Source organism: Massilia sp. IC2-477 (assembly GCF_020707265.1).
Taxonomy (GTDB): Bacteria; Pseudomonadota; Gammaproteobacteria; order Burkholderiales; family Burkholderiaceae_D; genus Telluria.
In genome coordinates, this window is sequence record NZ_JAJFEQ010000006.1 from 54596 (window position 1) to 168887 (window position 114292).

Consider the following 114292-nt stretch of genomic DNA (forward strand, 5'->3'; position numbering starts at 1 on the left):
AGGGCCTTGATGTCCGGCTTCACCGACGCGTTGGCCTTGCCTTCGAGGATGGCCTTGACGTTCGCGGTCTTGCCGTCGGCCGGCTTGGCAGCGTGGGGAGCGGAGTCGCGCGCGCTTGCCGAGGCCATGACAAGGCTGCAAGCTAACAGGGCGATGAGGTGGCGCATGAGAATCCAGGAATGAGTCTGTCCTCATGCTTATCGGCAATAAGCGGCGTAAACTTGAGTGCGCTGAAACAACAACGCCCCGAAAATATCGGGGCGCTGCAAGGATGGCAATGCCTGTTATCGGCTCAACACACGGCGGCCGAACTTGTACAGGCCGCCGATCGCCAGCGGCACGATCGCCGCCGAGACGCCCACCAGCACGATCTCGGTCAGGTGGTCCTTGATGATCGGGATGCCGCCGAAGAAGAAACCCGCCGTGACCAGGCTGGCCACCCACAGCACGGCGCCGGTCACGTTGAACATCTGGAAGCGCGCATGCGTCATTTCCGACACGCCGGCCACGAAAGGCGCGAAGGTGCGCACCACCGGCACGAAGCGGGCCAGGATGATGGTCTTGCCGCCGTGCTTTTCGAAGAAGTCGTGGGTGCGCTGCAGCGCATCCTTGTTGATCCAGCGGTAGTTGTGCGTGAACACCCGGTGCCCGATGGCCTGCCCGATGTAGTAATTCAGGGTATTGCCCGTGACCGCCGCCGTAATGAGCAGCGCCATCAGGAGCGGATAGTTCATCTGGCCGGTGGCGCAGAAGGCGCCGGCAATGAATAGCAAGGTGTCGCCGGGGAAGAAAAACAGGAGCACCAGGCCGGTTTCGCAAAACACGATCGCAAACAGCACGATGTAGACGTAAGTGCCGTACTGGGCCAGCAGCGTGCCCAGCGTCTTATCGACATGCAGGACCATGTCGAATAATTGCATCAGATCCATAATTTTCCTAGAAGGTAGCCTTGCATCATACCATCTCCCGCTCTGGGACCGACCGGCAGGCACTGGCATTCGGAGGATATGTGCGCTGTGATGAGCTTTACGTTTTGACCACATTCCAGCACAATCGACCGGATAACAAACCATCAGGAGACCGCATGAGCACGATGTCCACCGCCCTTCGCCTTGCCCTGACCGCGGGTGCGCTGGCCGCCGCCGGCAGCCAGGCCGCCCCGGCCACGAAGGAACTGCCGCCCAGGGCCACGGTGGCCGACGTGGTCAAGGCTTCCAAACCCGCCGACTGGCGCGCGCTCGACCCGGAAAACACGCTCTACATGGACCTGCCGACCGGGCGCGTGGTGATCGAGCTGGCGCCCGCGTTTGCGCCGAACACGGCCGCCAACATCCGCGCGCTGGTACGCGAAAACTACTTCGACGGCCTGTTCATCATCCGCTCGCAGGAAAGCTTCGTGGTGCAGTGGGGCGACCCGGACGAGGAAAAACCGAAAGCCTTCAAGGCCGCCAAAACGGTGAAGGCCGAGTTCACCGCGCCGATCAAGTCGGCCGGCACCTTCACCCGCCTGAAGGATGGCGACGTGTATGCGCCCCAGGTCGGCCACGTGAACGGCTTCCCGGCCGCGCGCGACCCGGCCAGTGGCCAGGCCTGGCTGGTGCACTGCTACGCCATGATCGGCGTGGCGCGCGACACCGATGCCGACACCGGCAACGGCTCGCAGCTCTACACGGTCATCGGCCACGCGCCGCGCCAGCTGGACCGCAACATCACCGTGGTCGGTCGGGTCGTGTCCGGCATGTCCCTGCTCTCGGTGCAGCCGCGCGGCACCGGCGCCCTGGGCTTCTACGAGAAGCCGGAACAGCGCATGCCCTTGAAACTGGTGCGGATGGCGGCCGACGTGCCCGAAGCCGAGCGCAGCAAGCTGGAAGTGATGCGCACCGACAGCGCCACCTACCAGGCCGTCATTGACGCCCAGCGCAACCGCGGCGGCCCGTGGAACAAGTTCTCGGCCGGGAAGATCGACCTGTGCAGTGCGCCGATTCCGGTACGCGAACAGAAGCCTTGAGTCCCTTCTAATCCGCTTCGCGCAGGCGGCGCGCGCGCACCGCCGGCTCGATCCCAAGTCGGTGCACTACCTCCGCCAATACGCGCCGCGCCACGCCCACCTCGGCCGGCGGCAGACTCGCCAGTACTTCCGCCGCTACCTGTTCACGCAGGGCGCGCGTGGTTTCCACCATGCTCCAGCCGCGTGCGCTTAGAACTACCATGCGGCGCCGCGCGTCCTCGCCGGCGACCTCTTCCAGCAAGCCCAGGCCCAGCATCTCTTGCAGCCGCTTGGTGGCCGCCTGCTGGCTGATCCCCATCAGATTCGCCAGCTGGGTGGCGCTCTTCGGTCCTGACAGCAGGTGCTGGACGACGTAGCCGAATGCCTGGCGCACTTCGGGATAGCCGGCGGCGCGCAAGCGCGCAGTGACCGTGTGGTTGAAGCCGGTGCCTGCAATGAAGGCGAGCGTGCCGAGGTCGAGCGAAGCAAGATCGCTTGGCGGCTGGGATGGGGGTATTGGCAAGAAGCCTCCTCTCTGTCAGTATACACAACCATAGTTGTGCAATCGGAGGATAACATGTCTATCGAGATCGTGCGGCGCCTGTTCGCCGCCATCGAGCAGGGTGAGCTGGCCGCCATCGAGGCGGCCTACCATGAGGACGCCGAGCAGGTCGAACACCCGAACCGCCTGCTGCCTGGAGGAGCACGGCGCGACAGGGCCGCGCTGGTGGAAGCGGCGCGGCGCGGCAAGGCGCTACTCGCCACGCAGCGCCTTGTGATCGACAACAGCGTAGCCAACGGCGACAGGCTGGCGCTCGAGGCCAGCTGGAGCGCCACGCTGGCGGTCGACGCGCCGCCGCTCGGCCTGAAGGCAGGCGACGGCATGCAGGCGCGCTTCGCGCAGTTCTTCCAGTTTCGCGACGGGCGTATCCTGCGGCACCACACCTACGACTGCTTCTCGCCTTGGGGAGACAGCCAGCCATGACGCGGTCGATCCACAATCTCTAGCGACAGGCACGATTTGGCACCCGCGGGGCGAGCTATAATCGCCGGATGAACGCCCCAGTGAACACCCATCGCCCCATCCAGCAGCTCCCCGACCAGCTGATCTCCCAGATCGCCGCAGGCGAGGTCGTCGAACGACCTTCCGCCGTGGTCAAGGAACTGCTGGAAAACGCGCTCGATGCGGGCGCGACCCAGATCACCGTGCGGTTGGAAGAAGGCGGGGTCAAGCGCATCGCCATCACCGACAACGGCCGCGGCATCGAGCCGGAGCAGCTGCCGCTGGCCCTGGCGCGCCACGCCACCTCCAAGATCGCCTCGCTGCACGACCTGGAACACGTCGGCACCCTGGGCTTTCGCGGCGAAGCGCTGGCCTCGATCGCCTCGGTGGCCGCGGTGCGCATCACCTCGCGCACGCCGAACGCGCCGCACGCCTATGAAATCGTCGGCTCGCACGAGGGCACCGTGGCCCCCTCGTCCGGCGCCTTCGGCACCACCATCGACGTGCAGGACCTGTACTTCAATACCCCGGCGCGGCGCAAGTTCCTGAAGTCCGAACAGACCGAGTACGGCCACTGCGCCGAAGTCGTGCGCCGCATCGCGCTGTCGCGTCCGGACGTGTCCTTCAGCCTGACGCACAACGGCCGCACCATCGACCACTGGAACGTGAGCGAGGCGGCCAAGCGCAGCGCCCAGATCCTCGGCAACGAGTTCGGCGAAGCGCGCCTGGCGCTGGACGAAGCGGCGGGCCCCTTGCGCCTGCACGGCTACGTCGGCCTGCCGACCGCCTCCAAGGCGCGCGCCGACGGCCAGTTCTTCTACGTGAACGGGCGCTTCGTGCGCGACAAGCTGCTGGTGCACGCGGTGCGCGCGGCCTACCAGGACGTACTGCACGGCGACCGCTTCCCCTGCTACGTGCTGTCGCTCGACCTCGACCCGGCGCTGGTCGACGTCAACGTCCACCCGTCCAAGATCGAGGTGCGCTTCCGCGACAGCCGCGCGGTGCACCAGTTCGTGTTCCACGCGGTGCAGCGCACGCTGGCCCAGACCTCGGCCACCGCGCACGGCAGCGCCCCGGCGCCAATCTCGGCCGCCGAAGTCAGGCCGAGCGGCACGCCGGTGTGGGCGCCGCGCCCGCACGAACAGACCTCCTTCGGCGCGCAGCTGGCGCCGAGCTTCTCGCCTTCGCCGTTCGCGCCGGGCAGCCGCTGGGACGATCCGCGGCCGCAGCCCACTACCGGCGGCGTGGCCCAGCGTACCGAAGCCTATGGCGCCCTGTTCGCCTCCAACGCGCCCGCCAAGGCGGAGGCGCCGGTGGGTGTTCCCCTGTCCGCTTCCGAGCGCCCGCTGTCGAACGAGGACTTCCCGCTCGGCTTCGCGCTGGCCCAGCTGCACGGCATCTACATCCTGGCCCAGAACACCAAGGGCCTGGTGCTGGTCGACATGCATGCGGCCCACGAGCGCATCCTGTACGAGCAGATCAAGAACGCCCTGGACGCGCGCGCCGACGGTGAAGAACTGCAGGTGCAACAGCTCCTGATCCCGGTGACCTTCTACGCCGACGCCATCGAAGTGGCCACCGCCCAGGACCACCAGGAGACCCTGAAGACGCTCGGCTTCGACATCGCCGCGCTGTCGCCCACCACCCTGGCCGTGCGCACCGTGCCGACGCTGCTGAAGAACGCCGACGCGCAGACCCTGGCGCGCGACGTGCTGCGCGACGTGCGCGAATACGGCGGCTCGCGCGTGCTGATCGAGCGCCGCAACGAACTGCTCGGCACCCTCGCCTGCCACACGGCCGTGCGTGCCAACCGCATCCTGTCGAACCAGGAGATGAACGCCCTGCTGCGCCAGATGGAAATCACGGAACGCTCCGACCAATGCAACCACGGCCGGCCGACCTGGGTCCAGCTCGAGATTTCGGCGCTCGACAAACTCTTCCTGCGCGGTCAGTGATGGATAAGAGCAGCAAGAAGCCGATGGCCGTGGCCATCATGGGCCCGACCGCGTCCGGCAAGACCGCGGCCGCGCTGGCGATCGCGCAAACGCGCCCGGTCGAGATCATCTCGGTCGATTCGGCCCTGGTCTACCGCGGCATGGACATCGGCACCGCCAAGCCATCTGCCGAGGAACTGGCGAGCGTGCCGCACCACCTGATCGACATCATCGACCCGCTCGACGCCTATTCGGTGATGCAGTTCCGCGAGGATGCGATCCGCCTGGTGGGCGAGATCAACGCGCGTGGCGCGCTGCCGTTGCTGGTGGGCGGCACGATGATGTATTTCAAAGGCCTTACCGACAGCCTGGACGAGCTGCCGACCGCCGACCAGGCGGTGCGCGCCGCCATCGAAGAGGACGCCGCGCGCGTCGGCTGGCCCGCCATGCACGCGAAACTCAGCACGCTCGACCCGGTCACGGCCGAGCGCCTGAAACCAAACGACGCCCAGCGCATCAACCGCGCGCTCGAGATCATCCAGCTCACGGGCAAACCGATGTCCGAGCTGCTTGGGCTGCGCGCAAAGCCCGAGCTGCCCTTCGAGCTGGTGTCGTTCGCGCTGGAACCCTCGGACCGCGCCGTGCTGCACAAGCGCATCGCGCAGCGTTTCGACCAGATGCTGGGCGAGCGCGACGACGAGGGCCTGGTGGCCGAAGTGGCGCGCCTGCGCGCACGCGGCGACCTGACACCCAATCTGCCCTCGATGCGCTGCGTCGGCTACCGCCAGACCTGGGACTACCTCGACGGCAGCATCAGTCGCGCCGAACTGCGCGAACTGGGCATCATCGCCACCCGCCAGCTGGCCAAGCGCCAGATCACCTGGCTGCGCGCGATGCCGGAGCGGATCGTGATAGACTGCCTCGGTACGGACCCGACGGGCGAGCTGATCGATCGGCTGGCGCAGTTGGAAAAATGACATTGGCGCGAGATTTTTGCGCTTGGGAAGGGCGTCCAGCCTTGACAGCTGACGCGGCGCCCCCGATAATGCCTGCCGTTGCGGTGATATAGCTCAGCTGGTTAGAGCACAGCACTCATAATGCTGGGGTCGGTGGTTCAAGTCCACCTATCACCACCACAGAATTCCAAACGGATGGCTTGACTCCCGGAGTCAGGCCATTTTGTTTTACCCTTTCGGTGATATAGCTCAGCTGGTTAGAGCACAGCACTCATAATGCTGGGGTCGGTGGTTCAAGTCCACCTATCACCACCAAGACGAAACGGCCCGGTTCTCGCGAACCGGGCCGTTTTTCTTTGCCAAAATCTGCAGATCAGTGCTTCTTGCCGCCACCCGAGATCTTGTTCTCGGTGGCCCAGGCGCGCCGCTCGGCTTCCTTCTTGCCGACGCCCTTCTTTTCGTAGCCTTCCTCGATGTGCTTGACCTGGCGCTTCTGCTTGTCCGTGTAGGACGATTTATCACCTTGAGGCATGATGATTCTCCTTTGAATCGTGATTCACACCCCTAGGCTACGCTCCCGTTCGTCCCTGTAACGTTCGGTATCTCACGCAAAACCACGATCTACTCATCCGTAAACGACTCGTCGAGGGCATAGTCGCCGCGCGCCAGGCCCGCCAGCACGGCGCTGGCCTGCTCCAGGTAGTCGGAGGGCACCAGGATGCGCACGCCGCCCAGCGCAGGCGCCAGCAGCAGGTCGGCCTGCATCAGGTGGGCATCGGCCAGCACGGCGGGGATGCCGGCGGCGACCAGGCAGCCCTGGGCCAGGGTGGCGTCCATCGGGATCAGGTAGCGGGCGATGATGAACAGGTCGCGGCCCGGGATCTGTTCGACCTCCGGGTTCGCCGCCAGCCAGGCGTCGAGTGCGGGTGCTTCCATTGCTGCCTCCTTGGATGATCAGAACAATGCGGGCGCCTGCGACAGCAGGTACAGGGTCACGCCGATGAGGCCACCGACGATGGTGCCGTTGATGCGAATGTACTGCAAGTCCTTGCCGATGTTGAGTTCGATCTGCTCCGACATCTCGCGGTCGTCCCACTGCTTCACCGTATCGGCGATGTGGCGGGTCAGGAAGCCGGCGAATTCGGGCGCCACGCCGCGCGCGGCCGATTCCAGGCTTTCGCTCAGGGACGCGCGCAGTTGCGGGTCCTCGGCCAGCACCTTGCCGACCCATGCTCCGGTGGCCACCAGGCGCCGGCGCAGGGTGGAATCCTCGCTGTGCAGGTCGTTCCTGAGCCAGGTTTTCAGTTCGGCCCACAGGCTGCCGAGGTAGCCGTTCAGGGTTTCGTCGCCCAGCAGGTAGGCCTTGATCTCGTCCGCCTTCGCGGTAAAGGACGGGTCAAGCTTCAGGCGCTCGATGAACTCCTGGGTGAACACGTCGAAGCGCTGGCGCAGCGGGTGGCGGGGATCGGCCGCTACCTTGTTCAGGATACCGGAAGCCAGCCGCACCGCCAGGTCGGCGCCCTTGCGGCCGATGAGCTCCGAAGGCAGCATGCGCTCGATGAAGGCATAGTCTTCCTTGAGCCAGTCGACGATGCCCTGCGAGATGGTGGCCTGGGTGTCCTCGTTGTCGAGCAGGCGCGCCAGCTGCACGATGCCTTCATTCAGGAGCTCCTGGTGGCGCCCGTCGCGCGTCAGGCTCTCGAGGATGGTGCCGGCCGACTTCGACAGGTCGACGCTGTTCACCATCGCGTGCACGGCGCGCCGGATGAAGCCCTGCACCGCGCCGTCCTCGATGAAGTCGAGCAGCCAGGCGCCCACCCGCACCAGGTGCTGCCCGAGCAGCTCGGTGTTGGCGGGCTTGACCAGCCAGTCGGCCACCTTCTGCATCGGGTCGTGGCGCTGGATCAGGCGCACGATCGACTCGGTGTCGAGGAACTTCTCGTGCACGAAGCGCGCCAGGTTATCGGCGATGCGCTCCTTGTTCTTGGGGATGATCTCGGTGTGGCGCGAGACGATCGGGATCGGCACGCGCCTGAACAGCGCCACCACGGCGAACCAGTCGGCCAGCGCGCCCACCATCGCGGCTTCGGAAAAGGCGCGCAGCAGGCCGGTCCACCAGTTCTGGGGCAGGAACAGGGTCAGCACGAACAGCGAGGCCGCGCCCGCGAAAAACGCGAGTGCAAGCAGTTTCGATCGCCGCAGTTCGGCTTCCTTCGTCATAGGCTCCCGGGGGTGGTCGGCGGGCAGTCCCGCCCTACCCCGCATGCTAAATGACTTCGCCTTTTCTCAGCGCTTCGATTGACTGCTGGGTAAAGCCCCAATCGGCCAGGATGGCGTCGCTGTGCGCGCCGGCACAGGAGGGCGCCGCGGGCGTGGGGGGCACACTGCGGCTGAAGCGCGGCGCCGGCGCCGGCTGGGTCACGCCGTCGATGTCGACAAAGGTGCGGCGCGCCGCATTGTGCGGGTGGCGCGGCGCCTCTTCCAGGTCGAGCACCGGGGCGAAGCAGACCTCGGTGCCTTCCAGCAGGCGGCACCATTCGTCGCGCGTGCGCGTCGCGAACAGCGCGGCGAAGCGCTCCTTCAGCTCGGGCCAGTGCGACTTGCTCCAGCGTTTCGTGAACACGGGGTCGGTCTGGCCGGTGAGCTTGAGCAAAGTGGCGAAGAACTGCGGCTCGATGGCGCCGATCGAAATGAATTTGCCATCCTGGCAGGCGTAGGTGTCGTAGAAGGGCGCGCCGCCGTCGAGCAGGTTGCCTTCGCGCTTGTCGCTCCAGGCTTTTGAGGCGCGCAGGCCGTACATCATGGAGCCGAGCAGCGCCGCGCCGTCCGTCATGGCCGCGTCCACCACCTGGCCCTGGCCGGAGCTGCGCGCTTCCAGCACCGCGCAGAGCACGCCGAAGGCCAGCATCATGCCGCCTCCGCCGAAGTCGCCCACCAGGTTCAGGGGCGGCGGCGGCGGACTGTCGGCGCGGCCCATCGCATGCAGCATGCCGGACAGGGCAACGTAGTTGATGTCGTGGCCAGCCGCCTGCGCCAGCGGCCCGGTCTGGCCCCAGCCGGTAACGCGGCCGTAGACCAGCTTCGGGTTGCGCTCCAGGCAGTCGTCGGGGCCCAGCCCGAGGCGCTCCATCACGCCCGGTCGGAAGCCTTCGAGCAGCACGTCGGCCTGTTCGATCAGGCGCAGGGCGGTGGAGCGCCCGGCCGGCTTCTTGAGGTCGAGCGCCAGCGAGCGCCGCCCGCGCGCCATCACGTCGTGGCGCGTGCCCAGCACCGGGTAGGGATTGTCTTCGCCCGGTTTGGCCTTGCGGTCGATGCGGATCACCTCCGCTCCCATATCGGCGAGCATCATCGCGGCGAAGGGGCAAGGCCCGATGCCGACCATCTCGACGACCCGCACTCCTGACAATGGTCCTGTCATTTCCGGATCTCCTTCAGAGCGAACGGGCGATGATCTCTTTCATGATCTCGTTGGCGCCCCCATAGATGCGCTGCACCCGGGCGTCCACGTACATCTGGGCGATCGGGTATTCCAGCATGTAGCCGTAGCCGCCGAACAGCTGCAGGCGCTGGTCCACCACCTTGCACTGCAGGTCCGAGATCCAGTACTTGGCCATCGAGGCGCGCACGGTGTCCATGCGCCCGGCCAGCATGTCCTCGATGCAGCGGTCGATGAAGATGCGCGCGACCGTCGCCTCGGTCTTGATCTCGGCCAGCACGAAGCGGGTGTTCTGCATCTCGATGAGGGCCTGGCCGAAGGCGCGGCGCTCGCGCGTGTGCTCGATGGTCAGCTGCAGCGCGCGCTCGATGGCAGCCACGCCGCACACGCCCAGGATGGTGCGCTCGTAGGGCAGCTCGGTCATCAGCTGGGCAAAGCCCCTGCCCTCTTCGCCTCCCAGCACGTTCCCGAACGGGACGTGGGCGTCGTCGAAGAACAGCTCGCAGGTGTCCTGGCCCTTTTGCCCGACCTTGTCCAGGATGCGGCCGACACGAAAGCCTGGATTGTCCTTTGTTTCGAGCAGCAGCAGCGACACGCCTTTTGCGCCGGCGGCGGGGTCGGTCTTGGCCACCACCAGGATCAGGTCGGCCATGTAGCCGTTCGAGATGAAGGTCTTGGAGCCGCTCACGCGGTAGCCGTCGGGACCGCGCACCGCCGTCGTGCGGATTCCCTTCAGGTCGGAGCCGGCGCCCGGCTCGCTCATGGCGATGGCCGCGATCATCTCGCCGCTGGCCAGTTTCGGCAGGTAGGTGCGCTTCTGCTCCTCGGTGCCCTGGTTCAGCAGGTAGTGGGCGACGATCGCGTGCACGTGGATGCCGAAGGCGGTGTCGCCGCCGTAGGACAGCTCTTCGAACACGACCGCCATGTGGGCGAAGCTGCCGCCGGCGCCGCCGTATTCGTCAGGGATGTCGGCCAGCAGCAGGCCCATTTCGCCTGCCTTGTGCCACAGGTCGCGGTCGACGTGCTGCTGCTCCCGCCAGGTGTCCTGGTGCGGCGTGATCTCGCCCGCCACGAAGCGGCGCACGGCGTCGCGGAAAGCGCTCAGCTCCTCGTTCATCCAGGGAGACGTCGTCAAGTCCATGTGCTCGCCCTCAGCCGTTACGGTACATGGTGACGACGCAGGCGCCGCCCAGGCCCAGGTTGTGCTGCAGCGCCACGCGCGCGCCCGCGACCTGGCGCGCGTCGGCACTGCCGCGCAGCTGGTGGGTCAGCTCGTAGCACTGGGCCAGGCCTGTGGCCCCGAGCGGGTGGCCCTTCGAGAGCAGGCCGCCGGACGGATTGGTGACCACACGCCCGCCATAGGTGTTGTCGCCGTCGGCGATGAACTTGTCGGCGCCGCCCTCCGGGCACAGGCCCAGGGCTTCGTAGGTGATCAGTTCGTTGTGGGCGAAACAGTCGTGCAGCTCGACCACGTCGAGATCTTCCGGGCCCAGGCCCGACTGCTCGTAGACCTTGTGGGCGGCGGCGCGGCTCATGTCGTAGCCGACCAGGCGCATCATGTCGCCGGCCTCGAAGGTATCGGGACGGTCGGTGGTCATTGCCTGGGCGGCGATGTGGACGTCGCGGCGCAGGCCGTGCCTTGCTGCGAAGGCTTCCGACACCAGCAGGGCCGCGGCTGCGCCGCAGGTCGGCGGGCAGGCCATCAGGCGGGTCATCACGCCCGGCCAGATGGCGGGGGCGTCGAGCACGTCCTGGGCTGTCACCTCCTTGCGGAACAGCGCCAGCGGGTTGTTCACGGCGTGGCGGCTGGCCTTGGCGCGGATGCGGGCGAAGGCTTCCAGGGGCGTGCCATACTTTTCCATGTGCGCCAGGCCGGCGCCGCCGAAGTAGCGCAACGCTAGCGGGATCTCGGGCTTGCCCACCAGGCGGTCGGTGACTTCGTCGAAGGCGTCGAATGGGGTCGGACGGTCGGTGAAGACCGAGCCGAGGGCGCCGGGGCTCATCTGCTCGAAGCCGAGCACCAGCACGCAGTCGGCAGCGCCGCTGGCGATCGCCTGGCGGCCCAGGAACAGCGCGGTCGAGCCGGTCGAGCAGTTGTTGTTGACGTTGACGATCGGGATGCCGGTCATGCCGACCGCGTACAGGGCCTTCTGGCCGCTGGTGGAGTCGCCGTAGACGTAGCCGGCGTAGGCCTGTTCGACCAGGTCATAGTCAATCCCCGCGTCCTGCAGCGCGGCGCGCGCCGCCAGCGCGCCCATCTCGTGGTAGGGGCTGCTCGCGCCTGGCTTGGCGAAGGGGATCATCCCGACGCCGCTCACATATACCTTGTTCATCCCGTCTCCTCTTTCTTGTTCGATTAGGTCGCGCGACCTATAGTTGGTCAATTATAGGTCAGTCGTACTATTTATGGTATGCCTCTGCGATAATCGCGCCATGACGCTCATACTCGACACCACCCTGCGCCGGAAGCCCTCGACCACCACCGAAAAGGGACTGGGCCGGGCGCGCGACATCCTGCTGGCGGCGCGCGCGCTGCTGGCCAGCGAAGGCTATGCCGGACTGTCGATGCGGCGCGTGGCCCAGGATGCGGGGATGAGCCTGTCGAACGTGCAGCACTACTACGGCAGCAAGGAGCAGCTGCTGGAAGCCCTGCTGCTCACCATCATGGACGAGTTCCAGGCCAAGATGGACCGCATCGCGGTGGCGATGGCCGGGCGGCCGCAGGTCGAGCGCTTCCTGAGCACCGTCGACATGTTCCTCGACGAGATCACCGATCCGACCATGCACGCGATCTTCTTCGAGATCTGGGCGCTGGCCTCGCGCCATCCCTTTGCGTCGAACCTGATGGCCCGGATGATGGCGCGCGAGCGGCGCGCCGTGTATGGCCTGATCCGCGGCCTGAACCCGGCCATCGACGACGAGGCGGCGATGGAGCGCGCGGTGCTGGTCGCGGCCCAGATCCAGGGCCTGATGCTGTTCCGGCTGGACCGCCATGCGCGTCCGGAGCAATACGCGAGCGTGCGCGCATCCTTGCACAACGTGCTGCTATCGCTCGCGACCGTGCCGTGATCTGCATTTAATTACTGGCAGTCGGCAATAAAAATGCCGATGACGCAGCCTGCGTCGCTTATACTCGACGGGTTAATAACCTGTCACGGAGGCCGCACGGATGCACCATGAACTCAGCCTGATCACCACCATCGCTGCCGCACTCGGCTTCGGCCTCCTGTTCGGCATGCTCGCCATCCGCCTGAAACTGCCCGCGCTGGTCGGCTACCTTGCCGCCGGCGTTTTGATCGGCCCGGCGACGCCCGGATTCGTCGCCGACGTGCAGCTGGCTTCGCAATTGGCGGAAATCGGTGTGATGCTGCTGATGTTCGGCGTCGGCCTGCACTTCTCGCTGGGCGACCTGCTCGACGTGAAGAAGATCGCCCTGCCCGGTGCGCTGCTGCAGATCGCGGTGGCGACCCTGATGGGCATGGGGCTGGCCCACTGGTGGGGCTGGAGCCTGGGCGCCGGCCTCGTGTTCGGCCTGGCGCTGTCGGTGGCCAGTACGGTGGTGCTGCTGCGGGCGCTGGAGGCGCGCGGCGTGCTCGATTCCATGAACGGCCGCATCGCGGTGGGCTGGCTGGTGGTCGAAGACCTGGTGATGGTGCTGGTGCTGGTGATGCTGCCGGCGCTGGCCGGCCCCCTGGGCGGCAAGGGGGACGCCGGCGCCGAGCTGTGGCCGGCGCTGGGCAAGACTTTGCTGCAGGTGGGCGCCTTCGTCGCCTTCATGCTGATCGTCGGCCGCAAGCTCTTCCCGTGGTTCCTGTGGCGCGTGGCCAAGACCAACTCGCGCGAACTGTTCACCCTGTCCGTGATCGCCGCTGCGGTCGGCATCGCCTATGCATCCTCGCACCTGTTCGGTGTCTCGTTCGCGCTGGGCGCCTTCTTCGCCGGCATGGTGCTGCGCGAGTCCGAACTGAGCCACCGCGCCGCCGAAGAATCGCTGCCGCTGCGCGACGCATTCTCGGTGCTGTTCTTCGTCTCGGTCGGCATGCTGTTCGACCCGATGGTGCTGGTCCAGTACCCGCTGCAGGTGCTGGCGGTGGTGGCAATCATCCTATTCGGCAAGTCGCTGGCCGCCTTCGTGCTGGTGCTGGCGCTGCGCTACCCGATCAATACCGCGATCACGGTGTCGGCCTCCCTGGCCCAGATCGGCGAGTTCTCCTTCATCCTGGTGGCACTGGGCATGCAGCTCGAACTGCTCCCCGCCCTGGGCCAGAACCTGATCCTGGCCGGCGCCATCATCTCGATCGCCGTCAATCCGCTGATGTTCAGCCTCGGCGCGCCGCTGGAAAAGTGGCTGAAATCGAAGCCGGAGCTGGCGCGCAAGCTGGAGCGCCCGGCCGACCCGCTGGCCGAACTGCCGATGGAAACCGCGCACGAAAAGCTCAGCGGCCAGGTGGTGCTGGTGGGCTTCGGGCGCGTCGGCCGCCGCATTGCCGATGACCTGGCGGCGCGTGGCGTGCACTTCGTGGTGGCGGAGCAGAACCGCGAGATCGTCGAACAGCTGCGCGCCGACGGCATACCGGCGGTGGTGGGCAACGCGGCCGAGCCGGCGGTGCTGATCCAGGCCCACATCACGCATGCGGCCCTGCTGGTGATCGCCACGCCGGACACCTTCCACGTGCGCCGCATGGTGGAGATCGCGCGCATGCTCAATCCGGCCGTGCAGGTCGTCGTGCGCAGCCATAACGAGGGCGAAGCAGCGCTGCTGCGCCAGGAGACCGGGGGCAAGGTGTTCGTCGGGGAGCAGGAACTGGCGGCAAGCATGACGCGGCATGTGGTGGAGACGCTGAAGGAACACGCAGTGGCGCATTGAACGAAGTCCGCAGCCTTGCAATTTTCCGGAACTTCTCCAACGTCGTCCCGGCGCAGGCCGGGACCCAAGTTCGTCGCATCATGTTGACCGGTGCACGCAAGCAGTAGTAGACCGCAAAGGAAATTGGATTCCGTCCTTCGCCGGAAGTCGTGGGCGCCAGTGGCGCACATGACGGTTTTAAAGCTAGTGATGCTACATCTTTGGCTATCTCCATAAACGTAAAAAAACCCGCCGGCTTGCGCACGGCGGGTTGAAGAACAGCAAGGAAAAAACGTAAAAGCTTAAGCGGCGACTTCTTCCACGCACAGCTTGAGGTTGGCGTGGCGGCCGTGCAGTTGCGAGTGGATCAGCTCACTGCGCTCTTCGAGCAGCGCGAACACGGCGTCCTTCGAGAGCACATACTCTTCCATCAGCGTGTCCTTGAGCGACTCGATCACCAGCTTGTAGTCGCGGATCGCGTTCAGGGTGTAGCTGTACAGCTCGTCGGCCTTTTCTTCCACCAGCCGCATCGTGTGCTCGCCGCCCAGGTCCTTCTGCAGCTGGGTGTAGTCCAGCTTCGAGCGCGAATACATCGACAGGCGGCTGACCATCAGGTTCAGCATCTTGGTGATCTTCTCGATGTCGTTCTGGCTGCCCACCGAGATGCCGCGCGGGCCGTAGAACAGCTCTTCCGCCGCCACGCCGCCGTACAGGCCGATCACGTCGCGCTCCAGTTCTTCGAGCGTGCGCAGCGACATGTCTTCACCCGACTGCAGCACGTAGCCCAGGGCGCCGATCTTCGACACCGCTTCGGTGCTGATTTTCAGCAGGTGCGACTTTTCCTTCACCTCGGCCAGGCTCAGGCCGGCGCGCAGGTAGGGGTCGATCTGCATGAAGAAGTGACCCAGCTCGTGCAGGGCGATGCGCTCGCGCTGCTTGGTCTTTTCAAGCGTCGTGGCGCGGTCGGTCAGGCCGATGGTGGCGCGCTCGTAGGCACGGAACAGCAGGTTGGTGTTGATGATCGACTTTTCCTGGATCGACAGCATCGAGGCACGCTCGACCACGGTTTCCAGCAGCGCCGGGCTCAGGTTCTGGGTGATTTCCGCCACCTGGTCCAGGTTGGTGTCCTTCCAGTCCACCAGGCCCTCTTTCTTGCGCGACAGGAAGCTGCGCAGCAATTCCCTGCGCTCGCCCTTGTTCGGCAGGCGGAAGTTGATCTTGACCGAGAAGCGGCGCAGCATCGCTTCGTCCATCTCGGTGCTCGAATCGTCGAAGTTCGAGGCCACGACCCAGATCACGCCCTGGCCCTTGTCGCTCTTCACGCCGTCCAGCAGGCCCAGCAGGGTGTTGGCGGTGTCGTCTTCCCACTTCTTTTCGCTGCGGCCGCGCGGCATGAACAGGCTCTGGGCCTCATCCAGGAAGATGATGCACTTGCCCTTGGCGCAAGCCTTGCGGTACAGGGCGTTCAGGGCCTTGGAGCCGCCGCCGACATAGCCCGATTCCAGGGCCGAGCCCGAGGCCGAGATCAGCGGCATGTTCAGGCGCTTGGCCAGGTAGCCGACCAGCTTGGTCTTGCCGGTACCGGCCGGACCAGTCAGCATCACATTGAACGGCTTGTCGATGTTGTGCGACTGGTATTCGTCGCGGTTGCGGATCATGTCTTCCAGGTGCAGGACTTCCTGCTTGATGTCTTCCATGCCGATCAGGTCGTCCATGCTGCCCTTGAGCTTGTCCGGGGTGATGAGCGAGGCGCTGGCATTCATGCCCGGCACGCCGAATTTCAGCAGGTAGAGCACCAGCAGCACGATGGCGATGTTCAGGCCGTGGTTCTTCAGGAAGGTGCCGGTCTTCTCAAGGGCGGATTCGCCCTCGTCCATCACGGCCTTGTGGCTGGCCAGGAATTCGTCCTTGGCGATCGAGTACGGGATCGCGTTCTTCAGCAGCACTTCGCGCTCGAGCGACAGGTGCGAGGTGCTCGGCACCTTCACCACGTTGATGGTGGTGGCGTCCTTGAACTTGTAGACGTAGCGCGGCGATTCGGACAGGGGCTTGGCGATCACCAGGTAGTCCAGGCGATCCTTGCTGGCCGCCAGTTGGGTGATCTCGGCAATGTTCTGCGAATGCACGACCGGACTCGGGTCCTGGGCAACATTCGATTTCCAGATTGCCACCGCTGCGATCACGCCGAACAGCGTCGCCAGGGCGATGCGGACGTAGATACTCTTAAAAGCGTTCTTGAAAGCAACCTGAATCTGGGCGAAATTGGGCATCGTTTGATCTCTTGCTAAGTGAGTCGGACAGCGCTACTTCTGGGTGCCGTGCCGGCGTGGTCTCGCGGGATCGGCTGCGGCGCGTGATGGCCGCTTGGGTTTCCAAACGTGTGCGTTTGGTATTGTTTTGATGCCCGAAGGCAATGGGATAGGGAGACTATACCCTCAAAAAAAACCGGCGTGTATACCGTGCGTCGAAAAAAATGACGATCGCGCCGATAGTAGAAAAAGGAATAAGGGATTTAATTGGCAGATTATCAGCGAAAATTATCGAACATTTAAATATATTCGATTTTTTTGCCAAAACAGCATGGCAATTCATGCATCGGATTGCAATAATGTCAGCAATGCACGAGGTTAATACGCGACACTGAAAGATTCTTTGACTGATCGCAACATGAGCCCATCTGCCCGCATCCTGATGACTTCTTTTAACAACTCAGCCATTCAATTGAGCGCAGCAATTCGTCGGGTTTTGATATGCTGATTCGACCACATTTCGTCCTGCGACCTTTTATATATGAGGCCGCACGGGCTGGATGCAAGTCTCGGCAAGAGCAACAGCAAGAGGAACGGCTATGAAAAGATATGCACTGGCAGCAGCAGCGGCGATTTGCCTCGGCAGTCCCGCGCAGGCCGCCGTAATCGATCTCAGCAGCGCCAACCCTGCCGTCGTGCGGGTACAGGCTCCCGTGCGCAACCTGTCGGTCACCCAGCGCCAGGACGTCGTCACGCCCCCGGCCAACATGTCGGAATTGCCCGAACCGGAAGTGTTCGCGATGATGCTGCTGGGGCTGATCCTGATCGGCTACAAGGCGGGCCGCGACAGCAGCGAGAAGTTCAAGTGAAGTAGATAATAGCGGCCGGGGCCCTGCCCGGCCGTGGCGACGGGCAGGGCGCCCGGCCGTGGCGAAGCAGTGCAGCAGCGGCGCTCATCCTTCGGCGCACAAAGCCTGCAGTTTGAGCATCGTGTTCCAGTTCCGGGATGTCGTCCCGTCTCCTAGAAGTTTCCCGAGTGATTTAGCCGGCGCGCTATCCAATATCCCTTCCGGACACCAGACATAGGCCGCGCGTTCGCCCACTGCCAGGCGTTCGCCGCCCCAGTCCTGTCCGTCGAGCGCCGCCAGCTTGTCGCGCTGGACGGCGCCTCCCAGCAGAAAGGCGAACAGGCGCGAATGGTCCGTGGCCACGCCCAAGAGCGGATTGCTCTCGATAATGGTGCTCAACTCCTGGTGATCCAGCACGAATACGCGCGCCGCCACGCCCAGCTTCAGTACCAGCGCTTCCTCGATGGCCTGCGCCGCCGCCGCGGGCGTGAAGTCCGGGGCGTGGAACACCAGGTTGCCGCTGTTCAGCAGGCTGCGCACGCCGGTAAAGCCGAGTCCTTCGACCAGCAGGCGCAGGTCGGCCATGGCGATCCGCTTGGCGCGACCAACATTGATTCCGCGCACAAGCGCGACATAGCAGTGACTGTTCATGCGCCGATGCTACCGGAAGTCAGCGATGGCGTGGCGCATTCATCCGGCCAGGCCTTCGGCACGCATTGCCTCTTGCACCGCCGGGATCGCGCCGACTCTGGCCTGGTAGGCCTGCAGCGCCGGCCAGTCGTCCAGGCTGAATTTCGCGAACAGGGCCCAGTTCAGCACGGTGAACAGATAGGCGTCGGCGATGGTGAAGCCGCTGCCGGTGAGGAATTTGCCGCCCTCCAGCTTGCCGGCAACATAGCCCAGCGGACGCGCCAGCGCCGCCCAGGCGGCCGTGCGGCCCTCGTCCGTCACGCCCGGGGTGAAGATCGGCGTGAAGCGCTTGTGCAGTTCCATCGCGATGTAGTTCAGCCACTCCAGCACCTGGTAGCGCTCGAAGCTGCCGAAGCCGGGCAGCAGCTGCGCCTGCGGAGCCTGGTCGGCGATGTACTGGAGCAGGACCGCGGCTTCGGTCAGCACCTGGCCATTGTCCAGCTGCAGGGCCGGCACCGACCCCTTCTCGTTGATCGCGCGGAAGTCGCCACCGCTGGCGATCGCCTTGGTCTTCAGGCTGACGCGTTCGATCGAGAATGGCAGGCCGGCGGCGATCAGGGCGATGTGCGGGGCAAGCGAGCAGGCGCCCGGGCTGACATACAGTTTCATGGAATCCTTTCTAGTGATGAGGGCGACCGGGTCGCATATTGCAAGCGTACAACAATTGCTGCAAGCGCTGCAGGATCGCCACAGTTCCTGCGGCAGCACCGGTCGCGCGGGCAGGCGGGTGTTAAGATCGCCCTGTTTTTTACTGGAGGGAAAATGAGCGATAGCTACGAACTGGTGCCCCTGGCGCACCTGTATCCGGGCATGGTGCTCGCCGATGCGCTGCTCGATGCGCACGGAAACGTGCTGCTGGCCGAAGGCGTGACACTGGGTGAAGCGACCATCGCATCGCTGGCCCGGCATGGCGTCGCCGCAGCCCCGATCGCGCGCGCCGTGCCGGTCAGCGCGCCGGCGCCGGAAGCCATCCAGGCCAGGCTCGACCATTTGTTCCGCCGCAACGACCGCGACGACCATGCCGACTGGGCCACCGGGCTGCTGCGCCGCTACGTCGAGGATTACCGCCTGCGCCGCGAGGTGACGCCATGAACGCTCCCATCGACAAGGCCGACCTGCTGGGCGGCGTCGACGAGCTGCCCTCGCTGCCGGCCGTGGTCATGGAACTGCTCGGCTCGATCGAGCAGGAAGACATCGACATCGGCGTGCTGGCGAAGAAGGTCGCGAACGATCCGGCGCTGACGGCCAAGACCCTGCGCCTGGCCAACTCGTCCGCCTATGGTTTGCAGGTGAAGGTGACCACGATCCAGCAGGCCATGACCTTCCTCGGCTTCGAGGCCACGCGCAACCTGATCACGGCGGCCGCGCTGACCGGCTGCTTCCCGGCCGGGCGCTGCCCCGGCTTCAACGACAAGGACTTCTGGCGCCATTCGATCGCGAGCGCCGCCTGTGCCCGCGCGCTGGCGCGCCGGGTGCGCTTCAATGCCGACTACGCGTTCACGGCCGGCCTGCTGCACGACATCGGGCGCCTGGTCCTGGTGGCGCGCTTCCCGGAACGCTACCAGGCGGTCCTGTCGCTGCGCGACAAGAGCGATGGCGAACTGATCGATGCCGAGCGCACCCTGCTGGGCGTGGACCATGTCGACGCCGGGGTGGCGCTGGCGGCGCACTGGAATTTTTCCGACACCATGCGCCAGGCAATCGCTTACCACCATGCGCCGGAGGAGCCGGGCGCCGGTTTCCTGGCGACGATCGTGCACGTGGCGAGCGGCGTGGTGCATGCGCTGGACCTGGCCGGTAATCCGGACGAGCTGGTGCCGCGGATATCGTCGGTGGCCTGGACGGCGCTGGGACTGACGGAAGAGGCGTGGCTGCAGGTCTTCCATGAAACGGAGCTGCAGTACGAGGAGATTGCGGCCATCCTGATGGCCTGAAGGAGAAACGACGACATGCGCAGAAGATGCGCATGCGGGGAAAGCCGGCCGAACCGGCGCGGCACAGCGCTCAGGGCGCGGTGCCGCAGCCCGCTGGCACCGAAGGCATGACAGGCGCGGCCGTCATGCCCACGGTATCAGTGAGCATAATTGCCGGTCGACGGGTTTGCTTCGTTACCCTGCTGCTGTTGCTGCGGTTGCTGCTGCTGGGCTGCCGCTGCGGCGGCTGCCTGGGCTGCCTTCTCTTCTGGCTTCGGGCGGCCCTGGGCATCCGACAGGCGGTACTTGGTGCGGCGATCGCCCATCAGGTCACGCAGGTCACGGATGCTCATGCCGGTCACTTCGTGCATGCGGATCAGCAGCGAAGCGCCGACCGGCAGGCGGTGGTGACGGATCTTGCTGATCACCGGCGGTGCGACTTCGAGCATGCGCGACAGCGCCGCATCGTTCTTCAGCTGCATCTTGCCCAGCAGGATATCCAGCAGGTGGTTCGGGTTGTAGCTTTCTTGCGAAGACAAAGCATGGTGCTGTTGTGCCATGATGTTTACCTCTTCAGTTTGGTTAAAATAGTTCCTTTACGAACTTTTGTTAAAGACTACATTTCGTCAACATAAGTTCCCGGGCTTCCCTTGAGAAATTAAACAGCTTGTGCCTGAAGAACTCCTTAAGGGCCCGTACCGGACTGCATGCCCCCGCGTACCCCTCCGCATGCGCACTTGTCTTTCAAACAAATTATCAGCTTCATACGTCATCAGTACATCCGAGCAGCGCATGTGACTCATTGTCTGAAATCAAGCTATCGTGCGGAAAGCTTGTCACATAGGCATTTCAGCACATGGGGATTATTTGTGGCGCACGCAAGAGATTTCTTTAATAAATTTTCCTAATCAGAATTTGACTCGAAGCTATTGATTTACAAGAAGAAATACATGTAAACAGCTTGACTATTTTTGACTGGTTTCGGCAGGTCAGTAGCGGGTCATCATTTAACAATCTGAGCACCTTGGCAATTACTTTAGGTTAAGAAACGACCCATTCCGGATGGCATTGAAATCTGGGATGGATACGCCGCGCCGGCGTCCCAAGCGGGGACCGCAGGCGATTTACGGTAAACTGGCCACCTTGTTTTGCCCAAGCAAGCTCCCCTTTCAATACAGCACTCCATGCAGAAAAAAGTATTCATCAAGACCTTCGGCTGCCAGATGAACGAATACGATTCGGACAAGATGGCCGATGTCCTCGGCGCGTCCGAAGGACTGGTTCGTACCGACTCGCCCGAAGATGCCGACGTCATCCTGCTGAACACCTGCTCGGTGCGCGAAAAAGCCCAAGAGAAAGTGTTTTCGGACCTAGGCCGCTTCAAGGCGCTCAAGCGCGCCAAGCCGGACCTGGTGATCGGCGTGGGCGGCTGCGTGGCTTCGCAGGAAGGGCAAGCGATCGTCAAGCGTGCGCCGCACGTGGACGTGGTGTTCGGGCCGCAGACCCTGCACCGCCTGCCGCAGCTGATCCGCGAGCGGCGCAGCTCTGGCGCGGCACAGGTCGACATCAGCTTCCCGGAAATCGAGAAGTTCGACCACCTGCCCCCGGCCAAGGTGGAAGGTCCGGTGGCCTACGTGTCGATCATGGAAGGCTGCAGCAAGTACTGCAGCTATTGCGTGGTGCCCTACACCCGCGGCGAGGAAGTCTCGCGTCCCTTCGGCGACGTGCTGACCGAATGCGCCGGCCTGGCCGCCCAGGGCGTGAAGGAAATCATGCTTCTGGGCCAGAACGTGAATGCCTACCGCGGCGCCATGGAGACTGGTGAGTTCGCCGACTTCGCCCTGCTGCTGGAATACATCGCCGAGATCCCCGGCGTCGAGCGCCTGCGCTATGTCACCAGCCACCCGAAGGAATTCACCCAGCGCCTGATCGACGCCTATGCCCGCATCCCGCAGCTGGTGAACCATATTTATCTGCCGGTGCAGCACGGGTCCGACCGCGTGCTGGGCGCCATGAAGCGCGGCTATACCGCCCTCGAATACAAATCGATCATCCGCCGCATCCGCGCGGTGCGCCCGGAGATGACCTTCTCGTCCGACTTCATCGTCGGCTTCCCCGGCGAAACCGAGGCCGACTTCGACGCCATGATGAAACTGGTGCAGGACGTCGGTTTCGATAACAGTTTCAGCTTCATTTTCAGCAAGCGCCCGGGCACGCCGGCCGCCAATCTCGAGGACGATACCCCGCACGACGTGAAATTGGCGCGCCTGCAGCGTTTGCAGGCCTTGATTGACGCAAATACGCGCAAATATAGTGCTGCAATGGTGGGCAGCGTCCAGCGCGTGCTGGTCGAGGGCCCGGCCAAGAGAGACCCGGCGCAGATGCAGGGCCGTACCGAAAACAACCGCGTGGTGAATTTCCCCGCCGACCATGGCAGCGAGCTGGTCGGCCAACTGGTCGACGTGCGCATCGTCACCAGCCACGACTACTTCCTCAGCGGCGAACTCGTCGCCAACCTAGACACGATTGCCAAAGCCAGTTGAAAAACACACCTACCCAGCCTTCGTATTTCATCCCCGAGCCGCTCGACAACACGCGGCTCGCCCACCTGTGCGGTCCCCTGGACGAGAACCTGCGCCAGATCTCGGCCGCGCTTGACGTCACCATCTTCCGCCGCGGCGAGAAATTCATCGTCAGCGGCAGCAATGCCGAGCGCGCAGTCGAACTGCTGGAGCGCTTCTACGCCGTGGCCAACAAGGTCGTCCCGATCGAGGAAGTGCAGCTGGCCCTGGTGGAACAGCGTTCCGGCCTGAAGCCGCGCGTGCCCGGCGAGACCGACGCCCCTGCCGAAACGGCGGACAAGGAAGCGAAGGACGGCGCCGAAACGACCGGCGACGAAGCGCCGTCCGAGCTGGTCAGTCCGACGCTGAAAACCCGCCGCAGCGACCTGCGTGGCCGCACTCCGCACCAGATCCAGTACCTGAAGGCCGTGCTCGAGCACGACATCAGCTTCGGCGTCGGCCCGGCCGGTACCGGCAAGACCTACCTCGCCGTCGCCTGCGCTGTCGATGCGCTGGAACGCGACGCGGTCAAGCGCATCATCCTGACCCGTCCCGCGGTGGAAGCGGGCGAGCGCCTCGGCTTCCTGCCGGGCGACCTGAGCCAGAAGGTCGATCCTTACCTGCGCCCGCTGTACGACGCGCTGTACGACCTGCTCGGCTTCGACCGCACCCAGAAGCTGTTCGAGAAACAGGTGATCGAGATCGCCCCGCTGGCCTACATGCGCGGCCGTACGCTGAACCACGCCTTCGTGATCCTGGACGAAGCCCAGAACACGACGGTCGAGCAGATGAAGATGTTCCTGACCCGCATCGGCTTCGGCAGCAAGGCCGTGATCACCGGCGACGTGACCCAGGTCGACCTGCACAAGTCGCAGCGCTCCGGCCTGGTGGACGCCATCCACGTGCTGAAGAACGTGCGCGGCATCGCCTTCACCCATTTCGCGAGCGAGGACGTGGTACGCCACCCGGTGGTGGCGCGCATCATCGACGCCTACGAAAAGAATTCCTCGATCGAGGAACTGGCCGCCTTACCCAAACCGACCCCTGTGAAAAATGCAAGAAAAAAAACATAAGCTCGACCTCGAAGTCCAGTACGCCGACACCCGCCTCGAACAGGAAGTGACGGAAGCAATGCTGCAGCGCTGGGTGGAAGCCGCCCTGCTCGGCCCGGCCGAACTGTCGATCCGCTTCGTCGATGCGGAAGAAGGCCAGTCCCTGAACCGCCAGTACCGCGGCAAGGACTACGCCACCAACGTGCTGACCTTCGCCTACAACGAAGGCGAAGAACTGGGCGAGGACGATCCGACCCAGGCCGACATCGTGCTGTGCACCGACGTGCTGATGCGCGAAGCCGAGGAGCAGAAGAAGACGGTCGAGGAACACGCTGCCCACCTGGTGGTGCACGGCGTGCTGCACGCCCAGGGCTATGACCACGAGCACGACGAGGAAGCCGAAGAGATGGAGCAGTTCGAGCGCGACATCATGGAAGTGCTCGGCTATCCCGACCCCTACGCTGATTGACCGTAGGGTGGGCGGGTCTTCCCGCCCATGCGGTGATCGCCGACGGCTCCGCTATCGTGCTCGATGATCTTGCTGTTAACTATCACCGCGTGGGCGGCGTAGCCGCCCACCCTACAACCCATTCTTTACAGCAACAGCACCTAAAATTGGGCCATCTGCCCTTTTCGTGTATCCTATACCCATCGTAACAACGGCTTCACGCCAACTATGCCCGAGTATCCCAGTGACGTCCGATCGGACGCCAAACCCCACCACCGGTCGCTGTTCGAACGGCTGACCGCACTCATCTCCCCCGAGCCTGAAAACCGCGCAGAACTCCTCGAAGTCCTGCACGAAGCCCACGAGCGCAACCTGATCGACGCCGACGCACTCTCGATGATCGAGGGCGTGTTCCAGGTCTCCGACCTGTCCGTGCGCGACATCATGGTGCCGCGTTCGCAAATGGACGTGATCGACATTACCGACCCGATCGAGCAGTGGCTGCCGATCGTGCTCGAGACCCAGCACTCGCGCTTCCCCGCCATCGAGGGCGAGCGCGACAAGGTGGTCGGCATCCTGCTGGCCAAGGACCTGCTGCGCTACTACGCCGAGGACTCCTTCGACGTGCGCAAGATGCTGCGCCCGGCGATCTTCATTCCCGAATCGAAGCGCCTGAACGTGCTGCTGCGCGACTTCCGCGCCAACCACAACCACATGGCCATCGTCGTCGACGAGTACAGCGGCGTGGCCGGCCTGATCACCATCGAGGACGTGCTCGAGCAGATCGTCGGCGACATCGACGACGAGTACGACGTCGACGAGGACGAAGACAACATCCTGTCGATCAAGGAGGGCCAGCTGGGCCCGCGCTGGCGCGTCAAGGCGCTGACCGAGATCGAGCAGTTCAACGAAGAGATCGGCGCCGACCTGCCCGAGATCGATGCCGACACCATCGGCGGCCTGGTCGCCAGCCACCTCGGACGCATGCCGCACAAGGGCGAAGTGTTCGACCTGCAGAACCTGCGCTTCGAAGTGCTGCGCGCCGATGCGCGCCAGATCCACGTGCTGCTGGTCGAGAAGCTGCCATTGGCTGAAGACGACCACGACTGATGCTGCGCCGCCGGAACCAAGCCAAGACTGCCCCTGATCCAGCACGACAAGGCACCAGGCCTTCCCCCAAGGCCCTGGTGTTCATGGCGCTCGCAGGCAGCACCTCCCTGCTGTCCTTCGAGCCCTTCGGCTGGTGGCCGCTGCAGTTCCTGGCCCTGGCCTACTTCTTCTACCAGGTCGGCATGGGCACCTCCAGCCGGCGCGGCCTGTGGCTCGGCTGGGCCTTCGGCTTCGGCTGGTCGGTGGCCGGCATGCACTGGCTGTACATCGCCATTACCCGCTTCGGCGGCCTGCCTGCCATCCTCGGTGCGATCGCGATCGCCCTGCTCGGCCTGTACATGGGCCTGTTCGGCGCCTTTGCCGGCGGCGTCGCCAGCTGGCTGCGCCGCAAGTGGTCGCTGCCGGTGTCCGCCTTCGTCCTGCTGGTGCTCCCCGCCGTGTGGGGCGTGTCGGAATGGATGCGCGGCTGGGTCTTCACCGGCTTCCCCTGGGCCGCATCGGGTTATGCCCATAACGTCTCGCCGCTTGGCGGCTATGCGCCGATCGTCGGCGTGTACGGCCTGGGCGTGCTGGCGGCCCTGTGCGCCGGCTGTCTCGTGATGCTCACCCAGCGCGCGCGCTGGCCTGCCATCGGCCTGTTCGCGGCCGTGATGGCGGCGGGCTTCGGCCTGAAGCACATCGCGTGGACCCAGGAAACCGGACAGCCGCTCAGCGTGCGCCTGCTGCAGGGCGACGTCGCGCAGGACCAGAAGTTCGACGTGGCCTACCTGACCGACATCGTCACGCGCTACCAGGGCATGATCACGGCGGCACCCGCCGACCTGATCGCCACGCCGGAGACCGCGATTCCCGTCACGCCGCAACAGCTGGCGCCCGAGTACCTGGGTGGCCTGCAGGCCTTCGCGGGGCAGACGCGCAGCCACCTGATGATCGGCATCCCGACGATGGACAGCCCGACCAGGTACGGCAACAGCGTGATCGCCTTCGGTCCGCGCAGTTCCAACACCTTGCAGCCCTACCGCTACGACAAGCACCACCTGGTCCCCTTCGGCGAATTCATCCCGCCGGGCTTCCGCTGGTTCACCGACCTGATGCACATCCCGCTCGGCGACCAGACCCGCGGCGAAGCGCTGCAGGCGCCCTTCCCGATCAAGGACCAGCTGGTGCTGCCCAACATCTGCTACGAGGACGCCTTCGGCGAAGAGATCGCGGCCCAGCTGCGCAATGCACCGAAGCCGGCGACCTTGCTGCTGAACGTGTCGAACCTGGCCTGGTACGGCGAATCGGTAGCGATCCCGCAGCACCTGCAGATCTCGCAGATGCGCGCGATCGAGACCGGCCGCCCGATGCTGCGTTCGACCAATAACGGGGCGACCGCCGTGATCGACGGCCGCGGCAAGGTCCTGCAGCTGCTGCCTTTCTACGAGCGCGGCGTGCTGGCGGCGACCGTGCGCGGCACCGAAGGACTGACGCCGTATGTCCGGGCCGGCAACCTCGCCTTCCTTGCGCTCAGTGCACTCATGCTGGCAGCCGCATGGTTTGCTGGTCGTCGTAGGGTGGTCGGCTCTGCCGACCGCGCGTCCAGCTAACGGGCGCTCAGTGGCAACGCATCTGATAGTTGAACGCGCGGTCGGGGAACCCGCCCACCCTACAAATAATTCGCCGATTCCGTACGGCTGAGTCGAATCGCCCCCAGAGAGGCGTGAAAATTCAGTAGAATTGGTTATTTGGCAAATTTACCGTGACCGCGGCATGAACTCCGCGGCGCCCCATATCCGATGCTCACATTCCAACAAATCATTCTCACCCTGCAGACCTACTGGGACAAGCAGGGCTGCGCACTGCTGCAGCCCTACGACATGGAAGTCGGCGCGGGCACCTTCCACACCGGCACCTTCCTGCGTGCGATCGGGCCGGAGCCCTGGCGCGCGGCCTATGTGCAGCCGTCGCGCCGTCCGAAGGATGGCCGCTACGGCGAGAACCCGAACCGCCTGCAGCACTACTACCAGTACCAGGTGGTGCTCAAGCCGGCGCCGGAAAACATCCTCGACCTCTACCTCGGCTCGCTCGAGGCGCTCGGCCTGGACCTGAAGAAGAACGACGTGCGCTTCGTCGAGGACGACTGGGAAAGCCCGACCCTGGGCGCCTGGGGCCTGGGTTGGGAAGTCTGGCTGAACGGCATGGAAGTCACCCAGTTCACCTACTTCCAGCAGGTCGGCGGCCTCGATTGCAAGCCGGTGCTGGGCGAGATCACCTACGGCATCGAGCGCCTGGCCATGTACCTGCAGGGTGTCGAGAACGTGTACGACCTGGTGTGGACCGAGTGGGAAGAAAACGGCGTGAAGAAGACCCTGTCGTATGGCGACGTCTTCCACCAGAACGAAGTCGAGCAGTCGACCTATAACTTCGAGCACGCGAACACCGAGCTGCTGTTCCAGGCCTTCTCGAACCACGAAGCCGAGGCCAAGCGCCTCGTCGAGCTGCAGCTGACGCTGCCGGCCTACGAACAGATCATGAAGGCCTCGCACAGCTTCAACATGCTGGACGCGCGCGGCGCCATCTCGGTCACCGAACGCGCTGCCTACATCGGCCGCGTGCGCACGCTGTCGCGCCTGGTGGCCCAGGCCTATTACGATTCGCGCGAGAAGCTGGGCTTCCCGATGCTGCCGGGTGCTGCGAAAGCTGCCGCCTAATAAGAACAGAACAAGACCATGAATCAGACTCTCCTCGTCGAAATCCAGACCGAAGAACTGCCGCCGAAAGCGCTCGTCAAACTGGGCGCCGCATTCGCGAACGGCATCGCCAACGGCCTCAAGGCGCGTGACTTCCTCGAAGGCGACAGTGTCGCCACCGCCCACGCTACCCCGCGCCGCCTGGCCGTCACCATCACCAATGTGCGCGGCACCTCGCCCGACAAGTCGATCCGCGAAAAGGTGCTGCCGGTATCGGTTGCGCTGGACAAGGACGGCAACCCGAGCGCGCCGCTGGCCAAGAAGCTGGCCGCATTGGGCTTCCCCGATCTGGCGATCAGCGACCTCGAACGCGCCCAGGACGGCAAGGCCGAATCCTTCTTCTACACTTACACCGCCAGCGGCAGCCAGCTGGCCGGCGCGCTGCAGGACGTCCTGCAGGACACCGTCGCCAAGCTGCCGATCCCGAAGGTCATGAGCTACCAGCGCCCGGACGGCGCCACCGTGCAGTTCGTGCGCCCGGTGCACCTGCTGCTTGCCCTGCACGGCGAACAGGTGCTGCCGCTGTCGCTGCTGGGACTGGACGCCGGCCGCCAGACCATGGGCCACCGCTTCCTGTCGCACGGCGGCGAAATCACCGTGCCGCACGCGGACAACTACGCTGCCGTGCTCGAAAGCGAAGGCAAGGTCTTGTCCTCCGCCGAAGCGCGCAAGGAAAGCATCCGCAAGCAGCTGCTCGAGAAAGCCGGCGGCGACCAGGTCCTGATGCCGGAGTCGCTGCTCGACGAAGTGGCGGCGCTGGTCGAATGGCCGGTGGTGTATGAATGCCGCTTCGAGGAGGAATTCCTGTCGGTGCCGCAGGAATGCCTGATCCTGACGATGCAGACCAATCAAAAGTACTTCGCGCTGACCGACGCCTCCGGCAAGCTGCGCTCGCGCTTCCTGATCGTGTCGAACCTCGCAACCGATGACCCGTCGGCCATCATCGGCGGCAACGAGCGCGTCGTGCGCCCGCGCCTGTCGGACGCCAAGTTCTTCTTCGAGCAGGACAAGAAGAAAACCCTGGAATCGCGCCTGCCGCAGCTGTCGAACGTGGTCTACCACAACAAGCTGGGCACCCAGGCCGAGCGTTCGGAGCGTGTGACCAAACTGGCGACCAGCATCGCCAAGCGCCTCGGCTTCGACGTGGCGCTGGCCGAACGCGGCGCGCGCCTGTCCAAGGCCGACCTGCTGACCGACATGGTGGGCGAGTTCCCGGAACTGCAGGGCATCATGGGCACCTACTACGCGCGCCACGACGGCGAGCACGAGGAAGTCGCCAAGGCCGCCTCCGAGCACTACCAGCCGCGCTTCGCCGGCGACGCCCTGCCGTCGACCAACACGGGCCTGGCGGTGGCGCTGGCCGACAAGCTGGAAACCCTGGTCGGCATCTGGGCCATCGGCCTGCAGCCGACCGGCGAGAAGGATCCGTTCGCGCTGCGCCGCCACGCCCTGGGCGTGATGCGCATGCTGGTCGAGAAGCGCCTGCCGCTGTCGCTGTCGGAGCTGTTGGGCGATGCGAGCGCCGTGTTTGCAGGCCAGGCCGCGTTCAAGGACCCGACTGCCGAGGTGAAGGACTTCATGCTTGACCGCCTGCGCGGCATGCTGCGCGAGCGCGGCTTCTCGCCGAACGAGGTCGAAGCCGTGCTGGCCCAGAACCCGGACCGCGTCGACGACGTCGTCCAGCGCCTGGAAGCGGTGCAGGCCTTCGCCGCGCTGCCGGAATCGAGCTCGCTGGCCGCCGCCAACAAGCGCATCACCAACATCCTCAAGAAGAACGAGGAAGCGATGCCCCAGGACGCCGCGGTCAAGCAGGAGCTGCTGGTCGAGCCGGCCGAAGCCGCCCTGGCCGCCAGGATGACTTCCCTCGCGGGCGACGTCACCAGCGCTTTTGAAAAGAGCGACTTCACCGGGGCGCTGAAGACCCTGGCGCTGATGAAGGACGAGGTCGACGCCTTCTTCAACGACGTGATGGTGATGGCCGAGGACGTCAACCTGCGCAACAACCGCCTGGCGCTCCTGTCGCAGCTGCACGGCATGATGAACCGCGTCGCGGATATTTCCAAGCTCGCGGCATAAGCATTAAGGTCGTCTCATGAAACTCATCATCCTCGACCGGGATGGGGTCATCAACCACGATTCGCCGGACTTCATCAAGTCGCCGGCGGAGTGGATTCCCATCCCCGGCTCGCTGGAAGCGATCGCCCGCCTGAACCAGGCGGGCTACCGGGTCGTGATCGCTTCGAACCAGTCGGGCATCGCGCGCGAACTGTTCGACATCACGACCCTGAACGCGATCCACCAGAAACTGCACGCCAGCGCCCAGCTGGTCGGCGCCGATATCGACGCCATCTTCTTCTGCCCGCACGCGGCGATCGACAACTGCGACTGCCGCAAGCCGAAGGCCGGCATGTTCGAAGAGATCAGCAAGCGCTTCAAGCTGAGCCTCAAGGGCGTGCCCACCGTGGGCGACTCGCTGCGCGATCTGCAGGCCGGCTTCATCATGGGCTGCGTGCCCTACCTGGTCCTGACCGGGAAGGGCGAGAAGACGCAGCAGACCGGCGGCCTGCCGCCGGGCACCCAGGTATTCCCCGACCTCGCGTCGATGGTGAATGCCTTCCTCAAGACCGCGGCACAGCGGCCTGAGTAGACAAGACGACATCCAAAACCAGAACTGTCCGGAGCCCCTTTGCGTAACTTCACCCTGTTCCTGCGTTCCCTGCTCTTCACGATCGTGATGATCGCCTCCACCGTGGTGTGGGCCTGCGTGTGCTTCCTGGCCGCGCCCCTGCCCTACAACAAGCGCTTCTGGGTGACCTCGCGCTGGAACGTCTTCATCATCTGGTGTGCCAAGGTGATCTGCGGGATCCGCTACCAGTTCAAGGGCTACGAGAACCTGCCGGACGCGCCGGCCGTCGTGCTGTCCAAGCACCAGTCGGCGTGGGAGACCATCTTCCTGCTGCCGAACCTGACCCGGCCACTGGTCTTCGTCTTCAAGAAGGAAATCCTCTACATCCCCTTCTTCGGCTGGGCCATGGGCCTGCTGCGCATGATCCCGATCGACCGCAGCCAGGGCAAGAACGCCTTTGCCCACGTTGTCCGGCACGGCAAGCGTCGCCTGGCGGACGGCCAATGGATTATCATGTTCCCGGAAGGGACGCGCATCCCGGTGGGCCAGGCGGGCAAGTACAAGAGCGGCGGTACGCGCCTGGCTGTCGAAACCCAAACCGTGGTCGTGCCGATCGCGCATAATTCAGGTGAGTGCTGGCCAAAGAATTCCTTCATCAAGCGCCCCGGCCTGGTGACGGTCTCGATCGGCAAACCGATCTCGCCAGAAAACCACACCCCCGACAGCATGATGCAAGAGGTCGAAAATTGGATAGAATCCGAAATGCGCGTTATTTCGCCCCACGTCTACAGAGGTGGCTGAGCGACGTCAGCGCCCAGATCAGGAATTCGAAACCGCAGCAAGACATGAGCTCCTCCAAGATCGACGGGCACCAGCTGGAACTGTTTGCACAGGATTTTTTCGCGGCGCTCAGGCCCTCGGATAAACCGGCCCCGCCCGCCCAACCCCTCTTCAAGGCGCCGCCTCCGGCGCCACGCCACCTGATCCCGGCCCCGCCGGTCGCCGACGGGGAACCGCCCCTCAAGCGCATCGTGCTCGGGGCCCACACCGTCGACTACGCCCTGCGCCGCTCGTCGCGCCGCTCGATCGGTTTCATGATCGACGACGACGGCTTGCGCGTGACCGCGCCGCGCCGTTGCAGCCAGCTCGATATCGACAACGCGATCCGCGCCAAGCAGCGCTGGATCCTGACCAAGCTGCTGGAACGCGGCGAACGCCGCGCCCGGCACCAGGAACGCGCGCCGGTCGAATGGAAGGATGGTGCGCGCCTGCCCTACCTGGGCGGCGAGATCACCCTGCGTCTGGAAGAAGCGGAGCGCAGCCACTGCCAGTTCGACGCGGCGAGCAGCGAATTGTGGATCGGCGTGGTGCCGGGCCTGTCGGAATGGCAGCTCAAGGAACGCGTCAAGCTGTGGTTCCAGGCCGAGGCCAACAAACTGTTCAAGGAGCGCCTGGACTTCTTCGCGCCGCAGCTGAACGTGAGCTACCGGGCGTTTTCGCTGTCCTCGGCAGGCACGCGCTGGGGCTCGTGCACGATCGAAGGGAATATCCGCCTGAACTGGCGCCTGATCCACTACACGCCTTCGCTGGTGGACTACGTCGTGGTGCACGAACTGGCGCACCTGCGCGAGATGAACCACAGCCCGGCTTTCTGGGCGACGGTGGGCGAGGTGTATCCGGATTACGACGGGGCGCGGCTGGCGCTCAAGAAGCGGTCGCACGAGATGCCGGTGCTGTTTACCGATTGACCTGATACATTGGATTTGCCGCGAATCGTAGGGTGGGCGGGTCTCCCGCCCACGCGGTGATCGCTAACGGCTTCGTTGTCGCGTCGGATGATCTTGCTGCTAGTTGAACGCGTGGGCGTTCGTAATTCCGGGCATTGCCCGAAATTACCCCGCCCACCCTACAGAAGCGCATCGCGGCGTGCAGCCGCCAACTCCCGCATCGCCCCCGTCTGCGCTTCCGACAGCGCCCGGAACGGCAGCGGCAGTGTCCCCCGCTTGAGCACCATCATGAACCCGCGCGTGTAGGTGCGCACCGCGATCACATCTTCCCACCCGATCAGGGTAACGCCCCCGCTGGTGCGCACGATGCCGTGCTGGTCGATGGTGAACTCGTAGGTGCGGCGTCCGCGCCCGAGCATGATGAAATGGAGCGCCGCGCTCAGGGTGCTCTTCAGGCGAAGGTAGAGGCTGGCAGGAAAGCGGATGCGACGGCGGCGGATGAGAAACCCACCGTGCTCCCACATGAAGCTGAGATATTCGCCGAGGGTATAGCGCACGAAGAAATGCAGTTCGGATAAGGGAAGCGCAGGCGCAGCGGATGACACCGGTACGTCCGCCGGTCCATCACTCACAGACATGTGCAGCACCTTGTCGTCGGCCTGCTCTTGCACCAGCGCGGCGACGGGTTTGTTGCTGTTGACAGGCCTCGGGTGATTAAACGACAACATAGCGCATCCCCTGGTTATTATCCGAGCTCGAACCGGAATGGTAACAAAACCTACCCGATTAGTTGTCGCAGGAGTTCAACAGTGCGCAGGGTCGCGCCGCGGTGGCGACCCGCGAACGCCAGCGCGTGCGCGCCCATGCCGGCGCGTGCGGCGCCGTCTTCGAGCAGGCGTAGTGCGGCTGCGATCAAGGCGTCGGCGTCCGGTACGCGCAAGGCCGCACCGTCAAGCACGGCCTCCTCGGTCGCCTGGGCGAAGTTGAAGGTGTGCGCGCCCACCAGCACCGGTTTGCCGAGGGCGCAGGCCTCGATCAGGTTCTGCCCGCCGAGCGGCATCAGGCTGCCGCCGATGAAGGCACAGTCGCAGGCGGCGTAGTAGGCGAACATCTCGCCCATCGAGTCACCCAGCAGGACGTCGGCGCCGCCGATGCCATTCTCGAGGCGCGAACGGCGCACCAGGCTCAAACCACGCGCGCCGACCATCTTCTCGACCTCGTCGAAACGCTGTGGATGGCGCGGCACGATCGCCAGCAAGGCACCGCGTGGCTTGTCGGCCACACGCTGCCAGGCGTCCAGGATCAGGGCTTCCTCGCCCTCTCGCGTGCTGGCGCACAGGAACACGGGACGATCGCCAATCTGCGCGCGCAGCCAGGCGCCCTTGTCCAGCGCGGCCTGCGGCGGCACCACGTCGAACTTGATGCTGCCGGTGACGGCCACCCGCGGCGCACCGAGCGAACGGATGCGGCCTGCATCGGCATCGGTCTGCGCGGCGACCAGCGTGATGGCGCGCGCCGCATCCGTCATCAAGGTCCCCATCTTCTGGCCGCGCCTGAGCGAGCGTTCGGACAGGCGCGCATTCACCAGCGCCACCGGCACGCCGCTGCGTGCGCAGCCGGCGATCAGGTTCGGCCAGACCTCGGTCTCCATCAGGATGCACACACGCGGATTGAAGCGGCGCAGGAAGCGGCCCACCATGAACCCGGTGTCGTACGGCAGGTAGGACTGGACCAGGCGCTCGCCATGGCGGCCGAACAGGGACTTGCCGGTGGCGCGCCCGGTCGGGGTCATGTGGGTGAGCAGGATGCGGCAGTCAGGATAGGCAGCGAGCAGCGCCTCCACCAGCGGTTCGCTAGCGCGGGTTTCGCCAACCGAGACGGCGTGCACCCAGAGGGTCAGGCGGTTCGACGGGGCGGCGCTGGGAAAGCCCAGGCGCTCGGCCCAGTGCGCGCGGTAGCCAGGCTCCTGGCGCCCGCGCCACCAGAGGCGCGCGAATACCAGCGGCAGCGCCAGCCACCAGGCCAGCGAGTACATCCAGCGCTTCACACGGCCTCCAGCAGGCGCCGTGCGGCGGCGATGACTTCATGCGCGGACGGCGGCGCACCCAGGTCGCCCAGGTTGACGATGCGATCCGACCAGTTGCCCTCGGTCTTCCACTTCGGCGAATCGCAGTAGATTTCGACCGTCGGACGCACGAAGGCGGCGGCGATGTGGGTCAGTCCCGTATCCACGCCGACCGCGAGGCGTGCATGCTGGGCCAGCGCCACCGCATCCATCATCGACAGTTTCGGCAGCACCCGTGCGTTCGGCAGGCCGGCGGCCATCGCCTCGGCTTCCTCCTGCTCCTGGCGCGAACCCCAGGGCAGCAGCACGGGCATCGGCGCCAGCGCCTGTCCCAGGGCGATCCAGTTCTCGCGTGACCAGCGCTTGGCGTCGCGCGCGGTCCCGTGGAAGAACACGGCGTAGTCTTCGCGCGGCAGGAAGGCCGGGCGTGAAGACGCTTGCGGCGCCGGCAGGCCGAAATCGGGCGCATGGTCGACGCTATAGCCGAGCGCCGCACCGGCCACCATGCGGCCACGCGCCACCGCATGGGTGCGCGGGTTCAGGGGAATGCTGTGGGTATGGAAGATGCGCGAGATACCCTCGTAGCCCGAACCTTCGCTGCCGTTGGCCAGGCCGACCTTGCGCCCGCCACGCACCGTGCGTGCGGCGCCCATGATGATGCCGGTCTTGAGCAGGCCCTGGGTATCGAACACGAGGTCGTATTCCTCTTCGCGCAGGTTGCGGAAGAAGGCCTTGATCTCGGCCCGCGTCTCCGCCTTGCCGAGGCTCTTGCGCCAGCGGCGCAGGGCCCAGGGGATGATCTTGCGCACGTGCGGGTTCAGGCGCAACAGGCTGGTATAGCCCTCTTCCACCACCCAGTCGATGGTGGCGCCGGGATGGTGGCGCAGGATGTCGGCCACCATCGGCAGGTTGTGCAGCACGTCGCCCAGCGACGACACGCGCACCAGCAGGATCTTCAAGCGCGGTTCCTAAGGATCAGAATGGCAGTTCCGCGTCCGGCTTGGCGGCCAGGATCACCTTTTTGAACTCGCCCTGGATACGGGCCAGCGCTTCCGGGTTCTCGCCCTCGAAGCGCAGGACCACGACCGGGGTGGTGTTCGAGGAACGGGCCAGGCCGAAGCCGTCCGGGTATTCCACGCGCAGGCCGTCGATGCCGTTGATTTTTTCCGAGGTCGGGAAGGTGGCGTTGGCACGCAGGCTGTCGATCAGGGCGAAGTTCTCGCCCTCCTTCAGGTGCAGGTGCAGTTCCGGGGTGCTGGACGCGATTGGCAGGCTGTTGAGCAGCTTCGACGGATCGGCTTCCTTCGTCAGGATCTCGAGCATGCGCGCCCCAGAGTACAGGCCGTCGTCGAAGCCGTACCAGCGGTCCTTGAAGAAGATGTGGCCGCTCATTTCGCCGCCCAGCGGGGCGCCGGTTTCCTTCAGCTTGGCCTTGACCAGCGAGTGCCCGGTCTTCCACATCAGTGGACGGCCGCCGGCTTTCTCGATCCAGGGAGCGAGGTGGCGGGTGCACTTGACGTCGTACAGGATCTCGGCGCCCGGGTTGCGCGACAGGACGTCCGATGCGAACAGCATCATCTGGCGGTCCGGGAAGATGATCTGGCCATCCTTGGTGACGATGCCGAGGCGGTCGCCGTCGCCATCGAAGGCCAGGCCGATCTCGGCATCGGTGTCCTGCAGCGCCTTGATGAGGTCCTGCAGGTTTTCCGGGTGCGCCGGGTCCGGGTGGTGGTTCGGGAAGTGGCCGTCCACTTCGCAGAACAGTTCGACGACCTCGCAGCCCATGCCGCGGAACAGATCCGGAGCAAAGGCGCCGGCCACGCCGTTGCCGCAGTCGACCGCGATCTTGATCGGGCGTGCGATCTTGACGTCGCCAATGATGCGCTCGAGGTAGGCGCTGCGGATATCGTGGGTCGAGTAGCCGCCGCGCTGTTCGGCGACCTTGCCGTCATACGCTGCGATGCTGTCGTGCAGGGCCAGGATGGCGTCGCCGTAGATCGCCTCGCCCGCCATCACCATCTTGAAGCCGTTGTAGTCCGGCGGATTATGGCTGCCGGTGACCATGATGCCCGAGCGGGTGTCGAGCACGTTGGTGGCGAAATAGACCATCGGGGTGGCGACCATGCCGAGGTCGATCACGTCGATGCCGGCGTCGCGCAGGCCTTCGGCCAGCGCCGCCGTCAAGCCCGGGCCTGACAGGCGGCCATCACGGCCGATGACGACCTTGCGCTCTCCCTTGGCCAGCGCGGCGCTGCCGAAGGCGCGGCCGATGTGGCGTGCGATGCCTTCGTCGAGGGTCTTGTCGATGACGCCGCGAATGTCATAGGCCTTGAAGATCGTTTTGGAGAGAGCAACCATGATGTCCTTGAATACTGGGGCGCGGGCATGCACAAGCAGCCGGCAGATGCGGCAGATGCAAAGCGGCGGCGGTTATCGGGGGTGACTACTTGGAGAAATGACAAATGCGAGTATTGTAGCGGCAAGCGGCGTCCTTGGGGAGTCGGACGGGCCGCTCGCGCGCTCTCACCAAGCCGGCTTGACCGGCCCGGAAGAATGGCTCAGACGCGCAGCTTGTCGAGCGACTTGCCGCCTTCGACCCATTCCTTGACCCACTTCGGCTGGCGGCCACGGCCAGTCCATTGCTGCGATGCATTGTCCGGATGGCGGTAACGCACGGCCACGGTATTGCCCTTGGTCGAGCCGCCCTTCGCGGCGGTGCCACGGCCGCCGGTTGCCAGCAGATCCTTGAGGGGGACGCCAACGCTCTGTGCGATTGCCAGAATCTGTTCGCGCGCCTTTTGCACTTCCTGCGCTTCGCGCGTTTTCATCTCCTGCTTGATTTGCTCCTGCAGGTTGCGCAAATCGCCTACGGACATATTAGACAGATCCATCATCGTTCCCTCATTAGTGAAAGGTTATAACTCAAGGTTGAAACAGCAGGGCGAGATACTCACCAAATGTCGCGACATACTAACACTAATATTTTAATTCCGCTTTTTCTTGTGCAGGAATAGCCAGCGTGGCGACTTAAATCGAACAATACGCGCATATAACCAGAGGTAACTGATTATAAACAACAAGCTGAAGAAAATGAGCACGCCGGTGTTTTTCCAGAACACCGTCGCCGGAATGACCGCCATCAGCGAAAACAGCCATAAATAAGGTGAAGTGCGCGCGTTCCGTTTCATGAGTGCGCGTGCTTCGCGCGGTCCCACCGTCCATTGAACGATGCGGCGGAATATCAAACTATGCAGATGAATTCCATCCGGCAGTGCCGGTGATTTACCGCGCACGAACATGCGGCGGTAAGCGGAGAATATCGTTTCGAATGCGGGATAGAGCAGCAGCAGCGCGGCATACCAGGTGGACACGCCCGGATTGCGCATTACCAGCAGCAGCGCGAGCTCACCCAGCATGAAGCCGATGAAGTAGGCGCCGCCGTCGCCGAGGAAGATCAGGCCGACCGGATAATTCCAGATGAGGAAACCGGCGGCCGCGCCAGCCACGATCAGCGCCGTCACCAGCACGAACATGTCGCCCACCTGCAGCGCCACATAAGCCAGCGACAGCAGCATGCAAATGCTGACCATGCTCGCCAGTCCATTGAAACCGTCGATGATATTCACCGCGTTAGCAATACCCGCGACCGCAAGCACGGTCAGCGGCAGCACCGCCCAGTTCAACTGCAGCGGCAGCACGCCCCACGGCAAATCGAGGCGCACCAGTTTTGCGCCGAGCAGGTAATACGCGAGCAGCGCCGCAAGCATTGTCAGCAGCAGCCGGCGCGCCGGCGAAACACGGCCCGTATAGTCTTCGACGATACCGCCCGCCATTGCAATGCAGGCGCATCCGAGCAAAGGCGCGAGCCAGGCCGCGAGCGAAGGTTCGCGCCATGCCGAAATGGCGGAAGTAATCAGGACCGCGAGATAGATCGGCAGGCCGCCGATGCGCGCAACGAGATGCGTGTGGAACTTCTGGACGCCGCCATAATCGGTGTCGAGCGCCGTACCATTGCGCTTCGCATACTTAATCACTAGCAGGGTCAGCAGCGCACAGGATACGAAACTGACGAAAAAGGAGAACATTTATTATGCTTTCGGTGCACACTGCGAGTTGTTTCCGCTATCGACTTTGCGGAAAAAACCACGGCACTCTTATCGTGGAATGGTGGCCCATTGTACCGGATTAGACGAGCGGATCAGGACCGAAATGCGATTCTGCCGGACGTCGCTCGACTGGATCAAATTCGCGCTGCATCGATTCGCAGTATCGATCGACGCGGCGCCGCTTTCGCAAGCCTGCGCGCCCGCGCAAAATCATTTAGTATCCGCAAATGCCTCACACCTCCCGCATCACCGGACGGGATAAGAACAACATGAGAACTTACGCCATCGGCGACCTGCAGGGCTGTGCCCACGAAGCCCAACTCCTGATCGAACGCATCGTCGACGACGCGCAGCAGCATGGCCATGCCGAGCCCCGCATCCTGTTCGTGGGCGACCTGATCAACCGCGGTCCGGATTCGCTCACCGCGCTGCGCCGCATGAAGGCGCTGTCCGAAGCACACCCCGGCCGGGTCGAAGCCCTGCTCGGCAACCACGACCTGCACCTGATCGCGGTGGCCGTCGGCGCGCAGCGCGCCAGCCGCTCCGACACGCTCGACGAGATCCTCGCCGCTCCCGACCGCGATGAACTGATCGCCTGGCTGCGCCAGCGCCCGCTGGCGATGTTCGTCGATGCGCACCTCTTGGTGCACGCCGGCGTCGCGCCGCAGTGGGATGCGCAGCAGACCATGACGCTGGCGCACGAAGTGGAAAACGTCCTGCGCGGCGACGGCTGGATCGATTTCCTGGGACAGATGTACGGCAACGAGCCGAATGCATGGGACGACAGCCTGACCGGCATCGCGCGCCTGCGCTGCATCGTCAACGCGCTCACCCGCATGCGCCTGTGTGCGCCGGATGGCAGCATGGATTTCCTGCACAAGGAAAGCGAGAGCGGACCGGAAGGCTCGGGGCTCGTGCCCTGGTTCGACCTGCCGGGGCGCAGGACGGCCGACGTCACGGTCGTGTTCGGGCACTGGTCGGCGCTGGGACTGGTGCTGCGGCCCAACCTGGTGGGGCTGGACAGCGGCTGCGTATGGGGCGGGAAGCTGACGGCGGTGTGCCTGGACGACCGCTCGCTGCTGCAGGTGGATTGTCCCGAGTACCGGGAGCACAGCGGGAAGAAATAATCGCCGCTTTTGTAGGGTGGGCGGGTTTCCCGCCCACGCGTTCAACCAGCAGTTAAATGGCCGACACGGTTGTTCAACCGTCAGTTGAACGCGTGGGGTGATTCGTGCCGGTGGCACGAATCACGAGCCGCCCACCCTACGGATTCGTGGTCCGAGTATGCGTTAGCGTTTCAGCTGGCTCAAATCGCGCACCGCGCCGCGATCGGCCGAGGTGGTGAGCGCCGCATAGGCCTGCAGCGCCTGCGACACGTAGCGCTCGCGTCCCACCGGCTGCCAGGCCTGGTCGCCGCGCTCTTCCATGTTCGCGCGACGATGCGCCAGCTCCTCGAAGCTCACGCGCAGGTTGATGGTACGGGCCGGAATGTCGATGTCGATCAGGTCGCCCTCTTCCACCAGCCCGATCGCACCGCCTTCGGCCGCTTCCGGCGAGGCGTGGCCGATCACCAGGCCCGAGGAGCCGCCCGAGAAGCGCCCGTCCGTGAACAGCGCGCAGGCTTTGCCGAGTCCCTTGGACTTGATGTACGAGGTCGGATACAGCATTTCCTGCATGCCGGGGCCGCCCTTCGGGCCTTCGTAGCGGATGATGACGACGTCGCCTGCATGAACGGTGTCGCCCAGGATGCCTTCCACTGCCGCGTCTTGGCTTTCGAACACGCGCGCCTTGCCGGAGAATTTCAGGATGCTCTCGTCCACGCCGGCGGTCTTGACGATGCAGCCCTTCTCGGCGATGTTCCCGTACAGGACCGCCAGCCCGCCGTCCTGCGAGTAGGCGTGCTCGCGGTCGCGGATGCAGCCCGTGCTGCGGTCCAGGTCGTTCGCTTCGAAGCGCTCGGATTGCGAGAACGCGACCTGGGTCGGCACCCCGCCGGGCGCGGCGCGGAACAGCTGGTGCACGGCGCGGTCGTCGCTGCGCTTGATGTCGTACTTCTCGATCGCCTCGCCCATCGTGGCGCTGTGCACCGTCGGGAGCGAGGTGTCCAGCAGCCCGGCGCGCGCCAGTTCGCCCAGGATGGCGACGATGCCGCCAGCGCGGTGCACGTCCTCGATGTGGTACTTGTCGGTCATCGGCGCCACCTTGCACAGGCAGGGCACCTTGCGCGAGATGCGGTCGATGTCGGCCATGGTGAAGTCCACGCCCGCTTCGTGCGCCGCCGCCAGCAGGTGCAGCACGGTGTTGGTCGATCCGCCCATCGAGACGTCGAGCGCCATCGCATTTTCCCAGGCGGCCTTGGTCGCGATCGAGCGCGGCAGCACCGAATAATCGTCCCCTTCGTAGTGGCGTTTGGCGATGTCGACGATCAGGCGGCCGGCGCGCAGGAACAGTTCCTTGCGATCGGCGTGGGTGGCGACGATGGTGCCGTTGCCCGGCAGCGACAGGCCCAGGGCTTCGGTCAGGCAGTTCATCGAGTTCGCGGTGAACATGCCCGAGCAGGAACCGCAGGTCGGGCAGGCCGAGCGCTCGATTTCCGCCACGTCGGCGTCCGACACGCTGCTGTCGCCGGCCTTGATCATGGCGTCGACGAGGTCCAGCTTGATGATCTTGCGGTCGTTATTCACCACCTTGACCACCTTGCCCGCTTCCATCGGGCCGCCCGAGACGAACACCACCGGGATATTCAGGCGCATCGCGGCCATCAGCATGCCGGGGGTGATCTTGTCGCAGTTCGAGATGCACACCATCGCGTCGGCGCAGTGGGCATTGACCATGTATTCGACCGAATCGGCGATCAGGTCGCGCGAAGGCAGCGAGTACAGCATGCCGCCATGGCCCATGGCGATGCCGTCGTCCACCGCGATGGTGTTGAATTCCTTGGCCACGCCGCCGCTCGCCTCGATCTCGCGCGCGACCAGCTGGCCCAGGTCCTTCAGGTGCACGTGGCCGGGCACGAACTGGGTGAAGGAATTCACCACCGCGATGATCGGCTTCTCGAAGTCGCCGTCCTTCATGCCGGTGGCGCGCCACAGGGCGCGGGCGCCGGCCATGTTGCGGCCCTGGGTGGTGGTGCGGGAACGGTAAGTGGGCATAGTGGTCTCCTCGAACTGCTTGCTGGGCAAAGCACCAGCATGCGCCCTCCTCTGTGAGATGTCCAATATATGAATTATTGTTCTGTGATACGACTGCCATATCACAGACGAGAGCCCCCCTTCCCCCGTGACAAAGCGTGTCTTTCCAGCGAACGCGATGTGCTAGCTTGTCGGTCCACTAACAGAATTCCCACAGCGTGAAAATCCTCCTACTTGTCCTCGCCACCGTCTCGAGCTTCCTGTTGCCGGCCAATGCACGTGCGGTCGACTGCGACAAGACGGCGCTCGCCAAAAAATATGCCGACATGCTCGACCAGGATCAGGCTTTGCGTGGCCGGTATATCCAGATCCTCGAACTCGAGCATCGGAAAGCGAGTGTCGACCCGGCCGAAAAAGAACGCATCGAGAATGCCATCCTGGCGACGGACGAAAAGAACCAGGCCGAACTCGATCGGCTGATCGACCGCTGTGGCTGGCCCGGAAGACTCGACAACAAGCGCGCGGCCCGGTCGGCCTTCTTTATCATCCAGCACGCCGAACTTCCCTACCAGTTGAAATACCTGCCCGTGATACAGGCGGCCAATCGGCGCGGCGAGATATCGAACGAGTATCTGGCGTGGCTGGTGGACCGAACCCTGGTGCGGCAGGGTAAACCGCAGCGTTACGGCACGGAGTCGGATTTTGGAAGCGGCAAGCTGGCGCCTGTCGAAGACGGCAAGAGCCTGAACAAACGGCGCCGGGCAATCGGCTTGCCGCCGCTGGCCGGTTTCGATTGAGGGCGAGGGACCTTAGCCGGTAGAGGCGCCGGCCTTGATATTGCCTCCACCAGCCAGGGCTGCCGCTACCGCATCCTGGGCAGCCTGCGCCAGCTCGCGCCGGTGCGCCCCGACGCTATCGATCGGCGCCAGCGGCTGCAGGCGCGCGCGCACGGGTTCACCCTGCAGGATCGTGAACAGGCTGTCGACAAAGGTGGTGTCGCCGACGTAGTCGACCGAGTGGTGGAAAGCGCCGGACGCGTCCACGTAGGACAGCGCATAGGGCTGCACCGCCACCTTCGCATCGATGGCGGCTTCGAACAGGTTGGCGTGGAAGGGCAGCACCTCGCCCTGCTGTGCGGTGGTCCCTTCCGGGAACAAGGCGACGCGCTGGCCGTCTTCGAGCACCGTGACCAGGCCCTTGAAGATGTGGCGCAGCTCGCGCCGGTTGCCGCGCGCGATGAACACGGTGCCGGCGGCGGCGGCCAGCCAGCCCAGTACCGGCCAGGAGCGGATCTCGGCCTTGGCCACGAAGCGGCAGGGATGCAGGGCGTTGATGACGAAGATGTCGAGCCAGGAGACGTGGTTGGCGACGATCAGCGCGTGGTCCAGTACGGGTGCGCCCGGCCGCTGCTCGACCGTGACGCGGCACAGGCCGAGGAGCTTCCTCGACCAGCGCCGCGTCAGGCGCTCGCGCATGGCGTGGGATGCGAGCGGGAACACCAGCGCGCTGGTCGCCAGGCCCGCCACCAGGTGGACCACGACGCGCGCGAGGCGCAGGGCTAAGCGGATCTTCACGGGACGAGAACGATGGGCAGGCCGCCAGGGCCTGCCTGCTCAGCGCTGGAAGGCCACGCGGCCGCGCACGACCGTCGCGCGCACCTGCCCTGCCAGCTCGTAGCCGAGGAAGGGGGTGTGCTTGCCTTGGCTGGCCAGTGCCTTGCGCTCTACCTTCCAGCGCGCATCCGGATCGAACACGACCACGTCGGCCGTACCGCCCACCGACAGCGTGCCCGCAGGCAGGCCGGCAATGCGCGCCGGTTCGACGGTGACCTTGGCCAGCGCCTGCGCCAGGGCGTCGGCGCCGCGCTGCTCCTCGGCCCACTTCAGGCTCAGCGACAGCAGCAGCTCCAGGCCGGTCGCGCCCGGGGTCGCCTCGGCGAAGGGCAGCAGCTTTTCGTCGTCGTCCACCGGGGTATGGTCCGAACAGATTGCGTCCACGGTGCCGTCCAGCAGGGCGTTGCGGATCGCATCGCGGTCGCGCTGGCCGCGCAGCGGCGGGTTGAAGCGCGCGTTCGGGTCGAAGAAGCCGATGTCGGCATCGGTCATGTGCAGGTGGTGCGCGCCGACGTCGCAGCTGACCGCCAGGCCTTCCTTCTTGGCGGCGGCGACCAGCGCCAGACCGGCTGCGGAGGACATGCGGCACAGGTGTACGCGGGCGCCGGTGGCGCGCATCAGCTCGAAAATGGTGTGCAGCGCGATGGTCTCGGACATCACCGGCACGCCCGACAGACCCAGGCGCGATGCCAGCGGGCCGCTGTGGGCCACGCCGCCGCGGCCGATGTGCGGGTCCTGAGGACGCAGCCACACGGTGTAGCCGAAGGTTTTCGCGTATTGCATGGCGCGCAGCAGCACGGTGGTGTCCAGCACCGGTTCCTCGGCCTGCGCGAAGCCGATGCAGCCGGCTTCGGTCAGCTCGGCCATCTCGGTCAGCGACTGGCCCTTCAGGCCCATGGTCAGCGCGCCCAGCGGGTGCACGCTGGCCTTGTCCAGGATGCGGGCGCGGTGCTTGAGCATCTCGACCAGGCCCGGTTCGTCCAGCACCGGGTCGGTGTCCGGCGGGCACACCAGGGTGGTCACACCGCCCTGCATCGCCGCCTGCATTTCCGATTCCAGCGTCGCCTTGTATTCGTAGCCCGGCTCGCGCAGCCGCGCGGACAGGTCGACCAGGCCGGGAGCGACCACCAGGCCGCTCGCGTCGATGGTCTGGTCGGCCGTGAAGCCCTCGGGCGCGCTGCCGAGGGCGGCAATCACGCCGTCGGCAATAAAGAGGTCTTGTACGAGGTCGACGCCGTTCGCCGGGTCGATCACTCGCCCGTTTTTAATATGAAGTTTCATCCGTGCGATTTTCAAGCCCTACCTCCCGCCAAAATGCTCATCACTGCCATGCGCACCGCAATACCGAAGGTCACCTGCGGCAGGATCACCGCCTGGCTGCCGTCGGCCACCGCCGAGTCGATCTCGACGCCGCGGTTCATCGGGCCCGGGTGCATCACGATCGCGTCCGGCTTGGCCAGCGCCAGGCGTTCCGGGGTCAGGCCGTAGCTCTTGAAGTATTCCTGCGCCGAGGGCAGCAGCGCGCCGCTCATGCGTTCGTTCTGCAGGCGCAGCATGATGATGACGTCGACGTCCTTCAGGCCCTCGTCCATGTTGGTAAAGGTGCGCACGCCCATCTCAGCCAGGCCGCCCGGCAGCAGGGTGTGCGGACCGATCGCGCGCACTTCCGGCACCCCGAGGGTGGTCAGCGCATGGATGTCCGAACGGGCCACGCGGCTGTGCAGGATGTCGCCGACGATCGCCACCCGCAGGTTGGTGAAGTCCTTCTTGTAGTGGCGGATCGTGTACATGTCGAGCAGGCCCTGGGTCGGGTGCGCGTGGCGGCCGTCGCCGGCGTTCACCACGTGCACGTGCGACTGGTTGGTCTCGATCAGGTGCTTGGCGATCAGGTAGGGCGCGCCCGACTGCGAATGGCGCACCACGAACATGTCGGCGTGCATGGCCGACAGGTTGTCGATGGTGTCCAGCAGCGACTCGCCCTTGCTGGCCGAGGAAGCCTGGATGTTCAGGTTGATGACGTCGGCCGACAGGCGCTTGGCCGCGATCTCGAAGGTGGTGCGGGTGCGCGTGCTGTTTTCGAAGAACAGGTTGAACACGCTCTTGCCGCGCATGAGCGGCACCTTCTTGACTTCGCGGTCCGAGATGCCCACGAAGCTCGACGCGGTGTCGAGGATGTGGTTGATGACCGACTTCGGCAGGCCCTCGATGGTGAGCAGGTGCTGCAGCTCGCCGTTCTTGTTCAGTTGCGGGTTGTTAAACAGTTTCGGCATTGTCGGACTGGTCTTCTTCAATGGTCAGCGAGAGTTGGCCGGCGTCGCCGCGCTGCAGGCACAGCGACTGGTGCGGCGCCAGTTCGGCGCGGGTGCCGACATAGTCAGGCGCCACCGGCAGTTCGCGTCCGCCGCGGTCGGCCAGGGCCGCCAGGCGGATGCAGCTCGGACGGCCATAGTCGAACAGCACGTTGATCGCGGCGCGCACGGTGCGGCCGGTCTGGAGCACGTCGTCCACCAGCACGATGGTGGCGCCGTCGACCGCGAAGCGGATGTGGGTCGGCTTCACGTCCGGATGCAGGCCCTTTTTGGCGTAGTCGTCGCGGTAGAACGAGACGTCGATGGTGCCGAAGCGGCTGGTCAGGTCGAGGTCTTTCGCCAGGCGTTCGGCCAGCCAGGCGCCGCCCGAGTGGATGCCGACGATGGCGGCATCCGGCACGCCGTCCAGCCCCGCACGGACCTGGCCCAGCAGCTCGCGGTACAGCGCCTCCGCGTCGTACTCTTGATTAGATGTTGGCATGGGAGTCAAAGTATTGTTGCAAAATGATGGCGGCCGCCTTGGCGTCGATGATCTCGCCGCGCTTTTGCGGGATGACGGCGGAAGAGTAGCGCTCGTCGACGAGTTCGACGGGCAGGCTGAAGCGGCCGTGAAGCTGGTTGGCGAAGCGCCGGCTGCGCAGCGTCATGTCGTGCTCGGCGCCGTCGGGATGGCGCGGCTCGCCCACGATGAGGCGGGCCGGCTTCCATTCATTGATCAGGTCGCCGATAACCTGGAAACGGGTGGCGTTGTCGACCGCCTTGATGACGGTCAACGCTTGGGCTTGTCCAGTCAGGGTGTTGCCCATGGCAATGCCAATGCGCTTCACCCCGAAATCAAAACCAAAAACAATCTCCGTCATTTCAGAACGGCATCCCGAAGAACCGTAGCGAGCGGAAGCAGGCGTGGTCGAGAAGCGCAGCCGTACTTGAGTACGGCGAGCATCGCAGGCCGCGCCTGCGACGCGCAGTAGGTTGTTCGGGATGCCGCTTATGCATGGCCGGCTTCGGTCGCGAGCATAAGTGGGTCGATCCCCAGCAGTTTGATAGCGGCGGTATAGCGTTCGTCGATCGGCAGGTCGAACAGGACTTTCGCATCGGCGCCCACGGTGAGCCAGCCGTTGCGCGAGATTTCTTCCTCCAGCTGTCCCGGGCTCCAGCCGGCATAGCCGATCGACACCAGCATGCGGTGCGGGCCGGCGCCGCTGGCGACCGCTTCCAGCACGTCGATCGAGGTGGTGAAGGCGACGTCGTCGGTGACGGTCAGCGAGGACGAGTAGCGTCCGCCCGGCGAATGCAGGACGAAGCCGCGGTCGTCCTGGACCGGGCCGCCGAACATGATCGGCTGGTCCACCACCGAGGAACGCAGCCCCGGGGCCAGTTTCAGGTCGACGCGGTCGAACAGGACTTCCATCGTCATGTCGGTCGGCTTGTTGATCACCACCCCGAGCACGCCCTTTTCGTTGTGCTCGCAGATGTAGACGACGGTGCCGCCGAAGATCGGGTCCTGGATCGAGGGCATCGCGATCAGGAAATGGTTGGCAAGGTTCAGGCCGGAAGAAGCCGGGCCGATCTTACCGAGCGTTTCGTCGTTTTCCGGTGGCATGCCGGGCATCGGTAGAGTGCTGCCAACTTTGCTTTTTTTCATACGCTTGCTCTCACATGGGCTCACTCTGGTTAATAACCGTTTGAAACATCGAAGTAGCCACAAAACAACATTACGCTTTTCGATAGTTTACACCGAATCGCACCCGGACCTCTGGAAGCGCCCCGATATGCTCCGGTTGGGGCTGCGGGCGGCGTCCCGTCTCTGTCCCGCCATGCTGCGCTCAGGTTTCGTTAGGAAGAATCCTACCCAGTAAAATCGGCCGCCACTTTGACCCTGCACACGATGATGAAAATGAGCAATTCTTTGGTCTGGTTCCGGCGCGACCTGCGGGCATTCGACCATGCAGCCCTGCACCGGGCATTGACGTCGTCCAACCGTGTGTACTGCGTTTTTGTGTATGACAGCGACATTCTGGACCCGCTGCCGCGCGACGACCGCCGTGTGCGGTTCATTCACGCCAGCCTGGCCAGCCTCGACGCCGAACTTCGTCGGCTCGGCGCTTATCTGATTGTGCGGCAGGGCCGCCCTCTTGAAGTGATCCCGGCGCTCGCCACCGAACTGGCTGTCGACGCGGTGTTGGTATGTGCCGATTATGAACCCGACGCGGTAGAACGTGACGCACAAATGGCGGAGCGTTTATCCAATGACGGTCGGAAATTTCTGAGTCTGAAGGACCAGGTCATCTTCGAGCAGGACGAGGTACGAACGCTGGCGGGAGGACCGTTCTCGGTGTTCACGCCCTACAAGAACGCCTGGCTCAAGCGCCTGGCGGCGATGCCGGAGGCGCTGGCATCCTACCCGGTCGATCCCTACGCCCATGCCTTCGCGCCGCCGCTGGGGTCGTCCGCCCTGCCCTCGCTGTCAGAGATCGGCTTCGAGCCGGGCGAGCCGCCGCTGCCGGCCGGGATGGAAGGCGCGGAGGAACTGTTCGAGCGTTTCGTGTCGCACATCGCGGACTACGGGCAGGCCCGGGATTTCCCCGCGGAGGACGGCACCTCGCGCCTGTCGGCCCACCTGCGCTTCGGCACCACCTCGATCCGCCACCTGGTCCGCACGGCGCGCCAGATGATCGAGAACGGCGCCGGCGGATCCGGCGCTACCGTCTGGCTGTCGGAACTCATCTGGCGCGATTTCTATTCGATGATCCTGGCGCGTAATCCGCAGGTGGTGACGTGCTCGTTCAAGCCGGCTTTCGATGCGATCGCGTGGGAGCAGGACGATGAACTTTTTTCAGCCTGGTGCGAGGGCCGCACCGGCTATCCGCTGGTGGACGCGGCCATGGCGCAGCTCAACCGGACGGGCTTCATGCACAACCGGCTGCGCATGGTGAGCGCGAGTTTTCTCACCAAGGACCTGGGGATCGACTGGCGGCGCGGAGAGCGCTACTTTGCGCTCAAGCTGAACGACTACGACCTGGCCTCGAACAACGGCGGCTGGCAGTGGGCCGCCTCCACCGGCTGCGACGCGCAGCCGTGGTTCAGGATCTTCAACCCGGTGGCGCAGTCGCAGCGTTTCGATGCGCAGGGAGAGTTCATTCGGGCGTGGGTGCCGGCGCTGGAAAGGCTCGGCGCGAAGGAGATTCATGCGCCGTGGCTGGTGGATACGGACGTGCTGGCGGAGAAAGGCGTGGTGCTGGGGAGGGATTATCCCCTGCCCGTGGTCGATCATGACGCAGCCAGGAAGCGCACGCTGGAACGGTTCGCTGTCGTGAAAAAGACCAGCAGCCAATTTTCGTAGGGTGGGCGGCTCGTGAGTCGTGCCACAGGCACGACTCACCCCACGCGGTCAGCCTGCAATAGAAAAAACGCACAGGTCGCATCACCGTGATTTGACCGCGTGGGCAGGAGACCTGCCCACCCTACTACTTCTCCAGCAGACTTTCGATCGCCGCCACCAGCACCGGCTCCTGATACGGCTTGCCAAAGTAGGCATTCACGCCCAGGCCCAGCGCATAGTTGCGGTGCTTGTCCGCCGTCCGCGAGGTGATCATGATGACGGGAATACCCCTGGTTGCCTCCTGGGCGCGGATTTCGCGCGTCAGGTCGAAGCCGTCCATGCGCGGCATCTCGATATCGACCAGCATCAGGTCCGGCCTGAAGTGCTCGATCTGCTCGAGCGCGTCGACGCCGTCCTTGGCCAGCATCACGGCATAGCCTTCGCGCTCCAGCAAACGCTGGGTGACGCGGCGCACGGTGATCGAATCGTCGACCACCATGATGGTCGCGCGCTTCGCCGGCGCTTCCTCGGCCTGGACCGCGACCGGCGCGGCCGGGCGCTGGGCCAGCAGCACCGGATCGAGGATCAGGACGATCTCGCCCGTGCCCAGCACGGTGGCGCCGGCGATGCCCGGCACTTTTGACAGCTGCGGGCCGATGTTCTTGACCACGACCTCGCGGTTGCCCAGCACCTCGTCCACGCGCAGCGCGATGCGGCCGCCCGCGCCATGCACGACCAGCACCGGATTCACACGCTGAGGCGCACCGCCATTCCCCTCGCCGAGCAGCACGTCGATTGCATGCAGCGCATGCGGCTGGCCCGACACGGCAATCGATCCCGCGGCCTGGGCGACAGCGAGCTCGGTATCGCGCACCTGCATGACCTGCTCGACCAGGGTCGAGGGCAGCGCGTGCGTGCGCCCGCCGCTGGCCACCAGCACCACCTGGGCCACCGCCAGCGTCAGGGGAAGGTGGATCGAGAAGCGCGTGCCCTTGCCGGGTTCGGTCGAGACCACCACGCGGCCGCCCAGCGCCTGCGCTTCGGAACGCACCACGTCCATGCCGACGCCGCGGCCGGCCAGTTCGGTCAGGGTGTCGGCGGTCGAGAAGCCGGGCTCGAAGATCAGTTCGGCGGCCTCGTGGTCCGATACCTGCGCATCCTGCCCCACCAGGCCCAGCGCACGCGCCTTGCTACGGATACGCTCCAGGTCGAGGCCAGCGCCATCGTCGCCGAACACGATCGCCACTTCGTTGCCGTGCTGGCTCACCTGCACCAGCACTTCGCCGGTTTCAGGCTTGCCCTGCTCGAGGCGCGCCGTGCGGTCCTCGATGCCGTGCACGATCGCATTGCGCAGCAGGTGTTCGAAAGGCGCGGCCATCTGTTCCAGCACGCTGCGGTCGATTTCCACCGCGCCGCCGCGGATGTCGAGGTTGACGCGCTTCTCGAGTTCCTTCGCGGTCTGGCGCGCCACCCGGAACAGGCGTTCCGACAGGCTGGCGAAGGGCACCATGCGCACCCGCATCAGGTCGCGCTGCAGGTCGCGCGTCATGCGCGACTGCGCCGCCAGGTCTTCCTGCGCGCTGTCCACCGTGCGCGACAGGCTTTCGTGGAAGGCTTCGACGTCGTTCACGCTCTCGGCCATCATGCGCGTCAATTCCTGCAGGCGGGTGAAGCGGTCGAACTCGAGCGGGTCGAATTCGCGTTCGCCGGCGATCGACAGGCGCGAGGCGATCTGCGATTCGGCCTGCATCTCGATCTCGCGCATCTGGCGCCGCAGGCGGTCGAGGTTGTCCGAGAAGTCCGACAGCGCGCCCTTGAGCGTGCCCACCTGGTTCTCCAGGCGCGAGCGGGCGATCGACACTTCGCCCGCCCCGTTGACGACGCGGTCGAGCAGGTCGGCGCGCACCCGCACCAGCGGCGCGCGCGCGCCCGGCTGCTCGGCCGGCGCCGGCGCCGCGGCTTGTCCGGCAGGGCTGGCCGGCCGCTGCAGTTGTTCGAACAGCAGCAGCGCACTGTCATAGTTGGCCAGCAGTTCATCGAATGCTGCCGGCGTTGTGGTCCCGGCATGCACCATGTTCTCGATCTGGGTTTCCAGCTCGTGGGTATGCTGGCCCAGGCGCATGGCGCCGGCCATGCGGGCGCTGCCCTTCACGGTGTGCAGCGCGCGCTGCAGGCCCTGGGCGATGCCGTGGTCCTGCGGGTTCTGCTGCCACTGGCGCAGGCCGTTGCCGATTTGCGGGAACAGGTCGGCGCCCTCTTCCAGGAAGACCGGCAGCAGGTCCGGGTCGAGTTCGTCGGTGAAGACCGGGACCGTGGCCAGCACGCTGTCCTCCGGCGCAGCGACCGATTCCGACGCGGGTTCGGGTGCCGGCTCAGGTTCCGGCTCGGGCTGCGGCTCGGCCGGCACGGATTCCGGCGCCGCTTCCAGCACGGCTTCGTCCGGCGTGACCGGCACAAAGGCGGGCTGCGCTTGCGCCGGCGCCGCCTGGTCGAGCGCGGGGGCGGCGAAGGCGTCGTCGAGGAAGGTGTCGAACAGGTCGTCGATCTCGTCGACCGCGCTCGCCTTTTCCTCGGCCGCGCGCATGGCGGGCGTCTGCACCAGTACCGGGGGCGATGCCAGCAGTTCGTCGTAGGCGGCGGCGAACAGCGCATCGAGCTGGTGCGCCAGCGCCGGATCGGCCCCGCCGTACACGCTGGCAGCCTGCTGGCCTGCCAGCCCTTCCTCCAGCTGGGCGAGTTGATCGATCAGCTCCGGCTGGCCGGGGGCCAGTTCGCCCAGGGCGAACACCTGCAGCATGCTGCGCACGCGCGCCAGGGTCGTATCCAGCAGCGCACGCCCGCTGTCGTCGAGCAGCGGGCCTGGCGCTGCCAGTTTTTCCAGTACCAGCTCCAGCGCATGGGCGAGGTCGCGCAGCGCGGCATAACCGACCGTGGACGAGGTACCGGCCAGCGTGTGCGCCGCCTTCAGGGCCTCCGGCGAAGCGTGCCGTCCAGCCCCGAAATCGTCGGCCAGCGCCTCCACCAGGCCCTCGGTTTCGTCGAGGTAGATGGTGTACAGGCCGAGCGGAATCTCCAGTTCGCCGATGCGTTTGGTATCAGGCTGCGCTGCCGGTTCCGGCTCGAGCGCGGGCGCACCGCCCTCCTGCACGCGCGTGGCGGCCGCCACCAGGTCCGCGCTGTCGCGTTCGGACGCGCCGGCGGCGACCAGGTCGGCCACCCAATCGGACAGTTCCGCGTGCGCCCGGCGCAGCAGGTCCAGGAGCTCCGGCGTGGCGCTGCGCGACTCGGCCAGCCACAGGTTCATCACCCGTTCGACCGCGGCCGCGCCTTCGGCGAAGCGCTCCAGGTTGACCATGCGGCTGCTGCCCTTGAGCGTATGGAAGGAGCGGCGCAGCAGGGTCAGGGTTTCCTGGCTGGCCGGGTTGCTCTCGGCCAGCGGCAAGGTATCGAGCACGAAGCCGAGCACTTCCTGCGCTTCCAGGATGAAGATCTCGAGCAGCTCGGATTCGATCGTCGCTTCCTGCGGCGCTGGCTCGGGCGCCGCAGTGTCCGGCGCCGCCTCGACGAATTCGAAGGGCAGCTCCCGCAGCAGGCGCTTGTCCAGGTCGAAGGTGAAGCGCCCCTTGGCCGCCTCGCTGTTCTGGGCCAGCAGGTCGGTGAAGAAGCCGAGCGCGCCGATGTTCTGGGCGATGTTGTGCAGCACCGCCGACTGGGTCGTTACCTCGCCGTCGCTGGTCGCGAGCAGCTTGACTTCGCCGGCGACATGACGCGCGGCCTGCACTGCCTGGTCCTGGTCGAGGATGGCCAGCGCGCCCTGCAGCTGGTGCAGCACCGGCTCGGCCTGCAGCAGCACTTCGCGCTTGCCCGGTTTGTCGTAGTACTCGTCGAGCAGCTTTTCGACCTGGCGCAGGCCCGCCTTGATCTCGCCGGCCAGCACCGCCACGGTCTGGCCCTGCTGGATCTGGCGCGCCAGCTCGCCCTGCCACTGCGGGGCGTCCGGCGGGGTTTCGCCGGCGGCCAGGGCCAGCAGCCGCGCGCCCACGCTTTCCGCGTTCGCGGCGAAGTCCTCGGGCAGCTGGCGCAGCTGGTCCAGGCCATTCTCGACGAACAGCATGGCGGTCGCCATCTCGAGCCCGAAGTCGTCGCTGCGGCCGGCCTGCATCGCATCCGTGGCGGCGCGCCCGAGTTCGCGCATCAGCTGGGCCAGCGCCGGGGCGCCCAACTTCTCGCTGGCGCCGGCCAGGCGCGACAGCTGCTGGTTGAAATCTTCCTTGACCCCGAGATCGCCTTCGCTGGCGATGCGGTCCCAGTCGGACTTGGTGCGCGCCAGCGCGTCGCGCGCTTCCTGCAAGGCGGCCGGGTCGATGCGGCCGTAGCGCCGCGCCGCATAATCGTGCGGCACCAGGCCGTCCAGGCCGCAGGCCTGGCGCAGGCGCTGGGCGTCGGCGTTCGGCTGGCTGGCTGCGGCAACGAAGAACAGCGCGTCGCGCAGCATCGCATCCGGGGTGCCGCCCTGCCCCTGCGTCAGGCGGCGCAACTGCAGGTTGACCTGGCCCAGCAGCTGTTTCACATACAGGTCGCTCTCGACCGCGGCATCGGCCACCACGCCGGCAAAGGCGTGCATCGCCTGCCAGAACAGGCGCGCGCGCGGCTCCTCCTGGCTGGCGGCGATCGGCGCCAGGGCGTCGCGCATGCCGGCCGCGTGCTGCGCCTCGCCGCTCTTCAGGTAGGGCAGCAGCGATTTTTCGAAGCGCGCACGGCAGGCCGCGATGTCCGGTGCGGCGCCAAGCGCCGGCGCCTGCAGATCGGCGTCCTTGCCCAGGTCGGCGGGCAGCAGGTCGGACGGGTGGATGCGTTCGACACCCAGCTTTTCCTGCAGGTCGCGGTAATACGGGAACAGGCGCGCCGGCTGCTGCGGGCTGCCCGCCAGCAGTTCGTCGAGGTATTCGACCAGGGCCTGGTAGGCATCCTGGATCACTTTCACCGAGTCCGGCGTGCAGGCCTGCTGGCCATCCTTGAAGCGGTCGATCAGCCGCTCGGCCGCGCCGCCCAGCACCGACACGCCCTCGACGTCCACCAGCTGCAGCGCGCCATGCGCCTGGTGCAGGTGGGTCTTTGCGTGCAGCAGCAGGGTCGGCTGCGCCTCGATGCTGCGGTTGGCGGCGTCGCGTAGGGCGGTGCCCGAGCGTCCCAGCGCGTCGCGGATCTCGCCAATCACCCAGGACAGGGGACCGGTATCGAAGGCAGGCAGGCGTTGGGAGGCAGGGTTCGTCATGTGTTTTCAGTCAGGTTATGCAGCCACGCGGAAGCGCGACACCGAATCTTTCAGTTCCTGGGCGAGCAGCGCCAATTCGCGGATCGACTGCGCCGTCTGGCGCGTGCCGCCCTGGGTATGCTCGGTCACCGACAGGATGTGCTGCATATTATGGGCCACACCGTTCGCGGACGTCGCCTGCTGTTCAGCTGCGCTGGAAATCGCCTGGATCAGCTCCGCCAGGCGGTTCGACACGCGCGAAATATCCGCCAGCGCCGCGCCGGCCGCGTCGGACAGGCGCGCGCCCTCGACCACGCCCTGGGTCGACTTTTCCATCGCCGCCACGGCGTCGTGGGTGTCGGCCTGGATGGTGCGCACCAGCGCGCCGATGCCCTTGGCCGCTTCGGCCGAGCGTTCCGCCAGGCGCTGCACCTCTTCCGCCACCACCGAGAAGCCGCGCCCCGCCTCGCCGGCCGACGCCGCCTGGATCGCGGCGTTCAGCGCCAGCACGTTGGTCTGTTCGGTGATGTCCGAGATCAGCTCGGTGATCTCGCCGATCTCCTGCGAGGATTCGCCCAGGCGCTTGATGCGCTTCGAGGTTTCCTGGATCTGCTCGCGGATCTCGTTCATGCCGAGGATCGCGTTCTGCACCGCCTGCGCGCCCTGCTCCGCCGCCGCCACCGACTGGCGCGCCACGTCCGCCGATTCGGTCGCGGAACGCGACACGCCCGCGATCTGCGCCGCCATCTGCAGCACCGTGCCGGAGGCTTCCTGGATCTCGCGCGACTGCTGCTCCGCCGCGCCCAGCAGCTCGGTGGACACTGCCTGGGCGCTGCTTGAAGCGCGCGTGACCTGTTCGGTGGTCTTGATGACACGCAAGACGAGCTCGCGCAGTTCCTCGACCGTGTAGTTGACCGAGTCCGCGATCGCGCCGGTGATGTCTTCCGACACGGTGGCGTGCACGGTCAGGTCGCCGTCCGCGACTTCCTGCAGCTCGTTCATCAGGCGCAGGATCGCCGCCTGGTTCTGGTCGTTGGTGGCCTTGGCTTCTTCTTCCTTGGCCTGGGCCAGCTGGCGCATCGCCTCGGCTTCGCGGCGGCGCGCTTCGGCGCCGCGGGTGCGGTTGCGCGAATCCTGCAGCATCACGCGGCTCAAGCTGCCGCCCATCGCCAGCGTGAACACCGAGGCGCCCACCAGCAGCCAGAACCAGCCGCTCTTCTGGCCCAGCTGGCGGCGGTATTCGGCCTGGACCCGCGTGAGCGCCGAACGCAGGCCCTCGTTGTCGCGCGCGATCACCTGCTCGGCGCTGCGCGCGGCGCTGAAGTTGTGCAGGTTGGTCGAGAGCGGCGCCAGGCTTTCCTGCCAGGTCTTGAAGGCGGTACGGACGTCCTGGACGCGCTCGCGCAGGGCCGGTTCGAGCGGGGCGCCGCCGTCGGACAGGCTGTCGAGCAGCGCGCCCAGTTCGGCGCTGTCGCGCGCAATGGCGCGGGCAGCGTCGCGGTAGGCCGCGCCCGGGCTCAGGAAAGCATGGGTGGTGACCGACAGGCGGTCGCCCAGGGCCGCCAGGCGTCCCAGGGCGGCATTGCCCGGCTGCTTCCCGGAGATCGACTGCAGTTCGGTGGCGAGCGGCTCGAATTTCGCGACGCCGGCGCCGAAACCGACCAGGTGGCGCTTGTTGCCGACGATGGTGGCGGCGGACGCATTCGAGGCCGACCAGCCGGAGCGCGCCTTGGCCAGCAAGGGCACCAGTTCGCCGGACGCGCCGGGAATTGCATGGCCGCCGGCCTGGCCGCCGCGCGCCAGCAGGGTCAGGAGGCGCCCGACTTCGGCGCGGCTGTCGTCCAGTTCGGCAAAGGCGTCCGTCTGGCCGCGCAGCGCGTTCGGCGCCGACCTGGCCACCCGCTGGGCGTGCATCAGGGCGTCGGCCGCGATCTGGCCTTGGGTCGAGACCACGTCGGTGCGCGCCGCGTTCTGCCACATCGAGAGCACGGTCAGCAGGATGCCGGCCACGAAAGCGGCCAGCACCAGGCGCAGCTGGCGCGACAGCGACAGGTGGCCGATCAGCGGCAGGCGCAGGTCCTCGTCTTCGACCGGGGCATTCAGGGGCTTGCGCGGGCGGGTGTTGCCGAGCCGGCGCGCCGCCGCTTCCGCCGAACCGTGCAGCGCAGGACCCGCGTCAGCCGAAGGATGCTGCGGCAGCACGCCCGGGCCGAATTCGGTATCGGGCGACGCCAGGACGGTATCGTCGTCCTCGCTGTCCTTCGAGAATACGTTCATGCTGAGTTTCGAGGCGAATCCCATACCGGCTCCTGGTCCTGCTATTGTGGGTTAGCGTTGGTCTGCTTGTTGCGCAACGTGCAGGAAGCGCTCTTCCCGCACCAGGGCCGCCAGCGACAGCGGCGTCCACGTGTTTCCGTCCGCGTCGCGCAGGCGCTCGCCCTCGCGCTCCATGTTTGATGCCTGGCGCAGGCCGAACACGCGGTCGGCCAGCAGGGCGCAGTTGAAGCCGAGCGTGGGGGCGAAGGTGACAAGCCGCGCCGACGGCCCGGAGGCCGGGAGGCTGTCTTCGCCGAGGTAGCGCGCCAGGTCGATCACGCCGACCAGGGTGCCGCGCACGTTGGCCAGCCCGAGATACCAGGGCAGCGTCAGCGGCACGCGGGTCAGCGGCACCAGCGGGACGATCTCGTTCGCTTCCACCAGGTCGAGCAGGTAGCGCGTGGCGCCCACCTGCATGCCGAGCTGCTGGATCGGAGCGCCGCCGCCGCTTTTGGCGGCCTGCATGCGCTCGAGGAGCTGGTCCTGGTATTCGCGCAGGCGCTCGCGCCGCGCGGCCGGGTCGGGCCGTCCTTCTTCGGCGGTCATGCCGCCGCCGCGGTGGCCGGTTTCTGGTCGAGCGCGGCGATGCTGGCCAGCAGCAGGCCCGGGTCGACCGGCTTGATCAGGTAATCCCTGGCGCCCTGGCGCATGCCCCAGATGCGGTCGGTTTCCTGGTTCTTGCTGCTGCAGATGATGACGGGGATTGCCGCCAGCTCCGGGTCGCGCGCGATCGAGCGCGTCACCTGGAAGCCGTTCGCGCCGGGCATGACGACGTCCATCAGGATCAGCTGCGGGCGCTCGGCGCGGATCTTGTCGATCGCCTCTTCGCCGTTGACGGCGGTGCTGACGGCATAGCCGGCGCGCACCAGGATGTCGGTAAGGTAGAAGCGCTCGGTCGGGGAATCGTCGACGATCAGGATGTTGTGAATGGCCACGTTGGACTCGGTTCGGTAATCGGATTCAAGCCTTGCCTGCCGTGTGCTCGCGCACGGCGGCCAGCAGGCTGTCCTTGGAAAACGGTTTGGTAAGGTAGGCGCTGGCGCCGACCATTGCGCCGCGCGCGCGGTCGAACAGGCCGTCCTTGGACGACAGCATCAGCACCGGCGTCGCGTGGAAGCGCGCGCTCTTCTTGATCAGGGCGCAGGTCTGGTAGCCATCGAGGCGCGGCATCAGGATGTCACAGAACACCAGCGCGGGGTGGTGGTCGTTGATCTTGGCCAGCGCATCGAAGCCGTCGTCGGCGAGGACCACCTGGTAGCCGGCCTGGGTCAGGAAGATTTCGGCGGAGCGGCGGATCGTGCTGCTGTCGTCGATCACCATGATGGTCAGGCCGGTTGCTTGCGGCGATGTCGTCATTTTCGTTTCACTTCAGCATGAAGCGCCACGATAGCACAGGGCTTATCCCTTGTGCGTAGTGTGTTGCAGTACGTCAACTGTTACACGCAGATTGACGTAGCAATTTGAAAACTCAGCTGACGTTATTGCAATTTGTAGGGTGTACGGCTCTGCCGTACGCGCGTTCGACCGACGCCTGAATGGACACGCCGTCTCTATTCAAACACGGTTTGGACGCGCGGTCGGCAAAGCCGACCACCCTACGAGATCAAATGGCGGTCATCTCGAAATCGTCCTTGCGGGCGCCGCATTCCGGACAGGTCCAGTTCATCGGCACGTCGGCCCAGCGGGTGCCGGGGGCGATGCCGTCGTCCGGCGCACCGGCCGCCTCGTCGTAGACCCAGCCGCAGATCAGGCACATCCAGGTCTGGAATGGGGCCGTCGAATCAGTACTCACAATATGGGTCCTTGTATCTAGTAGAATGGAGAGTCGCGTATATTAATGCAGCCGTCGTGCAAAACCAACCGTTACCCCTCATCCTGACATTTGGCGTGTCCGACCCGGTCGGCGCGCTCGGCGTGCAGGCCGACCTGGCCGCATTCGCCGCGCATGGGTGCCACGGGCTGTCGGTCGTCGCCGGCATTCTCGTGGCCGACAGCGCCAAGGTCGAAGAACTGCATGAAGTCGACAGCGACTGGATGGCCGACCAGGCCCGGGTCCTGCTCGAAGACATGCCGGTGGCCGCCTTCAAGGTCGGCGCCGTCGCCACCGTGCTGCAGCTGGCCGCCATCGCCGAAATCGTGTCCGACTACCCGGACGCTCCCTTGATCCTCGACCCTTTCCTCACCGCCCTGCCCGATTCCGGCCTGGCCGACGAAGAGATGCTGTCGGCGATCCGTTCGATCCTGGCGCCCCAGACCACGGTGCTGATGCTGTCGCAGTCGGAACTGGGCCGCATGGCCGAGACCTGGCGCGAGCCGGGTACGGAGGGTTCGCTGCTCGAAGACGTGGCCGAACTGACCAACGCCGGCTGCCAGTATGTGCTGGTCACCGGCACCCGCGACGAAACGGGCGCCTGTTCCAATACCCTGTTCGACGCCGACGGCGTGGTGGCCCAGGTCGAATGGAAGCACCTGCCCGGCCCCTTTGTCGGCGCCGGCAACACCTATTCGGCCGCCTTTACGGCCCTGATGGCGCGCGGCATGGAGGCGCCCGAGGCGCTGGTCGCCGCCCAGGACTACACCACCGGCGCCCTCGAACACGCCCAGCGCTTCGGCATGGGCAAGTTCATTCCCAATAAATTCTACCGGGGCTGAGGCCCCTCGCTACCATGACTGAGAACACCTCGAAGAACGACCAACTGTTCGCCCGCGCCCAGCAGTCGACGCCGGGCGGCGTGAATTCGCCGGTGCGCGCCTTCCGCTCGGTGGGCGGCACGCCGCGCTTCATCACCCGCGCCGAAGGCCCGTACTTCTGGGATGCCGACGGCAAGCGCTACATCGACTACATCGGTTCCTGGGGCCCGGCCATCGTCGGCCACGCGCATCCGGAAGTCATCCAGGCGGTGCAGGCTGCCGCTGCCAATGGTCTCTCCTTTGGCGCGCCGACCGAGGGCGAGATCGAGATCGCCGAAGAGATCTGCCGCCTGGTGCCCTCGATCGAGCAGGTGCGCCTGGTGTCCTCGGGCACCGAAGCGACCATGAGCGCCCTGCGCCTGGCGCGCGGCGCCACCGGCCGCGACAAGATCGTCAAGTTCGAAGGCTGCTACCACGGCCACGCCGATTCGCTGCTGGTCAAGGCGGGCAGCGGCCTGCTCACCTTCGGCAATCCGACCAGCGCCGGGGTGCCGGAAGACTTCGTGAAGCACACCCTGGTCCTCGACTACAACAACGTCCCGCAGCTGGAAGACGCCTTTGCCTCGATGGGCGACACTATCGCCTGCGTGATCGTGGAGCCGGTGGCAGGCAACATGAACCTGATCCGCGCCACGCCGGAATTCCTGAACCGCATGCGCGAACTGTGTACCGAACACGGCGCCGTGCTGATTTTCGACGAAGTGATGTGCGGCTTCCGCGTCGGCCTCGGCGGCGCCCAGGAAATGTACGGCATCACGCCGGACCTGACCGCGCTGGGCAAGGTGATCGGCGGCGGCCTGCCGGTGGCGGCCTTTGGCGGCCGTGCGGAACTGATGCAGAAGATGGCGCCGATCGGCCCGGTCTACCAGGCCGGCACGCTGTCGGGCAATCCGGTCGCGGTGGCGGCGGGCATGACCACCCTGAAGCTGATCCAGGCGCCAGGCTTTTATGATCGTCTCGGCGCCGCCGCCGAGCGCCTGGTCAAGGGCCTGACCGAAGCTGCCAGGGAAGCCGACATTCTCTTCTGCGGCGACGCCGTGGGCGGCATGTTCGGCTTCTACTTCAGCAACAGCATCCCCTCGACCTACGCCCAGATGATGGCCGGCGACAAGGAGCGCTTCAACCGCTTCTTCCACGGCATGCTGGAAGAAGGCGTGTACTTTGCGCCGGCGATGTTCGAGGCGGGCTTCGTCTCGGCGCAGCACACGGATGCGGTGATCGACGAGACGGTCGAGGCCGCGCGCCGGGTGTTCGCGCGCATCGGCTAAGCCCCGCTACGCTTCCTGCAGTTCGTCCGCACGCAGGGTCTTCGCGACCCTGCGCGAACTGCGCTTGCGCCACCAGATGACGACCCCGGTCACGCTCAGCATGGCGACCACCACGCCCATGAAGGAGATCAGGATGCGTCCCGGGATGCCGAGGATGCGTCCCGAATGCAGCGGGAACTGGGCCTGGACGAAGATGTCGGCCGCACTGCCCTTCCACGGCTGGCGTTCGCCCAGCAGGCGCCCGTCGACGCCGTCGTAGTAGAGCACCGGCGGACCCACGCCGCCCGTGCCGTGGTCGTTGCCCGGTTCGAAGAAACTCACCATGTAGATGCCGTATTCCTGGGAATAGAACACGCCGCCGGCCGGCGCCTCCCAGTTCCGGCGCGCCGCCTCCCTGCTGGCCGTCGCCACCACTTCGTTAAAACCCACGCGTGGGTTGATCACGTCCGCGCCCAGCTTCATCGGGCGGGTGTCGAAGGGCGTCGGCGTGACTTCGGACACGGTCTTCATCACCGGATAAAAGATTTCGCTGTACAGGTTCAGGGAAAACGCCGTGAAGGCGAGGACCAGGAGCAGCGCCCAGGTCCACAGGCTGAACGCACGGTGCAGGTCGAAATTGAGTTTGCTGGAACCGCCGCTCCAGCGCACTTTCCAGGCCGGCTTCCAGCGCCCCCACCAGGACTTGCCGCCCGCGCCCCCTTGCGCGGCCTGGCGCCGGCGTAGCGGCAGGGTCAGGTAGAAGCCGACGAAGCAGTCCACCGTCCAGATCATCGCGATCACGCCCAGCAGCCAGATGCCCCAGCGGTCGATGCCCCACATCTCCGGGATGTGCAGGGTGTAGTGCAGGCGGTAGAGGAAGGAGACGAAGGTCTCGCGGCTGATCGGCCAGACGGCGCCCCATTCGCGCTTGCCCAGCTCCGCGCCGGTGACCGGGTCGAGGAAGACCTGGTTGAAGCCCGGCTCGGTCATGGCCTTCGCGTCCGCGTCGTAGCGCGGCGCGACGCCCAGGGCCAGCGACCTGCCCTCCTCGGCGTGCAGGGGCACGTAGGAGACGCGCACCTGCGGATACCGCGCCTCCACCTGTTGCGCCAGCAGCAGCGCCGGCTGGGCGCGGCCCGGCGTGTGCGCCTCCATCAGGTGCGGATTGAGCAGGTCGTCGAGCTCGTGGTCCCACGAGATCACGGCTCCGGTCAGGCCGCTGACGAACAGGAAGGCCGCCGTCAACAGGCCGGCGTAGCGGTGCACCAGGGTCCAGAATGCGCGCATGGCTTCGTCCTCAGAAACGGTACTTCAGCGACAGCGACGCGCTGCGCGGCGCCGCCCAGGTCAGCGCGCCGTAGGCGGCAAACATGCCGAAGTGCTTCTTGTCGAACAGGTTGTCGATGTTGAGCTGGGCCGACAGGCGCGGGCTGAACTCGTAGCGCGCCATCAGGTTCACCAGGGCGAACGCATCCTGCTCGATCAGGCCGGTGCTGCCCTTCGGCGCCGCTGTATCGAGCGTCCAGGTACGGCTTTCCCAGTTGACGCCGCCGCCGACCGTCAGGCCGCTCCACGCATCGGCCAGCCTGTACGTGGTGAACACGCGCAGCAGCTGGCGCGGATAGATGCTGTTGACGTGGGCGCCGCCGGCATCCCTGGCGCGGAACACGGAGTAGCCGGCGGTGGCGTTCCAGCCCCGGGCCAGTTCGCCCGACAGCTCGAACTCGACGCCTTCGCTCTTCGCGCCTTCGGCGGCGCGGTAGTGGCTCTCTTCCAGCAGCGGGCCGTCGCCGTCGCGGTCGATCCGGCCGGCATCCTGCGCCAGCTTGTCCTGTTCGATACGGAATACGGCGAAGGAGCCGTTCAGGCGGCCGCCGAAGAACTCGCCCTTCAGGCCCAGTTCGTAATTCTTGCCGACGATCGGCTCGAGCATGTTGCCGGCGATGTCCTTGCGGTTCTGCGGCTGGAAGATGTCGGTGTAGCTGGCGTAGGCGGACCAGTTGCGCCCGAGGTCGTAGACCAGGCCCGCATAGGGCGTGAGCTCGTTCTCGTGCTTGACCGCATACGCCGTCGTCCACAGGCCGCGGCCGTTCTTCTCGTAGTCGGTGACGCGCGCCCCCACGATCAGCTTGAGCGGATCGGCGAGCGCGAAACGCGCCACGCCGTACAGGCCCGACTGCGTGGTCTCGGCGCTTTCATAGAAGGTTGGCGCGCCCCAGGACGGGGTCGGATAGGCGGCGCCGTTCCAGGCATGGAAATCGCCCACCGCGCTGTTGGCGCCGCCGAAGTCGGCGGCGCGGTTGTCGGAATTGAACTTCTGCGACATGCGGCTGAAGCCGAAGCTGGCTTCGTGGCGGCGTCCGAACAGCTCGAACGGGCCGCTGGCCTGCAGGCTGAAGTCATCCTGCTTTGTGGTGGTGAGATAGGAGCCGGCGAAGTCGCTCATGCCCTGGCCGGTGACGCGGTCCGGGACGCCCGACAGATACAGCAGGTAGGAGTCGCCGATGCGCTTCGCATGGTTATAACTGGCGCGCAGGGTCCAGCCGTTGTCGAAGCCGTGTTCGAGCGCCAGGAAGCCGTTGTCGTAGCGCGAAGCCCAGCTGACCCAGTCGGCCGCGGTGGTCTTGGAGCGGTCCCAGTTGGTCCTGCTGCCATCGCTGTACCAGAACGGCAGGCCGCCCCACATGCCGGCGCGCGGATCGAGGTCCTGGCGGCTGAAGCCCGCCGACAGCAGGGTGCGCGGGCCCAGGTCGGCGTCGATCACGCCGTAGATGGTCTTGCTTTCGTTCTTCAGGAGGTCGACCCAGCTGTCCGACTTGCTGTACTCGCCCACGACGCGGGCGCGCACGGTGCCGCTTGCGTTCAGCGGCGTGGAGACATCGCCCATGACGCGGCGCTCGTTCCAGCGGCCGACGCCCGCCTCCACCGCACCCGTGAGCGCACGGCTGGTCGCATGCTTGCGCACCAGGTTGATGGCGGCGGACGGGTTGCCTGCGCCCGTCATCAGGCCGGTCGCGCCGCGCACCACTTCGACCCGCTCGAACAGCGCCAGGCTGCCCGCGACTTCGCCCGCGCTCCAGGCCTGGTCCCAGGTGGTCGGGATGCCGTCGATCTGCAGGTTGTCGATGTCGAAGCCGCGCGCGGTAAAACCGGCGCGGTTGGTCTCGTACTGGTTGACCGAGACGCCGGTGACGTTGTTGACGATGTCGGTCACCGACTGCAGGTTCTGGTCTTCGATGCGCTGCAGGGTCACCACCGACACTGATTGCGGCGTCTCGCGCAGCGACAGGTCGAGCGGCGTGGCGCTGCGCGCGCTGCCGGCCGTGTAGGTGGTCTCGCCCAGCTTGCGGGCATTGACCTGCACCTGCTGGATGCCGGCGCCGGCCTGGTCCCCGTCGTCCGCCTGGGCGGCCAGGGGCAGGATTGCAGCGGTCAAGAGGGCGAGTCGGTTCAGGCAGAGCGTCCGGCAGGTGTTGATGGTCATGAGTTATCCAGATGGCGAGTGGTGAAAGCGATTGCTGTTCCGCATCACGATGCGGCAGCACGATATTTGAATGCGAATGATAACGATTCTCATTCAATTGTCAAGCTGCCATGCCGGAATGACCATATGCCGCCGCCAAAAAGCAAAGGCGATGTCACCGCTGAGTGTAGAAATTGAACTGCTGAGCTGAATGGAGGTCCAACCTGGGTCGATGATCAGGAGGGACCATGAATGCCGCGGGCTTTCGTCGTTTGCTGCAGCAGGCAGGCTTGCTCAGCCACCAGCAACGATCGCTGCTGATCGAATTCCTGCGCCCCGCGCTTGGCCTGGATCAGGTGTGCGAAGCCATCGACGGAGCCCGCTCGGCTCCCCTGTGCTGCCCTGGATGTGGCAACAGCCGCCACTACCGCCATGGCATCGTCCGGGGCCTGCAGCGCTACCGCTGCCGCGCTTGCGGCCGCACCTTCAGCGCCCTGACTGGCACGCCCCTCGCAAGGCTGCGCCACCGATCAAAGTGGCTCGACTACCTCAAGGACATGCTCGACTCGCGCAGCGTTCGCGCGGCAGCCGTGCGTATCGGAGTGCACCGCAACACCAGTTTTCGCTGGCGCCACCGCTTTCTGGACGGGGTACGGCTCGACCAGCCCGAGCGCCTCATCGGCATCGCAGAAGCAGACGAGATGTTCATCCTCGAATCGCAAAAGGGATCGCGCCGCCTGGATCGGCCGGCCCGCAAGCGTGGGGGCCATGCCCGTACCCGCGGCATCAGCCGCGAACATGACTGCATCCTTGTTGCCCGCGACCGCGGCGGCCAGACCTGCTCGTGCGTGACCGGACGGGCTGCGGTCACAGTCAGGCAGCTGCACCGGCACCTGCTGCCCTTGCTCGACCCTGACGTGCTGTTGGTGACCGACGGGCATGTTGCATACCGGACCTTCGCGCGCGAGGCTGGGATTGCGCATGCGTTTGTCAACCTGCGGACGGGTGAGCGCATGCGCGGCGCCGTGCACGTCCAGAACGTCAATGCCTACCACCAGCGCCTGCGCAGTTGGCTGTCGCGCTTTCACGGCGTCGCGTCGCGCTATCTACCGAATTACCTTGGCTGGCGCTGGGCCCTAGATGAGGGACGTATCGGTGCCCCCGATCATCTCCTGCGGACAGCGATCGGCCTCTTCCACATTCAATGATGACAGCGCCAAAGCAAAGCGGGCGGTGAACTGGTTCACCGCCCGCCTCTTTTTGATGGCCGGGGCCGCGCATCCGGCGGCGGCTAATAAGGCTGGTAGACGAAGCCGTTGCCGATGATGTCCGCCAGCGCGTCCTGGTTCTCGGGCGATTCGCTGAACGACTTCAAGAGATGCTCGCGCGGGTGGCCTTCTCCCAGGCGCGCCATCCAGTAGTCCAGCCCGCCCTGGTCGGGCGCCCGGTGCAGCACATTGGCGTACAACAGGCGGACGAATTCCGCGTCGGAAGGGGCGCTGCCATACAGGGATTGGAACTCGAGGCTGCCGATGAAGGCGCGGGCGACGTCCAGCAGCGAGGCGCCCGCGTCCAGCCGCGACATCCAGTAGCCGACGCCCTTCAGGTCGGGCGCGCGGTCGAAGGCGGCCCGGTACAGCCGGTAGGCCTGGCCGCCAGCGCCGTCGATGTCGAGCGCGATGGCCTGGTTCTGGAACAGCAGCCGCTCGACTCCGCTCACGACATCGGGCAGGCCGAATGGGCCCTGGCGCACCGTGACCGCGCCTGCCTCGCGCAGGATCTGGTAGCTGCCCGCGGAGCCGGGCAGCAGCAGCGTATCGATGCCGGCCCCGCCATCGATGCGCATGCCCTTCCCTCCCGCCAGCAGGTCGTCGCCGGGAGTGCCGGCATCCTGCAGCGCCGCCGTCGAAAAGCGCAGGCTGTCCGGTCCCGTGTAGGCGTTCCCGGCCAGGTCGCTCACCGCCGCGCGCGGCAGCTGCACCGTATAGCTGCCCGGCTTCAGAAAATCGGCCGTCTTCAGGAATACCTGCGCGCCCTGCACGAAGGGCCAGCTGGCGTAGCTGCTGTCTGCGTCAGTGGCCATGGCGACCGCCTTGCCGCTGGCGTCGACGATGCTGATCTTCGACTTGTCGATCGCCACCGCTTCGCTGAAGGTGAGCACCACCGTGTTGTCGGTCACGCGCACGCCGGCGGCGCCGTTGGGATGCGAGCTTGCCAGCAGCGCCGGCCCCGCCGTGTCGCCGCGCAGCGGCTGCGCCAGCAGCGTGAACGGGGTGCTGCCAAAACCCGTGCGCCCCACCTGCAGGTAATACTCGCCGCTGGCAGGCGGGGTGAAGTCGAGCGCGAGCGAATAATTGCGGTCGCTGCCGTCGTCGTAGGCCAGGGTGCGGCCGTCCGCCGCCAGCACGCGCAGCGTAAGCCACTCGCGCTGGCCGGACTGGGCGCCCACCGTGAGGGCATAGCGCTCGCCGCCGGCCAGGCTCATGCGGTAGGTGTCGAGGTCGCCGGCGGCTTCGAGCACGCCCAGCACCGGCGTCCCGGCACGCGCCGGCGCCGCGGCTGCGATGCTGCTACCCACCAGGTCGTGCATGCCGGCGCCGAGTGCGACCGTATAGGACAGCGACTCGCCGCCCACCGAGCTGTTCAACTGCGCCACGTCGAGGAAGTATTCCCCATCCGCCGGCGCCCGGAACACGAAACGCATGTTCTCAGTGTTGGTATTCCCGTAGTAATAAGCGACGGTGGCGCCGGCCGCGTCCTTGAGATACAGGGAATAAAACTGCTGTTCGCCCTTCAGGGTGACCGTGTAGTAGTTGTCCTGCTCGAGCTGCATCCGGAATCGGTCGACGTCGCGGTCGTACTCGATCGCGCCGGCCGCCAGCGCGCCGGGCGCGAGGCTGCCGGTGCCCTCGCCGCTGGCCGCGTAGTCGTCGCTCCAGCCGAGCATCCGGACCTTGTAGCCTCCGGCCGCCAGCGAGCGCAGTTCAAGCAGGTAGTCACCCGCCGCCTTCGGGTCGAAGCCCCACTGCCAGCCCAGGCCCGGCACCGGCTGGTAGTTGGCATCCAGGATCGCCACCTCGCTTGGCGGCATGTAGGGCTGGCCCACGCCTTCGACCGTGAACTCGTAGTGCATGCCGGGCCGCACACTGAATGCCACCCAGTCGGTGTCGCCGGCCACCTCGAAGCTGCCGGCCACCGTGCCGTCGGCCGCCAGGCGCTTGGGCGTCCAGGGCCCGGGCGCATCGTCGCCGACGATGTCGTGCCACTGCGCCGACAGCCGGTAGCCGCCCAGCGCGCTGGAATCGGACAGCGAGGCCGCGGCGACATAATAGGTACCGGCATTGAGCGCCACGAATTCGAGCATCGGGTAGAACCCGTAGCTGCCTGCCATCTGCCGGGCCACGACCTGCCCCCAGGCGTCGTAGACGGCCAGCGCGTAGTGCTGGGCGCTGTATGACGGAGCCTCGTCGCCCTGCAGCGACAGCAGCACATGCGAGTATCCGCGCTCGATGCGGAAGGCGTACCAGTCGACGTCGCGTGGGCGCTCGAACATTCCGCGGACTGGCGTGAGCGTATTGAGCGAGGCTTTGGTGTCGGGACTGGCGGGGTGGTCGTCGGCGATGTCGGCCATGGCGGGAACGAAGGAAGGTGGATGCGGAACGCCTTGCCATTATAGGGAATGGACGGGTGCGGGAATCTCTTGAAAACCCACGGCCTTGTGCTCGGCACACATCAAAAAAAAACGGGCGGTGAAATTTTCTTTCACCACCCGCCTGAAAATGACATTTTATTTCATCAACGCAACCAACCGCGCCGGTGGAAATACAGGAGCGGCGCCGCCATCGCCGCGACCATCAGTCCGATCGCGAGCGGATAGCCGAAGTTCCAGTTCAGTTCCGGGAACACCTTGAAGTTCATGCCGTAGATGCTGGCGATCAGGGTCGGCGGCAGGAAGGCGACCGAGGCCACCGAGAAGATCTTGATGATCTTGTTCTGGTTAATGTTGATGAAACCGACGGTGGCGTCCATCAGGAAGTTCACCTTGTCGAACAGGAAGGAGGTGTGGCCGTCCAGCGATTCGATGTCGCGCAGGATCTGGCGCGCTTCCTCGAACTGGTCGCTGTTGAGCAGGCGGCCGCGCATCAGGAAGCTGACCGCGCGGCGCGTGTCCATCATGTTGCGGCGGATGCGGCCGTTCAAGTCTTCCTCGTGCGCGATCGCGTTCAGCGCGGCGGCCGCGTCCTGGTCGGTGAATTCCTTCTGCAGCACGCGGGTCGAGACTTCTTCCAGTGCCTCATAGATGCCCTCGAGCGCGTCCGCCGAATACTCGGCATCGGTGGCGTACAGGTCGAGCAGCACGTCCATGTAGTCTTCGATCGAGCCGGGACGCGAGCGCGCGCGCAGGCGCACCAGGCGGAACACCGGCAGGTCATCGTTATGGACCGAGAACAGGATTTTCCCGGACAGGATGAACGCCACCGTTACCACGCGCGAGGGACCGTCCTCTTCTTCCAGCAGGAAGTCGGTGCGCAGGTGCAGGTCGCCGTTTTCGGCTTCGTAATAACGGGCCGAGGCCTCGATGTCCGACACCTCGTCCTCGCCCGGCAGCGTCACGCCATAGGTCGTCTTGACGAGGATGCGCTCCTCGTCGGTGGGCTCGTTGAGGTCGACCCAGACCGGCGTCACGTTCTCCAGGTCCTCGCGCGAGTCGACGCTGACCTGGTTCAGGCGGCCATTTTGTAGGACAAATACGTTGATCATGCGCTTTTCTCGGCCGGGATTCGAAAATTTGCCGCAAGTGTAACCGAGAGGCCCCGCAAGCGGCCACCCCGTAACGACAATTTCCTGTCCGGCAGGGCTTAGGGCAGGTCGGCGAAACGCATGCGGCGCTGGATCAGCGCAGTGCGGCGCATCAGATAGGACGTCGAGCGGTGCTTGTCATAGTAGCGCGGATTGGGCAGCATCACCGCCAGGCGCGCGGCCTGCTGGGTGTTCAGGTTGGCGGCCGAGGTGCGGAAGTAATGGCGCGCCGCCGCTTCCGCGCCGAACACGCCGCGGCCGTATTCCACCACGTTCAGGTAGACCTCGAGGATGCGCTTTTTGCTCATCACGGTTTCGAGCATGAAGGCGATGATCATCTCCTGCCCCTTGCGCAGGTAGCTGCGCGAACCGGACAGGAACAGGTTCTTGGCCAGCTGCTGGGTGATGGTCGAGCCGCCGCCGACCACCTTGCTGCGTTTGTTGTTGCGCTCATAGGCCGCTTCCAGCGCTTCCCAGTCCACGCCGCCATGTTCCGCGAAGCGCGAATCTTCCGAGGCCACCACGGCCCGCTTCAGGTTGACCGAGATGCGCTCGTAGGGCACCCACTCGTGCTTGAGCTTCGCGTTCGGGTTCTTCTCGCGCAGTTCGGACAGCTGCTGGCGCATGAAGCTGGTCGAGCCGGGATTGAACACCGAGTACCAGCAGACCATGATGAAGAAGTAGAGCTGCACCAGCAGCACCAGCAGGATCGGGCCAAGGATCAGCCACTTGAGCCAGCGGCGCGAGGTCTTCGCGCTGGCCTTTTTCGTTTTCCCCATCGCCATCGTGCTTGCGGTCATGGTCGCATCTTCCTGAACACTTCCGCCGTGTCGGGACGTACGCTGCGCCAGATGGCGAAGGCTTCGGCCGCCTGTTCGATCAGCATGCCCAGGCCATCGCGCACGCTGGCGCCGGCTTGGGAGGCGAATTCCATGAACACGGTCGGCTGGCTGCCGTACATCATGTCCAGCGCCAGGGCGCCCGGGCCGAACACAGTGGGCGAGAGCGGCGGCAGCTCGCCCGCCAGGCTGCTCGCGCTGGCGTTGATGACGATGTCGAAGCTGCCGTCGACGCTCGCGAAGCCCATGCCGCTGACCGGCACGGCGTAATTGCCGAAGTCGCGGGCCAGCGCTTCGGCGGTGGCCACGGTGCGGTTGGCGATCACGATCTCGCGCGGGCCCTGCTGGATCAGGGGCAGCAGCGCGCCGCGCGCGGCGCCGCCGGCGCCCAGCAGCAGCACGCGTTTGCCGGCGATGGCGACGCCCGCATTGCGGGTGATGTCGGCCACCAGGCCCGGGCCGTCGGTATTGTCGCCGACGATCTCGCCGTTCGCGAACACCAGCGTGTTGACGGCGCCGGCGGCGCCGGCGCGTTCTTCCAGGCGGGTGCAGACGCGCGCCGCCTCGAGCTTGAACGGCAGCGTGACGTTGGCGCCGCGGTAGCCGTCCGCCACCAGCTGTTTCACTGTCGCGGCGAAGCCGTCGAGCGGCGCCAGGCAGCGTTCGTAGACCAGGTCCTGGCCGGTCTGGCGCGCGTAGACCGGGTGGATCTCCGGGGACTTGCTGTGGGCGATCGGGTTGCCGATCACGCAGTACTTATCTGTCATGTTTGCTCATCCTGCGTCGCCTCGCAATTCGGTCTGCATCTTTTCTTCGCGCGTGAACCGGAAGCGCGTGATCACTTCCCACAGGTCGTCCTTGCCGCGGGTGCGCATGTTGGCCGGGAAGCTCCCGAAGGGCGCGGCCTGGCGCACGATGCGCAGCGCGGCGGCGTCGAGCGCGCGGTTGCCCGAGCTCTGCTCGACGCGCGGGCCGCCATCCTTCATGTAGATGGTCCCGTCCTGGAACACCGGGATGTAGACCACCAGCTCGCCGTACAGCTTCTGGCCGCTCTGCTGCGGGAAGTTGAGGGTGCCGACTTCCTCGATCCGCTTCTGCATCTCTTTATAGTAGAGCGCATAGCCGACCTGGCGCGTGCTGGGCGTGATCTGGGTGCGCTTGGGCCGCTTGTTCTGGTCTTCGATGCGCTCGATCACCTCGGCCGCGCTGCGCGAGATGGCGCGGCTGGTGTCCAGCGCGTCACTGCCGGTGCGGGTCGGGTCGGGCTTGTCCTGCTCGGTCTTGGGCGGCGCGTTGAAGGCGGAGCCGCGCACGCGGGTCAGGACGTTCTGCTGTTGCTGTTCCAGTTCGGCGATGCGGCGCTGCAGGGCCTTGATGCTTTCGCCGTTCTCCGTTTTGCGCAGGTCGGGCAGCGGCGAGCGCGCGCGTCCCGCATCGGCGGTGCCGCCGCCTTCCAGGTTGGCCTGGGCCAGGGCGTCGGCTTTTACCGGGGCGTTCGCATGCTTGGCGTTGACGAGGATGACTTCGAGCCCGGGATCGGCCGGCTGCTGGCGAAAGGCGTCCGGCGCGGCGAAACGGATCGCCAGCAGCGCCGCGTGCGCGAGCACGGACACGCCAAGGGCGATCATCAGGGGGCGGTTATCTTGCAAATACTTCACTGCGCGTGCCCGGGGCGGGCGGTTGGGTCAGGGATGGGGCATTCTAACCTGCAACGGCAGCGTGTGGTGGGGTTGTAGGGGTGTTCCAGTCCAGTGGACTGGAACACGGATTCCGCCCACGCGGTGGTAGTTATCGGGTGAATAACTGTTCGGGATGATCTTGCAGCCGGTTGACCGCGTGGGCGGGAGGACCCGCCCACCCTACGATATCAGGCCGTGCCGGCGTTTGCCGGGACCTCCACGCCTTCTTCCGTCGTGACCGCGGCAACAACACCCTCCGCTTCCACCACTTCCGCCAGCGCCGCTTCCCCGGTATCGCCCTCTTCCTCTTCTTCCAGCCCGATCGAGGCATCCGGCGCCACCGCCGCCACCTCGAGCAGGCGCGCTTCCAGCGACAGGTCGACTTCGTCCCAGCGCACAATATCCAGTTTCACCTGCGCGCCTCTGGCCACCTGCGGCATGCCGGCCAGGCGCGCCACCAGCGGGATCTCGACCAGGCGCACCACTTCGTCCTTCAGCACCACGGCATCGACCTGCTTCGCATTCTCCTGCCCCAGCCAGCGCAGGCACCAGTAGCGTTCCATGTTCTGCTGGAAGTCGTTGTAGGCCGCATAGGCCGCGTCGAAAGCGGAGACGATCGAGAACAGCGTCGCGTCGCGGTGCTTGAAGGGCGCCACCAGCGGCGCGGTCACGCCATGGGAGGCGCAGGCCAGGATCTGCCACTGGTTCACCAGGTCGGTATAGCGGCGCAGCGGCGAGGTGCTCCATGCGTACTGGTCCACGCCCAGGCCCTGGTGCGGCGCCGCGTGGGTGACCATGCGCACCTGGATCTTGGCGTTCCAGCCGCCCGCGCCCGGCCCCTGCGAGCGGTAGATGCCCGGCACGCCCGAGTCGTGCAGCAGCTTGCCCCAGGTGCTGTTCGCGAAGATCATCAGCTCGGCCACGATCTTGTCGAGCGGCGCGCCGCGCTTGCGGCGCACGATGGTGACCACGTCGTCTTCCACGTAGAAGTTGAAGTCGACGCGGTTGGCCTGCTCGGGTTTCAGGCCGAAGGCTTCGCGCTTCTGCATGCGGCCCGCTTCCAGCTGCAGCGCCCACTGCCACAGCAGACCGAGTTCTTCCTTGTGCGGATACTCGCCTTCGCCGCTGGCGAGCGTCTCTTCGTTGACCAGGGCGTCGAGGTCGTTGTGGCGCAGGTTGCTCTTGATCGGCACGCGCTCGGCGCGGGTGGTGGTCGAGACCACGGTCCAGTCCTGCGGGTTGAGCACGGCGTACAGCGACAGCGCCGGGCAGTCATTGCCTTCGGCGAGGGTGAAGGCGTTCACCACCTCGTCAGGCAGCATGGTGATCTTATCGCCCGGCATATAGACAGTGGACATGCGCGCGCGAGCGATCTTGTCGATCGCATCGTCCGGGCGGATGCCCAGGCCCGGCGCCGCGATGTGGATACCCACGCGCACCAGGCCATCGTCCAGCTTGACGACCGAGAAGGCGTCGTCGATCTCGGTGGTGGTCACGTCGTCGATCGAGAAGGCGGCGACGTCCGCCAGCGGCAGGTCGTCCGGCGCCTTCGGCACCTCGACTTGCGGGAAACCGGCGCCGCGCGGGAAGTGCTCGAACAGGAAGCGCCACATGTGCAGTTCCTTGGGCGACGCCAGCCCGCCCGTACTCAGCATCAGGCGCTGCGCGGTGGTCTGCAGTTCCGAGGCGGCCGCTTCCAGCGCCTTGTATTCGATGGTGTTCTTGTCCGGCTTGAACAGCAGCTGCTGCACGATCGCCTGCATCGAGCCCGGGAGCTTGCCGGCCTTGAGTTCATCGACGTAGCCGGCCTGGATGATGGCCTGCTGTTTCTTCTTTTCGATGCCGGCCAGGGCCGCCTTGAGGGTCTGCTCCGGCGCGGCCTTGTAGCGTCCGCGGCCCTTCTTGTGGAAGTAGATCGGGGCGGCGTGCAGCGCCAGCACCAGGCCGGCGGCTTCGTGCGGCAGGGGCGCATGGCCGAAGTATTCGGCGCCGAGTTCGGCAAAGCCGAATTCTTCCTGGCCCGCGACTTCCCACAGGAAGTCGAGGTCGACCTCGGCGGCGATGCCCTTGGCCGCAGCCAGCAGCGCTTCCGGCTCGGACTTGTCGAACTGGATCAGCACGTCCTTGGACTTGACCTTGCTGCGCTTGCCGCTGGCCAGTTCGACCTGGTAGGCCTCGCCCGCCTGCGACAGGATGGTGCCGACCTTGAAGTCGCCCGACTCTTCAAAAAATACGTTCATGTTTATTTCGTGTTCTGTAATGGTGTGGCCGGCGTCAGGCCGAGCACCGCAGGCAAGAATACCTCAGTGACCAGCAGCAGGCCTTGACGGCGGCGGTAGACGCAGCGCCGCGCGTAATAATGGGATGCTTCGACTCCGCCCAGCGCCGCGCGCACGCGGTTCAACAGCGGATGGCCCGCGCGGATGCGCGCGAATTCCAGCTGGCCGCGCCGCACCAGCGGGTCGTAAAACAGGGTGGTGCCGAGCGAACGTTCGCCCAGCGCCGAAAACAGCGGCCAGTCGCTGGCGCTGCAACTGGTCGGCACGACCGTGTGGCCAAACACCCTTGGCACGCCGTCGCACTCGAGCAGCACTTCGCGCTCCCACACCCGGCCCGGACGCGGCAGGCCGATCGCCCGCGCCTCGTCCGCCAGGCAGGTGGCGGCGTTCTGGTGCAGCCGGCGCACGCGGAAACGCGCGCTGTGCGCCATCAGGCGCGCCGTCAGCGAGCCCTCGGTCGTGAGCCAGTCCTGCATGGCCGCGGGCGCGCGCACGGCGAGCACATGCGGCTGCCACGCCGCCAGGCGCAAGGACGCGCCCCTCACTGCACCCGGCTCGCGCAGAAGGCCAGCACGTCGTCCACGTATTGCGGGAATTCCGAGATCGCATGGTCGCTGCCTTCGATCACGTGCTGCTTTGCGCCCGCGTAGTGCGCCACCATGTCGCGGTAGTCGAGCACTTCGTCGCCGGTCGCGGCCAGCAGGTAATAACGCTGCGGTTTCGTAATCTTCTCGACGCGCAGCGCCGCCAGCTCGTCGATGAATTCGCGGCGGAATTCAAAAGCTTCGTCCGAATGCCAGGCCGTGGTCACGCCGACGTGGTGTTCCAGGTTCTTGAGCGGATTCACGGACGGGTTGAGCAGCACCGCCGGCACGTCCAGGCGCTCGGCCAGCCAGGTGGCGTAGAAGCCGCCCAGCGAGGAGCCGATGATGGCCAGGTTGTCCGGCGCATGGCGCTCGGCCAGCAGCAGTGCCAGGGCCATCGCTTCCTTGGGCGAGGCCGGCAGCTGCGGGCAGATCAGCTCACCCGCGCGCCCTGCGTCCGCCAGGGCCTGGTGCACCACGCGCGCCTTGAAGGACCGGGGCGAGGAGCGGAACCCATGCAGATACAGAATCATGGAGCCAGGGCGTCCAGCAGTTTCTGGTGCACGCCGCCGAAGCCGCCGTTGCTCATCACGAGGATATGGTCGCCCGGCTGGGCCGCCTGCACGATCGCCTGCACCATGTAGTCGAGCTGGTCGAAGCTGTGGGCGATCGCGCCCAGCGGTTTCAGCGCATCGGCCAGCGACCAGCCCAGCGCCTGTTGACTGCCGAAGCCGAACACGAGGTCGGCGTCCTTCAGGCTGCCCGGCAGCGCATCCTTCATGGCGCCCAGCTTCATGGTGTTCGAGCGCGGCTCCAGCACGGCCAGGATGCGGCCCGAGGTACCGATCTTCTGGCGCAGGCCGCCCACAGTGGTGGCGATCGCCGTCGGATGGTGGGCGAAGTCGTCGTACACGGTGACATTGTTGACGACGCCGCGCACTTCCATGCGGCGCTTGACGCTCTGGAAGCGCGACAGCGAGGCAATCGCCTGCGAGGTCGGCACGCCGACGTGGCGCGCGGCGGCGATCGCGGCCAGGGCGTTCGAGCGGTTGTGGTGACCGGTCAGCTCCCAGTGCACGGTGCCTTGCACGTCGCCATTGAACAGGACGTCGAAGCTGGCGCCGCCCGGATGCTCGACCAGGGTCCAGTTCACGCCATCGGCGGCGCCGAAGGTCTCCTTCTCGCTCCAGCAGCCGCGCTTGAGGACGCGGGCCAGCGAGGCTTCGTCGCCGTTCACCACCAGGCGGCCCACGCCCGGCACGGTGCGCACCAGGTGGTGGAACTGGGTTTCGATGGCGCCGATGTCCGGGAAGATGTCGGCGTGGTCATATTCCAGGTTGTTCAGCACCGCGGTCTTGGCGTGGTAGTGGACGAACTTGCTGCGCTTGTCGAAGAAGGCGGTGTCATATTCGTCCGCCTCGATCACGAAGAACTCGCTCGGCTTGTCGCCGTGCAGGCGCGCCGAGATGCCGAAGTTCATCGGCACGCCGCCGATCAGGAAGCCCGGCGCGTAGCCCGCGTCTTCCAGGATCCAGGCCAGCATCGAGGTGGTCGTGGTCTTGCCGTGCGTACCGGCCACGGCCAGCACCCACTTGTCGCGCAGGATGTGTTCGCCAATCCACTGCGGGCCGGAGACATAGGGCAGGCCGCGGTTCAGGATCTCTTCGATCAGCGGATTCCCCCGCGTCATGACATTACCGATCACATACAGGTCCGGGTTCAGCGACACCTGGTCCGGCCCGTAGCCCTGGATCAGCTCGATGCCCTGGGCTTCCAGCTGGGTGCTCATCGGGGGATAGACGTTGGCGTCGCAACCGGTGACGCGGTGGCCGGCTTCCTTCGCCAGGACCGCCAGGCCACCCATGAAGGTGCCGCAAATACCGAGGATATGAATGTGCATGGTCGAAAAGAAATAGCTGCGGTAGGGACCGAAAGCGCGATTCTACCCGACCCGCTGTCATTTTCCGCTTAAGAGTATGATTCAAGCATCATGCCTACACCGAATAGTGATGTACTCCAGTTGCGCGCCGAAATTGCTGCCAATGCGGCGCGCATGATCGCCCAGGATGGCGCCGACTACGACACCGCGCGCCGCAAGGCCGCCCGCCAGGTGCTCGGGGTCGACCGCCCCAGCCCCAACCTGATGCCCGATAACCTGCAGATCGAGGACGAAGTCCGTAAATACCAGCAGCTGTTCGGCGGCGCCGGCCAGGCCGCGCGCCTGCTCGCCATGCGCGAGACGGCCCTGCAGGTGATGGACCAGCTCGCCGATTTCCGCCCCTACCTCACCGGCGCCGTGCTCAACGGCACGGCGGGCGAGCATGACGACATCCACCTGCAGCTGTTTGCGGAAAGCGCCAAGGAAGTCGAGATCTACCTGCTCAACCGTAACGTCGATATAGAGATCTCCGAAACGCCCCATTTCAAGGGCGGACGGCACGATCCGGTTGAAACGGTGAGCTTCATGTGGCATAAGGAAACTATTCATGCCGAGTTGTACGACTTTCATGACTTGCGCGGGGCACTGAAGCCGCGCGCGGATGGCCGCCTTCAACGGGTTGACGCAGCGGGGCTGCGCGCCTTGATGGCGAATGACGAAACACTGGAACAGGACGAATGAATAAAAAGCATGTGGCTGCGTATGTGGCCGTCGCCGCGCTGTTCGGCATCATGGGCGCCCTCGTGGCGATCAATAAAAAGGAAGTGCCTCCCTATACCACCGCCATTGCGCCGACCGGCGGCAAGCCGCACACGGCGGTGGACAATCTCTTCAAGCAGTCGCTGAACGACCTGCAGGGCAAGCCGCAATCGCTGGCCCAGTGGCGCGGCAAGCCGCTGGTGGTGAATTTCTGGGCCACCTGGTGCGCGCCCTGCGTGCAGGAGATGCCGGAACTGTCCGAGCTGGCGCATACGGACGGCGGCAAGACCTTCAATGTGATCGGCATCGGCATCGATTCGCCCTCGAACATGAACGAATTCGCGGCCAAGCTGAAGATCGCCTACCCGCTGTACGTGGCCGGCATGGGCGGCACCGAGCTGTCGCGCGAATTCGGCAACAGTGCGGGCGGCCTGCCATATACGGTCCTGATCGGGGCCGACGGGCAGGTGCGCAAGACTTATCTAGGCAAGCTGAAGTTCGACGAACTGCGCGCCGACCTCGCCAAACTGAACGGTTGAACCCGGGGCCTGCGAACGATCGTTCTTTTCCGAACTTCTCCGAACATGCCCCTATCGCCTGACAATTTTACTGCTTGCCAATAGTCGAGCTTGGCGGCACAATGCCTTCCTTTCGGGCGTTCAGACTCTTCAACATGGCGAAAAAGCTACTGCTGCTTAATGGCCCCAACCTCAATTTATTGGGGACCCGGGAGCCTGCGGTGTACGGCGCGACGACGCTGGCCGACATCGAGCAGGCAGCAGAGGCACAGGCTCTCGGCGCGGGCGCAAGCCTCGACTGCTTCCAGAGCAACCATGAAGGAGCCCTGATCGACCGCATCCACGCCGCCCGCGGCGAAGGCGTGGATGCGATCGTCATCAATCCGGGCGGCCTGACCCATACCAGCGTGGCCCTGCGCGATGCGCTTGCTGCGGTGGCGATCCCGTTCGTGGAGGTGCACATCTCGAATGTCCACGCCCGCGAGCCCTTCCGGCACCACTCGTACCTGTCCGCAATTGCGCAAGGCGTGATCTGCGGCCTGGGTCCGGACGGATACCGGTTTGCCATCGACTTTGCGCTTAAATCGCGTTAATCTACGTCAACTTCATGTATCAGCGGCCGCAGGGCGACCCGCCATCGCGTTGCCAGCTCTCTTAAAAACGAATAAAACATTCCAAGGGGTTTCACATGGATCTCAGAAAACTCAAGACTTTGATCGACCTGGTCGCCGAATCGGACATCGCTGAACTCGAAGTGACCGAAGGCGAAAGCAAGGTCCGCATCGTCAAGTCGTCCGCAAACCCGCAGAACAACGGGATGATGATGGTCCCGCAGCAGGCCGTGCAGCACTACGCCGCACCCGCTCCGCAGGCCGCCCCGGCCGCCGCCGCACCGGCAGCAGCACCGGCCGTTGCCGCCGAGCCGACCGGCCACGTGGTGAAGTCGCCGATGGTCGGCACCTTCTACCGCTCCTCGGCCCCGGGCGCCGCCGCCTTCGTCGAAGTCGGCCAGAGCATCAAGCAGGGCGATACCCTGTGCATCATCGAAGCGATGAAGCTCCTGAACGAGATCGATGCCGACGTCGCCGGCACGGTCACCAAGATCCTCGTGGAAAACGGCCAACCGGTCGAATTTGGCCAGCCGCTGTTCGTGATCGGCTAAGCAGCCTCCGGCGGCGCCCTGCCGCCAGCCCATCCTATGTCGTGTCCGGCGCGTGCTTTTACAGGCTGCGCCGGTTTTCACTGAAACACCGAACCTACCATGTTTGAAAAAATCCTCATCGCCAACCGTGGTGAAATCGCGCTGCGTATCCAGCGCGCCTGCCGTGAGCTGGGCATCAAGACGGTTGTCGTTCACTCCGAGGCCGACAAGGACGCCAAGTACGTCAAGCTGGCCGACGAATCGGTTTGCATCGGGCCGGCCCAGTCGGCGCTCAGCTACCTGAACATGCCGGCCATTATCAGCGCCGCCGAAGTGACGGACGCCGAGGCGATCCACCCGGGCTACGGCTTCCTGTCGGAAAACGCCGACTTTGCCGAGCGCGTCGAGAAATCCGGCTTCGTCTTCATCGGCCCGCGTTCGGACTCGATCCGCCTGATGGGCGACAAGGTCTCGGCCAAGCAGGCAATGATCAAGGCCGGCGTGCCCTGCGTGCCCGGTTCGGACGGCGCCCTGCCGGACGATCCGAAGGAGATCATCCAGACCGCGCGCCGCATCGGCTACCCGGTCATCATCAAGGCCGCCGGCGGCGGCGGCGGTCGCGGCATGCGCGTCGTGCATACCGAAGCCGCGCTGCTGGGCGCCGTGCAGATGACCAAGACCGAAGCCGGCAGCGCCTTCGGCAATCCGGAAGTCTACATGGAGAAGTACCTGGAAAATCCGCGCCACGTGGAGATCCAGATCCTCGCCGACGAACACAAGAACGCCGTCTGGCTGGGCGAACGCGACTGCTCGATGCAGCGTCGCCACCAGAAAGTCATCGAAGAGGCACCGGCGCCGGGCATCCCGCGCAAGCTGATCGAGAAGATCGGCGACCGCTGCGCCGAGGCCTGCCGCAAGATCGGCTACCGCGGCGCCGGCACATTCGAATTCCTGTACGAGAACGGCGAGTTCTACTTCATCGAGATGAACACCCGCGTGCAGGTGGAACACCCGGTCACCGAGATGATCACCGGGATCGACATCGTGCAGGAACAGATCCGCATCGCCTGCGGCGAGAAGCTGCGCTTCCGCCAGCGCGACATCATGCTGTCGGGCCACGCGATCGAGTGCCGCATCAATGCCGAAGACCCGTTCAAGTTCACCCCGTCGCCGGGCCGCATCACCAGCTGGCACCCGCCGGGCGGTCCCGGCATCCGTGTCGATTCGCACTCGTATGCAGGATATTATGTTCCACCTCATTACGACTCGATGATCGGCAAGGTAATTTCCTACGGTGCGACGCGCGAGCAGGCGATCCGCCGCATGCAAATCGCGCTCTCGGAAATGGTGGTTGAAGGTATTCTCACCAATATCCCGCTGCACCGTGAGCTGATGGTCGACGCCCGCTTCATCGAGGGCGGCACCAACATCCACTACCTGGAGCAGAAGCTGGCCGCCAAGCCGGACCTGCCGAAGGAAACGGGCATCGGCGCTAAATCGGAAGTTAAGGTAGACGCATGAGTTGGACCGAAGTCGTCATCGAAGTAGCGCGTGACCACGCGGAGGCCCTGTCGGACGCCCTGATGGAAGCGGGCGCCCTGTCGGTCTCGGTGGAAGACGCGGACGAAGGCACGGAGGCGGAAAAGCCGCTGTTCGGCGAGCCGGGCATGGAGCCGACCGAAGCGGCCTGGGACCATTCGCGCGTCGTCGCGCTCACCGACCTAGATGCCGACCAGTTCGCGATCGTGCAGGAAGCCGCCAACGCCATCAAGCTGCCGGTCGTGCCCTCCTTCACCACCCGCGCGGTGGCGGACGCCGACTGGGTGCGCCTCACGCAATCCCAGTTCGAGCCCATCCACATCGGCAAGAACATCTGGGTCGTGCCGAGCTGGCACGAAGCGCCGGACCCGAATGGCCTCATCCTGGAACTCGATCCCGGCCTGGCCTTCGGCACCGGCAGCCACCCGACCACCCGCCTGTGCATGGAATGGCTGGAAGCGCATCCGGCGCCGGGCAAATCGGTGCTGGACTACGGCTGCGGCTCGGGCATCCTGGCGATGGTCGCCAAGAAGCTCGGCGCCGGCGATGTGGCCGGCGTCGACATCGATCCGCAGGCAATCGAATCCGCGCGCGCCAATGCCGAACGCAATGGCTGTGCGATCGACTTCTACGTGCCGGACGACCTGGCCGTGACGCCGAACGAGCGCCATGCCAAGGGCCAGTTCGACATCGTGGTGGCGAACATCCTGTCGAGCCCATTGAAGCTGATGGCGCCGATGCTGTCCGGCCGCGTGGCCCCTGGCGGCAGCCTGATCCTGTCGGGCGTGCTGGCGCGCCAGGCGGAGGAAGTCGCTAGCGCCTACGCACCTTTCATCAAGCTGGGCGTCTGGGCCGAGCAGGACGGCTGGGTTGCCCTTCACGGGACGCTCGGCCAGGACACCGCACCCGCGCCGCGCTCCGCCACTGCCGGCTGACGCATGGCGCTCGCCACCCAATGCCCCCACTGCGGCACGATGTTCCGCGTCGCCGCGGACCAGCTCAAGCTGCGCGGGGGCATCGTGCGTTGTGGCGCCTGCACCGAGGTATTCGACGGTAACACCGCGCTGGTCGACCTGGCCACTGCGGCGCCGCCTTCCCCTCCTCCATCTTCTTCTCCACGCCGCCGCCGTGCAACGGATGCGGAGACCGGAGTCCCGGCTCCGGCAGCCGGGGAAACGGCCGAAGACCCCATCTATACCCTCGAATTCGACCGCACCTTCGCGCCCTTCGGCATCATTCCGCAGGTAAGCGACGAGGATGGCGCGGCCGAGGGCAAGTCCTTGACCGCGCCCGTGGCCGAGGCGCAGCCGGAGCCGACTCCGGAGCCTGTGCCCGAGCCGGCACCTGAGCCAGCACCTGAGCCGGCCCCTGAGCCATCACCTGCGCCGGAACCGGAACCGGCGCCGGAAGCGCCTGCGGCCGAGCTGCAGGTCGATGAAGCGCTGGTCGCGGCGCCGCCACCAGGCCATTACTACGACCCGGATCCTGCGCCCGCCCCTGCCGCTTCGCCCGCTCCTGCGGCCGCGAGGACCGCATCGTCCGCGCCCCCGCTGCTGCTGCGCGAATCGGGGCCCGCCACCGTCACCATGCCGCTGCCGCCCAGCGCACCGCCGGTCGCGCCGCGTACGCCGCGCACCAAGGCCGCCGAAGCGCGTGCACGCCGCTCCAAGCTGACCCCGACCAGGATCGAGCCACCCAAGCTGCGCGTGCCGGAGCCGGACGAGCCGGAGTTCGTGCGGCGCGGACGCCAGCGCGAACGCTCGGGCAAGGCGCTGCGCATCGCCATGGCCGTCGGCAGCCTGCTGCTGCTGGTGCTGGCCGCGGCCCAGGCCGTGCGCAGCTTCCACGATCCGCTGGCGGCGCGCTACCCCGGCTTGACCCCCACCCTGGTCTCGCTGTGCGGCGTGCTCGGCTGCCGCATCGAACTGCCGGCGCAGATCGACCAGCTGGTGATCGATACCGGCGAACTGACCACGCTGGGCGGCAACGCATACACCTTCAGCACCCAGCTGCGCAACCAGGGCGAGGCCACGCAGGCCTGGCCCAGCATCGAACTGACCCTGTCCGACGCCGAAGACAAGCCGCTGGTGCGGCGCGTGTTCGGTCCGCGCGACTACCTGCCGGCCGGCCCGCTGCTGGCCGCCGGATTCGCCGCGCACGCCGAGCAGCCGATCAAGCTGCACTTCCGCGTCGAGGAGCCGGCGCCGTCCGGCTACCATATCGCCGTCTTCTACCCTTGAAAGCCCATCCATGACCAAAACCGCCCTGATCTGCGGATCGATCGCGTTCGACAAGATCATGCAGTACCACGGCCGCTTCGCCGACACCCTCCTGGCCGACCAGCTGCACCGTGTGAACGTCTCCTTCCTGGTGCCGACCATGCGCCTCGAGTACGGCGGCTGCTCGGTGAACATCGCCTACAACCTCAAGCTGCTGGGCGGCGAACCGCTGATCATGGGCACCATCGGCCAGGACGGCGGCGACTACCTCGAGCGCATGAAGAAGCAGGGCCTCGAAACGCGCGGCATCCGCACCATCCCTGACGCCTACACCGCCCAGTGCTTCGTCACCGCGGACCAGGACAACAACCAGATCAACGCCTTCCACCCGGGCGCGATGCAGCACTCGCACGAGAACAGTGTCGCCGACCAGGGCGCGCTGCGCGTGGCGATCATCTCGCCGGACGGCCGCGACGGCATGATCAAGCACGCGGCCGACTGCGCCGCCCACAAGATCCCCTTCATGTTCGATCCGGGCCAGCAACTGCCGATGTTCTCGGGCGACGAACTGATCCGCTTCATCGACGGGGCCAGCTACCTGGCGTGCAACGATTACGAATTCGAAGTGGTGATGGACCGCACCGGCTTGAGCCTGACCGACATCGCCGCGCGCCTGGATGCCTTGATCGTCACCCGCGGCGGCGAAGGTTCGGACATCTACGCCGGCGGCGAACACCACCGCATCCCGGCCGTGAAGGCCGAGAACATCGTCGACCCGACCGGCTGCGGAGACGCCTACCGCGCCGGCCTGCTGTACGGGATTACGAATGGCCTCGACTGGCCCACCACCGGCCGCATCGCGAGCCTGCTGGGCGCCATCAAGATTGGCTCGATCGGTGGCCAGAACCACAGCTTTACCGCGCAGGAAGTCGAACAGAAGTTTGAGGCGGCATTCGGGTACAAGTTCCGCTGACAGTCCGCGCTCACCGGGCAAAAAAATGGGTCCCATCGGGACCCATTTTTTATTGGCGCAGCGCGTGATCGGATTACCCGTAAAACACCTGCCGCAGCACGAACTGGATAATCTGGATCAGCACCAGCGCCACCAGCACCGACAGATCGATTCCGCCAACCGGCGGCACCACGCGCCGGATCGGCCGCAGGATCGGCGTATTCAGCGCGTGCACGAAGGGCGCCAGCGGCGCATGCGGATTGACCCAGCTGAAGATCGCATCGATGATCAGGAGCGCCATGAAGCCGTACAGGATCCAGGTCAGGAAGCGGTACAGGGCGTGCATCAGCACCATCTCCCCCGGCGCCCCCGCCACCAGCAGCAGCGAACTGGCCAGCAGCACGACCAGGAAGGCGCCGATCAGGCTCGCCCAGTCATAGCCGCCCATGCCCGGCACCAGGCGCCGCAGCGGCAGCACCATCCAGTCGGTCAGGGTAAAGGTGAACTGGCCGATCTGCTGCGGCGGACGCACGCGGGTTGCCTGCATCCAGAAGCGCAGCAGGAGCAATCCGCCCAGCAGGCCGGCAGCGGTATCGACGATAAACTGGAGAATGGACAGCACGTAGGCTCCTCAAAAAAAAAACCGCCGTGTGAAAGATCACACAGCGGTATTTTGCCTGATCCAGGCAAGACTCGCTATCGAGCCGGAATTACGGACGGCTGCTGGTCGGGAACGGCCATGCGGCTGCCGGCGACAGCGTGGTTTTCGCTGCCGGAGCCGGTGCGGCTGCCTTGCTGTCCGATTTCGAATCGGTCGAATCCGCCTTGGAATCGGCTTTCGAATCAGCCTTGGAATCGGCTTTCACTTCCGGCTTGGCTTCGGCCTTGGTTTCCGGTTTCGATTCCGCTTTCACTTCCGGTTTGGCTTCCGCTTTTGCGGCCGGCTTTGCAGCAGGCTTGGCGGCGGATTTGGCAGCGGTCGATTTGGTCGCAGCGGTTTTGGTAGCAGCCGATTTAGCCGGAGCAGCCGATTTAGCCGGAGCAGCCGATTTTGCCGGAGCAGCGGCTTTAGCCGGTGCTGCAGCTTTCTTGGCAGCCGGTTTAGCGGCGGCTTTCGCCGGCGCTGCGGCTTTCTTTGCAGCGGGTTTAGCAGCGGCTTTGGCAGGCGCTGCGGCTTTCTTTGCAGCCGGTTTTGCAGCGGCTTTAGCTGGAGCAGCGGCTTTCTTCGCAGCAGGCTTAGCGGCCGATTTGGTCGCGGCTGCTTTTGCTACCGGCTTGGCGGCGGCTTTCTTGGCTGCCGGTTTAGCAGCGGCCTTTTTAGCGGCAGGCTTGGCGGCCGGTTTAGCAGCAGCTTTTTTAGCGGCCGGCTTGGCTGCCGACTTGCTAGCAGCTTTTGCTGCCGGTTTAGCGGCGGCTTTCTTTGCTGCCGGTTTAGCAGCAGCTTTCTTCGCTGCCGGCTTTGCTGCCGACTTGGTTGCGGCTTTTGCTGCCGGCTTAGCAGCGGCTTTCTTTGCTGCTGGCTTTGCGGCCGACTTGGTAGCGGCTTTCGCTGCCGGCTTAGCAGCGGCTTTCTTCGCTGCCGGCTTTGCTGCCGGTTTAGCAGCAGCTTTCTTTGCTGCCGGTTTAGCAACAGCTTTTTTCGCTGCAGGCTTTGCTGCCGACTTGGTAGCGGCTTTTGCTGCCGGTTTAGCGGCGGCTTTCTTCGCTGCCGGTTTTGCTGCCGGTTTAGCAACAGCTTTCTTTGCTGCCGGCTTAGCTGCTGCCTTGGTAGCGGTCTTGCTTGCTGCAGCTTTCTTAGCAGCAGGCTTCGCTGCCGGCTTGGCGGCGGCTTTCTTCGCTGCCGGCTTCGCTGCCGACTTGGTAGCGGTGGTCTTGCTTGCTGCAGCTTTCTTGGCAGCAGGCTTTGCGGCCGGCTTGGCGGCTGCCTTGGCCGGGGCGGCCTTGGCTGCCGGTTTTGCGGCTGCGGATTTCTTAGCTGCCGGTTTCTCGGCTGCAGCCTTTGCTGCTGGTTTCTTAGCGGTTGCCATTTTGATTCTCCTTCATCTGCGATGAGAAATACGCTCAAGTTTTAAAACCCGCCCACCCAAACTGTGGCGGGCGAATTATTCATCGGACCAAACCGTCAGGCGATTTGGGCCAATGAATCCGGCACCGGCTGAACTGCTGCAACTCCTCACAATTGCAGCGCTTCAGCCAACGTCGCTAGGTAACCGACTCAACGCGTTTTCACATCGCTACCCTTGCGGGCGCGAAAAGAAAAAGCCGCCTTGCCTGAACTCGGTCAGGCAGTGCGGCTTGTTCTTTTCGCTTCGCTTAAGTGCATACTGATTGAATCAGTGTCCTATTTATCGATCGATTACTGCCCGGATGCACGCGACAATATCACATGTTCACGTTTTGACAAATTCAAACACGTAAAGTACACGAAAACTTTGTGAGTGCGCAACCCATCCGCCACAAACCAAATCATGTTTCGCACTTAAACATGCGATTGCGCATTCGTCCGTTAACCATCACACGGAATCGCATTTCAACTGATCGACAAACCATCTTCCCGCCGGTCCTGGCGGCTGGTCTTTGAGCCAGATCGCATGCATTGAAAAAGCCGTTCCCAACAATGGATGCGCTTTCAAACGGAGCTGCTGCAATGATCCGTCGGCGAGATCTCCCCGCACCATATGCAGCGGCATGCTGCCCCACCCAAGGCCCGCGCGCAGGAACGCGTGCTTGGCGCCGAGATCGGCCAGCCGCCACACCAGCGGCGACATCACGCCGAACTCGCGGCCCGCTGTGAGCGAGGAACGGTCGGTGAGCACCAGCTGCACATGCTTTGACATCTCGGCACGCGAGACAGTGCCCTTGATTTTTGCGAGCGGATGTCCAGGGGCGGCGACGGTGGCCGACGGGATCGCGGCGAGGTACTCGGACGCGCAGCCCTGCGGGACGTCGGGCAGCGATCCGATCACGGCGATGCGGCACCGGCCATCGAGCAGCGGCTGCACGACCGCGCCAAGGGCTTCGACGTACAGGCGCAGCGGCGTGGTGGGGAAGCTGCGGTGGAAGGCCTGCACCGCATTGGTGAGCGTCGCGATCGGGAACATCACGTCGACCGCAACCGCGAGTTCGGGCTCGAGTCCTTCCGCCAGCGTGCGTGCCCGCGCCTTGAAGGCGTCCATGCTGTCCGCCGCCGCACGCGCCTGCTCCAGCAGCGAGCGCCCGGCCTCGGTGAGTTGCGGATAGCGCGCGCTGCGGTCGAACAGTGCAAAGCCCACCTGCAGTTCGAGATTGGCCAGCGTGTGGCTGACGACCGACTGCGCGCGCCGCAGCTTGCGCCCCGCGGCGGAGAAGCTGCCCTCGTCGGCTGCGGCAATGAAGGTGCGCAGCTGGTCCATGGTAAGGCCATCGAGCATCCATCTACTCCTTCGATATTTATCATCGAATTATATAGGCTTCCTCGATTGATCCCTGATGCCTAAGATGACTTCATCGCAGCGACAAACACTGCGCAGACAAACCGAACCCAACATCCAAAGGAGCTGCCATGAACACCATCGCCACCCAATCGACCGCCATACAATCCACCCTGCCGGCCATCGGCCGCGTGCTGCTCGCCGCGATCTTCGTCTTCAGCGGCGTCGGCAAGGCGCTCGCACCGGGTGGCACCATCGGCTACATCGAATCGGTGGGACTGCCGTTCGCAACGCTCGGGCTGGTGGCCGCGATCGCGATCGAACTGGGTGGCGGCGTGATGCTCGCGCTGGGCATCAAGACGCGCCTTGTGGCCGCCCTGCTGGCAGCCTTCTCGGTGGTGACCGCACTGGTGTTCCACAACGCCCTCGGCGACCAGAACCAGCTGATCCACTTCATGAAGAACATCGCGATGGCGGGTGGCCTGCTGCAGGTGGTGGCTTCCGGTGCCGGCGCCTACAGCGTGGATGCGCTCGGTGCGCGCAAGCTAGCCGCACGAGCAGCCTGATTACTCGACCACCCGCAGCAAATCCATCTTGCACAGCCAGGCCAGCCCGCGCAGCAGCGTCGGGCGGTCGCACGGTCCCAGCGTGTCGATCAGTTCCTCCACCTCCACCGGGCGCGGACCGATCGCGCCGAACAGCTGCCCGAAGTCTTCCATCGTCGGCAGGGAGGCCGCGGCGAAGCGGTTGATCGCCAGCTCCCGGTACTGGTTCACCAGCGCCAGCGAGGAGTCCGGCGTCAGTTCCACCAGCGAGGCCGCCGTGAGCGGCCGCGTCGCATAGCTCGCGAACAGCTTGAAGGGATCGGGGCGGTCCGGTGCGCGCGCCGGCAGCGGCGGCGCCAGCTTCGGATCGGCGCGGCGGCGCTCGGCCAGCTCGTCCCACAGCACGCGGTAGCGCGCCAGGATCGCGCTCCAGTCGTATTCCGCCTGCGCACGCCGGCGCGCCTGCTCGCCCAGGCGGCGCCGCAGACTCCCATCGCGCACCAGCTGTCCGTAGGCCTGCGCCAGCAGCGCACCATCCACCGCCACCGCCTGGCTGGCGTGGCCGCAGTACATGTCGAAGCTGTCCACGCCATCGTCGTAGCGCAACGCCAGGTCCAGGCCCGCGCCCGGTCCCGGCATCACGGTCGGGATGCGGTAGCCGTCGACGCCGTCGCGCACCGTGTCGCGGTAGCCGTTCCAGTCCGACACCACGCAGGGCAGCCCGGCCGCCATCGCTTCGACCGGGGTCAGGCCGAAGGTTTCCTGCACATTGTCGGCGAGCGAGGTGAACACGTCCGCGGCAGCCCAGGCATCGAGCTGGGCGTCCGGCAGGCGGCCATCGAGTTCGACCAGCCGCACCGAAGGGCACAGCAGCGCCGCCGCTTCGCGAAACGCGGCCTCGATCGCTTCGCCCGCGTACCAGCCGGCGATGATCAGGTGCACGCGCCGCCCGCCCTTGTCGGCGCGTTCCAGCGCGCTGAACATCTGCTGCGGATGCGACTTGGCATGCACCGACAGGCGGCCCAGGTAGAGGAAGGCCACATCGTCGGCGCCGATGCCCATGCGCGCACGCGCCTGTTCGCGCCGCCCCGCATCCGGCGTGAAGTCCGCGCAGTGCACGCCGAGCGGGATCAAGGGCAGCTGGGGCAGCTCGAAGCGCTGAGCGGCGAGCCGCGTGCGCAGGTAGTCGGCCTGTTCCTCGACCAGCACGCGCAGGCTGTCGCGCACCACGCGCGAGGTGCAGACGATCGCGTCCCAGCTGCGCACCGGCGCCACCAGCAAGTCGGTCACCATGCTCATCATCTCGTGCGAGGCGGTGGCATGGGTGATGCCGCACAGGCTGTAGCGGTGCTCGCCCGCCGCCAGCCGGCGCCAGGCCAGGCGCTCGATGCCGGGACCGGGATGGTACAAGCAGCCGAAGCGCTCGAGGCGCTGCGGCGCCGAAGGCGGCACCCAGCCGATCTCGCCGTGGTAGCCATCGGCACGCAGCGCTGCTTCAAACGCCTCGGCATGGCTGCGCTCCGCGGCGAAACAGCCGATCGCGTCCCAGCCGTCGTGCCGCGCGAGTGCCTGCAACAGGCCAACGCCGGCCGATTGCCGGCCCATCAGCTTCTGGCCGGCCACAGAGAACGATTCTGGAATGTAGTGCAAGGCAAAACTGTCGGGCATGTGGTCTCCTGCGGCCAAGCGATCCCGGGACGACGGATACCGCTGACCTGTGCCGGCCATGATAGCGGTGGCGCCTGGAGCATGGCGCGAGCGTGGCCCTTGACGACGACAGCATGGCGGGAGCGCCATTTATTGCTCAGGAGACGCAAGGCTTTGATCTCGCACAGAACCGGCTCTAACGGGCTCATCTGGAGCCGGGCGGCCGCACTACACTTCGGAATGAATGGGGCCGCTGCCTGGCTCGCCGGTGCGCCAGGCCTTGCGCTGCGCTATGCGCGGCCGACCTGGGTACGGTCTTCGCACCGGTTACGGTAAACAGGAGGACGTATGAGCAACATGACCCAATGGTGCGCCCGCCTGGGCGTGAGCGCAGCCGCCACGCTGCTGTGCACCCAGGCCGGCGCCGCCGACGCGGTACGCTACTGGGGCGCGCATGCGGGCGTGAACACACCGACATCCTGGAATGCCCAGGTGGACTACGGCGCGGGCAGCTTGGCGACGGCGCGCCTGGACCTGGACCGCGGGGCGCACGCCGGCCTGGTGCTTGGCCGCCAGTCCGGACATGCGCGCTACGAGCTGGAATATGAAGCCGGCCGCATGAAGACCAAACGACTGACGATCGGGCCGCGCAGCGCGGCGCTCGGCGCGCGGGGCCGCTACCAGGCGCTGTTCGCGAATGTCTACCGCGTCGAGCAACTGAATGAATCGATCGATGCCTTCGTCGGCGCAGGCATCGGCTGGGGGCGCGCGACCATGCCGCGGGTGGGCCTGGGGGATGGCTGCAGTTGCTTCGGCCCGGCGTCGAAGAGCGGCTTCGCATGGCAGCTGCGCGCCGGCCTGGGCTACCGCGTCTCTGCGCAGTCCAGCGTGTCGCTGCAAACCACCTGGCTCGCCCTGCCGCGTCCGGAAGCCGAAGGACCGCCTGCGGTGCGTTATGCGCGCAAGCGTTTCGGCGCGCTCACGCTGGGCTATAGCCGGCAGTTCTGAGGCGCCGGCCAGGATCGACGGCGGCTGAAACCTCAGCCGCCGCCGCAGCCGCCGCCACAGCCGCCACCGCAGCCACTGCCGCCATCGCCGCAGCCGGCGTCGCCGTCGCAGCCAGCAGCGGCGCCGCCGGCATCCCCGGATGCGTCGCGCGCTTCCCGGGCCTGGGCATACTCGGCCTGGCTGATCAAGCCTGCCTGCAGCAAGGCGGTTGGCATCAAGGCCCTCGGAAAGCTGGGGCGCCCGGCCGGACGCCCCAGCTGGTCGAGCGGCGAGCAGGCAACCCGGCCGCCAATGACCCGGTATCCAAAACCGCTTGGCATGCCGAGCTGTAAATCCAGGGTGAACAGGCGCGGCAGGTCGGGGCCGGCGGGCGACTTCGATGCACGGCGGCGTGCCTGCACCAGGCAGGTCGCGAGCGCCCCGCCCATCGCCCCTTGCATGCGCGCCTTCTCGAGGTGCGGGATGGTTTTGCCGAAATGGCGGGTGCAGAAGCGGTCAAGGCCTGACGCGTCCATGCGCGCCCAGGCGTGCCAGACCGAGTCTGCCGCACGCGAGGGCAGCGCGCAGGGCCTGCCGGCGGCGGCGGCGCAGTCGAAGAAGATCATCAGGCCTTCGGCCGACTGGGCATAGAAGGAAGCGTCGCGCGGAATGCCGGGAAACTCACGGTGGGCCGTCTCTGCCCAATAGGGAAAGAGCGCGGGCGGTAGCTCCGCCAGTACCGCGGCATAGGTCGATTGGGCGAATTCCCACTCCACGGTGCGCGCCACCGCGCGCGGCGTATCCCTCACGTTCATTGCATCCTCCGTTATGGCGATCCGGACACCTTATTCTAGGCCAGCCCGGCGGATGATGACCGGGCTCAACAACAAAAACCCGTCTTGCGACGGGTCCGTGGGGAGCTTCAGCGCTGCCGCGCGATGCGCCAGACAGTGCCGCCGGCGTCGTCGACCACCAGCAGTGCGCCATCCGCCGCCACTTCGACAGCGGCCGGACGGCCCCAGACGTCACGGTCGCTCAGTACCATGCCGCTCATGAAGTCCTGGTACTGACCGGTCGGCACGCCGTTCTTCATGAACACGCGCACCACCTTGTAGCCGGTGCGCACGCCGCGGTTCCAGGAGCCGTGCAGGGCCACGAAGACGTCACCTTCGTACTCCTTCGGGAAAGCGTTCTTCGCGCCCTTCGGGGCCTGGTAGACCACCATGCCGAGCGGCGCCGAGTGCGACTGGATCAGCACGTCCGGCACGATCGTCTTGCCCTTCAGGTCGGGGCGCTGGCCCTTCAGGCGCGGGTCTTCGTTGTCGCCGATGTAGTACCACGGCCAGCCGTAGAAGCCGCCCTGCTTCACGCGCGTGAGGTAGTCCGGCGGCAGGTTGTCGCCCAGCGCATCGCGCTCGTTCACGGTGCACATCACGTCGCCGGTGCCGGGGTAGACCAGCATGCCGACACAGTTGCGCAGGCCGGTGGCGTAGGTGCGGCGGTTCTTGCCGTCCACATCGAAGGCCATGACGGTGGCGCGGTCGGTCTCCACGCCCCAGGCGCCGCCCACGCCATGTTTCGCTTCCCACTGCGGCAGCGGCTCGGGCGCCGTCGCGCCGATCTCGGTGGCGACATTGGTGGCCGAGCCGATCGACAGCAGCAGGGTTTTGCCATCCTGCGAGAATGCCAGCGTGCGGGTGGTGTGGCCGCCGCTGGTGTCGGACAGCTGCGCCACCACGGTTTCCGGCGCGCTGCGGGCCTTCAGGTCGCCGTTGCGGTACGGGATCCGCACGATCGAATTGATGTTGGCGACGTACAGGTATTGCGGATTGGCGCCGGACGGCCAGAAGGCCATGCCGTAGGGGCGGCTCAAGCCGGTGGCGAAGACTTCCGGGGTGGCGCCCGATGCGCCGTCCCTGGCGCGCACCACCTTGATGTCGCCCTTGGCGGTGGCGGCCAGGAAGATGTCGCCGTTCGGCGCACGCAGCGCCACGCGCGGCTTGTCCGCGTCGCTGGCAAAGACGCTCACCGCGAAGCCCTGCGGCACGGTCGGCATGCTGCCGTTCGGACGCGCCTCCACGCGCGGGCCGTTGCCGGCGCTGCTGGTGGCGAAAGGCGGCGGCAGGTCCGAGAGCTTGATGTGGTGGATGCGGCCGGGCTGGTTGTCATCCCAGGAGCCGGTGCGCTCCGCGGCGGTGGCGGGCTTCGCCGCGGCCGGCGCGGCCGCAGCAGCGGGACCCTGCAGGCTGGCGAGATAGTCGACCAGCGCGGCGCGGGTTTGCTTGTCGGGCACGCCGACCGGCATCGTGGTGCCCGGCACGTTCTTGGCCGGATCGAGCAGGAACAGGTCCAGTTCTTCGCGGGTCCAGGTCTTGCCGGCGGCGCCGGCTTTCACCAGCGCGGCGGAATAGTTATAGCCGGGGACGGAAGCCGCCTTGCGCCCAAGGACACGGAACAGGCCCGGGCCGGCGCGCGAGGACAGGTTCGCGTCCACGCTGTGGCAACTGGCGCAGTTGTTCTGGAAGGTGGTCTGGCCGGCGGTCGGCGCCGCATGGGCGCTGGACAGCGCCGCCAGGCTGGCGAGCAGCGCTGCATGCAGCGTCAGGGTCTTGGCTTGCAAAGGGGTTCTCCTATTGTGGAAATGCGAACTGGACAATGCGGCATCATACCCGCGCGCCTCTTATTCTGCCCCGGGCGCGAACGGACCCGGCGGCGTCGCGCTGGTCATCCAGCGCTGCAGCGGACCGTGCGGCTCGTAGCGCAGGGTACCGAACAGCCGGAACAGCGCTTCGATACGTGTTTTTGACGCCGTATGGAAGTCCAGCGGCGGCACCAGCGCACCTTCTGCATTCGTCACCATGCCCCAGGTGCCCTGGCCGTGGCCGCCCTTGTTGCTCACGTATTTATAGGACCAGGCGGTGGCGGCCCAACCCAGCTTCGCGTAGGTATCGAAGCTGGCGCGCGCCACCTGGCCGCCCAGTTCGAGGCCCATGCTGGCCCAGGGCTGGATCTCGCCCAGGTAGAAGGGCGTGTCGAGCGCCTGGATGCGGCGGTCCCACTCGCACACGGTGTTCGGGCCGCCCGGTTCGCAGCGCAGCCAGGCGCGGTGCACCTCACGGCCGGCCGTGCTCCAGCCGAAGTGGCCCGGGTAGGGATGCATCTCGAAGGCGACGTTGCGCATGCCTTTGTCGGATGGCTTGCCATAGGCCTGGATGTCGTCCTTGACGTGGCCGGGCAGGATGATGACGTGGTTCGGATCGACCGCGCGCACCGCCTGGTACAGGGTCTCGACCACGGCGGCCATATTGGCCGAGTCGGTGCCCCAGGGCTCGTTCAGCAGGCTGTAGCCGGCAACCGAAGGACGGTCGCGGTAGCGGCCTGCCACCTGCTGCCACAGCCACACGGTGCGCTGCTGGTATTCCGGCACGCTCCAGTACTGGTTGCGGCCGGCGCAGCCGCTGTGGTGTTCCCAGCCCTGGCTGCCCGCGGCGCCGTGCAGGTCGAGGATGACGTAGATGCCGCGCCGTTCGGCCTGTTCGATGGCCCAGTCCAGGTAATGCCAGGCGTCGGCACGCAGTGTGCCTGGCTTCTTCTCGTCTTCGACCACCGTGTGGATGAAGGGAATGCGCACCAGGTTGACGCCGAAGGCGGCCAGGCGGTCCCAATCCTGGCCCGTCATCCAGTTGTCGCGAAAGAGCTTCATCAGGCGCTCGCGCTCGGGGTAGCCGAAGCGCCGGTCCAGGGCCGCCTCGAGCTTGCACTGGTCGTCGATGCCATTGCTGCCCTGCCCCATCATCCAGAACTCGTTGATCAGCCAGTTGCCGAGGTTGGCGCCCCTCAAGACGATGGGCTTGCCGTCCGCCGTGACCCAGCGGGCGCCCTGGGCGCGCACCATCTGGCCGGGGTCCGCGATCCTGGCGCCAGCCTGGGCCGCCGTCGCCGGCATCGAGGCCGCGAGTATCGCCACCAGCATGGCGCGCGCCGCGCCGGGTCCGATTTGCCTGCTCCTGCGCAAATGCATCCTTGCCTCCTGGTCTCAGCTGTTCACTGGAAGCGTTCCCATCTCATCTGGAAGCATAGCATCCAGCGCCCCTGCCATGGTGGATTTGCTAGGTCCCGGTATCGCGTGTCGGGCCACGCAGGCGAACGCTATAATGCTCAAAAACTGTTCAAAAGATATGGCGCTGAGACCAATGCAAGCAGACGAGCCGGGCAAAGAATCCTTGCATGCCGAGCTCGCCCGCTACCGGTTCATTACCGGACTCGACGACGCCATCCGCCTGCTCACCGATCCCGAGCAGATCGCCGGCACCGCCGCGCGCCTGCTGGGCGAACACCTTGGCGCGGACCGCTGCGCCTATGCCTACGTCAGCGAAGACGAAGGCAGCTTTACCCTGACCGGCAACTACACCAATGGCCTGGACAGCATCGTCGGACGCTACCAGCTGGCGGCCTTCGGCGCCGCATTCACACGCCTGAACCGCGCCGGCCTGCCCTATGTCGTCACGGATGCCAAGAGCGACGACCGGGTCCGGGACGTGCTGCAGGCCTATCGCGATACCGGCATCCGCGCGGTCATCTCCGTCCCCGTGATCAAGGGAGACCGCTGGGTGGCCGGCATGGCCCTGCACCAATCGCAGCCGCGCGAGTGGCAGGAACATGACATCAGGCTGCTGGAGGCGGTCGCGAACCGCTGCTGGGAATCGATCGAGCGCAGCCGCATCGCCATCGAGCTGCGCGCGGCCGAGGAGCGCGTGCGCAGCAGCCACGATTACCTGCGCCTGCTGATCGACTGCACTGAAGAAGGCTTTTATTCGGTCGACCGCGACGGCGTCACGATCATGTGCAACGCGGCCTTCCTCAAGATGCTGGGATTCCGGCATGAGGACGAAGCCATCGGCAAGAAGCTGCACGATGTGATCCATCACTCGCACCCGGACGGCGCGCATTACTGCGTCGCGGACTGCCCGATCTACCGCGCCGCCCAGTTCGGGGTGCCGGCCGTGGTCGAGGACGAACTGTTCTTCCGGCTGGACGGTTCCAGCTTCCCCGTCGAGTACCGTGCCCGCCCGGTGTGGCGCGACGGACAACTGGAGGGCGCGGTCTGCACCTTTGTCGACCTGACCCAGCGCCGGCGCACCGAAGACGCGCTGCGCAAGAGCGAGATCCACCTGCAGTCGGTGTTCCACCAGAGCGCGGCCGGCATCTGCGAAACCGACCTGGGAGGACGTATCCTGCAGGTCAACGACCGTTATTGCGAGATCCTGGGACGCACGCGCGAAGAGCTGCTCGCGATCCGCATGCAGGACATCACGCATCCCGACGACCTGGCCCAGAACGTCCCGTTGTTCAAGCGCGCGGTAGCCACCGGCGAGGCCTTCGAGATCGAAAAGCGCTACCTCCGTCCGGACGGCAGCTTTATCTGGGTCAGCAATACGGTAAGTCTGATCCGCGTCCCCGGCGGCCCCGCCGTCGACAGCATCCTTGCGGTCTGCATCGACATCAGCAAGCGCAAGCGCGCCGAGGAAGCCTTGCGCGAAGCCGACCGCCGCAAGGACGAATTTCTGGCCATGCTGGCGCATGAGCTGCGCAACCCGATGGCCCCGATCCGCGCCGCCGCCGACCTGCTCGAGACAAGAGAGCTGCCTCCCGAACAGCGCCGCCGCACCAGCCAGATCATCTCACGCCAGGTGCGGCACATGACCGGCCTGGTGGACGACCTGCTGGATGTCTCGCGCGTGACACGCGGCCTGGTGGAGCTGCAGAAGACCCGGCTGGACGCGAAGCAGGTCATCGCCGACGCCATCGAACAGACCCGCCCGCTGATGGAAGCCAAGCGCCATCGGCTGGTGGTGGAACTGGCATCCGATGCCGCCCAGGTGCTGGGCGACCACAAGCGCCTGGTGCAGGTGCTGAGCAACCTGCTCAATAACGCGGCCAAGTACACGCCCGCGGGCGGGCGTATCGCCGTGACGATGGGAACGAGCGATGCGCAGGTGCTGCTGGAAGTGGCCGACAACGGCATCGGTATCGCGCCCGAACTGCAGGGACGCGTGTTCGACCTGTTCGCCCAGGCCGACCGCAGCGTCGACCGTTCGCAGGGCGGCCTCGGCATCGGCCTGGCCCTGGTGAAAAGCCTGGTGGACCTGCATGGCGGCAGCGTCATTTGCCGCAGCGAAGGCGAAGGCCAGGGTAGCCGCTTCATCGTCACCCTGCCGCGTGCCGCCGGACAGGAAGCGCCTGTGCGGGCGCAGGAAGAAGCAGCGCCGGCGGTGCCGGCGGGCAGACGGCGCATCCTGGTAGTCGACGACAACGTCGATGCGGCGCAGATGCTGGGCATGTGCCTGGAAGCGGCAGGCCACGAAGTCATGCTCGAATACAGTCCGTTGCCGGCGCTCGAGCGGGCCAGACTCGTGCGCCCCGAGATCTGCATCCTCGACATCGGCCTGCCCGGGATCGACGGCAACGAGCTGGCGCGCCGCCTGCGGGCGCAGCCGGAAACCAGCGGAGCGACCCTGATCGCCCTGACGGGATACGGGCAGGAGCAGGACCGCTGCAGCGCCCTGGCGGCGGGCTTCGACCACCACCTGGTCAAGCCGGTCGCGGCGCCCGAGTTGCTGGCGCTGGTCGCCAAGGCGTCGCGCTAGCGCCGGCTTTACACGCTCAGCAGGCCGCGGAAACCGCGCGCCGCATAATAGGACTCGGCGCCGTTGTGGTACACGAACACCCTGCCGTAGCGGCGGTCGCAGAACAGCGCGCCACCCAGCTTGCGCACCTCCGGCGGGGTGGCGATCCAGCTGGAGGTCTTGCGGTCGAATTCGCCCAGCGTCTGCAGGTGGCGGTACTGCTCTTCGCTCAGCAGCGCGACGCCCATGCCTGAGGCCACCTCTTCGGCGCTGCTGCGTGGCTTGTTTTCCTTGCGTGCTTCCCAAGCGGCGCGGTCGTAGCAGATGCTCCGCCGGCCGGCGGGAGACTCGGGCGAGCAGTCCCAGAAGCTGATGCTTCCACTGGCCTCGTCATGCGCGATGACGTCCGGTTCGCCGCCGGTGGCTTCCATCTCCGCCAGCGCAGCCAGTGCCGCCGGATGACGGGCCAGCCTGTCCTCCACCAGGGACCAGGACAGCCCCGGGTGGCGGTGCATGTGCTGGTCGAAGCGCGTCTTCAGTGTCTGGAGCAGTTCGTCCTGTTGCTGGCGCATGGCTGGCGTCCTCCCGTGGTTGGCAGCGGTGTGGAACGCAACCTTAGCACAGCCGTGGACGAGGAAAGAAAAAACCCGGCTGCCATCGCTGGCAGCCGGGTTTCAGGACGCATGGGCGGGAAGAATCAGTCCCAGCTCAGGGCGCCGCCGGTCTGGTACTCGGTCACGCGCGTCTCGAAGAAGTTACGTTCCTTCTTCAGGTCGATCATTTCGCTCATCCACGGGAACGGGTTCTCTTCGTTCGGGAACAGCGGATCCAGGCCGATCTGCACGGCGCGGCGGTTGGCGATGAAGCGCAGGTAGCCCTTGAACATCGGGGCGTTCAGGCCCAGCACGCCGCGCGGCATGGTGTCTTCGGCGTAGCGGTACTCGAGGTCGACGGCCTGCAGGAACAGGGCCTTCAGCTCTTCGCGGAAGGCCGGGGTCCACAGTTGCGGGTTTTCCATCTTGATCGTGTTGATCAGGTCGATGCCGAAGTTCACGTGCATCGACTCGTCGCGCAGGATGTACTGGTACTGCTCGGCGGCGCCGGTCATCTTGTTCTGGCGGCCCAGCGCCAGGATCTGGGTGAAGCCGACGTAGAAGAACAGGCCTTCCATCAGGCAGGCGAACACGATGATCGACTTCAGCAGCTTCTGGTCGTTTTCCAGGGTGCCGGTCTTGAAGTCCGGGTCGGTCAGCACGTTGATGAACGGGATCAGGAACTGGTCCTTGTCGTGGATCGACTCGATCTCGTTGTAGGCGTTGAAGATTTCGCGCTCGTCCAGGCCCAGCGACTCGACGATGTACTGGTAGGCGTGGGTGTGGATCGCCTCTTCGAAAGCCTGGCGCAGCAGGTACTGGCGGCATTCCGGCGCCGTGATGTGGCGGTAGGTGCCCAGCACGATGTTGTTGGCGGCCAGCGAGTCGGCGGTCACGAAGAAGCCGAGGTTGCGCTTGACCAGGCGGCGCTCGTCTTCCGACAGGCCGTTCGGGCTCTTCCACAGCTCGATGTCGCGCTGCATGTTCACTTCCTGCGGCATCCAGTGGTTCGCGCAGCCGGCCAGGTACTTGTCCCAAGCCCACTTGTACTTGAACGGCACCAGCTGGTTGACGTCGGTCTGGCCGTTGATGATGCGTTTGTCGTCGGCGTTGACGCGCTTGGCGACTTCGGCGGCGGCGGGCGCGGCGTCGCCGGTGGCTTGCGGTGCGCGGGGGGCTGGTGCGGTGGTTTGTTCGTCGTCCCAAGAGAGCATGGTGTGTTCCTTCTTTCGTGGCCTCCTCTACGTGGGGCCGTTAACTATTCAACGGTGTAAGCCGGCGTCTCTGCCGGCTTACACCTCAATTGCCGATTACTGGCAGGCTTCGCACTCGTCGAAGCCGGCGTCGCCCGGACGCAGGTAGCAGGCGGCGCCTTCCACGATTTCCGCGCTGGCCGCTGCAGGTGCTGCCGGGGCTGCTGCCACCGGGCCGTTCGCTGCCGGCGCTGCATGGCCGCCCACCAGGCCGCCCGAGACCGGGACCGCGTTCAGGGCGCCGGTGCGGGTGGTCGACTTCTCCATGTGCGTCGCGGCGATGGTGCGCAGGTAGTAGGTGGTCTTCAGGCCGCGCAGCCATGCCAGTTTATACGTCTCGTCCAGCTTCTTGCCCGAGGCGCCGGCCATGTAGATGTTCAGCGACTGGGCCTGGTCGATCCACTTCTGGCGGCGCGAGGCGGCTTCCACCAGCCACTTCGGCTCGACTTCGAACGCGGTGGCGTAGATGTCGCGCAGGTCTTGCGGCACGCGGTCGATCTTGCTCAGCGAACCGTCGAAGTACTTCAGGTCGGCGATCATGACTTCGTCCCACAGGTCGCGTGCCTTCAGGTCGCGCACCAGGTACGAGTTGATCTCGGTGAATTCGCCCGACAGGTTCGACTTCACGTACAGGTTCTGGAAGGTCGGCTCGATGCAGGCCGACACGCCGATGATGTTCGAGATCGTCGCGGTCGGGGCGATCGCCACGCAGTTCGAGTTACGCATGCCGAACTGCTTGATGCGCTCGCGCACCACACTCCAGTCCATCGATTCGCTGGTGTCCTGCTCCAGGTAGCCGCCGCGTTCTTCGGCCAGCAGCTTGATCGAGTCCTGCGGCAGGATGCCGCGGTCCCACAGCGAGCCGGTGTACGACTCGTAGCGGCCGCGTTCTTCGGCCAGTTCGGTCGAGGCCAGGTAGGCGTAGTAGCAGACGGCTTCCATCGACTTGTCGGCGAATTCGACCGCTTTGTCCGAGGCGAAGGGCACGCGCATCATGTGCAGGCAGTCCTGGTGACCCATGATGCCCATGCCGACCGGGCGGTGGCGCATGTTCGAGTTGCGCGCCTTGTCCACGGCGTAGTAGTTGATGTCGATGACGTTGTCCAGCATGCGCATCGCGGTGCGGATGGTCTTCTGCAGCTTGGCGTGATCCAGGCCCTCGCCTTTCATGTGCTGCGGCAGGTTCACCGAGCCCAGGTTGCAGACCGCGATCTCGTCGGCGCTGGTGTTCAGGGTGATCTCGGTGCACAGGTTCGACGAGTGCACGACGCCGATATGCTGCTGCGGCGAGCGGATGTTGCACGGATCCTTGAAGGTGATCCACGGATGGCCGGTCTCGAACAGCATCGACAGCATCTTGCGCCACAGGTCGAGCGCTTCGACCTTCTTGTACACGGTCATTTCACCGCGTGCGGCCTTGGCTTCGTAGGCGACATACGCTTCTTCGAAGGCCTTGCCGACCTTGTCGTGCAGGTCCGGGGTCTCGCTCGGCGAGAACAGGCTCCAGTGGCCCTTCTCCATCACGCGCTTCATGAACAGGTCCGGAATCCAGTTCGCGGTGTTCATGTCGTGGGTGCGGCGGCGGTCGTCGCCGGTGTTCTTGCGCAGGTCGAGGAATTCCTCGATGTCCATGTGCCAGGTTTCCAGGTAGGCGCAGACCGCGCCCTTGCGCTTGCCGCCCTGGTTGACTGCCACGGCAGTGTCGTTCACCACTTTCAGGAACGGGACCACGCCCTGCGACTTGCCGTTGGTGCCCTTGATACGCGAACCGAGCGCGCGGACCGGGGTCCAGTCGTTGCCCAGGCCGCCGGCGAACTTCGACAGCAGCGCGTTCTCTTTGATGGCGTCGTAGATGCCTTCCAGGTCGTCGCCGACGGTGGTCAGGTAGCACGAGGACAGCTGCGAGCGGCGGGTGCCCGAGTTGAACAGGGTCGGGGTCGAGCTCATGAAATCAAAACTCGACAGCAGGTTGTAGAACTCGATGGCGCGCGCTTCGCGGTCGTCTTCACGCAGGGCCAGGCCCATCGCGACGCGCATGTAGAAGGCCTGCGGCATCTCGATGCGGGTTTCGCGCACATGCAGGAAGTAGCGGTCGTACAGGGTCTGCAGGCCGATGTAGCCGAACTGCAGGTCGCGGTCGGCGACCAGGGCCTTGGCCAGGCGCTCGAGGTCGTACTTGCCCAGTTCTTCGTCCAGCAGCTCGTTCTCGATGCCCTTGGCGATGTATTTCGGGAAGTAGGTGATGTACTCGGCAGCGGCGCCGGCCTGCGGCACTTCGTGGCCAAAGACTTCCTTGCGGATCGTGTGCAGCAGGATGCGCGCGGTGACCTGGCTGTAGGCCGGGTCGGTTTCCATCAGCGCGCGTGCAGCCAGGATGGCCGACTTGTGCAGTTCTTCGACCGGCACGCCGTCGTACAGGTTCTTCAGGGTCTCGGCGACGATGGCGTCGGCATCGACGTGCTTTTCCAGGCCCGAGCAGGCGGCGTTCACGAGGGCGTGGACGTCGTTGATGTCCAGCGGACGGCGCTCGCCGCCGTCGACCACATTGATCTGCGGTGCGGCCACGGCGGTGCCCCCCAGGGCTTCCTTGGCGGCCTTGCGCTCTTCCATGCGCTTGGCGCGGTACAGCACGTATTCGCGCGCGACGTCATGCTCGCCCGAGCGCATCAGCGACAGTTCGACCTGGTCCTGCACGTCTTCGATGTGGAAGGTGCCGCCGTTCGGCTGGCGGCGCACCAGCGCGGCCACCACGTTGTTGGTCAGCTGTTCCACCAGCTCGCGGATGCGGGCCGATGCCGCGCCCTGGCCACCGGCGACGGCGAGGAAGGCCTTGGTCATCGCGACCGAGATCTTGTGCGGCTCGAACGCGACCACGGCGCCGTTGCGGCGGATGACGCGATAGTCACCGCGTGCGGCGATTTCCGCAGGGGTAGCCGTGGACGACGCACCGGTGGTGACGTGCGGGTTGATCGAAATGTCTTGTGCTGTTTGCATTGGGCCTCCAGTGGGCAGCCGTACCTGCCGTCGTTGGTCTTGGCCGGCTTGTCAGGCCGACAAAATTTAAGCAAAGCGATACCCCGCCAGCTGGAGCACTTCACTGGCAACCAGTACGCAGGGTTCGAAAATCGCTGATGAATCAGGAGCTTGCGGAGCAAGCTTCAAGTCGAACTTAAATATAGTTGCCTTTCGTCTACTACCACTATATCTAGTGTTCGATCTTGATATGAGACTAATTGTAGTACCTGACCCAAGTCACGGCAAGTGAAGAACTTCGCAATTTTTTCTGTTTTTTTTGGTGCATGGGCTTGACAAGCAAGCGTGGCCGGAATGGCGGGGAGTCTGACGTGAGCGAGTACTAACGTCGCGAAATCGTGCTGCATAAAGCGTAGTCAGGGCGAGGGGCGATGCATCATTCTTGTGCATTCTGCACTGGCGAAAAGACAACATGATGACATGTGCAACGCAGGTCAAGCGCTGTCGTCCGGCGCCACGATCTCCAGCTTCTGCATCTGGTAGCGCAACTGGCGCACGCTGATGCCGAGCAGGCTGGCGGCCTGGGTGCGGTTGAACTGGGTTTGCTGCAGGGCGCGCTGGATGATGTCGCGCTCGACCTGGCTCAGGTACTCGGGCAGGTTGCCGGGCAGGCCGTTCGGCCCCAGCATGTCCTGGCCGGGCATGGCCGGCCCGGGTGGCGGGGCCGGGGTCGACAGCGGCAGCGGCTCCGGTTGCGGCTCCGGCGCGGCGGGTGCAGGCGCCGGCGCCGCGGCCATTGGTTCGCGCGCCGAGGCTTCACCCGGCCGCGCCGCCTTCAGCGACAGGTCGCCGACTTCGATCACGCCGTCGTCGGCAAAGGCCAGCGCCCGCTCCAGCACATTCTCCAGTTCGCGGATATTCCCCGGGAAGGAATACGCGCGCAGCGCGTCCAGCACGCCCGGTCCCAGCGAGGCCTGGCCCGGTCCGGCCAGGCGCGCCAGGATCGCATCCACCAGCGGCGCCAGGTCGTCGATGCGCTCGCGCAGCGGCGGCAGCGACAGTTCGATCACGTTCAGGCGGTAGAACAGGTCTTGCCGGAACCGGCCCTGCTCGACGCAGCGCGCCAGGTCCTGGTGGGTGGCGCTGATGATGCGCACGTCCACCGGTTCTTCATTGGCGTCGCCAATCTTGCGCACGCGCCGCTCCTGGATCGCGCGCAGCAGCTTGACCTGCATCGGCAGCGGCAGGTCGGCCACTTCGTCCAGCATCAGGGTGCCGCCATTGGCGGCCTGGAAGAAGCCGTCGCGCTCCTCGGAGGCGCCGGTAAAGGCGCCCTTGCGGTAGCCGAAGAATTCCGCTTCCATCAGGGTCTCGGGGATGGCGCCGCAGTTCACCGCAACGAAAGGCTTGCCGGCGCGCGAACTCTGGGCGTGGATTTCGCGCGCGGCCAGTTCCTTGCCGCTGCCCGATTCGCCGGTAATCGAGATCGGCGCGTTGGATCGCGCCAGCCGGCCGATCTGGGCGCGCAGCGCCTCCATCGCGGCCGACCTACCGATCATGCGCGAGCTAGATGCCGCCCCGTCCACCGGCGCCGCCGGCGCATCAAGGAGCTTGAGGGCCGAGCGCACCATCACGCGCAGGGCGTCGAGCGCCACCGGCTTGGAGATGTAGTCAAACGCGCCAGCCTTGAGCGCCACCACCGCGTTCTCGGCGCTGCCGTAGGCGGTGATGACCGCGATCGGGGTGCCCTTGCCGGAGGCGCTCACTTCGCGCACCAGCTCCAGCCCGAGGCCGTCGGGCAGGCGCATGTCGGTCAGGACCAGGGCGTAGTCGTGCTCCTCGACCAGTGTGCGCGCCTGGCGCAGCGTGGCGGCGCTGTCGACGTCCAGCCCCATCTTGAGCAGGGTGATCTCCAGCAGTTCGCGCAGGTCGGCTTCGTCGTCGACCACGAGGATGCGGGGTGCGGTCATGGTGTTCTCTATTTATATAGTGGCGCGCTAGGCCGGCTGCGAAAAGCTGATCACGAAGCGTCCGCTCGCGCGGCGCGGTCCGCTACCCGCCGCATCGAAGCGGTATTCGTAGTCCAGCTTCGCGTCATTGTTCAGGCACAGCTCGCGCGCCAGGTACAGGCCCAGGCCCGTGCCCTTGCTCGAGGTCGTGTAAAAGGGCTCGAACAGGTGGGCACGCACTTCCGGCGTGATGCCCGGGCCGTCGTCCTGCACATGCAGCTCGATGCGGCCGGCGGCGTCGCGCGCCGGGAAGATGCGGATGCTGCCCGGCTTTTTGCTGGCATAGCGCACCGCGTTACCCAGCAGGTTGAGCAGCACTTCGTGCAGGTGCAGCGGGTCGAAGCGCACCGCGCTCGGCCCGGCGTCGCCCAGATGGACTATATCATCGCTCAGGCCATGGGTTTCGCAGAATTCGGCTTTCAGCTCGGTAAGAAAATCGGCCAGCTGCAGCGGCTCGCTGTTCGGCTGCACCTTGCGCGACAGCTGCAGGATGTCCTCGACCATGCGGTTCACGCGCGCCACGTTGTCGCCCACGATCTTCAGCAGGCGCACCTCGGCCGGCCCGTGCAGGTCTTCGGCCAGCAGCGCGGTGGCGTGGCCGATCGCCGACAGCGGGTTGCGCACCTCGTGCGCGATGCTGGCGGTGAGGCGCCCCATCGAGGCCAGCTTGAGTTGCTGCGCCTGGTTCTCGATGGCGCTGACATCCTGCATGAACACCACGCTGCGGCCGAGCTCTCTGCCTGCCGTGTCGACCCGCGCGAAGCGCAGCTTCAGGTGGACTGGCTGGTCGCGCCGGCCACGCAGGGGACCGGCGTCTTCCTGGTAGGGCTTGACGGTGACGAAGGCCGCGCCTTCGATCGGGGCGCGCAGCCAGGCGCCGAACGCCTGGGCCATCGGCTCCAGTCCCGGCGCCTCGTCCAGCCGGAAGCCGGCCGCCTCCCCTTCCAGTCCCAGCATGCGCCGGGCCGCCGGGTTGCCGGTAAACACCGCGCTGTCGTCGCCGGCCACCAGGATGCCGTCGCCGACGTCGGCGATGACGATGCCGTTGATCGCCTGCTGGATGCGCAGGTCGGCGCCGCGCTGGGCGGCCAGTTCTTCCTGCTTGATCAGGCGCGCCGCCAGGCGGTTCACCAGCAGCGCGCCGGCGAAGAAGGCGGCGCCGTACAGGCCGGCCTGCATCAGGGGCGGCTGGCGGTCCTGCATGAAAACCTGCCAGATGGACTCCAGCAGCAGGAACATCGTCGCGACCGCGCTCGAAAACAGCGCCAGCGTCAGCGGCGCCAGGATGGCGGCGCCGGCGAGCGGGAACAGGTACAGGATCGCCAGGCCGCTGCGCATGCCGCCGGTTTCCAGGTAGAGCAGCGAGATCACCACCAGGTCGACCGCGATCTGGCAGCCCAGCTGCAGCGCGAAGCGGCGCCGCCCCCAGGTAGCGAAGGCGCCGAACACCAGCGCCGCCGCCAGGTAGAACAGGCAGATGCGGGTGTTGACGGCATCCAGGCGCAGGCCGTCGCCGGTGACGCTCAGGCCCAGGTAGAGCAGCAGTACCAGCGCGATGACGATGCGGGTGATGGTAAAGGTCTGGAGCGAGCGCCACAGGGTCGTGCGCGCTTCGCGGGACAGCACCGCTTTGGGCGACATCGGCCGGCTTACTGCGGCGGCAGGCGCACGTGGCCCGGCGAGCAGTAGTCGTGGCCGTCGGCCTGCACCGCTTCCGACGCGGGGAAGTGGATGCCGCAGTGGGCGCACTGGGTCATGCTTTCGATCTGCGCGGCGGGCTTTTGCTCGCGCGGCTCTTCATGCAGGGGCGGCTGCTGGCGCGCCGCCAGGCCCTTGAGCTTGGCGCGGATGGCCAGCACGACCAGGCCGACCAGCAGGATCCAGAACAGGACGCGGCTCATGCGACGCTCCGGTGCAGGACGACTTCGAGCACGAAGCGGCTGCCGACGTAGGCCAGCGCCAGGGTGGCAAAGCCTGCCAGCGTGAAGCGCAGGGCGGTCTTGCCGCGCCAGCCTTGCCAGCGGCGGCCAGCCAGCAGCGCCGCGAACAACAGCCAGGACAGCAGCGCGAACACGCTCTTGTGGTCGAAGCGCAGCGCGCGGCCGAACAGCTGCTCGGAGAACACCACGCCCGACAGCACCGTGAGGCTGAGCAGGATGAAGCCGATCCAGATCACGCGGAACAGCAGCTTTTCCATGGTGAGCAGCGCCGGCAGCTGGTCCAGCGCGCTGCCCAGCCAGCCGCCGCTGGCGGTGCGCGTGTGCAGGCGCGCCTCCTGCAGGGCCATCAGCACGGCGTGGAAGGCGGCGATGGTGAGCGTGCTGTAGGCCAGCACGGCAACCAGCACGTGCCAGCCAAAGGCGGGCGTCTGGCCGTTCAGGGCCAGCAGGCTGCCGGGGAAGATCACCGGCAGCAGCGCGGCCACGCAAGCGAAGGGCATCACCAGGCGGCGCATGCCGTCCAGGGCGAAGTTGCGGTTTTCCAGCCAGTAGGCGGCCACCGAGACCCACAGCGCGCTGGAGAGCATGATGGCGAAGCCGACCCGCAGCCGGCCGGGCGCGACCACGTCGAGCGCGAGCGCAGCGCCATGCACCGCCCAGGCCACGGCGGTGACGCCTGAGATGACGGCGCCCCGGCGCGACGGCAGCAGGGCGCACACCGCGTACAGCAGGGCCGCGGCGAGGAAGAGGGAGTTCTGCATAATAAGAGTCTACACCATCGACCAGTGCCAGTGGATAGCCCCTCTTTCGCTGCCGGAGCTTGCTGGGGTGGCTGATCACGCTAAATTGGATTCCGGCCTTCGCCGGAATGACGGTTTCACGTTTAGCGGTACAAAAGTTGTCATCGTTAACGTATGCACGTCGTTCCGGCGAAGGCCGGAACCCAATTTTCGTAGGTCAGCCACCACAGCATCAATCCACCGCCGCCATCCGCATCTCCTCCGTATGATGCCGCTGCTGCTCCTCCATCACCATCACCCCGAGCTCGCGCTTGAGCGCATTGAACTCGCTGGAGGCCGGGTCGCGCATGCGCGGCAGGTCGACCAGCAGGTCGCGCTTGACCGTGCCCGGGCGGTAGGTCATCACCACGATGCGGTCGGCCAGGTAGATCGCCTCTTCGATGCTGTGGGTGACGAACAGGATGGTCTTGTTCAGGCCCGACCAGATGCGCAGCAGCTCTTCCTGCAGGTTGCGGCGGGTGAGCGCGTCGAGGGCGCCGAAGGGTTCGTCCATCAGCATGATGGGCGAATCCAGCGCCAGCACGCGCGCGATCGCCACCCGCTGGCGCATGCCGCCCGACAGGTCCTTGGGAAAGCGCTGGCGGAAGTCCGACAGCGACAGCATCGCCAGCAGCTCGCCCACCCGGTCGCGGATCGCCGCCTTGCCGACACCCTTGATGTGCAGGCCGAAGGCGATGTTGTCCTCTACCGTCATCCAGGGAAACAGCGCATATTCCTGGAACACCATGCCGCGGTCCGGCCCCGGCGCCTTGACGGGCCTGGCGTCGACCGTGATCGTCCCGCTGCTCGGTAGCGAAAAGCCCGCCACCGCGTTGAGCAGGGTCGACTTGCCGCAGCCCGAAGGCCCGAGCAGGCAGGTGAACTGGCCGTGCGGGATCTCCAGGTGGATGTCCTGCAGCGCGGTGACGGTGCGTCCGCCCGTCTCGAAGATCTTGTTGACGCCCGCGATGCGGATGTGGGGCGCCAGGTTGGAGGTCGGTGCGTTCATGTCAGTGCTCCAGGCCGCGGTGCCAGCGCAGCAGGTGATTGTTCAGGCGGTTCATGGCGACGTCGATCAGGAGGCCGAGCATGCCGATGGTGATCATCCCGGCGATGATCTTGTCGGACCAGAAGTACTCGCGCGCTTCCAGGATGCGAAAACCCAGTCCGTTGTTCACGGCGATCATTTCGGAGACGATCACCACGATGAAGGCGGTGCCGATCCCGATCCGTACCCCCGACAGGATGTAGGGCACGGCGGCCGGCAGGATCACGCGCAGGAACATGGTGACCCCGCCCGCCCCGAGGTTGCGCGCCGCGCGCAGGTAGATGCCGTCCACGTGGCGCACCCCGGCGATGGTGTTCATCAGGACCGGGAAGAACGCACCCAGCGCGATCAGGAACACGGCCGGCGGGTTGCCGAGCCCGAACCACAGGATGGCCAGCGGGATGTAGGCGATCGGAGGGATCGGGCGCAGGATCTGCACCAGGGGGTTCATCCACGCGTACACGATGCGGCTTGCTCCCATCGCCAGTCCCAGCGGCAGCGCCAGCCCGGCGCCGATGGCGAAGCCCACCACCACCCGCACCATGCTGGTCCAGATGTCCACCGGCAGCTCGCCCGACAGCGCCCACGCCAGCCAGCCACCCTCCGTGTAGGCATCGAACGGCACCAGCGGCAGCAGGTAGGCCACCCACTTGCGCCATACGTCCAGCGGCGCCGGCAGCACCTGCGGGTTGACCCAGCCGTTCATGGCCACCCACTGCCACAGGGCGATGGCCAGCACCGGCACCACGGCGCCCGTCGCGACTTCTTTCCAGCGCTCGCGCGCGAATGTGCGTCTGTCTTTCATGATCGTCACTTCAGGTCCAGGCTTTTCCTGGCCGCCGCCAGGAGGTCGGTGCGCACCCAGTCCTGCGCCAGCGGCGGCCTGGCCATGCGCCCTACCCCGGTGCGGGCCATGATGTCGGTGGTGACCTGGATGTGCTCCGGCGTGATGTCGAACGAGTACGGCGAATTGCGGATCGCATCCTGGAAGTCGTCGCTCGAGATCTGGTTCTTGAAGATCGTCTCGCGTACATATTTCTCGGCCGCGGCCGGGCTGTCGATGAAGGTCTTGGTGGCCTCTACAAAACAACGCATGAATTTCTCCGCCACCGCGCGGCGCTCGCGGTAGAACTTCTCGGTCATCACCAGGGTGCGCACCGGTTCGCCGATCGGGGTGTCATACGGCTTCAGCACCTCCACGCCGAAGCCCTTGTTGATGGCCTGGGAAGACTGGGGCTCGGACTGCATCATGGCGTCGATCTGCTTGCCGAGCAGGGCCTGGTTCAGGTCCGGGTAGCCCAGGTACACCAGCTGCACATCCTTGCCGGGCGCCGCATCGGCCTTGAGGCCGTGCTTGGCCAGCTGCGCCATCAAGAGCACTTCCTGGATCGCGCCGCGCGTCACGCCCACCTTCCTGCCCTTGAGCTGGGCCACGCTGCGGATGCCGAGTTCGGGCCGCGCCACCAGCCGCGCGCCGCCGCGTGCGAAACCGGCTACCACCACGATGGGGGCGCCGCCGGCGCGGCCCGAGATCGCTGCCTCCGAGGCGGTGGCGCCGACGTCCAGTTCGCCGGCGATGATCGCCTGCATCACGTCCAGTCCCTTGGCGAAGACCTTTTCCTCGACCCGGATGCCGCATTTGGGCGCGATCTCCTTGATGTACGATACCGCGCCGAAGTGCGCGAGCTTGAGGTTCCCGAGCCGGACCACCTCCTGGGCCCCTGCTCCGCCCGCTGCCAGCAGGGCGGTGGCGGCGAGGATGCTGCCGAATAGCCTGATCATGCATGTTCTCCCATGGATTGCCTCGCCAAAACAGACGCGGCTAGAAGAAGATGCTGACGGGAAATGGCCTGTTAGGACGTGAGATGTGTCAATTCCGGCAAGCTTTCCACATGATCGAACGCATCACAGCTGATGAAAAATTGCGCTATATCTCCGCCGCGGTCGAACTCGGCGGCCCGTGCAAGGTAAAATGGTGGTTTATCGAATGCGCCCGTATTCGAATGCCGTCGTATATATAGTCAGGTAGAACATGCTAGATAACCTTACCCAACGCCTAGCCAAGGTCGTCAAGACGATGCGCGGCGAGGCGCGCCTTACCGAGGCCAACACCGCCGAGATGCTGCGCGAAGTGCGCATGGCCCTGCTGGAAGCCGACGTGGCGCTGCCGGCGGTGCGCGAGTTCATCGCGAAAGTCAAAGAAAAAGCACTGGGCGAAGAAGTCATCGGCTCGCTCAGTCCCGGCCAGGCGCTGGTCGGCGTGGTGCAGCGCGAGCTGGCCGCCCTGATGGGCGCCGACCTCGGTCCGGAAGCCACCCAGCTCTCGTTTGCCCAGCAGCCGCCGGCGATCATCCTGATGGCGGGCCTGCAGGGTGTCGGTAAAACGACCACCACTGGCAAGCTGGCCAAGTACCTGAAAGAGCAGAAGAAAAAGAAGGTCCTGACGGTTTCCGCCGACGTCTACCGTCCGGCCGCGATCGCGCAGCTGGAGTCCGTCACCAAGCAGGTCGGCGCCGACTTCTTCCCTTCCACCGCCAGCGACAAGCCGGTCGACATCGCGCGTAACGCGCTCGATTGGGCGAAGAAGCACTATCACGACGTCCTGATCATCGACACCGCCGGTCGTCTCGGCATCGACGAAGCGATGATGCAGGAGATCGCCGCGGTGCACGCCGCCGTCAATCCGGTCGAGACCCTGTTCGTGGTCGACGCCATGCTGGGCCAGGACGCGATCAACACCGCCAAGGCTTTCAATGACGCCCTGCCCCTGACCGGCGTGGTGCTGACCAAGCTCGATGGCGACTCGCGCGGCGGCGCCGCACTCTCCGTGCGCCACGTGACCGGCAAGCCGATCAAGTTCGCCGGCGTGTCCGAAAAACTGGATGGCCTGGAAGCCTTCGACCCAGGCCGCATGGCCAACCGCGTGCTGGGCATGGGCGACATCCTGGCGCTGGTCGAAGAAGCGCGCAAGGGCGTCGACGCCCAGGCCGCGACCGAGCTGGCCAACAAGATCAAGGGTGGCGGCAAGTTCGACATGAACGACTTCAAGGCGCAGCTGACCCAGATGAAGAAAATGGGCGGCATGTCCGGCCTCCTCGATAAACTGCCGGCGCAGTTCCAGCAGGCCGCAGCCGGCGCCAACATGGACCAGGCCGAGAAGCAGGTGCGCCGCATGGTCGGCATCATCGACTCGATGACCCCAGGCGAACGCGCCAAGCCGGAGCTGATCAAGGCCAATCGCAAGCGCCGCATCGCGGCCGGCGCGGGCGTGCAGGTCCAGGAAGTGAACCGCATGCTGAATCAGTACGATCAGATGCAGACCATGATGAAGAAGCTCAAAGGCGGCGGCCTGATGAAGATGATGCGCGGGATGAAGGGCATGATGCCCGGCCTGCGCTGACCCATTCGGCGCTTCCCTGAAAACCGCGCGGGCACAGGCCTTGCGCGGTTTTTTCACATTCGGGCCGCCGGTTTTTTCATTCAAGGCGCCTCAAGTGTGCGATAGCTCGCATTTTGGGGCTTATCAGAGTGAAAAAATTTCGAAAAAGACTTGCACGAACAGTAAAAGGCCACCAATATAAGCCCGTGCGTCAATAACGCAAATTCCCTGTGTTCGTTTTAGGAGGCTCGAAGATGGCAACAGCCAAAAAATCCACCGCAGCGCCAGCCAAGAAAGCCGCTGCCAAGCCGGCTGCAGCGGCCAAGCCTGCAGCAAAGAAGGCAGCTCCAGCAAAAGCAGCAGCGAAACCAGCAGCGAAGCCGGCCGCAGCACGCAAGCCGAACGCCGCTTTCATGAAAGAGATGACGCCATCGGGCGAACTGGCCGCAGTCGTGGGCAACAAGCCGCTGCCGCGCACCGAAGTCACCAAGAAGGTCTGGGACTACATCAAGAAAGAAAACCTGCAGGACGCATCGAACCGCCGCATGATCAACGCCGACGACAAGCTGAAAGCTGTCTTCGGTGGCAAGGCACAAGTGTCGATGTTCGAAATGACCAAGCTCATTTCGGACCACCTGAAGTAAGCACTGGCCGGCTGTCCAGTAGCCTTGCAAATGAGAAGCCCCGTCGGATGACGGGGCTTTTTGTTTTCCTGCGCTCAGAGCATCAGCCTAAAGCGTCTAACAAAACCCCGAGGGCAAGGCGCATCGTCGAAGACAGTACGCTAGTACGGCGAGACGATGCAACGCAGCCATCGGGGGAATTGTTAGGCGCTCCTACAGCCCCGCCGCCGCCTTCATCAGGTGGAATACCTGCGTATTCTCCATCGTCCCCTTGAACGGCGCCGACCCGGCCCCGGTCGCATACAGCTTCACATCGCCACCTCCGTGCGACTCGTACACCGTGCGCACGCCGGCCTCCTGCTGGTAGTCGTCGCGCTGCGCGGTGGCGCTGTCGACGTCGGCGCGCAGGTCCGGGCGCACCTTGCCGTTGCCGAAGACGAGGGCGGTGAAGGTCTTGCCGTCGGCGTCCTTCTTCGGTTCTCCGCTCGCGTAGTCGTGAACGATATCGAGCACCTTGCTGCCGCGCTTCGGGTAGCCGTTCAGGACCATCGTGTGATCATGGTCGGCCGTCACCACGATCAGGGTGTTTTCCAGGCCCGGATCCAGCTGGCGCATGCGGTCGATGGCGGCCTGGATCGCTTCGTCGAAGGCCACCGTGTCGGCCAGGGCGTTCTTCGCGTTGTTGTCATGCAGGGCGTGGTCGATCTTGCCGCCTTCGACCATCAGGAAGAAGCCGTCCGGATCTTTCGACAGCAGCTCGATCGCCTTCAGCGCCATCTCGCTCAGGGTCGGCTGCTCCGGGCGGCGCGCCAGCGCGTAGTCGAGGTGGTCGTCGGCGCTGTAGATGCCGACGAACTTGCGGCCCGGACGCGCCGACATCATGCCCGCGCGCGTGCCGGCCACGTAATAGCCCTGGGCCGCGAACTCCGCCATCAGGTCGCGCCCGTCCGCACGGCCCTTCGGATTGGTGGCTTTATCAAAAGGCGTGAAGTGATGGCGCCCGCCGCCCATCAGGACGTCGACGCCGTCTCCCAGCGCCGCGTTGTAGCCGGCGCCGCCCGGCACGATCTGGCGCGCGATGCTGTAGGCCGCGTCGCGGTGGCACACGTGCGAGAAGGTCGACGCCGGGGTGGCGTGGGTCAGCTCGGTGGTGGTCACCGCGCCCACCGCACGGCCAGCGGCTTTCGCCAGTTCCAGGATGGTCGGCACCACCTGGCCGTCGACGCACTTGTCGACCGTGCGGTTGCCGTTGGCGTCCCTGTCCGGATCGATGGCGCGCGCATCCTTGATGGAGATGCCGTCCTGGTTGATCTTCACGCCGGTCATGTAGGCGCCCATCGAAGGCGCGCTGTCGGTGGTCTGGAAGTCGTTCGAATAAGTCTTCAGGCGCGCGGTGCGCTCCAGCCGTTCGAAGTTCAGGAGGCCGTCCTCGCCGTGCTTGAAGATGCGCGCGGCCGTGATGGTGGTGGGCCCCATGCCGTCGCCGAGGAAGAAGATGATGTTCTTGGCCTGCGGCGCTGCCATCGCGGCGCTACTGAAGAAGGTGGCGGCCGCTAGGCAGGAAAGTCGTTTATTCATCATGGTCTCCTTACAGGCCGGCTGCGGTCTTGATCAGGCTGAAGACGCGGGTGTTGTCGATGGTCCCGCGGAACAGTTCCGCGCCGGCGCCGGCGGCGCCCAGGTAGACGTCAGTCCCGCCATGGGTCTCGGCCCCGGTGCGGGTGCGCACCACTGCTTCCTGGTGGTAGTCGTCGCGCGTCACGATCTCGTCGGTCAGCGCCGGCTTGGCGCCGCGGCTGCCGTTGGTGCGGTTCTCGCCGGTGCCGAAGCCGATGATGGTGAAGGGTCGGCCTTCCCGGTCCAGCTTCGGAGATCCGTCGAGGTTGCTCACCAGGCCCAGCACGCCCGGGTTGGTCGGCGTGGTCTTGCCGGTGCGGACCGTGTAGCCATTCAGGAGCAGCGTGTGGTCGTGATCCGCAGTGGCGACGATCAGGGTGTTCTTCAGGCCCGGGTCGAGCGCTTCCATCTTGTCCAGCGCGGCCTGCATGGCGGCGTTGTAGGACACGGTTTCCTGCAGCGCGCGCTTGCCGAGGGTGGCGTGCAGCGCGTGGTCGATCAGGCCGCCCTCCACCACCAGGAAGAAGCCGGCGCCTGTCGGACCGGCGTGCGGCGCCAGCAGGTCGATGGCCTTGCGCGTCATTTCGGTCAGGCTCGGCTGCTTCGCAGGGTCGCGCGTGGCGTCGTAGTCCATGTGATTGGCCGCGAACAGGCCGATGGCCGGCTGCTGCGGGTTGGCGTCCAGCGTGTTGAATTCCGCCGTATTCGACACCACGCGGAAGCCCTGCTTGCCCAGTTCCGCCAGCAGGTCACGTCTATCGGCACGCTTGCCGCCAAATTCGAAGGGTGTGAAGAACTGGCGCCCGCCGCCGAACAGCACATCCAGGCCGCGCGCCCCAAGGGCATTGTTGTAGCCGGCGCCGCCCGGCACCAGCATCGCGGCGAAGTCGGTTTCGAGCTTGCGGTGGCAGCCATGGCCATAGGCGGAGGCCGGGGTGGCGTCGGTGACGCTGGTGTTGGTGACGACGCCCGTCGCCATGCCGCGGCTGCGCGCCAGTTCCAGCAGGGTCGTGGCGGGTGAACCGTTCTCGCATTTGCTGACGAGGGCATTGCCGTTGGCGTCCTTGCCGGGCGCGATCGAGCGGGTGCCGAAGGACATCGAGATCACGCCGTTGTTCTGCTTCACGCCCGTCATGTAGGCAGCCATGCCGGCAGCGCTGTCGGTCACCATCGCGTCGTTCGAGAAGGTCTTCACGAAGGCCGATTCGGGCAGGCGGTCGATGGTGAGTTCGCCCTCTTCGCCGGCGTGGAAGATGCGCGCGGCGGTGAGCGTGTTCAGGCCCATGCCGTCGCCGAGGAAGAAGATGACGTTCTTTGCGCGCGCTTCGCTCTGTGCCTGGGCGGGTGAATGGGAAGCCGGTGGCACGGCCGCGCAGCCGGCCAGCATCGCAATCAGGATGGCGCCGGCAAGGGTGGACAATCGCATGGAGACCTCGAGGTCGGGAAAGCGAAGAGTTTACACCTTGCCAAGTGCATATGGCAGATTGAAATGTTTCGGATTGTAGGCTCAGGCGGAAGGCCCGAACTCCCACTTCTTCCACGCCGCCAGCACGGCGTTCGGATACTGCGGCTTGCCGCGGCTGCCGTTATAGCGGCCCAGGGCGAGATAGAGGTTGCCCTTCTCCATGTCGATGTACATGCGCAGGATCGCGCAGCCATAGCGCAGGTTGGTCTGCATGTTGAACAGCATGCGGCGGTCGCTGTCGCCGATCACCTTGGTCCAGAACGGCATCACCTGCATGTAGCCGCGCGCGCCGGCGATCGAGATCGCGTACTTGCGGTAGGCGGATTCCACCTGGATCAGGCCCAGCACCAGTCCCGGATCCAGCCCGGCGCGGGTCGACTCGTACCATACCGTCTCGAGGAACTCGGTACGCGACAGTTCGTCCGGGATGCGCTTGGTGAGGCGGCGCGACATCTCGCCGAACCAGGCCTGGTAGCGCGCCCGCGCCGCCTCGTCGCGCAGGACGGGCTTGGGCAGGCGCTTGTCGTGGATGGCGTTGGCCAGCGCCAGGCGCACCGCGTCGGCAAGCTGTTCTT

The 114292-nt window shown here is 65.7% G+C and carries 101 protein-coding genes and 2 tRNA genes (2 of these 103 cut by a window edge); 40 read left to right on the forward strand and 63 right to left on the reverse strand.

Annotated features, from left to right (window positions below):
• A protein-coding gene (locus LK542_RS13550) for a carbonic anhydrase family protein (RefSeq protein ID WP_307728970.1) crosses the window boundary here: on the reverse strand, positions 1-128 show its start. 916 nt of this gene lie to the left of the window's left edge; only the first 128 of its 1044 coding nucleotides appear in the window; the start codon lies at positions 126-128; the stop codon falls past the left edge of the window.
• A 156-nt stretch (positions 129-284) separates the two neighbouring features.
• Positions 285-929, reverse strand: a complete 645-nt coding sequence (locus LK542_RS13555) for a VTT domain-containing protein (protein WP_227799728.1) — start codon at positions 927-929, stop codon at positions 285-287.
• A gap of 155 nt (positions 930-1084) precedes the next feature.
• Between LK542_RS13555 and LK542_RS13560 the strand changes: the two genes are divergently transcribed.
• On the forward strand, positions 1085-2008 hold the full coding sequence (locus LK542_RS13560; protein WP_227812306.1) for a peptidylprolyl isomerase: 924 nt from the start codon (positions 1085-1087) through the stop codon (positions 2006-2008).
• Positions 2009-2015: 7 nt separating this feature from the next.
• Here the strand turns inward: LK542_RS13560 and LK542_RS13565 are convergent, their stop codons facing one another.
• A complete protein-coding gene (locus LK542_RS13565; protein WP_227799730.1) occupies positions 2016-2510 on the reverse strand; it encodes a MarR family winged helix-turn-helix transcriptional regulator in 495 nt (164 codons plus the stop codon).
• 54 nt (positions 2511-2564) lie between these two features.
• Here LK542_RS13565 and LK542_RS13570 point away from each other — a divergent pair, with 54 nt between their 5' ends.
• The 5 genes from LK542_RS13570 (at position 2565) to LK542_RS13590 (ending at position 6195) form a co-directional block, all read left to right on the forward strand.
• Positions 2565-2972 carry a nuclear transport factor 2 family protein gene (locus LK542_RS13570; RefSeq protein WP_227812307.1) on the forward strand — a complete coding sequence of 136 codons (408 nt, stop codon included), beginning with the start codon at positions 2565-2567 and terminating at the stop codon, positions 2970-2972.
• Between the two features lie 68 nt (positions 2973-3040).
• Entirely contained in the window at positions 3041-4945 is a 1905-nt protein-coding gene (gene mutL, locus LK542_RS13575) for a DNA mismatch repair endonuclease MutL (RefSeq protein ID WP_227812308.1), read from the forward strand.
• Entirely contained in the window at positions 4945-5901 is a 957-nt protein-coding gene (gene miaA, locus LK542_RS13580; protein WP_227812309.1) for a tRNA (adenosine(37)-N6)-dimethylallyltransferase MiaA, read from the forward strand. Before mutL ends, miaA begins: the two co-directional genes overlap by 1 nt.
• An 82-nt stretch (positions 5902-5983) precedes the next feature.
• Positions 5984-6060: transfer RNA gene (locus LK542_RS13585), tRNA-Met, on the forward strand.
• Between the two features lie 58 nt (positions 6061-6118).
• Positions 6119-6195: transfer RNA gene (locus LK542_RS13590), tRNA-Met, on the forward strand.
• A 58-nt stretch (positions 6196-6253) separates the two neighbouring features.
• On the opposite strand, the gene LK542_RS13595 is transcribed toward LK542_RS13590, so the two are convergent.
• The 6 genes from LK542_RS13595 to LK542_RS13620 all read right to left on the reverse strand — a co-directional run bounded on the left by LK542_RS13595 (position 6254) and on the right by LK542_RS13620 (position 11649).
• Positions 6254-6412 (reverse strand): hypothetical protein, encoded by a 159-nt coding sequence (locus LK542_RS13595; RefSeq protein WP_036215215.1) that lies wholly within the window; start codon positions 6410-6412, stop codon positions 6254-6256.
• Positions 6413-6501: 89 nt separating this feature from the next.
• Positions 6502-6816, reverse strand: a complete 315-nt coding sequence (locus LK542_RS13600) for a putative signal transducing protein (RefSeq protein ID WP_227799734.1) — start codon at positions 6814-6816, stop codon at positions 6502-6504.
• A gap of 18 nt (positions 6817-6834) precedes the next feature.
• Positions 6835-8100, reverse strand: coding sequence for a DUF445 domain-containing protein (locus LK542_RS13605; protein ID WP_227812310.1), 1266 nt, complete (start codon positions 8098-8100; stop codon positions 6835-6837).
• A gap of 46 nt (positions 8101-8146) precedes the next feature.
• Positions 8147-9298: a CaiB/BaiF CoA-transferase family protein gene (locus tag LK542_RS13610; RefSeq protein WP_227812311.1), complete on the reverse strand. Its 1152-nt coding sequence runs from the start codon at positions 9296-9298 to the stop codon at positions 8147-8149.
• A 13-nt stretch (positions 9299-9311) separates the two neighbouring features.
• Complete coding sequence (locus LK542_RS13615) at positions 9312-10457, reverse strand: acyl-CoA dehydrogenase family protein (protein ID WP_227812312.1); 1146 nt, start codon at positions 10455-10457, stop codon at positions 9312-9314.
• Positions 10458-10467: 10 nt separating this feature from the next.
• On the reverse strand, positions 10468-11649 hold the full coding sequence (locus LK542_RS13620; RefSeq protein WP_227812313.1) for a lipid-transfer protein: 1182 nt from the start codon (positions 11647-11649) through the stop codon (positions 10468-10470).
• 100 nt (positions 11650-11749) lie between these two features.
• On the opposite strand from LK542_RS13620, the gene LK542_RS13625 reads away from it, so the two are divergent.
• Together LK542_RS13625 and ybaL are read left to right on the forward strand one after the other, a co-directional pair.
• Positions 11750-12385 carry a TetR/AcrR family transcriptional regulator gene (locus LK542_RS13625; protein WP_227799739.1) on the forward strand — a complete coding sequence of 212 codons (636 nt, stop codon included), beginning with the start codon at positions 11750-11752 and terminating at the stop codon, positions 12383-12385.
• Positions 12386-12485: 100 nt separating this feature from the next.
• Positions 12486-14183 (forward strand): YbaL family putative K(+) efflux transporter, encoded by a 1698-nt coding sequence (gene ybaL, locus LK542_RS13630; RefSeq protein ID WP_227799740.1) that lies wholly within the window; start codon positions 12486-12488, stop codon positions 14181-14183.
• A gap of 281 nt (positions 14184-14464) precedes the next feature.
• Here the strand turns inward: ybaL and LK542_RS13635 are convergent, their stop codons facing one another.
• Positions 14465-16432: an AAA family ATPase gene (locus LK542_RS13635; RefSeq protein WP_227812314.1), complete on the reverse strand. Its 1968-nt coding sequence runs from the start codon at positions 16430-16432 to the stop codon at positions 14465-14467.
• 578 nt (positions 16433-17010) lie between these two features.
• Here LK542_RS13635 and LK542_RS13640 point away from each other — a divergent pair.
• Complete coding sequence (locus tag LK542_RS13640) at positions 17011-17280, forward strand: hypothetical protein (RefSeq protein WP_227799742.1); 270 nt, start codon at positions 17011-17013, stop codon at positions 17278-17280.
• Between the two features lie 84 nt (positions 17281-17364).
• Here LK542_RS13640 and LK542_RS13645 read toward each other — a convergent pair whose 3' ends face one another.
• Both LK542_RS13645 and gstA read right to left on the reverse strand, forming a co-directional pair.
• Complete coding sequence (locus tag LK542_RS13645) at positions 17365-17910, reverse strand: DUF1697 domain-containing protein (RefSeq protein WP_227812315.1); 546 nt, start codon at positions 17908-17910, stop codon at positions 17365-17367.
• A 39-nt stretch (positions 17911-17949) separates the two neighbouring features.
• The gene (gene gstA / locus LK542_RS13650; protein ID WP_227812316.1) at positions 17950-18558 is read right to left on the reverse strand and encodes a glutathione transferase GstA; all 609 of its coding nucleotides are present in this window, start codon (positions 18556-18558) and stop codon (positions 17950-17952) included.
• Positions 18559-18711: 153 nt separating this feature from the next.
• Here gstA and LK542_RS13655 point away from each other — a divergent pair, with 153 nt between their 5' ends.
• Both LK542_RS13655 and LK542_RS13660 read left to right on the forward strand, forming a co-directional pair.
• Positions 18712-19041 (forward strand): hypothetical protein, encoded by a 330-nt coding sequence (locus LK542_RS13655; protein WP_227799745.1) that lies wholly within the window; start codon positions 18712-18714, stop codon positions 19039-19041.
• The gene (locus LK542_RS13660) at positions 19038-19883 is read left to right on the forward strand and encodes an HDOD domain-containing protein (protein WP_227812317.1); all 846 of its coding nucleotides are present in this window, start codon (positions 19038-19040) and stop codon (positions 19881-19883) included. The genes LK542_RS13655 and LK542_RS13660 overlap by 4 nt, the downstream gene beginning before the upstream one ends.
• Before the next feature lie 137 nt (positions 19884-20020).
• Here the strand turns inward: LK542_RS13660 and LK542_RS13665 are convergent, their stop codons facing one another.
• Complete coding sequence (locus LK542_RS13665) at positions 20021-20401, reverse strand: hypothetical protein (RefSeq protein ID WP_374040142.1); 381 nt, start codon at positions 20399-20401, stop codon at positions 20021-20023.
• 645 nt (positions 20402-21046) lie between these two features.
• Between LK542_RS13665 and miaB the strand changes: the two genes are divergently transcribed.
• The 10 genes from miaB (at position 21047) to LK542_RS13715 (ending at position 32139) form a co-directional block, all read left to right on the forward strand.
• A complete protein-coding gene (gene miaB, locus LK542_RS13670) occupies positions 21047-22405 on the forward strand; it encodes a tRNA (N6-isopentenyl adenosine(37)-C2)-methylthiotransferase MiaB (protein WP_227812319.1) in 1359 nt (452 codons plus the stop codon).
• A complete protein-coding gene (locus LK542_RS13675) occupies positions 22402-23496 on the forward strand; it encodes a PhoH family protein (protein ID WP_227812320.1) in 1095 nt (364 codons plus the stop codon). Before miaB ends, LK542_RS13675 begins: the two co-directional genes overlap by 4 nt.
• Complete coding sequence (gene ybeY / locus LK542_RS13680; RefSeq protein ID WP_227799750.1) at positions 23477-23944, forward strand: rRNA maturation RNase YbeY; 468 nt, start codon at positions 23477-23479, stop codon at positions 23942-23944. The genes LK542_RS13675 and ybeY overlap by 20 nt, the downstream gene beginning before the upstream one ends.
• Before the next feature lie 207 nt (positions 23945-24151).
• Entirely contained in the window at positions 24152-25033 is an 882-nt protein-coding gene (locus LK542_RS13685) for an HlyC/CorC family transporter (protein ID WP_227812321.1), read from the forward strand.
• Positions 25033-26622 carry an apolipoprotein N-acyltransferase gene (lnt, locus tag LK542_RS13690; protein ID WP_227812322.1) on the forward strand — a complete coding sequence of 530 codons (1590 nt, stop codon included), beginning with the start codon at positions 25033-25035 and terminating at the stop codon, positions 26620-26622. The genes LK542_RS13685 and lnt overlap by 1 nt, the downstream gene beginning before the upstream one ends.
• Positions 26623-26811: 189 nt before the next feature.
• Positions 26812-27726, forward strand: coding sequence for a glycine--tRNA ligase subunit alpha (gene glyQ, locus LK542_RS13695; RefSeq protein ID WP_227799753.1), 915 nt, complete (start codon positions 26812-26814; stop codon positions 27724-27726).
• An 18-nt stretch (positions 27727-27744) separates the two neighbouring features.
• Complete coding sequence (gene glyS / locus LK542_RS13700; protein ID WP_227812323.1) at positions 27745-29841, forward strand: glycine--tRNA ligase subunit beta; 2097 nt, start codon at positions 27745-27747, stop codon at positions 29839-29841.
• 16 nt (positions 29842-29857) lie between these two features.
• Complete coding sequence (gmhB, locus tag LK542_RS13705) at positions 29858-30412, forward strand: D-glycero-beta-D-manno-heptose 1,7-bisphosphate 7-phosphatase (RefSeq protein ID WP_227799755.1); 555 nt, start codon at positions 29858-29860, stop codon at positions 30410-30412.
• A gap of 39 nt (positions 30413-30451) precedes the next feature.
• Positions 30452-31192 (forward strand): 1-acyl-sn-glycerol-3-phosphate acyltransferase, encoded by a 741-nt coding sequence (locus LK542_RS13710; protein WP_227799756.1) that lies wholly within the window; start codon positions 30452-30454, stop codon positions 31190-31192.
• Positions 31193-31236: 44 nt separating this feature from the next.
• Positions 31237-32139 (forward strand): M48 family metallopeptidase, encoded by a 903-nt coding sequence (locus LK542_RS13715; protein ID WP_227812324.1) that lies wholly within the window; start codon positions 31237-31239, stop codon positions 32137-32139.
• A gap of 158 nt (positions 32140-32297) precedes the next feature.
• Here LK542_RS13715 and LK542_RS13720 read toward each other — a convergent pair whose 3' ends face one another.
• From LK542_RS13720 to LK542_RS13745, 6 genes are all read right to left on the reverse strand, one after another.
• Entirely contained in the window at positions 32298-32846 is a 549-nt protein-coding gene (locus LK542_RS13720; protein ID WP_227812325.1) for a YcxB family protein, read from the reverse strand.
• 50 nt (positions 32847-32896) lie between these two features.
• On the reverse strand, positions 32897-34153 hold the full coding sequence (waaA, locus tag LK542_RS13725; RefSeq protein WP_227812529.1) for a lipid IV(A) 3-deoxy-D-manno-octulosonic acid transferase: 1257 nt from the start codon (positions 34151-34153) through the stop codon (positions 32897-32899).
• Positions 34154-34161: 8 nt separating this feature from the next.
• On the reverse strand, positions 34162-35142 hold the full coding sequence (gene waaC / locus LK542_RS13730) for a lipopolysaccharide heptosyltransferase I (RefSeq protein ID WP_227812326.1): 981 nt from the start codon (positions 35140-35142) through the stop codon (positions 34162-34164).
• A 16-nt stretch (positions 35143-35158) separates the two neighbouring features.
• Positions 35159-36541 (reverse strand): phosphomannomutase/phosphoglucomutase, encoded by a 1383-nt coding sequence (locus tag LK542_RS13735; RefSeq protein WP_227812327.1) that lies wholly within the window; start codon positions 36539-36541, stop codon positions 35159-35161.
• Between the two features lie 200 nt (positions 36542-36741).
• A complete protein-coding gene (locus LK542_RS13740) occupies positions 36742-37074 on the reverse strand; it encodes an H-NS family nucleoid-associated regulatory protein (protein ID WP_227802085.1) in 333 nt (110 codons plus the stop codon).
• 93 nt (positions 37075-37167) lie between these two features.
• On the reverse strand, positions 37168-38268 hold the full coding sequence (locus LK542_RS13745; protein ID WP_227812328.1) for a glycosyltransferase family 4 protein: 1101 nt from the start codon (positions 38266-38268) through the stop codon (positions 37168-37170).
• 290 nt (positions 38269-38558) lie between these two features.
• Here LK542_RS13745 and LK542_RS13750 point away from each other — a divergent pair, with 290 nt between their 5' ends.
• A complete protein-coding gene (locus LK542_RS13750) occupies positions 38559-39416 on the forward strand; it encodes a symmetrical bis(5'-nucleosyl)-tetraphosphatase (protein ID WP_227812329.1) in 858 nt (285 codons plus the stop codon).
• 162 nt (positions 39417-39578) lie between these two features.
• Here LK542_RS13750 and ilvD read toward each other — a convergent pair whose 3' ends face one another.
• The gene (gene ilvD / locus LK542_RS13755; protein WP_227812330.1) at positions 39579-41441 is read right to left on the reverse strand and encodes a dihydroxy-acid dehydratase; all 1863 of its coding nucleotides are present in this window, start codon (positions 41439-41441) and stop codon (positions 39579-39581) included.
• Positions 41442-41638: 197 nt separating this feature from the next.
• Here ilvD and LK542_RS13760 point away from each other — a divergent pair, with 197 nt between their 5' ends.
• Positions 41639-42217, forward strand: coding sequence for a DUF6624 domain-containing protein (locus LK542_RS13760; RefSeq protein ID WP_227812331.1), 579 nt, complete (start codon positions 41639-41641; stop codon positions 42215-42217).
• Positions 42218-42229: 12 nt separating this feature from the next.
• On the opposite strand, the gene LK542_RS13765 is transcribed toward LK542_RS13760, so the two are convergent.
• The 6 genes from LK542_RS13765 to LK542_RS13790 all read right to left on the reverse strand — a co-directional run bounded on the left by LK542_RS13765 (position 42230) and on the right by LK542_RS13790 (position 46945).
• The gene (locus LK542_RS13765; protein ID WP_227812332.1) at positions 42230-42994 is read right to left on the reverse strand and encodes a 1-acylglycerol-3-phosphate O-acyltransferase; all 765 of its coding nucleotides are present in this window, start codon (positions 42992-42994) and stop codon (positions 42230-42232) included.
• Positions 42995-43033: 39 nt separating this feature from the next.
• Positions 43034-44314, reverse strand: a complete 1281-nt coding sequence (locus tag LK542_RS13770; protein WP_227812333.1) for a dihydroorotase — start codon at positions 44312-44314, stop codon at positions 43034-43036.
• A gap of 11 nt (positions 44315-44325) precedes the next feature.
• On the reverse strand, positions 44326-45303 hold the full coding sequence (locus LK542_RS13775; protein WP_227801657.1) for an aspartate carbamoyltransferase catalytic subunit: 978 nt from the start codon (positions 45301-45303) through the stop codon (positions 44326-44328).
• The gene (gene pyrR, locus LK542_RS13780; RefSeq protein ID WP_227801658.1) at positions 45287-45823 is read right to left on the reverse strand and encodes a bifunctional pyr operon transcriptional regulator/uracil phosphoribosyltransferase PyrR; all 537 of its coding nucleotides are present in this window, start codon (positions 45821-45823) and stop codon (positions 45287-45289) included. The genes LK542_RS13775 and pyrR overlap by 17 nt, the downstream gene beginning before the upstream one ends.
• Positions 45810-46202, reverse strand: coding sequence for a Holliday junction resolvase RuvX (ruvX, locus tag LK542_RS13785; protein ID WP_227812334.1), 393 nt, complete (start codon positions 46200-46202; stop codon positions 45810-45812). The genes pyrR and ruvX overlap by 14 nt, the downstream gene beginning before the upstream one ends.
• 128 nt (positions 46203-46330) lie before the next feature.
• Entirely contained in the window at positions 46331-46945 is a 615-nt protein-coding gene (locus tag LK542_RS13790) for a YqgE/AlgH family protein (RefSeq protein ID WP_227801661.1), read from the reverse strand.
• A 288-nt stretch (positions 46946-47233) separates the two neighbouring features.
• Between LK542_RS13790 and LK542_RS13795 the strand changes: the two genes are divergently transcribed.
• Positions 47234-48685: a deoxyribodipyrimidine photo-lyase gene (locus LK542_RS13795; RefSeq protein ID WP_227812530.1), complete on the forward strand. Its 1452-nt coding sequence runs from the start codon at positions 47234-47236 to the stop codon at positions 48683-48685.
• A gap of 124 nt (positions 48686-48809) precedes the next feature.
• Here the strand turns inward: LK542_RS13795 and LK542_RS13800 are convergent, their stop codons facing one another.
• The 6 genes from LK542_RS13800 to LK542_RS13825 form a co-directional block, all read right to left on the reverse strand.
• Positions 48810-53939: an Hpt domain-containing protein gene (locus LK542_RS13800; RefSeq protein WP_227812335.1), complete on the reverse strand. Its 5130-nt coding sequence runs from the start codon at positions 53937-53939 to the stop codon at positions 48810-48812.
• Positions 53940-53954: 15 nt separating this feature from the next.
• Positions 53955-56195, reverse strand: coding sequence for a methyl-accepting chemotaxis protein (locus tag LK542_RS13805; RefSeq protein WP_227812336.1), 2241 nt, complete (start codon positions 56193-56195; stop codon positions 53955-53957).
• Positions 56196-56246: 51 nt separating this feature from the next.
• A complete protein-coding gene (locus LK542_RS13810) occupies positions 56247-56780 on the reverse strand; it encodes a chemotaxis protein CheW (protein WP_227801664.1) in 534 nt (177 codons plus the stop codon).
• The gene (locus tag LK542_RS13815; RefSeq protein WP_373889544.1) at positions 56777-57169 is read right to left on the reverse strand and encodes a response regulator transcription factor; all 393 of its coding nucleotides are present in this window, start codon (positions 57167-57169) and stop codon (positions 56777-56779) included. Before LK542_RS13815 ends, LK542_RS13810 begins: the two co-directional genes overlap by 4 nt.
• A 25-nt stretch (positions 57170-57194) precedes the next feature.
• Positions 57195-57590 carry a PleD family two-component system response regulator gene (locus tag LK542_RS13820; RefSeq protein WP_227801665.1) on the reverse strand — a complete coding sequence of 132 codons (396 nt, stop codon included), beginning with the start codon at positions 57588-57590 and terminating at the stop codon, positions 57195-57197.
• A gap of 247 nt (positions 57591-57837) precedes the next feature.
• A complete protein-coding gene (locus tag LK542_RS13825) occupies positions 57838-57990 on the reverse strand; it encodes a rubredoxin (RefSeq protein ID WP_029755924.1) in 153 nt (50 codons plus the stop codon).
• A 92-nt stretch (positions 57991-58082) separates the two neighbouring features.
• On the opposite strand from LK542_RS13825, the gene LK542_RS13830 reads away from it, so the two are divergent.
• Positions 58083-58886, forward strand: a complete 804-nt coding sequence (locus LK542_RS13830) for a hydroxymethylpyrimidine/phosphomethylpyrimidine kinase (RefSeq protein ID WP_374040143.1) — start codon at positions 58083-58085, stop codon at positions 58884-58886.
• Between the two features lie 14 nt (positions 58887-58900).
• On the forward strand, positions 58901-60193 hold the full coding sequence (gene hemL / locus LK542_RS13835; RefSeq protein WP_227812338.1) for a glutamate-1-semialdehyde 2,1-aminomutase: 1293 nt from the start codon (positions 58901-58903) through the stop codon (positions 60191-60193).
• 6 nt (positions 60194-60199) lie between these two features.
• Here the strand turns inward: hemL and LK542_RS13840 are convergent, their stop codons facing one another.
• Positions 60200-61459: a PepSY domain-containing protein gene (locus LK542_RS13840; RefSeq protein ID WP_227812339.1), complete on the reverse strand. Its 1260-nt coding sequence runs from the start codon at positions 61457-61459 to the stop codon at positions 60200-60202.
• A 10-nt stretch (positions 61460-61469) separates the two neighbouring features.
• Positions 61470-63656 carry a TonB-dependent siderophore receptor gene (locus LK542_RS13845; protein WP_227812340.1) on the reverse strand — a complete coding sequence of 729 codons (2187 nt, stop codon included), beginning with the start codon at positions 63654-63656 and terminating at the stop codon, positions 61470-61472.
• Positions 63657-63883: 227 nt separating this feature from the next.
• Between LK542_RS13845 and LK542_RS13850 the strand changes: the two genes are divergently transcribed.
• Positions 63884-64843 carry an IS1595 family transposase gene (locus tag LK542_RS13850; RefSeq protein WP_227812341.1) on the forward strand — a complete coding sequence of 320 codons (960 nt, stop codon included), beginning with the start codon at positions 63884-63886 and terminating at the stop codon, positions 64841-64843.
• 83 nt (positions 64844-64926) lie between these two features.
• Here the strand turns inward: LK542_RS13850 and LK542_RS13855 are convergent, their stop codons facing one another.
• The 9 genes from LK542_RS13855 to mpl form a co-directional block, all read right to left on the reverse strand.
• A complete protein-coding gene (locus LK542_RS13855; protein ID WP_227812342.1) occupies positions 64927-67266 on the reverse strand; it encodes a DUF4214 domain-containing protein in 2340 nt (779 codons plus the stop codon).
• A 164-nt stretch (positions 67267-67430) separates the two neighbouring features.
• Positions 67431-68396 carry a magnesium/cobalt transporter CorA gene (corA, locus tag LK542_RS13860; RefSeq protein ID WP_227801675.1) on the reverse strand — a complete coding sequence of 322 codons (966 nt, stop codon included), beginning with the start codon at positions 68394-68396 and terminating at the stop codon, positions 67431-67433.
• 98 nt (positions 68397-68494) lie between these two features.
• Complete coding sequence (gene mtgA, locus LK542_RS13865) at positions 68495-69214, reverse strand: monofunctional biosynthetic peptidoglycan transglycosylase (RefSeq protein ID WP_227802088.1); 720 nt, start codon at positions 69212-69214, stop codon at positions 68495-68497.
• Between the two features lie 17 nt (positions 69215-69231).
• Entirely contained in the window at positions 69232-70041 is an 810-nt protein-coding gene (gene aroE / locus LK542_RS13870; protein ID WP_227812343.1) for a shikimate dehydrogenase, read from the reverse strand.
• A gap of 6 nt (positions 70042-70047) precedes the next feature.
• Positions 70048-70902 (reverse strand): TonB family protein, encoded by an 855-nt coding sequence (locus LK542_RS13875; RefSeq protein ID WP_227801677.1) that lies wholly within the window; start codon positions 70900-70902, stop codon positions 70048-70050.
• Between the two features lie 239 nt (positions 70903-71141).
• On the reverse strand, positions 71142-73193 hold the full coding sequence (locus LK542_RS13880; protein ID WP_227812344.1) for a ribonuclease catalytic domain-containing protein: 2052 nt from the start codon (positions 73191-73193) through the stop codon (positions 71142-71144).
• 2 nt (positions 73194-73195) lie between these two features.
• A complete protein-coding gene (locus LK542_RS13885; RefSeq protein WP_229521272.1) occupies positions 73196-73762 on the reverse strand; it encodes a chorismate lyase in 567 nt (188 codons plus the stop codon).
• Between the two features lie 11 nt (positions 73763-73773).
• The gene (locus LK542_RS13890; protein WP_227812346.1) at positions 73774-74349 is read right to left on the reverse strand and encodes a YqiA/YcfP family alpha/beta fold hydrolase; all 576 of its coding nucleotides are present in this window, start codon (positions 74347-74349) and stop codon (positions 73774-73776) included.
• Positions 74346-75716 carry a UDP-N-acetylmuramate:L-alanyl-gamma-D-glutamyl-meso-diaminopimelate ligase gene (gene mpl, locus LK542_RS13895; protein ID WP_227812347.1) on the reverse strand — a complete coding sequence of 457 codons (1371 nt, stop codon included), beginning with the start codon at positions 75714-75716 and terminating at the stop codon, positions 74346-74348. Before mpl ends, LK542_RS13890 begins: the two co-directional genes overlap by 4 nt.
• A gap of 90 nt (positions 75717-75806) precedes the next feature.
• Here mpl and LK542_RS13900 point away from each other — a divergent pair, with 90 nt between their 5' ends.
• From LK542_RS13900 to LK542_RS13940, 8 genes are all read left to right on the forward strand, one after another.
• Positions 75807-76436: a hypothetical protein gene (locus LK542_RS13900; RefSeq protein WP_227812348.1), complete on the forward strand. Its 630-nt coding sequence runs from the start codon at positions 75807-75809 to the stop codon at positions 76434-76436.
• Complete coding sequence (locus tag LK542_RS13905; protein WP_227812349.1) at positions 76433-76993, forward strand: TlpA disulfide reductase family protein; 561 nt, start codon at positions 76433-76435, stop codon at positions 76991-76993. The genes LK542_RS13900 and LK542_RS13905 overlap by 4 nt, the downstream gene beginning before the upstream one ends.
• Before the next feature lie 134 nt (positions 76994-77127).
• Entirely contained in the window at positions 77128-77565 is a 438-nt protein-coding gene (gene aroQ, locus LK542_RS13910; RefSeq protein WP_227801684.1) for a type II 3-dehydroquinate dehydratase, read from the forward strand.
• 95 nt (positions 77566-77660) lie between these two features.
• The gene (accB, locus tag LK542_RS13915; RefSeq protein WP_227801686.1) at positions 77661-78134 is read left to right on the forward strand and encodes an acetyl-CoA carboxylase biotin carboxyl carrier protein; all 474 of its coding nucleotides are present in this window, start codon (positions 77661-77663) and stop codon (positions 78132-78134) included.
• A gap of 99 nt (positions 78135-78233) precedes the next feature.
• Positions 78234-79634: an acetyl-CoA carboxylase biotin carboxylase subunit gene (gene accC / locus LK542_RS13920; protein ID WP_227801688.1), complete on the forward strand. Its 1401-nt coding sequence runs from the start codon at positions 78234-78236 to the stop codon at positions 79632-79634.
• Positions 79631-80587 (forward strand): 50S ribosomal protein L11 methyltransferase, encoded by a 957-nt coding sequence (gene prmA, locus LK542_RS13925; RefSeq protein WP_227812350.1) that lies wholly within the window; start codon positions 79631-79633, stop codon positions 80585-80587. Before accC ends, prmA begins: the two co-directional genes overlap by 4 nt.
• 3 nt (positions 80588-80590) lie before the next feature.
• Positions 80591-81892, forward strand: coding sequence for a zinc-ribbon and DUF3426 domain-containing protein (locus tag LK542_RS24825; protein ID WP_267877550.1), 1302 nt, complete (start codon positions 80591-80593; stop codon positions 81890-81892).
• 10 nt (positions 81893-81902) lie between these two features.
• Positions 81903-82844 (forward strand): carbohydrate kinase family protein, encoded by a 942-nt coding sequence (locus LK542_RS13940; protein WP_227812351.1) that lies wholly within the window; start codon positions 81903-81905, stop codon positions 82842-82844.
• A gap of 73 nt (positions 82845-82917) precedes the next feature.
• Here the strand turns inward: LK542_RS13940 and LK542_RS13945 are convergent, their stop codons facing one another.
• The 3 genes from LK542_RS13945 to LK542_RS13955 form a co-directional block, all read right to left on the reverse strand.
• Entirely contained in the window at positions 82918-83445 is a 528-nt protein-coding gene (locus LK542_RS13945) for a YggT family protein (RefSeq protein WP_227801692.1), read from the reverse strand.
• 88 nt (positions 83446-83533) lie between these two features.
• Positions 83534-84850, reverse strand: a complete 1317-nt coding sequence (locus LK542_RS13950) for a transcriptional regulator (RefSeq protein ID WP_227812352.1) — start codon at positions 84848-84850, stop codon at positions 83534-83536.
• A gap of 486 nt (positions 84851-85336) precedes the next feature.
• Positions 85337-86233, reverse strand: a complete 897-nt coding sequence (locus tag LK542_RS13955; protein WP_227812353.1) for a LysR family transcriptional regulator — start codon at positions 86231-86233, stop codon at positions 85337-85339.
• Positions 86234-86364: 131 nt separating this feature from the next.
• On the opposite strand from LK542_RS13955, the gene LK542_RS13960 reads away from it, so the two are divergent.
• A complete protein-coding gene (locus LK542_RS13960) occupies positions 86365-86799 on the forward strand; it encodes a DoxX family protein (RefSeq protein ID WP_227812354.1) in 435 nt (144 codons plus the stop codon).
• Here LK542_RS13960 and LK542_RS13965 read toward each other — a convergent pair whose 3' ends face one another.
• Positions 86800-88446: a glycosyltransferase family 4 protein gene (locus tag LK542_RS13965; RefSeq protein ID WP_227812355.1), complete on the reverse strand. Its 1647-nt coding sequence runs from the start codon at positions 88444-88446 to the stop codon at positions 86800-86802.
• A 327-nt stretch (positions 88447-88773) separates the two neighbouring features.
• On the opposite strand from LK542_RS13965, the gene LK542_RS13970 reads away from it, so the two are divergent.
• Complete coding sequence (locus LK542_RS13970) at positions 88774-89433, forward strand: outer membrane beta-barrel protein (RefSeq protein ID WP_227812356.1); 660 nt, start codon at positions 88774-88776, stop codon at positions 89431-89433.
• 32 nt (positions 89434-89465) lie between these two features.
• Here LK542_RS13970 and LK542_RS13975 read toward each other — a convergent pair whose 3' ends face one another.
• The 3 genes from LK542_RS13975 to LK542_RS13985 all read right to left on the reverse strand — a co-directional run bounded on the left by LK542_RS13975 (position 89466) and on the right by LK542_RS13985 (position 93433).
• Positions 89466-90227 carry a hypothetical protein gene (locus LK542_RS13975; protein ID WP_227812357.1) on the reverse strand — a complete coding sequence of 254 codons (762 nt, stop codon included), beginning with the start codon at positions 90225-90227 and terminating at the stop codon, positions 89466-89468.
• Between the two features lie 107 nt (positions 90228-90334).
• A complete protein-coding gene (locus tag LK542_RS13980; protein WP_227812358.1) occupies positions 90335-92032 on the reverse strand; it encodes a PQQ-dependent sugar dehydrogenase in 1698 nt (565 codons plus the stop codon).
• A 60-nt stretch (positions 92033-92092) separates the two neighbouring features.
• Entirely contained in the window at positions 92093-93433 is a 1341-nt protein-coding gene (locus LK542_RS13985) for a glycoside hydrolase family 5 protein (RefSeq protein ID WP_227812359.1), read from the reverse strand.
• 172 nt (positions 93434-93605) lie between these two features.
• Between LK542_RS13985 and LK542_RS13990 the strand changes: the two genes are divergently transcribed.
• Complete coding sequence (locus tag LK542_RS13990) at positions 93606-96059, forward strand: PAS domain S-box protein (protein WP_227812360.1); 2454 nt, start codon at positions 93606-93608, stop codon at positions 96057-96059.
• Positions 96060-96067: 8 nt separating this feature from the next.
• Here LK542_RS13990 and LK542_RS13995 read toward each other — a convergent pair whose 3' ends face one another.
• The 10 genes from LK542_RS13995 to LK542_RS14040 form a co-directional block, all read right to left on the reverse strand.
• Positions 96068-96610: a DUF4256 domain-containing protein gene (locus tag LK542_RS13995; protein ID WP_227812361.1), complete on the reverse strand. Its 543-nt coding sequence runs from the start codon at positions 96608-96610 to the stop codon at positions 96068-96070.
• Between the two features lie 125 nt (positions 96611-96735).
• Positions 96736-97845, reverse strand: a complete 1110-nt coding sequence (locus LK542_RS14000; RefSeq protein WP_227801707.1) for a ribonucleotide-diphosphate reductase subunit beta — start codon at positions 97843-97845, stop codon at positions 96736-96738.
• A 96-nt stretch (positions 97846-97941) separates the two neighbouring features.
• Positions 97942-100878, reverse strand: a complete 2937-nt coding sequence (locus tag LK542_RS14005) for a ribonucleoside-diphosphate reductase subunit alpha (RefSeq protein ID WP_227801708.1) — start codon at positions 100876-100878, stop codon at positions 97942-97944.
• Between the two features lie 473 nt (positions 100879-101351).
• Positions 101352-102827 (reverse strand): sigma-54 dependent transcriptional regulator, encoded by a 1476-nt coding sequence (locus tag LK542_RS14010; protein WP_227812362.1) that lies wholly within the window; start codon positions 102825-102827, stop codon positions 101352-101354.
• 27 nt (positions 102828-102854) lie between these two features.
• Positions 102855-104507 carry a PAS domain-containing sensor histidine kinase gene (locus LK542_RS14015; protein ID WP_227812363.1) on the reverse strand — a complete coding sequence of 551 codons (1653 nt, stop codon included), beginning with the start codon at positions 104505-104507 and terminating at the stop codon, positions 102855-102857.
• Positions 104508-104515: 8 nt separating this feature from the next.
• On the reverse strand, positions 104516-104767 hold the full coding sequence (locus LK542_RS14020; RefSeq protein ID WP_227812364.1) for a PP0621 family protein: 252 nt from the start codon (positions 104765-104767) through the stop codon (positions 104516-104518).
• On the reverse strand, positions 104764-105567 hold the full coding sequence (locus LK542_RS14025) for an inner membrane protein YpjD (protein WP_227812365.1): 804 nt from the start codon (positions 105565-105567) through the stop codon (positions 104764-104766). Before LK542_RS14025 ends, LK542_RS14020 begins: the two co-directional genes overlap by 4 nt.
• 211 nt (positions 105568-105778) lie before the next feature.
• A complete protein-coding gene (locus LK542_RS14030; RefSeq protein ID WP_227801714.1) occupies positions 105779-106594 on the reverse strand; it encodes an ABC transporter ATP-binding protein in 816 nt (271 codons plus the stop codon).
• A 1-nt stretch (position 106595) separates the two neighbouring features.
• The gene (locus tag LK542_RS14035) at positions 106596-107438 is read right to left on the reverse strand and encodes an ABC transporter permease (protein ID WP_227812366.1); all 843 of its coding nucleotides are present in this window, start codon (positions 107436-107438) and stop codon (positions 106596-106598) included.
• 5 nt (positions 107439-107443) lie between these two features.
• Entirely contained in the window at positions 107444-108415 is a 972-nt protein-coding gene (locus LK542_RS14040) for an ABC transporter substrate-binding protein (RefSeq protein WP_227812367.1), read from the reverse strand.
• 250 nt (positions 108416-108665) lie between these two features.
• Here LK542_RS14040 and ffh point away from each other — a divergent pair, with 250 nt between their 5' ends.
• Together ffh and LK542_RS14050 are read left to right on the forward strand one after the other, a co-directional pair.
• Entirely contained in the window at positions 108666-110033 is a 1368-nt protein-coding gene (ffh, locus tag LK542_RS14045; RefSeq protein ID WP_227812368.1) for a signal recognition particle protein, read from the forward strand.
• Positions 110034-110266: 233 nt separating this feature from the next.
• On the forward strand, positions 110267-110656 hold the full coding sequence (locus tag LK542_RS14050; protein WP_227801720.1) for an SWIB/MDM2 domain-containing protein: 390 nt from the start codon (positions 110267-110269) through the stop codon (positions 110654-110656).
• A 192-nt stretch (positions 110657-110848) separates the two neighbouring features.
• Here the strand turns inward: LK542_RS14050 and LK542_RS14055 are convergent, their stop codons facing one another.
• The 3 genes from LK542_RS14055 to LK542_RS14065 all read right to left on the reverse strand — a co-directional run.
• Positions 110849-112216, reverse strand: coding sequence for an alkaline phosphatase (locus tag LK542_RS14055; protein WP_227812369.1), 1368 nt, complete (start codon positions 112214-112216; stop codon positions 110849-110851).
• Positions 112217-112223: 7 nt separating this feature from the next.
• Complete coding sequence (locus tag LK542_RS14060) at positions 112224-113678, reverse strand: alkaline phosphatase (RefSeq protein ID WP_227812370.1); 1455 nt, start codon at positions 113676-113678, stop codon at positions 112224-112226.
• Positions 113679-113759: 81 nt separating this feature from the next.
• A protein-coding gene (locus tag LK542_RS14065) for a lytic transglycosylase domain-containing protein (RefSeq protein ID WP_227812532.1) crosses the window boundary here: on the reverse strand, positions 113760-114292 show its 3' portion. Its footprint extends 82 nt past the window's final position; only the last 533 of its 615 coding nucleotides appear in the window; its start codon lies beyond the right edge, outside the window; the stop codon is at positions 113760-113762.

Bases quoted from the DNA above. Each gene is read 5' to 3' on its own strand.
- LK542_RS13555 (WP_227799728.1), bottom strand. From the start codon at position 929: ATGGATCTGATGCAATTATTCGACATGGTCCTGCATGTCGATAAGACG.
- LK542_RS13560 (WP_227812306.1), top strand. From the start codon at position 1,085: ATGAGCACGATGTCCACCGCCCTTCGCCTTGCCCTGACCGCGGGTGCG.
- LK542_RS13570 (WP_227812307.1), top strand. From the start codon at position 2,565: ATGTCTATCGAGATCGTGCGGCGCCTGTTCGCCGCCATCGAGCAGGGT.
- mutL (WP_227812308.1), top strand. From the start codon at position 3,041: ATGAACGCCCCAGTGAACACCCATCGCCCCATCCAGCAGCTCCCCGAC.
- miaA (WP_227812309.1), top strand. From the start codon at position 4,945: ATGGATAAGAGCAGCAAGAAGCCGATGGCCGTGGCCATCATGGGCCCG.
- LK542_RS13595 (WP_036215215.1), bottom strand. From the start codon at position 6,412: ATGCCTCAAGGTGATAAATCGTCCTACACGGACAAGCAGAAGCGCCAG.
- LK542_RS13600 (WP_227799734.1), bottom strand. From the start codon at position 6,816: ATGGAAGCACCCGCACTCGACGCCTGGCTGGCGGCGAACCCGGAGGTC.
- LK542_RS13605 (WP_227812310.1), bottom strand. From the start codon at position 8,100: ATGACGAAGGAAGCCGAACTGCGGCGATCGAAACTGCTTGCACTCGCG.
- LK542_RS13610 (WP_227812311.1), bottom strand. From the start codon at position 9,298: ATGACAGGACCATTGTCAGGAGTGCGGGTCGTCGAGATGGTCGGCATC.
- LK542_RS13615 (WP_227812312.1), bottom strand. From the start codon at position 10,457: ATGGACTTGACGACGTCTCCCTGGATGAACGAGGAGCTGAGCGCTTTC.
- LK542_RS13620 (WP_227812313.1), bottom strand. From the start codon at position 11,649: ATGAACAAGGTATATGTGAGCGGCGTCGGGATGATCCCCTTCGCCAAG.
- LK542_RS13625 (WP_227799739.1), top strand. From the start codon at position 11,750: ATGACGCTCATACTCGACACCACCCTGCGCCGGAAGCCCTCGACCACC.
- ybaL (WP_227799740.1), top strand. From the start codon at position 12,486: ATGCACCATGAACTCAGCCTGATCACCACCATCGCTGCCGCACTCGGC.
- LK542_RS13635 (WP_227812314.1), bottom strand. From the start codon at position 16,432: ATGCCCAATTTCGCCCAGATTCAGGTTGCTTTCAAGAACGCTTTTAAG.
- LK542_RS13640 (WP_227799742.1), top strand. From the start codon at position 17,011: ATGAAAAGATATGCACTGGCAGCAGCAGCGGCGATTTGCCTCGGCAGT.
- LK542_RS13645 (WP_227812315.1), bottom strand. From the start codon at position 17,910: ATGAACAGTCACTGCTATGTCGCGCTTGTGCGCGGAATCAATGTTGGT.
- gstA (WP_227812316.1), bottom strand. From the start codon at position 18,558: ATGAAACTGTATGTCAGCCCGGGCGCCTGCTCGCTTGCCCCGCACATC.
- LK542_RS13655 (WP_227799745.1), top strand. From the start codon at position 18,712: ATGAGCGATAGCTACGAACTGGTGCCCCTGGCGCACCTGTATCCGGGC.
- LK542_RS13660 (WP_227812317.1), top strand. From the start codon at position 19,038: ATGAACGCTCCCATCGACAAGGCCGACCTGCTGGGCGGCGTCGACGAG.
- miaB (WP_227812319.1), top strand. From the start codon at position 21,047: ATGCAGAAAAAAGTATTCATCAAGACCTTCGGCTGCCAGATGAACGAA.
- ybeY (WP_227799750.1), top strand. From the start codon at position 23,477: ATGCAAGAAAAAAAACATAAGCTCGACCTCGAAGTCCAGTACGCCGAC.
- LK542_RS13685 (WP_227812321.1), top strand. From the start codon at position 24,152: ATGCCCGAGTATCCCAGTGACGTCCGATCGGACGCCAAACCCCACCAC.
- lnt (WP_227812322.1), top strand. From the start codon at position 25,033: ATGCTGCGCCGCCGGAACCAAGCCAAGACTGCCCCTGATCCAGCACGA.
- glyQ (WP_227799753.1), top strand. From the start codon at position 26,812: ATGCTCACATTCCAACAAATCATTCTCACCCTGCAGACCTACTGGGAC.
- glyS (WP_227812323.1), top strand. From the start codon at position 27,745: ATGAATCAGACTCTCCTCGTCGAAATCCAGACCGAAGAACTGCCGCCG.
- gmhB (WP_227799755.1), top strand. From the start codon at position 29,858: ATGAAACTCATCATCCTCGACCGGGATGGGGTCATCAACCACGATTCG.
- LK542_RS13715 (WP_227812324.1), top strand. From the start codon at position 31,237: ATGAGCTCCTCCAAGATCGACGGGCACCAGCTGGAACTGTTTGCACAG.
- LK542_RS13720 (WP_227812325.1), bottom strand. From the start codon at position 32,846: ATGTTGTCGTTTAATCACCCGAGGCCTGTCAACAGCAACAAACCCGTC.
- waaA (WP_227812529.1), bottom strand. From the start codon at position 34,153: ATGTACTCGCTGGCCTGGTGGCTGGCGCTGCCGCTGGTATTCGCGCGC.
- LK542_RS13735 (WP_227812327.1), bottom strand. From the start codon at position 36,541: ATGGTTGCTCTCTCCAAAACGATCTTCAAGGCCTATGACATTCGCGGC.
- LK542_RS13740 (WP_227802085.1), bottom strand. From the start codon at position 37,074: ATGGATCTGTCTAATATGTCCGTAGGCGATTTGCGCAACCTGCAGGAG.
- LK542_RS13745 (WP_227812328.1), bottom strand. From the start codon at position 38,268: ATGTTCTCCTTTTTCGTCAGTTTCGTATCCTGTGCGCTGCTGACCCTG.
- LK542_RS13750 (WP_227812329.1), top strand. From the start codon at position 38,559: ATGAGAACTTACGCCATCGGCGACCTGCAGGGCTGTGCCCACGAAGCC.
- ilvD (WP_227812330.1), bottom strand. From the start codon at position 41,441: ATGCCCACTTACCGTTCCCGCACCACCACCCAGGGCCGCAACATGGCC.
- LK542_RS13770 (WP_227812333.1), bottom strand. From the start codon at position 44,314: ATGAAACTTCATATTAAAAACGGGCGAGTGATCGACCCGGCGAACGGC.
- LK542_RS13775 (WP_227801657.1), bottom strand. From the start codon at position 45,303: ATGCCGAAACTGTTTAACAACCCGCAACTGAACAAGAACGGCGAGCTG.
- pyrR (WP_227801658.1), bottom strand. From the start codon at position 45,823: ATGCCAACATCTAATCAAGAGTACGACGCGGAGGCGCTGTACCGCGAG.
- ruvX (WP_227812334.1), bottom strand. From the start codon at position 46,202: ATGACGGAGATTGTTTTTGGTTTTGATTTCGGGGTGAAGCGCATTGGC.
- LK542_RS13790 (WP_227801661.1), bottom strand. From the start codon at position 46,945: ATGCCACCGGAAAACGACGAAACGCTCGGTAAGATCGGCCCGGCTTCT.
- LK542_RS13795 (WP_227812530.1), top strand. From the start codon at position 47,234: ATGAAAATGAGCAATTCTTTGGTCTGGTTCCGGCGCGACCTGCGGGCA.
- LK542_RS13800 (WP_227812335.1), bottom strand. From the start codon at position 53,939: ATGACGAACCCTGCCTCCCAACGCCTGCCTGCCTTCGATACCGGTCCC.
- LK542_RS13805 (WP_227812336.1), bottom strand. From the start codon at position 56,195: ATGAACGTATTCTCGAAGGACAGCGAGGACGACGATACCGTCCTGGCG.
- LK542_RS13810 (WP_227801664.1), bottom strand. From the start codon at position 56,780: ATGACCGCCGAAGAAGGACGGCCCGACCCGGCCGCGCGGCGCGAGCGC.
- LK542_RS13820 (WP_227801665.1), bottom strand. From the start codon at position 57,590: ATGACGACATCGCCGCAAGCAACCGGCCTGACCATCATGGTGATCGAC.
- LK542_RS13825 (WP_029755924.1), bottom strand. From the start codon at position 57,990: ATGTGCCTGATCTGCGGCTGGGTCTACGACGAGGCGGCCGGTGCGCCG.
- hemL (WP_227812338.1), top strand. From the start codon at position 58,901: ATGACTGAGAACACCTCGAAGAACGACCAACTGTTCGCCCGCGCCCAG.
- LK542_RS13840 (WP_227812339.1), bottom strand. From the start codon at position 61,459: ATGCGCGCATTCTGGACCCTGGTGCACCGCTACGCCGGCCTGTTGACG.
- LK542_RS13845 (WP_227812340.1), bottom strand. From the start codon at position 63,656: ATGACCATCAACACCTGCCGGACGCTCTGCCTGAACCGACTCGCCCTC.
- LK542_RS13850 (WP_227812341.1), top strand. From the start codon at position 63,884: ATGAATGCCGCGGGCTTTCGTCGTTTGCTGCAGCAGGCAGGCTTGCTC.
- LK542_RS13855 (WP_227812342.1), bottom strand. From the start codon at position 67,266: ATGGCCGACATCGCCGACGACCACCCCGCCAGTCCCGACACCAAAGCC.
- corA (WP_227801675.1), bottom strand. From the start codon at position 68,396: ATGATCAACGTATTTGTCCTACAAAATGGCCGCCTGAACCAGGTCAGC.
- mtgA (WP_227802088.1), bottom strand. From the start codon at position 69,214: ATGGGGAAAACGAAAAAGGCCAGCGCGAAGACCTCGCGCCGCTGGCTC.
- aroE (WP_227812343.1), bottom strand. From the start codon at position 70,041: ATGACAGATAAGTACTGCGTGATCGGCAACCCGATCGCCCACAGCAAG.
- LK542_RS13875 (WP_227801677.1), bottom strand. From the start codon at position 70,902: ATGATCGCCCTTGGCGTGTCCGTGCTCGCGCACGCGGCGCTGCTGGCG.
- LK542_RS13880 (WP_227812344.1), bottom strand. From the start codon at position 73,193: ATGAACGTATTTTTTGAAGAGTCGGGCGACTTCAAGGTCGGCACCATC.
- LK542_RS13890 (WP_227812346.1), bottom strand. From the start codon at position 74,349: ATGATTCTGTATCTGCATGGGTTCCGCTCCTCGCCCCGGTCCTTCAAG.
- mpl (WP_227812347.1), bottom strand. From the start codon at position 75,716: ATGCACATTCATATCCTCGGTATTTGCGGCACCTTCATGGGTGGCCTG.
- LK542_RS13900 (WP_227812348.1), top strand. From the start codon at position 75,807: ATGCCTACACCGAATAGTGATGTACTCCAGTTGCGCGCCGAAATTGCT.
- LK542_RS13905 (WP_227812349.1), top strand. From the start codon at position 76,433: ATGAATAAAAAGCATGTGGCTGCGTATGTGGCCGTCGCCGCGCTGTTC.
- aroQ (WP_227801684.1), top strand. From the start codon at position 77,128: ATGGCGAAAAAGCTACTGCTGCTTAATGGCCCCAACCTCAATTTATTG.
- accB (WP_227801686.1), top strand. From the start codon at position 77,661: ATGGATCTCAGAAAACTCAAGACTTTGATCGACCTGGTCGCCGAATCG.
- accC (WP_227801688.1), top strand. From the start codon at position 78,234: ATGTTTGAAAAAATCCTCATCGCCAACCGTGGTGAAATCGCGCTGCGT.
- prmA (WP_227812350.1), top strand. From the start codon at position 79,631: ATGAGTTGGACCGAAGTCGTCATCGAAGTAGCGCGTGACCACGCGGAG.
- LK542_RS24825 (WP_267877550.1), top strand. From the start codon at position 80,591: ATGGCGCTCGCCACCCAATGCCCCCACTGCGGCACGATGTTCCGCGTC.
- LK542_RS13940 (WP_227812351.1), top strand. From the start codon at position 81,903: ATGACCAAAACCGCCCTGATCTGCGGATCGATCGCGTTCGACAAGATC.
- LK542_RS13950 (WP_227812352.1), bottom strand. From the start codon at position 84,850: ATGGCAACCGCTAAGAAACCAGCAGCAAAGGCTGCAGCCGAGAAACCG.
- LK542_RS13955 (WP_227812353.1), bottom strand. From the start codon at position 86,233: ATGCTCGATGGCCTTACCATGGACCAGCTGCGCACCTTCATTGCCGCA.
- LK542_RS13960 (WP_227812354.1), top strand. From the start codon at position 86,365: ATGAACACCATCGCCACCCAATCGACCGCCATACAATCCACCCTGCCG.
- LK542_RS13965 (WP_227812355.1), bottom strand. From the start codon at position 88,446: ATGCCCGACAGTTTTGCCTTGCACTACATTCCAGAATCGTTCTCTGTG.
- LK542_RS13970 (WP_227812356.1), top strand. From the start codon at position 88,774: ATGAGCAACATGACCCAATGGTGCGCCCGCCTGGGCGTGAGCGCAGCC.
- LK542_RS13975 (WP_227812357.1), bottom strand. From the start codon at position 90,227: ATGAACGTGAGGGATACGCCGCGCGCGGTGGCGCGCACCGTGGAGTGG.
- LK542_RS13985 (WP_227812359.1), bottom strand. From the start codon at position 93,433: ATGCATTTGCGCAGGAGCAGGCAAATCGGACCCGGCGCGGCGCGCGCC.
- LK542_RS13990 (WP_227812360.1), top strand. From the start codon at position 93,606: ATGCAAGCAGACGAGCCGGGCAAAGAATCCTTGCATGCCGAGCTCGCC.
- LK542_RS13995 (WP_227812361.1), bottom strand. From the start codon at position 96,610: ATGCGCCAGCAACAGGACGAACTGCTCCAGACACTGAAGACGCGCTTC.
- LK542_RS14000 (WP_227801707.1), bottom strand. From the start codon at position 97,845: ATGCTCTCTTGGGACGACGAACAAACCACCGCACCAGCCCCCCGCGCA.
- LK542_RS14005 (WP_227801708.1), bottom strand. From the start codon at position 100,878: ATGCAAACAGCACAAGACATTTCGATCAACCCGCACGTCACCACCGGT.
- LK542_RS14010 (WP_227812362.1), bottom strand. From the start codon at position 102,827: ATGACCGCACCCCGCATCCTCGTGGTCGACGACGAAGCCGACCTGCGC.
- LK542_RS14015 (WP_227812363.1), bottom strand. From the start codon at position 104,507: ATGTCGCCCAAAGCGGTGCTGTCCCGCGAAGCGCGCACGACCCTGTGG.
- LK542_RS14020 (WP_227812364.1), bottom strand. From the start codon at position 104,767: ATGAGCCGCGTCCTGTTCTGGATCCTGCTGGTCGGCCTGGTCGTGCTG.
- LK542_RS14025 (WP_227812365.1), bottom strand. From the start codon at position 105,567: ATGCAGAACTCCCTCTTCCTCGCCGCGGCCCTGCTGTACGCGGTGTGC.
- LK542_RS14030 (WP_227801714.1), bottom strand. From the start codon at position 106,594: ATGAACGCACCGACCTCCAACCTGGCGCCCCACATCCGCATCGCGGGC.
- LK542_RS14035 (WP_227812366.1), bottom strand. From the start codon at position 107,438: ATGAAAGACAGACGCACATTCGCGCGCGAGCGCTGGAAAGAAGTCGCG.
- LK542_RS14040 (WP_227812367.1), bottom strand. From the start codon at position 108,415: ATGATCAGGCTATTCGGCAGCATCCTCGCCGCCACCGCCCTGCTGGCA.
- ffh (WP_227812368.1), top strand. From the start codon at position 108,666: ATGCTAGATAACCTTACCCAACGCCTAGCCAAGGTCGTCAAGACGATG.
- LK542_RS14050 (WP_227801720.1), top strand. From the start codon at position 110,267: ATGGCAACAGCCAAAAAATCCACCGCAGCGCCAGCCAAGAAAGCCGCT.
- LK542_RS14055 (WP_227812369.1), bottom strand. From the start codon at position 112,216: ATGATGAATAAACGACTTTCCTGCCTAGCGGCCGCCACCTTCTTCAGT.
- LK542_RS14060 (WP_227812370.1), bottom strand. From the start codon at position 113,678: ATGCGATTGTCCACCCTTGCCGGCGCCATCCTGATTGCGATGCTGGCC.